Source organism: Exiguobacterium sp. SH3S3 (assembly GCF_004337115.1).
Classification (GTDB): Bacteria; Bacillota; Bacilli; order Exiguobacteriales; family Exiguobacteriaceae; genus Exiguobacterium; species Exiguobacterium aurantiacum_A.
The window spans coordinates 57,672-170,459 of the sequence record NZ_SJUU01000001.1 but is presented as its reverse complement, the minus strand read 5'-3'; the positions used below and the strand labels follow the sequence as shown (position 1 = coordinate 170,459).

The 112,788-nt window shown below is 51.9% G+C and carries 119 protein-coding genes and 1 other annotated feature (2 of these 120 running past the window's edge); of the genes, 23 read left to right on the top strand and 96 right to left on the bottom strand.

The features are described from left to right. The 3 genes in view from coaBC to gmk are tightly spaced (at most 59 nt apart) and all read right to left on the bottom strand, a layout consistent with a single transcriptional unit that may run on beyond the window. A protein-coding gene (gene coaBC / locus EVJ28_RS00845; RefSeq protein ID WP_131487818.1) for a bifunctional phosphopantothenoylcysteine decarboxylase/phosphopantothenate--cysteine ligase CoaBC crosses the window boundary here: on the bottom strand, positions 1–814 show its 5' portion. It extends 377 nt beyond the left edge of the window; only the first 814 of its 1,191 coding nucleotides appear in the window; the start codon lies at positions 812–814; the stop codon falls past the left edge of the window. A gap of 59 nt (positions 815–873) precedes the next feature. Then, positions 874–1,083 (bottom strand): DNA-directed RNA polymerase subunit omega, encoded by a 210-nt coding sequence (rpoZ, locus tag EVJ28_RS00840; RefSeq protein ID WP_070327533.1) that lies wholly within the window; start codon positions 1,081–1,083, stop codon positions 874–876. Next, the gene (gene gmk, locus EVJ28_RS00835; RefSeq protein ID WP_070327534.1) at positions 1,083–1,730 is read right to left on the bottom strand and encodes a guanylate kinase; all 648 of its coding nucleotides are present in this window, start codon (positions 1,728–1,730) and stop codon (positions 1,083–1,085) included. Before gmk ends, rpoZ begins: the two co-directional genes overlap by 1 nt. A 131-nt stretch (positions 1,731–1,861) precedes the next feature. Here gmk and EVJ28_RS00830 point away from each other — a divergent pair, with 131 nt between their 5' ends. Beyond that, positions 1,862–3,550, top strand: a complete 1,689-nt coding sequence (locus EVJ28_RS00830) for an Rqc2 family fibronectin-binding protein (RefSeq protein WP_131487816.1) — start codon at positions 1,862–1,864, stop codon at positions 3,548–3,550. A 149-nt stretch (positions 3,551–3,699) separates the two neighbouring features. On the opposite strand, the gene EVJ28_RS00825 is transcribed toward EVJ28_RS00830, so the two are convergent. The 36 genes from EVJ28_RS00825 to EVJ28_RS00650 form a co-directional block, all read right to left on the bottom strand. Further along, positions 3,700–4,632: an FUSC family protein gene (locus EVJ28_RS00825; RefSeq protein WP_131456246.1), complete on the bottom strand. Its 933-nt coding sequence runs from the start codon at positions 4,630–4,632 to the stop codon at positions 3,700–3,702. Then, a complete protein-coding gene (locus EVJ28_RS00820; RefSeq protein ID WP_131456248.1) occupies positions 4,629–5,459 on the bottom strand; it encodes a DUF4097 family beta strand repeat-containing protein in 831 nt (276 codons plus the stop codon). The genes EVJ28_RS00825 and EVJ28_RS00820 overlap by 4 nt, the downstream gene beginning before the upstream one ends. 103 nt (positions 5,460–5,562) lie before the next feature. After that, positions 5,563–6,189 carry an orotate phosphoribosyltransferase gene (gene pyrE / locus EVJ28_RS00815; protein ID WP_131456251.1) on the bottom strand — a complete coding sequence of 209 codons (627 nt, stop codon included), beginning with the start codon at positions 6,187–6,189 and terminating at the stop codon, positions 5,563–5,565. Continuing rightward, positions 6,173–6,877 carry an orotidine-5'-phosphate decarboxylase gene (gene pyrF, locus EVJ28_RS00810; protein WP_131467784.1) on the bottom strand — a complete coding sequence of 235 codons (705 nt, stop codon included), beginning with the start codon at positions 6,875–6,877 and terminating at the stop codon, positions 6,173–6,175. The genes pyrE and pyrF overlap by 17 nt, the downstream gene beginning before the upstream one ends. Further along, the gene (locus tag EVJ28_RS00805) at positions 6,852–7,778 is read right to left on the bottom strand and encodes a dihydroorotate dehydrogenase (RefSeq protein ID WP_131456256.1); all 927 of its coding nucleotides are present in this window, start codon (positions 7,776–7,778) and stop codon (positions 6,852–6,854) included. The genes pyrF and EVJ28_RS00805 overlap by 26 nt, the downstream gene beginning before the upstream one ends. Beyond that, positions 7,775–8,494 (bottom strand): dihydroorotate dehydrogenase electron transfer subunit, encoded by a 720-nt coding sequence (locus EVJ28_RS00800; protein ID WP_131456258.1) that lies wholly within the window; start codon positions 8,492–8,494, stop codon positions 7,775–7,777. The genes EVJ28_RS00805 and EVJ28_RS00800 overlap by 4 nt, the downstream gene beginning before the upstream one ends. Further along, positions 8,491–11,694, bottom strand: coding sequence for a carbamoyl-phosphate synthase large subunit (carB, locus tag EVJ28_RS00795; protein ID WP_131456260.1), 3,204 nt, complete (start codon positions 11,692–11,694; stop codon positions 8,491–8,493). The genes EVJ28_RS00800 and carB overlap by 4 nt, the downstream gene beginning before the upstream one ends. A 1-nt stretch (position 11,695) precedes the next feature. After that, positions 11,696–12,778, bottom strand: a complete 1,083-nt coding sequence (locus EVJ28_RS00790; protein ID WP_131456262.1) for a carbamoyl phosphate synthase small subunit — start codon at positions 12,776–12,778, stop codon at positions 11,696–11,698. Beyond that, positions 12,756–14,036: a dihydroorotase gene (locus EVJ28_RS00785; RefSeq protein ID WP_131456265.1), complete on the bottom strand. Its 1,281-nt coding sequence runs from the start codon at positions 14,034–14,036 to the stop codon at positions 12,756–12,758. The genes EVJ28_RS00790 and EVJ28_RS00785 overlap by 23 nt, the downstream gene beginning before the upstream one ends. Continuing rightward, on the bottom strand, positions 14,033–14,938 hold the full coding sequence (locus EVJ28_RS00780; RefSeq protein WP_131456267.1) for an aspartate carbamoyltransferase catalytic subunit: 906 nt from the start codon (positions 14,936–14,938) through the stop codon (positions 14,033–14,035). Before EVJ28_RS00780 ends, EVJ28_RS00785 begins: the two co-directional genes overlap by 4 nt. A gap of 130 nt (positions 14,939–15,068) precedes the next feature. Then, complete coding sequence (locus EVJ28_RS00775) at positions 15,069–16,370, bottom strand: uracil-xanthine permease family protein (protein WP_070327546.1); 1,302 nt, start codon at positions 16,368–16,370, stop codon at positions 15,069–15,071. Between the two features lie 49 nt (positions 16,371–16,419). After that, positions 16,420–16,953 carry a bifunctional pyr operon transcriptional regulator/uracil phosphoribosyltransferase PyrR gene (pyrR, locus tag EVJ28_RS00770; protein WP_070327547.1) on the bottom strand — a complete coding sequence of 178 codons (534 nt, stop codon included), beginning with the start codon at positions 16,951–16,953 and terminating at the stop codon, positions 16,420–16,422. Between the two features lie 192 nt (positions 16,954–17,145). Beyond that, complete coding sequence (locus EVJ28_RS00765) at positions 17,146–18,057, bottom strand: RluA family pseudouridine synthase (RefSeq protein WP_131456269.1); 912 nt, start codon at positions 18,055–18,057, stop codon at positions 17,146–17,148. Further along, positions 18,057–18,530, bottom strand: coding sequence for a signal peptidase II (gene lspA, locus EVJ28_RS00760; RefSeq protein WP_131456272.1), 474 nt, complete (start codon positions 18,528–18,530; stop codon positions 18,057–18,059). Before lspA ends, EVJ28_RS00765 begins: the two co-directional genes overlap by 1 nt. Before the next feature lie 59 nt (positions 18,531–18,589). After that, positions 18,590–21,316: an isoleucine--tRNA ligase gene (gene ileS / locus EVJ28_RS00755; protein WP_131440331.1), complete on the bottom strand. Its 2,727-nt coding sequence runs from the start codon at positions 21,314–21,316 to the stop codon at positions 18,590–18,592. 49 nt (positions 21,317–21,365) lie between these two features. Beyond that, positions 21,366–21,586, bottom strand: a binding site (T-box leader). Positions 21,587–21,588: 2 nt separating this feature from the next. Continuing rightward, entirely contained in the window at positions 21,589–22,134 is a 546-nt protein-coding gene (locus tag EVJ28_RS00750; RefSeq protein WP_016509011.1) for a DivIVA domain-containing protein, read from the bottom strand. Positions 22,135–22,152: 18 nt separating this feature from the next. After that, positions 22,153–22,923, bottom strand: a complete 771-nt coding sequence (locus EVJ28_RS00745) for a YlmH family RNA-binding protein (protein ID WP_070327551.1) — start codon at positions 22,921–22,923, stop codon at positions 22,153–22,155. Continuing rightward, a complete protein-coding gene (locus EVJ28_RS00740) occupies positions 22,924–23,196 on the bottom strand; it encodes a YggT family protein (protein ID WP_070327552.1) in 273 nt (90 codons plus the stop codon). A gap of 4 nt (positions 23,197–23,200) precedes the next feature. Next, entirely contained in the window at positions 23,201–23,668 is a 468-nt protein-coding gene (locus tag EVJ28_RS00735) for a cell division protein SepF (protein ID WP_070327553.1), read from the bottom strand. Positions 23,669–23,691: 23 nt separating this feature from the next. Next, the gene (locus EVJ28_RS00730; protein ID WP_070327554.1) at positions 23,692–24,345 is read right to left on the bottom strand and encodes a YggS family pyridoxal phosphate-dependent enzyme; all 654 of its coding nucleotides are present in this window, start codon (positions 24,343–24,345) and stop codon (positions 23,692–23,694) included. Beyond that, the gene (gene pgeF / locus EVJ28_RS00725; RefSeq protein WP_070327555.1) at positions 24,342–25,103 is read right to left on the bottom strand and encodes a peptidoglycan editing factor PgeF; all 762 of its coding nucleotides are present in this window, start codon (positions 25,101–25,103) and stop codon (positions 24,342–24,344) included. The genes EVJ28_RS00730 and pgeF overlap by 4 nt, the downstream gene beginning before the upstream one ends. Before the next feature lie 54 nt (positions 25,104–25,157). Beyond that, a complete protein-coding gene (ftsZ, locus tag EVJ28_RS00720; protein WP_070327556.1) occupies positions 25,158–26,303 on the bottom strand; it encodes a cell division protein FtsZ in 1,146 nt (381 codons plus the stop codon). 47 nt (positions 26,304–26,350) lie between these two features. After that, positions 26,351–27,640, bottom strand: a complete 1,290-nt coding sequence (gene ftsA / locus EVJ28_RS00715; RefSeq protein ID WP_070327557.1) for a cell division protein FtsA — start codon at positions 27,638–27,640, stop codon at positions 26,351–26,353. A 228-nt stretch (positions 27,641–27,868) separates the two neighbouring features. Continuing rightward, positions 27,869–28,639, bottom strand: a complete 771-nt coding sequence (locus EVJ28_RS00710) for a cell division protein FtsQ/DivIB (RefSeq protein WP_070327558.1) — start codon at positions 28,637–28,639, stop codon at positions 27,869–27,871. 13 nt (positions 28,640–28,652) lie between these two features. Further along, positions 28,653–29,729, bottom strand: a complete 1,077-nt coding sequence (gene murG / locus EVJ28_RS00705; RefSeq protein ID WP_131465328.1) for an undecaprenyldiphospho-muramoylpentapeptide beta-N-acetylglucosaminyltransferase — start codon at positions 29,727–29,729, stop codon at positions 28,653–28,655. Then, positions 29,726–31,063 carry a UDP-N-acetylmuramoyl-L-alanine--D-glutamate ligase gene (murD, locus tag EVJ28_RS00700; protein WP_236633992.1) on the bottom strand — a complete coding sequence of 446 codons (1,338 nt, stop codon included), beginning with the start codon at positions 31,061–31,063 and terminating at the stop codon, positions 29,726–29,728. Before murD ends, murG begins: the two co-directional genes overlap by 4 nt. Before the next feature lie 15 nt (positions 31,064–31,078). Further along, entirely contained in the window at positions 31,079–32,038 is a 960-nt protein-coding gene (gene mraY, locus EVJ28_RS00695) for a phospho-N-acetylmuramoyl-pentapeptide-transferase (RefSeq protein WP_070327561.1), read from the bottom strand. A 21-nt stretch (positions 32,039–32,059) separates the two neighbouring features. Continuing rightward, on the bottom strand, positions 32,060–33,364 hold the full coding sequence (locus EVJ28_RS00690; protein WP_201738390.1) for a UDP-N-acetylmuramoyl-tripeptide--D-alanyl-D-alanine ligase: 1,305 nt from the start codon (positions 33,362–33,364) through the stop codon (positions 32,060–32,062). A 58-nt stretch (positions 33,365–33,422) separates the two neighbouring features. Continuing rightward, positions 33,423–35,531 carry a penicillin-binding transpeptidase domain-containing protein gene (locus EVJ28_RS00685; RefSeq protein WP_236633991.1) on the bottom strand — a complete coding sequence of 703 codons (2,109 nt, stop codon included), beginning with the start codon at positions 35,529–35,531 and terminating at the stop codon, positions 33,423–33,425. 38 nt (positions 35,532–35,569) lie between these two features. Continuing rightward, positions 35,570–35,932 (bottom strand): cell division protein FtsL, encoded by a 363-nt coding sequence (gene ftsL, locus EVJ28_RS00680; RefSeq protein ID WP_083273972.1) that lies wholly within the window; start codon positions 35,930–35,932, stop codon positions 35,570–35,572. Between the two features lie 23 nt (positions 35,933–35,955). Next, positions 35,956–36,888: a 16S rRNA (cytosine(1402)-N(4))-methyltransferase RsmH gene (gene rsmH / locus EVJ28_RS00675; RefSeq protein ID WP_070327564.1), complete on the bottom strand. Its 933-nt coding sequence runs from the start codon at positions 36,886–36,888 to the stop codon at positions 35,956–35,958. A gap of 168 nt (positions 36,889–37,056) precedes the next feature. Beyond that, positions 37,057–38,613: a bacillithiol biosynthesis cysteine-adding enzyme BshC gene (gene bshC / locus EVJ28_RS00670; protein WP_236633990.1), complete on the bottom strand. Its 1,557-nt coding sequence runs from the start codon at positions 38,611–38,613 to the stop codon at positions 37,057–37,059. Between the two features lie 24 nt (positions 38,614–38,637). Continuing rightward, a complete protein-coding gene (locus tag EVJ28_RS00665) occupies positions 38,638–38,991 on the bottom strand; it encodes a DUF3397 domain-containing protein (protein ID WP_255417541.1) in 354 nt (117 codons plus the stop codon). Next, entirely contained in the window at positions 38,991–39,830 is an 840-nt protein-coding gene (locus EVJ28_RS00660; protein ID WP_131456293.1) for a ketopantoate reductase family protein, read from the bottom strand. The genes EVJ28_RS00665 and EVJ28_RS00660 overlap by 1 nt, the downstream gene beginning before the upstream one ends. A gap of 109 nt (positions 39,831–39,939) precedes the next feature. Beyond that, positions 39,940–40,113 carry a 50S ribosomal protein L32 gene (gene rpmF, locus EVJ28_RS00655; RefSeq protein WP_081338944.1) on the bottom strand — a complete coding sequence of 58 codons (174 nt, stop codon included), beginning with the start codon at positions 40,111–40,113 and terminating at the stop codon, positions 39,940–39,942. Between the two features lie 22 nt (positions 40,114–40,135). Next, positions 40,136–40,663 carry a YceD family protein gene (locus EVJ28_RS00650; protein WP_070327567.1) on the bottom strand — a complete coding sequence of 176 codons (528 nt, stop codon included), beginning with the start codon at positions 40,661–40,663 and terminating at the stop codon, positions 40,136–40,138. A gap of 157 nt (positions 40,664–40,820) precedes the next feature. Here EVJ28_RS00650 and EVJ28_RS00645 point away from each other — a divergent pair, with 157 nt between their 5' ends. Then, complete coding sequence (locus EVJ28_RS00645) at positions 40,821–41,951, top strand: tRNA(Met) cytidine acetate ligase (protein WP_236633988.1); 1,131 nt, start codon at positions 40,821–40,823, stop codon at positions 41,949–41,951. On the opposite strand, the gene EVJ28_RS00640 is transcribed toward EVJ28_RS00645, so the two are convergent. The 5 genes from EVJ28_RS00640 to EVJ28_RS00620 are packed head-to-tail and all read right to left on the bottom strand — an operon-like array spanning position 41,930 to position 44,737. Next, on the bottom strand, positions 41,930–42,922 hold the full coding sequence (locus tag EVJ28_RS00640) for a SepM family pheromone-processing serine protease (RefSeq protein WP_131487812.1): 993 nt from the start codon (positions 42,920–42,922) through the stop codon (positions 41,930–41,932). The two genes, EVJ28_RS00645 and EVJ28_RS00640, sit on opposite strands and share 22 nt — an antisense overlap. Then, positions 42,919–43,413 carry a pantetheine-phosphate adenylyltransferase gene (gene coaD, locus EVJ28_RS00635; RefSeq protein WP_016509015.1) on the bottom strand — a complete coding sequence of 165 codons (495 nt, stop codon included), beginning with the start codon at positions 43,411–43,413 and terminating at the stop codon, positions 42,919–42,921. Before coaD ends, EVJ28_RS00640 begins: the two co-directional genes overlap by 4 nt. Positions 43,414–43,417: 4 nt before the next feature. Beyond that, positions 43,418–43,984, bottom strand: a complete 567-nt coding sequence (gene rsmD / locus EVJ28_RS00630) for a 16S rRNA (guanine(966)-N(2))-methyltransferase RsmD (RefSeq protein ID WP_131456299.1) — start codon at positions 43,982–43,984, stop codon at positions 43,418–43,420. A gap of 53 nt (positions 43,985–44,037) precedes the next feature. Continuing rightward, positions 44,038–44,301, bottom strand: coding sequence for a YlbG family protein (locus EVJ28_RS00625; protein ID WP_016508973.1), 264 nt, complete (start codon positions 44,299–44,301; stop codon positions 44,038–44,040). After that, on the bottom strand, positions 44,285–44,737 hold the full coding sequence (locus tag EVJ28_RS00620) for a YlbF/YmcA family competence regulator (protein ID WP_070327571.1): 453 nt from the start codon (positions 44,735–44,737) through the stop codon (positions 44,285–44,287). Before EVJ28_RS00620 ends, EVJ28_RS00625 begins: the two co-directional genes overlap by 17 nt. 121 nt (positions 44,738–44,858) lie before the next feature. On the opposite strand from EVJ28_RS00620, the gene EVJ28_RS00615 reads away from it, so the two are divergent. Both EVJ28_RS00615 and EVJ28_RS00610 read left to right on the top strand, forming a co-directional pair. Then, on the top strand, positions 44,859–45,614 hold the full coding sequence (locus EVJ28_RS00615; protein ID WP_201738306.1) for an ATP-grasp domain-containing protein: 756 nt from the start codon (positions 44,859–44,861) through the stop codon (positions 45,612–45,614). A gap of 102 nt (positions 45,615–45,716) precedes the next feature. Next, a complete protein-coding gene (locus EVJ28_RS00610; protein ID WP_131456303.1) occupies positions 45,717–46,067 on the top strand; it encodes a YugN family protein in 351 nt (116 codons plus the stop codon). 84 nt (positions 46,068–46,151) lie between these two features. Here the strand turns inward: EVJ28_RS00610 and EVJ28_RS00605 are convergent, their stop codons facing one another. The 9 genes from EVJ28_RS00605 to cyoE all read right to left on the bottom strand — a co-directional run bounded on the left by EVJ28_RS00605 (position 46,152) and on the right by cyoE (position 53,478). Then, the gene (locus EVJ28_RS00605) at positions 46,152–46,427 is read right to left on the bottom strand and encodes a hypothetical protein (protein WP_131456305.1); all 276 of its coding nucleotides are present in this window, start codon (positions 46,425–46,427) and stop codon (positions 46,152–46,154) included. A 5-nt stretch (positions 46,428–46,432) separates the two neighbouring features. Next, the gene (locus tag EVJ28_RS00600) at positions 46,433–47,047 is read right to left on the bottom strand and encodes an SCO family protein (RefSeq protein WP_131456307.1); all 615 of its coding nucleotides are present in this window, start codon (positions 47,045–47,047) and stop codon (positions 46,433–46,435) included. Positions 47,048–47,067: 20 nt separating this feature from the next. Further along, entirely contained in the window at positions 47,068–47,529 is a 462-nt protein-coding gene (locus EVJ28_RS00595) for a DUF420 domain-containing protein (RefSeq protein ID WP_016509532.1), read from the bottom strand. 23 nt (positions 47,530–47,552) lie between these two features. Continuing rightward, entirely contained in the window at positions 47,553–48,476 is a 924-nt protein-coding gene (locus EVJ28_RS00590) for a cytochrome c oxidase assembly protein (protein WP_131456309.1), read from the bottom strand. Positions 48,477–48,612: 136 nt separating this feature from the next. Continuing rightward, positions 48,613–48,942: a cytochrome C oxidase subunit IV family protein gene (locus EVJ28_RS00585; protein ID WP_083273975.1), complete on the bottom strand. Its 330-nt coding sequence runs from the start codon at positions 48,940–48,942 to the stop codon at positions 48,613–48,615. Position 48,943: 1 nt separating this feature from the next. Next, positions 48,944–49,570, bottom strand: coding sequence for a cytochrome (ubi)quinol oxidase subunit III (locus EVJ28_RS00580; protein ID WP_131456311.1), 627 nt, complete (start codon positions 49,568–49,570; stop codon positions 48,944–48,946). Further along, the gene (ctaD, locus tag EVJ28_RS00575; protein WP_016509535.1) at positions 49,571–51,439 is read right to left on the bottom strand and encodes a cytochrome c oxidase subunit I; all 1,869 of its coding nucleotides are present in this window, start codon (positions 51,437–51,439) and stop codon (positions 49,571–49,573) included. Between the two features lie 38 nt (positions 51,440–51,477). Beyond that, the gene (coxB, locus tag EVJ28_RS00570) at positions 51,478–52,455 is read right to left on the bottom strand and encodes a cytochrome c oxidase subunit II (RefSeq protein ID WP_131456349.1); all 978 of its coding nucleotides are present in this window, start codon (positions 52,453–52,455) and stop codon (positions 51,478–51,480) included. A gap of 96 nt (positions 52,456–52,551) precedes the next feature. Continuing rightward, entirely contained in the window at positions 52,552–53,478 is a 927-nt protein-coding gene (gene cyoE, locus EVJ28_RS00565) for a heme o synthase (RefSeq protein WP_071399537.1), read from the bottom strand. A gap of 333 nt (positions 53,479–53,811) precedes the next feature. On the opposite strand from cyoE, the gene EVJ28_RS00560 reads away from it, so the two are divergent. Beyond that, positions 53,812–54,714, top strand: a complete 903-nt coding sequence (locus tag EVJ28_RS00560) for a COX15/CtaA family protein (protein ID WP_131456312.1) — start codon at positions 53,812–53,814, stop codon at positions 54,712–54,714. A 66-nt stretch (positions 54,715–54,780) separates the two neighbouring features. Here the strand turns inward: EVJ28_RS00560 and EVJ28_RS00555 are convergent, their stop codons facing one another. The 4 genes from EVJ28_RS00555 to EVJ28_RS00540 form a co-directional block, all read right to left on the bottom strand. Next, on the bottom strand, positions 54,781–56,136 hold the full coding sequence (locus EVJ28_RS00555) for a cryptochrome/photolyase family protein (protein ID WP_131469623.1): 1,356 nt from the start codon (positions 56,134–56,136) through the stop codon (positions 54,781–54,783). Positions 56,137–56,189: 53 nt separating this feature from the next. Next, complete coding sequence (locus EVJ28_RS00550) at positions 56,190–59,639, bottom strand: pyruvate carboxylase (protein ID WP_070327582.1); 3,450 nt, start codon at positions 59,637–59,639, stop codon at positions 56,190–56,192. A 26-nt stretch (positions 59,640–59,665) separates the two neighbouring features. Then, entirely contained in the window at positions 59,666–60,901 is a 1,236-nt protein-coding gene (locus tag EVJ28_RS00545; protein ID WP_131487810.1) for an FtsW/RodA/SpoVE family cell cycle protein, read from the bottom strand. 86 nt (positions 60,902–60,987) lie between these two features. Next, on the bottom strand, positions 60,988–61,266 hold the full coding sequence (locus EVJ28_RS00540) for an Fpa/YlaN family protein (RefSeq protein ID WP_070327584.1): 279 nt from the start codon (positions 61,264–61,266) through the stop codon (positions 60,988–60,990). 172 nt (positions 61,267–61,438) lie between these two features. Between EVJ28_RS00540 and EVJ28_RS00535 the strand changes: the two genes are divergently transcribed. Both EVJ28_RS00535 and EVJ28_RS00530 read left to right on the top strand, forming a co-directional pair. After that, positions 61,439–61,906, top strand: a complete 468-nt coding sequence (locus tag EVJ28_RS00535) for a hypothetical protein (protein ID WP_070327585.1) — start codon at positions 61,439–61,441, stop codon at positions 61,904–61,906. A gap of 147 nt (positions 61,907–62,053) precedes the next feature. Continuing rightward, on the top strand, positions 62,054–63,253 hold the full coding sequence (locus EVJ28_RS00530) for a multidrug efflux MFS transporter (RefSeq protein WP_131456351.1): 1,200 nt from the start codon (positions 62,054–62,056) through the stop codon (positions 63,251–63,253). Positions 63,254–63,281: 28 nt separating this feature from the next. On the opposite strand, the gene EVJ28_RS00525 is transcribed toward EVJ28_RS00530, so the two are convergent. Both EVJ28_RS00525 and EVJ28_RS00520 read right to left on the bottom strand, forming a co-directional pair. Next, a complete protein-coding gene (locus tag EVJ28_RS00525; protein WP_131487808.1) occupies positions 63,282–64,598 on the bottom strand; it encodes a PhoH family protein in 1,317 nt (438 codons plus the stop codon). Positions 64,599–64,630: 32 nt separating this feature from the next. Beyond that, positions 64,631–65,080 (bottom strand): PNPOx family protein, encoded by a 450-nt coding sequence (locus EVJ28_RS00520; protein WP_070327586.1) that lies wholly within the window; start codon positions 65,078–65,080, stop codon positions 64,631–64,633. A 113-nt stretch (positions 65,081–65,193) separates the two neighbouring features. Between EVJ28_RS00520 and EVJ28_RS00515 the strand changes: the two genes are divergently transcribed. Beyond that, positions 65,194–65,394: a YlaI family protein gene (locus EVJ28_RS00515; RefSeq protein WP_083273976.1), complete on the top strand. Its 201-nt coding sequence runs from the start codon at positions 65,194–65,196 to the stop codon at positions 65,392–65,394. Positions 65,395–65,430: 36 nt separating this feature from the next. Here the strand turns inward: EVJ28_RS00515 and EVJ28_RS00510 are convergent, their stop codons facing one another. Both EVJ28_RS00510 and typA read right to left on the bottom strand, forming a co-directional pair. After that, positions 65,431–65,763, bottom strand: coding sequence for a YlaH-like family protein (locus EVJ28_RS00510; RefSeq protein ID WP_070327587.1), 333 nt, complete (start codon positions 65,761–65,763; stop codon positions 65,431–65,433). A 102-nt stretch (positions 65,764–65,865) separates the two neighbouring features. Next, entirely contained in the window at positions 65,866–67,710 is a 1,845-nt protein-coding gene (gene typA, locus EVJ28_RS00505) for a translational GTPase TypA (protein ID WP_070327588.1), read from the bottom strand. A gap of 164 nt (positions 67,711–67,874) precedes the next feature. On the opposite strand from typA, the gene EVJ28_RS14190 reads away from it, so the two are divergent. Then, positions 67,875–68,051, top strand: coding sequence for a DUF5325 family protein (locus EVJ28_RS14190; RefSeq protein ID WP_167615659.1), 177 nt, complete (start codon positions 67,875–67,877; stop codon positions 68,049–68,051). 35 nt (positions 68,052–68,086) lie between these two features. Here EVJ28_RS14190 and EVJ28_RS00500 read toward each other — a convergent pair whose 3' ends face one another. The 3 genes from EVJ28_RS00500 to EVJ28_RS00490 all read right to left on the bottom strand — a co-directional run bounded on the left by EVJ28_RS00500 (position 68,087) and on the right by EVJ28_RS00490 (position 70,121). Beyond that, positions 68,087–69,340: an inositol monophosphatase family protein gene (locus EVJ28_RS00500; protein ID WP_070327589.1), complete on the bottom strand. Its 1,254-nt coding sequence runs from the start codon at positions 69,338–69,340 to the stop codon at positions 68,087–68,089. Between the two features lie 78 nt (positions 69,341–69,418). Continuing rightward, positions 69,419–69,607: a hypothetical protein gene (locus tag EVJ28_RS00495; protein ID WP_015881266.1), complete on the bottom strand. Its 189-nt coding sequence runs from the start codon at positions 69,605–69,607 to the stop codon at positions 69,419–69,421. A gap of 247 nt (positions 69,608–69,854) precedes the next feature. Beyond that, complete coding sequence (locus EVJ28_RS00490; protein ID WP_070327590.1) at positions 69,855–70,121, bottom strand: UPF0223 family protein; 267 nt, start codon at positions 70,119–70,121, stop codon at positions 69,855–69,857. Between the two features lie 184 nt (positions 70,122–70,305). On the opposite strand from EVJ28_RS00490, the gene EVJ28_RS00485 reads away from it, so the two are divergent. After that, complete coding sequence (locus EVJ28_RS00485) at positions 70,306–71,787, top strand: aminotransferase class I/II-fold pyridoxal phosphate-dependent enzyme (protein WP_131456320.1); 1,482 nt, start codon at positions 70,306–70,308, stop codon at positions 71,785–71,787. Between the two features lie 105 nt (positions 71,788–71,892). Here the strand turns inward: EVJ28_RS00485 and EVJ28_RS00480 are convergent, their stop codons facing one another. Beyond that, positions 71,893–72,213 (bottom strand): DUF3055 domain-containing protein, encoded by a 321-nt coding sequence (locus EVJ28_RS00480; RefSeq protein WP_070327592.1) that lies wholly within the window; start codon positions 72,211–72,213, stop codon positions 71,893–71,895. A 75-nt stretch (positions 72,214–72,288) separates the two neighbouring features. On the opposite strand from EVJ28_RS00480, the gene aac(6') reads away from it, so the two are divergent. Continuing rightward, positions 72,289–72,732 carry an aminoglycoside 6'-N-acetyltransferase gene (aac(6'), locus tag EVJ28_RS00475; protein WP_131487806.1) on the top strand — a complete coding sequence of 148 codons (444 nt, stop codon included), beginning with the start codon at positions 72,289–72,291 and terminating at the stop codon, positions 72,730–72,732. Between the two features lie 123 nt (positions 72,733–72,855). Here aac(6') and EVJ28_RS14310 read toward each other — a convergent pair whose 3' ends face one another. Further along, positions 72,856–72,987 carry a hypothetical protein gene (locus EVJ28_RS14310; RefSeq protein ID WP_255417538.1) on the bottom strand — a complete coding sequence of 44 codons (132 nt, stop codon included), beginning with the start codon at positions 72,985–72,987 and terminating at the stop codon, positions 72,856–72,858. A 16-nt stretch (positions 72,988–73,003) separates the two neighbouring features. Between EVJ28_RS14310 and EVJ28_RS00470 the strand changes: the two genes are divergently transcribed. Then, a complete protein-coding gene (locus EVJ28_RS00470) occupies positions 73,004–73,543 on the top strand; it encodes a transposase (RefSeq protein WP_131469625.1) in 540 nt (179 codons plus the stop codon). Positions 73,544–73,664: 121 nt separating this feature from the next. Here EVJ28_RS00470 and lpdA read toward each other — a convergent pair whose 3' ends face one another. The 4 genes from lpdA to pdhA all read right to left on the bottom strand — a co-directional run bounded on the left by lpdA (position 73,665) and on the right by pdhA (position 78,529). Then, a complete protein-coding gene (gene lpdA, locus EVJ28_RS00465) occupies positions 73,665–75,077 on the bottom strand; it encodes a dihydrolipoyl dehydrogenase (protein ID WP_131457242.1) in 1,413 nt (470 codons plus the stop codon). 4 nt (positions 75,078–75,081) lie between these two features. Further along, entirely contained in the window at positions 75,082–76,386 is a 1,305-nt protein-coding gene (locus EVJ28_RS00460; protein ID WP_131467796.1) for a dihydrolipoamide acetyltransferase family protein, read from the bottom strand. Positions 76,387–76,462: 76 nt separating this feature from the next. After that, a complete protein-coding gene (locus tag EVJ28_RS00455; RefSeq protein ID WP_070327596.1) occupies positions 76,463–77,440 on the bottom strand; it encodes an alpha-ketoacid dehydrogenase subunit beta in 978 nt (325 codons plus the stop codon). Positions 77,441–77,443: 3 nt separating this feature from the next. Beyond that, positions 77,444–78,529 carry a pyruvate dehydrogenase (acetyl-transferring) E1 component subunit alpha gene (gene pdhA, locus EVJ28_RS00450; protein WP_131457246.1) on the bottom strand — a complete coding sequence of 362 codons (1,086 nt, stop codon included), beginning with the start codon at positions 78,527–78,529 and terminating at the stop codon, positions 77,444–77,446. A gap of 332 nt (positions 78,530–78,861) precedes the next feature. Here pdhA and def point away from each other — a divergent pair, with 332 nt between their 5' ends. Further along, entirely contained in the window at positions 78,862–79,401 is a 540-nt protein-coding gene (gene def, locus EVJ28_RS00445) for a peptide deformylase (RefSeq protein WP_131457248.1), read from the top strand. 1 nt (position 79,402) lies between these two features. Then, positions 79,403–81,028, top strand: coding sequence for an alpha/beta hydrolase (locus tag EVJ28_RS00440; protein WP_131457375.1), 1,626 nt, complete (start codon positions 79,403–79,405; stop codon positions 81,026–81,028). A gap of 402 nt (positions 81,029–81,430) precedes the next feature. Here the strand turns inward: EVJ28_RS00440 and EVJ28_RS00435 are convergent, their stop codons facing one another. Both EVJ28_RS00435 and rnjA read right to left on the bottom strand, forming a co-directional pair. After that, positions 81,431–82,888: a phospholipase D family protein gene (locus EVJ28_RS00435; protein ID WP_131487804.1), complete on the bottom strand. Its 1,458-nt coding sequence runs from the start codon at positions 82,886–82,888 to the stop codon at positions 81,431–81,433. A gap of 61 nt (positions 82,889–82,949) precedes the next feature. Next, complete coding sequence (rnjA, locus tag EVJ28_RS00430; RefSeq protein ID WP_070327600.1) at positions 82,950–84,617, bottom strand: ribonuclease J1; 1,668 nt, start codon at positions 84,615–84,617, stop codon at positions 82,950–82,952. Positions 84,618–84,825: 208 nt separating this feature from the next. On the opposite strand from rnjA, the gene EVJ28_RS00425 reads away from it, so the two are divergent. Beyond that, entirely contained in the window at positions 84,826–85,614 is a 789-nt protein-coding gene (locus EVJ28_RS00425; RefSeq protein ID WP_201738307.1) for a Cof-type HAD-IIB family hydrolase, read from the top strand. Between the two features lie 29 nt (positions 85,615–85,643). Here the strand turns inward: EVJ28_RS00425 and EVJ28_RS00420 are convergent, their stop codons facing one another. The 5 genes from EVJ28_RS00420 to EVJ28_RS00400 form a co-directional block, all read right to left on the bottom strand. Beyond that, positions 85,644–86,306, bottom strand: a complete 663-nt coding sequence (locus EVJ28_RS00420) for a potassium channel family protein (protein ID WP_131457251.1) — start codon at positions 86,304–86,306, stop codon at positions 85,644–85,646. A 108-nt stretch (positions 86,307–86,414) separates the two neighbouring features. Next, positions 86,415–87,446 (bottom strand): cytochrome d ubiquinol oxidase subunit II, encoded by a 1,032-nt coding sequence (locus tag EVJ28_RS00415; protein WP_131457253.1) that lies wholly within the window; start codon positions 87,444–87,446, stop codon positions 86,415–86,417. A 14-nt stretch (positions 87,447–87,460) separates the two neighbouring features. Further along, entirely contained in the window at positions 87,461–88,849 is a 1,389-nt protein-coding gene (locus tag EVJ28_RS00410; protein ID WP_131487802.1) for a cytochrome ubiquinol oxidase subunit I, read from the bottom strand. A 267-nt stretch (positions 88,850–89,116) separates the two neighbouring features. Continuing rightward, entirely contained in the window at positions 89,117–90,238 is a 1,122-nt protein-coding gene (locus EVJ28_RS00405; protein WP_070327605.1) for an N-acetyldiaminopimelate deacetylase, read from the bottom strand. Beyond that, positions 90,235–91,113 carry a transcriptional regulator CcpC gene (locus tag EVJ28_RS00400; RefSeq protein WP_131487800.1) on the bottom strand — a complete coding sequence of 293 codons (879 nt, stop codon included), beginning with the start codon at positions 91,111–91,113 and terminating at the stop codon, positions 90,235–90,237. The genes EVJ28_RS00405 and EVJ28_RS00400 overlap by 4 nt, the downstream gene beginning before the upstream one ends. Positions 91,114–91,223: 110 nt before the next feature. Between EVJ28_RS00400 and EVJ28_RS00395 the strand changes: the two genes are divergently transcribed. Beyond that, a complete protein-coding gene (locus EVJ28_RS00395) occupies positions 91,224–91,613 on the top strand; it encodes a disulfide bond formation protein B (protein ID WP_131440401.1) in 390 nt (129 codons plus the stop codon). Between the two features lie 460 nt (positions 91,614–92,073). On the opposite strand, the gene nadE is transcribed toward EVJ28_RS00395, so the two are convergent. From nadE to EVJ28_RS00360, 7 genes are all read right to left on the bottom strand, one after another. Then, positions 92,074–92,889, bottom strand: coding sequence for an ammonia-dependent NAD(+) synthetase (nadE, locus tag EVJ28_RS00390; protein WP_131457259.1), 816 nt, complete (start codon positions 92,887–92,889; stop codon positions 92,074–92,076). Between the two features lie 116 nt (positions 92,890–93,005). Continuing rightward, positions 93,006–93,803, bottom strand: a complete 798-nt coding sequence (locus EVJ28_RS00385) for a BsuPI-related putative proteinase inhibitor (RefSeq protein ID WP_236633985.1) — start codon at positions 93,801–93,803, stop codon at positions 93,006–93,008. Positions 93,804–93,904: 101 nt separating this feature from the next. Then, positions 93,905–94,099, bottom strand: a complete 195-nt coding sequence (locus EVJ28_RS00380) for a hypothetical protein (RefSeq protein WP_131457261.1) — start codon at positions 94,097–94,099, stop codon at positions 93,905–93,907. A gap of 240 nt (positions 94,100–94,339) precedes the next feature. Continuing rightward, positions 94,340–95,431, bottom strand: coding sequence for a virulence factor (locus EVJ28_RS00375; protein ID WP_201738308.1), 1,092 nt, complete (start codon positions 95,429–95,431; stop codon positions 94,340–94,342). A gap of 70 nt (positions 95,432–95,501) precedes the next feature. Beyond that, a complete protein-coding gene (locus EVJ28_RS00370) occupies positions 95,502–95,741 on the bottom strand; it encodes a hypothetical protein (RefSeq protein ID WP_070327611.1) in 240 nt (79 codons plus the stop codon). A gap of 67 nt (positions 95,742–95,808) precedes the next feature. Then, the gene (locus EVJ28_RS00365; RefSeq protein ID WP_161566943.1) at positions 95,809–97,080 is read right to left on the bottom strand and encodes an alpha/beta fold hydrolase; all 1,272 of its coding nucleotides are present in this window, start codon (positions 97,078–97,080) and stop codon (positions 95,809–95,811) included. 2 nt (positions 97,081–97,082) lie between these two features. After that, the gene (locus tag EVJ28_RS00360; protein ID WP_131457267.1) at positions 97,083–97,649 is read right to left on the bottom strand and encodes a GNAT family N-acetyltransferase; all 567 of its coding nucleotides are present in this window, start codon (positions 97,647–97,649) and stop codon (positions 97,083–97,085) included. A 151-nt stretch (positions 97,650–97,800) separates the two neighbouring features. On the opposite strand from EVJ28_RS00360, the gene EVJ28_RS00355 reads away from it, so the two are divergent. Then, entirely contained in the window at positions 97,801–98,532 is a 732-nt protein-coding gene (locus EVJ28_RS00355) for a hypothetical protein (protein ID WP_070327614.1), read from the top strand. 332 nt (positions 98,533–98,864) lie between these two features. Beyond that, complete coding sequence (locus EVJ28_RS00350) at positions 98,865–99,092, top strand: hypothetical protein (protein WP_236633984.1); 228 nt, start codon at positions 98,865–98,867, stop codon at positions 99,090–99,092. Between the two features lie 13 nt (positions 99,093–99,105). Here the strand turns inward: EVJ28_RS00350 and EVJ28_RS00345 are convergent, their stop codons facing one another. From EVJ28_RS00345 to EVJ28_RS00330, 4 genes are read right to left on the bottom strand one after another with little or no spacing between them, the layout of a single operon-like run. Next, the gene (locus tag EVJ28_RS00345) at positions 99,106–99,300 is read right to left on the bottom strand and encodes a hypothetical protein (RefSeq protein WP_131457269.1); all 195 of its coding nucleotides are present in this window, start codon (positions 99,298–99,300) and stop codon (positions 99,106–99,108) included. Continuing rightward, positions 99,297–99,794 (bottom strand): hypothetical protein, encoded by a 498-nt coding sequence (locus EVJ28_RS00340; RefSeq protein ID WP_145963147.1) that lies wholly within the window; start codon positions 99,792–99,794, stop codon positions 99,297–99,299. The genes EVJ28_RS00345 and EVJ28_RS00340 overlap by 4 nt, the downstream gene beginning before the upstream one ends. A 32-nt stretch (positions 99,795–99,826) precedes the next feature. Further along, positions 99,827–100,411: a phosphatase PAP2 family protein gene (locus EVJ28_RS00335; RefSeq protein ID WP_131457273.1), complete on the bottom strand. Its 585-nt coding sequence runs from the start codon at positions 100,409–100,411 to the stop codon at positions 99,827–99,829. Further along, positions 100,411–100,956: a phosphatidylglycerophosphatase A family protein gene (locus tag EVJ28_RS00330; RefSeq protein ID WP_131457381.1), complete on the bottom strand. Its 546-nt coding sequence runs from the start codon at positions 100,954–100,956 to the stop codon at positions 100,411–100,413. The genes EVJ28_RS00335 and EVJ28_RS00330 overlap by 1 nt, the downstream gene beginning before the upstream one ends. Positions 100,957–101,130: 174 nt before the next feature. Here EVJ28_RS00330 and EVJ28_RS00325 point away from each other — a divergent pair, with 174 nt between their 5' ends. Further along, positions 101,131–101,640, top strand: a complete 510-nt coding sequence (locus tag EVJ28_RS00325) for a YjcG family protein (protein ID WP_071399504.1) — start codon at positions 101,131–101,133, stop codon at positions 101,638–101,640. Between the two features lie 2 nt (positions 101,641–101,642). Here the strand turns inward: EVJ28_RS00325 and EVJ28_RS00320 are convergent, their stop codons facing one another. Both EVJ28_RS00320 and fabI read right to left on the bottom strand, forming a co-directional pair. Next, complete coding sequence (locus tag EVJ28_RS00320) at positions 101,643–101,831, bottom strand: hypothetical protein (protein ID WP_016510315.1); 189 nt, start codon at positions 101,829–101,831, stop codon at positions 101,643–101,645. A gap of 83 nt (positions 101,832–101,914) precedes the next feature. Beyond that, positions 101,915–102,688, bottom strand: coding sequence for an enoyl-ACP reductase FabI (gene fabI / locus EVJ28_RS00315; RefSeq protein ID WP_071399503.1), 774 nt, complete (start codon positions 102,686–102,688; stop codon positions 101,915–101,917). Positions 102,689–102,837: 149 nt separating this feature from the next. Here fabI and EVJ28_RS00310 point away from each other — a divergent pair, with 149 nt between their 5' ends. Then, a complete protein-coding gene (locus tag EVJ28_RS00310; protein WP_070327622.1) occupies positions 102,838–104,004 on the top strand; it encodes an FtsW/RodA/SpoVE family cell cycle protein in 1,167 nt (388 codons plus the stop codon). Positions 104,005–104,045: 41 nt separating this feature from the next. On the opposite strand, the gene EVJ28_RS00305 is transcribed toward EVJ28_RS00310, so the two are convergent. From EVJ28_RS00305 to yjbM, 3 genes are read right to left on the bottom strand one after another with little or no spacing between them, the layout of a single operon-like run. Then, positions 104,046–104,915, bottom strand: a complete 870-nt coding sequence (locus EVJ28_RS00305) for an RluA family pseudouridine synthase (protein ID WP_131487798.1) — start codon at positions 104,913–104,915, stop codon at positions 104,046–104,048. Positions 104,916–104,918: 3 nt separating this feature from the next. Beyond that, positions 104,919–105,716: an NAD kinase gene (locus EVJ28_RS00300; protein WP_070327624.1), complete on the bottom strand. Its 798-nt coding sequence runs from the start codon at positions 105,714–105,716 to the stop codon at positions 104,919–104,921. A 12-nt stretch (positions 105,717–105,728) separates the two neighbouring features. Then, positions 105,729–106,373, bottom strand: coding sequence for a GTP diphosphokinase (gene yjbM, locus EVJ28_RS00295; RefSeq protein ID WP_131457277.1), 645 nt, complete (start codon positions 106,371–106,373; stop codon positions 105,729–105,731). A gap of 108 nt (positions 106,374–106,481) precedes the next feature. Here yjbM and EVJ28_RS00290 point away from each other — a divergent pair, with 108 nt between their 5' ends. Together EVJ28_RS00290 and EVJ28_RS00285 are read left to right on the top strand one after the other, a co-directional pair. Continuing rightward, positions 106,482–107,063 carry a CYTH domain-containing protein gene (locus tag EVJ28_RS00290; RefSeq protein WP_201738389.1) on the top strand — a complete coding sequence of 194 codons (582 nt, stop codon included), beginning with the start codon at positions 106,482–106,484 and terminating at the stop codon, positions 107,061–107,063. 333 nt (positions 107,064–107,396) lie between these two features. Beyond that, on the top strand, positions 107,397–107,921 hold the full coding sequence (locus EVJ28_RS00285) for a DsbA family protein (protein ID WP_236633983.1): 525 nt from the start codon (positions 107,397–107,399) through the stop codon (positions 107,919–107,921). Positions 107,922–108,147: 226 nt separating this feature from the next. Here EVJ28_RS00285 and pepF read toward each other — a convergent pair whose 3' ends face one another. The 3 genes from pepF to cls are packed head-to-tail and all read right to left on the bottom strand — an operon-like array spanning position 108,148 to position 112,553. Next, complete coding sequence (gene pepF, locus EVJ28_RS00280; RefSeq protein WP_131457279.1) at positions 108,148–109,950, bottom strand: oligoendopeptidase F; 1,803 nt, start codon at positions 109,948–109,950, stop codon at positions 108,148–108,150. A 17-nt stretch (positions 109,951–109,967) separates the two neighbouring features. After that, positions 109,968–111,029: a competence protein CoiA gene (locus tag EVJ28_RS00275; protein WP_131487796.1), complete on the bottom strand. Its 1,062-nt coding sequence runs from the start codon at positions 111,027–111,029 to the stop codon at positions 109,968–109,970. Between the two features lie 12 nt (positions 111,030–111,041). Next, the gene (gene cls, locus EVJ28_RS00270) at positions 111,042–112,553 is read right to left on the bottom strand and encodes a cardiolipin synthase (protein ID WP_131457283.1); all 1,512 of its coding nucleotides are present in this window, start codon (positions 112,551–112,553) and stop codon (positions 111,042–111,044) included. Between the two features lie 82 nt (positions 112,554–112,635). On the opposite strand from cls, the gene EVJ28_RS00265 reads away from it, so the two are divergent. Next, positions 112,636–112,788, top strand: partial view of an SDR family NAD(P)-dependent oxidoreductase gene (locus tag EVJ28_RS00265; protein ID WP_131457286.1) — the beginning only. Its footprint extends 573 nt past the window's final position; 153 of the gene's 726 nt are visible here — the first part of the coding sequence; it begins with the start codon at positions 112,636–112,638; its stop codon lies off the right edge, out of view.

Here is a 112,788-nt window from a genome sequence, read left to right as displayed (position 1 = left end):
ACTTGATGACGATGTCTTGCGTCGCAAATCGCTCGAGCACCGTCTCGAGCATCTGTTGTCCCGACTCGACCGCGATCGCGGTCACCCCGTCTGGGACCGGGACTTGGAGCGGGCCGTGGACGAGCGTCACGTTCGCGCCCATATCTCGCGCCGCCTCAGCAAGGGCGACTCCCATCTTCCCGGATGAATCGTTGGATAAAAACCGGACCGGGTCGATACGCTCGACCGTGGGCCCAGCCGTAATCAAGACGTGCTTTTCAAGCAAGTGTTTCGGGACGAACTGGCTCGCGATGATGCGGACGAGATCTTCCGGTTCAGGCAGACGTCCGCCGCCAATCCAGCCGCAGGCCAGATTGCCGACACCCGGCTCGATGATTTGATAGCCGTATGATTTGAGCGTCTCGATATTTCGGCGGGTCGCCGGATGTTCGAGCATATTGACGTTCATCGCCGGAGATACGATGACGGGACATTTCGCTGCTAAGATCGAGGTCGTGATGAAGTCGTCGGCGATTCCGTTAGCAAGTTTAGCGATGATATTCGCCGTCGCCGGGGCGACGACGATCAAATCACTCGTATCAACGACATCGATGTGGGCGATCTTCGTCGGGTCGTGCTCTTCGAACACGTCCGAATAGATCGGATTGCGACTGAGTGCTTGAAACGTCGCCTTTCCGACGAACTGCTCAGCTGATGCTGTCATCGCCACGCGGACGTTCGCGCCTGCTTGAACGAGTTTTGACGTGAGTGCGCACGCCTTATATGCAGCGATACCGCCGCTCACACAAAGCAAGATGTTCCGGTCGTTCACCATTCACATTTCTCCCCTTTATAGACAATGAGACCCAAGTCGTATCCGACTTGGGTCACACTTCATCCGTTGTTCTTTTCGTTCACGATGATTGTCGTGTCACCCGAGAATATTTCTTCTAGCGCTTGACCGACCGGTTTATACGATTTTGGCGCAGCGATTTTTGGTGCTTTTCCGTCTTGGATCTGGCGGGCACGCTTGGCGGCCACCGTCACGATTGTGTATTTCGACGGGATGATACGTTGTAAAGCATCAATCGAAGGGTATAACATTAAATGACCTCCATCATAGCTTTTTTATAGAGAGACGCGACACGTTCACGTTTACAATGCTCGGCCGTCACGATCGCTTTGATCCGGTCGATCGCTTTATCGACTTCGTCGTTTGTGACGACGTAATCGTAAGCATCCATCAACTCGATTTCTTCACGGGCGACGAGCAAGCGTTGCTTGATGACTTCTTCCGATTCAGTGCCTCGACCGACTAAACGGTTTCGAAGTTCTTGCAGGCTCGGCGGTGCGAGGAATAAAAAGACGGCTTCTGGGAAGCGTTCCTTTACTTGGAAAGCTCCTTGGACTTCAATCTCTAAAATGACGTCCTTGCCACTTTCAAGCGTCTCGCGCACCCATTCGACCGGTGTCCCATAATAGTTGCCGACGAATTCTGCATGCTCAAGCAGTTGATCGTGTTCAATCATGTCTTCAAATTGCTCTCTCGTCTTAAAGAAGTAATGCACTCCCTCAACTTCGCCTTCACGTGGTTTTCGAGTCGTTGCCGACACCGAATACTGAAGGTTGTTGTCCGCCTCTTCACGGAGCACTCGGCAAACAGTACCTTTGCCGACACCGCTTGGACCAGACAAGACGATTAATAATCCTCGTTCTTTAAAATTCAATGCAAGCCCTCCATCTTCTAACATCACATTACATTATAATAGCAGTCCTTTAATTGTTACGGCAAGAAGAAGTTCGGATTTCCTACTTCATCGTACCATATTTTCTGTGAATCTGATAACGTAGAGACAGAAAAAGGACAAAGGTGATGAGACTAATGGCATATGATGGATTAATGACATATCGTGTCGTAAAAGAACTACAACCGCTCGTTGGCGGTCGAATCAATAAAGTGCATCAACCGTATGCGCTCGACTTGATGATTCAAGTCAGATCGAACCGACAAAGCGTCTCGTTGCTCGTTTCAGCGAACGCGATGTATGCGCGACTTCAATTGACGGACACCCCGATCAAGAACCCGCAAGAGCCTCCGATGTTTTGTATGATGCTGCGGAAGCATATCGAGGGCGGCTTTATCACAGCAATCGAACAAGTCGGCCGCGACCGCGTCATCGTCTTCTCAATCAGATCGCGTAACGAGCTCGGTGATGAAGAAAACAAACGCGTCTATGTCGAACTGATGGGGCGTCACTCGAACGTCGTCTTGACGAACGAGGACGGCAAGATTTTAGACGCGATCAAACACCTTCCTCCGTCTCAAAACACGTATCGGACGATCATGCCAGGCAGCGAGTACATCTTGCCGCCGGCGCAAGAAAAGTCCGATCCGTTGACGGAACGGGAAGCCGGATTGAAACGAATCGATTGGAACGCAGGTATGCTCGATAAGCAGCTCGTCGCTCACTTTTCTGGGATGAGCCCGCAGATCGCTCAAGAGATTATGTATCGGGCCAAGACGCCGAACCGTACGAACTTAGAGGCGGCGTTTGACAGCGTGATGGCGGATCTTGACGGCGCTTATGTATTCCAACAGCTCGCCTCCGGGAAGGAACGGTTCAGTCCGATCGCGCTCACGTCAGGCGATATCGTTTCTGAAGAACGCTACGACTCGAGCCGGGAAGTGCTCGACCGCTTTTACTATGAGAAGGCGAACCGTGACCGGGTCAAGCAGCAAGCCCATGACGTCGAGCGTCTGCTCAAGTCAGAGCTCGAGCGCAACCAATTAAAACGGAAACGCCTGCTCGAGGATATGAAAGCGACGGAACGATCGGACGAGCTCCAAAAATACGGTGAGCTGTTGACGACGTATTTGTTCCAACTCGAGAAAGGGATGAAAGTCGCCCACGTCGTCGACTATTATGATGAGGACGGCGCCATGATCGATATCCCGCTCGATCCTCTTAAAACACCGAACGAGAATGCGCAACGTTACTATAAGAAATACAACAAACTAAAAGTTGCCAAAATCGAGGTTCAAAAGCAAATTGAACTGAACGAGACCGAAATCAGCTATTTAGAGACGCTCGTCGCCCAACTCGACGTCGCCGCGCCGCGCGATATCGTCGAGATTCGCGAAGAGCTGGCCGAAGGCGGATACATCCGACAAAAACGTCAGAAGAAGAAACAAACGGCCAAAGTCGCGCTCGAAGGCTACACATCTTCGACCGGTGTCGAGTTTTACGTCGGTAAAAACAATACGCAAAACGACTACTTGACGTTCAAGTTCGCGCGTCGCGACGAAGTTTGGCTTCACGTGAAAGATATCCCCGGTTCACACGTCATCATCCGGTCGACCGAACCGGACGAGACGACGCTCCTCGAAGCAGCGACCGTCGCCGCCTACTTCTCGAAGGCACGTGCCTCGAGCGGGGTGCCGGTCGACTATACGAAAGCCCGTTACGTGAAAAAACCGAGCGGCGCCAAGCCGGGATTCGTCATCTACACCGATCAGCAGACGGTATACGTGACTCCGGACGAGCAGCTCGTCAAATCATTACAACAATGAGACGTAACATGGGGTCAATAATGATGCCACTTTCTGATTTTCCCCTATGATGTAAAGGTGAGAGGTTGCTCGTCCGTGGCGCCGAAAGGACGGGCTACACCATTCCAACGAAATAAACGAAGGCCCCGTCGATCGACGGGGCCTCTTCGTTATGGATTATGTTTGAACGCCTCGAGCTGTTCATGATAGTCGAGCAGATGTCCGTGTAAAATTTCAGAAACAGATAAGTCTTCATGCGGCAATTGGAAGAGCGAGTACGGTTTGTCACACGTGTAGAGAATGTCGTGATGGTGGGCGAGCAGGAATAAAAACTCGGACTCGAACGCGTGGCGTTCGTCCTCGGTCATCATGAGTAACGCTTCCCGGTGCTCAGCGAGACTCTCGAGCAGCAAGACCAATTTATCCTCCAAATGAATCAATAACCGATATTGCTTGATCGTCAAATGCTTCAACTTAACCTTCGTCACTTGCATGTCTTCTTGCAGCATCATATGGAGCTCTTGGTGGCCGAGGATACGGGCGCGCGTCTCGAGCAATTCTGCCGGGGAGCCGATCAGCTCGCGCCAATGATGGAACATATACGCCGACGTCTTCCGAATCTCGCCGAGCAGACGCTCTTCATAACGCGGTGGCATGAACGCATAGTTGACGCCGAGCGAGACGAACACACCGACCGCCGTCAATAGCGAACGCGTCCACGCGTAGTGGAAAAAGTCGGTCGTCGGGTTTTCAAGCATGAGCACAATCGCGAACGCCGCATACGTCGACATGTGCGTCTTATCGAACGTCGTGTTGAGCGTGAGTGCGACGATGACGGCAAGACCGATCGAAATCGGGTTCACCCCGAACGCATAGACGATCAACAAGCCACACATGAGGCCGACGATCGTGCCGAATATACGGCTAAAGACGATTTTCGATGACCGTTTGACGGTCGGTTGCATCGCGACGACGGCGGCGATGGCACCCATCCCCGAATAAATGCCGAAGACATACCATGACAAGGCGATTGTGATGGCAACGGCGATCCCGGTCTTAAACGTTCGCAGTCCGACTTTAGGAATGTAGCGTTTGTTGATCATTTCAATTCGACCTTCCCTGTCTCAGAAATCAGTTCCACGTTCGGACGATTCGAGTTCGAAAGATGGTACACACCGTTGCTGATTTCTTTAAAGCGCTCAGCCGCCGCGATGTTTCCTGTTGTCGTGACGGTCACTTGTCCGGTCGCGTTTCGCGGCTCATACGTGAGCGTCCCGGCCTCTGTCTGGACGGTCAGCGCTTGGTTGACGACGACGTCACGGATTGTCGCGTCCCGATACGACCGGATGTCGCCCGTGACGACACGAACTGTCTCAAACGTGGCATCGCTTCTCGTCTCGACCCGAAGCCGGTCGCTTTCAAGTTTCTTCAGATTGACCGCGTTGGCATCGAGAACAATGGTTTTCGCGACCAACCCTTGTCCGGTCACTTGCTCAGCCGTCACTTCGATCGATGTCATCGAACTTGGCAACGCGACCCGGATTTTATAACGGGACGGCTCCGCGCTTGCCCGACTCCCGAACTGGCTCATCGGTCCATACCGTTCGACGACGGAAATCGTGTCCCCGACCGACTTCACTTTAATGCGACGTTCTTTCGAATTCGTCTGCAGTACTTCGATCTGAACTTTTTCGTTCGTGCTCCGGATAAATTCAACATTCCCATGCGCCGTCTCAAGCCGAAGCTTTTTCATCTGGTAACGGTCCTCATACTTGTCCCCTAGCGCCAACATGTGACTGAATACGAATAAATTCACGAAAAATAATAAAGGTAACACCGTGAGGACGAGACCGAATGCGATTTTGCGATGTTTAGGGATGTTTTGAAACCGTGCTTTCAATGACTGTCCTTTAATTCTAGAATACGCCATAGTTCTCTCCTTTTTCGACTGCTTTCCCTATTCTAACACGTTCAGTATCACATGTTGCCAAATGAAAAAGAATCCGCCCGGAGGTGGATTCTTCAAAAAATATTTATGAAGAAACTTGCTCACTCCAACCATGCGGATTAGTTCGCCATTCCTCCAACGAAGTAGCTTCTTGTTTAGTGATCATCCGTTTTTTGACAGCGACTTTAATCAACTCGTTGATCGTCGTCAACGCCGAATAGTGCAGCTCATATTCGAGTGAATTGATTGCCAGAACTGGGAGGTTATAAGAGAAAATTGCTTGAATCTTGACGACCTCTCCGCCCGCCGCTTGAATTGCTCGCGCCGCCTCCATGCTCGATTTCCCAGTCGAGAGCAGGTCTTCGATGACGACGACACGCGCTCCTTTGTCGAATCGACCTTCAATCTGGTTGCCTTTCCCATGTTTTTTCGCACCCGACCGGACGTAGATGAGTGGTAGACCGAGTCGGTCGGCTAAGAGCGTCGCATGGGGAATCCCGGCCGTCGCCGTTCCCGCGATGACGTCGGCGTCGAGCGGACGGACGGCGTCGACAAGTGCATCGATAATCTGTGAACGCACTTCTGGATAACTGAGCGTCAGTCGGTTATCACAATAAATCGGGCTTCTTAACCCGCTCGACCATGTGTACGGTTCATTCGGTGATAAGGTGACGGCTTCAATCGATAATAATGCCTCAGCGATTTGTCTCATACGTTTGGCTCCATTCCTTCATAAAGTATTCGTAAGCTGCGTTCGGATCGGCTGCCCGGGTGATCGGGCGCCCGACGACGATAGCTGATACACCGGCGTCAAAAGCGGCTTGCGGTGTCGCGACCCGGACTTGATCGTCTGTCGTTTCGTTGATTCGGATGCCGGGCGTCACCGTCAAAAACGGTGAACCGAGCGCTTGTCGAATCGCACGGGCTTCGTGAACGGACGCGACGACCCCATCGAGTCCTGCCCGTTTGGCAAGTCCCGCTTGTCGCAAGACGGCCTGCTCGAGACTTCCGCCAATTCCGAGTTGTTCTGACAGCATCCGCTCGTCGGTCGATGTCAGTTGGGTCACCCCGATCAATGTGGTCGTGTCGTTCACATCACGCAACCCATCCAATGCGTAGCGCATCATCGTCTCACCGCCGAGCGTATGAACGTTCGTCATTTCAACGCCGAGCCGGCCGATTTGGCGGAGCGTCCGCCTTGCCGTCTCCGGGATGTCATGAACTTTGACGTCTAGAAAGACCGGGTAACCGCTCGCGACGAGTTCTTCGACGAACCGTCCACCTTCACGGTAGAACAGTTCCATGCCGACTTTGACGGCCGGGCGTTGGTCAATTTTTTTTAAGAGTGAAAACGCTTCGTCACGTGTTTCGACATCAAGCGCGAGATACAACCTGTTCATACGCCTTCCCCCTAACGTCTAAAATATGATCGATGCCGAGTTCATCGAGCCGGCCTGGCAACGCCTCGATGATTTCCTGACATACGTATGGGTTTTCAAAATTGGCAGTCCCGACCGCGACCGCCGATGCACCCGCATAGATAAATTCGAGCACGTCGTCGACCGTCCGCACACCGCCCATGCCGATAATCGGGATATTGACCGCTTGGGCGACTTCGTACACCATCCGGATGGCGACCGGCTTGATGGCCGGACCGGATAATCCGCCAATTCGGTTCGCTAAGATCGGTTGACCGGTCGTAACGTCGATCCTCATGCCGACGAGCGTATTGATCATCGTGATGCCGTCGGCGCCGGCCGCTTCGACCGCACGTGCCATCTCCGTGATCGACGTGACGTTCGGGGATAGTTTGACGTATACCGGTTTTGTCGACGCCGCCTTGACGAGGCGCGTCAGTTCGGCCGCCATCAAAGGATCGGTCCCGAACTGCATGCCGCCACACTTCACGTTCGGGCACGAGATGTTCAGTTCGAGTGCTTTCACGCACGGGTCGGCGCTCATTTTCCGCGCGACATGGATGTATTCTTCTGGGGTCGAACCCGCCACGTTGGCAATAATTTCAGTGTCAAACTTGGCGAGGAATGCCAACTTGGCTTCAACAATCGCGTCGACACCCGGATTTTGTAATCCGATCGCATTCAACATCCCTTGCGCCGTCTCGGCGACACGCGGTGTCTCGTTCCCGAACCGCGCCTCCCCGGTCGCCGCTTTGATCATGATGCCCCCGAGGATCGACAAGTCATACAGCTTGGCGAACTCTTCGCCGAATCCAAAACAACCGGACGCCGGCATGATCGGATTTTTTAACGATAAGCCGGGTAGTTCGATGTGTAATCTCATAACGTCACCTCTTCTGCCCGAAATACCGGTCCGTCACTGCACACTTTCACGTAACCGTCCGGCGCTTTGCACACACAGGCGAAGCACGCCCCGATGCCGCAACCCATCCGGTTCTCGATCGAGATGTAGCGTTCATTAATATGCGACGCAGCGACCGCTTTTAACATCGGCTCCGGACCACAGCTGAACAAGACGTCGGCGTCGATTCTAGCGAGCGGTCCGGTCACGAACCCCGCCTCTCCATACGTTCCGTCGACCGTCGTGATGATCGTCTCGCCGAGTTCGCGGAACTCGTCTTCATAAAATACACTCGCTTCTGAATCAAACCCGAGAATCGCCACCGTTTCGATTCCGCGCGCGGCGAGCATCCGTCGCGTGTAATAGAGCGGCGGCACCCCGATCCCCCCGCCGACGAGAACGACGCGCTTGCCGTCTTTTGCGAGCGGGAACCCGTTACCGAGCGGACCGAGGACGTCAAGTTCGTCCCCGGCTCGTCTCGTCGCGAGTTCGGCCGTCCCGGTCCCGACCACTTTGTACAGAAACGTGACGACGTCTGCTTCGACGTTAGCAACCGACAGCGGCCGGCGCAACAGTTCGGACGTCTTCACATGGAAAAACGTGCCCGGTGCGATCGTTCCATCACCGATTCGCACTTTCATTTCCATCGTCGCTTTCGCGATCTCCCGGTTCGATAAGATGGTCGCCCGTTGTCTCATACAGTCACCCCGAATTCGGTGAACGCCGGCAGGCTCGTCGTCTGGAACGATAGGCTCTCGATGACTTGCAAGAGCGCCTTCACCGTGTCGAGCGACGTCAAGCAGAGCACACCTTGCTCGGCCGCGGCCCGGCGGATAATGAATCCGTCTTTTGTCGCTAAGGCGTCGCGTGTCGTCGTATTCAAAACGATGTCGACATCGCCCCGCTCGATGACGCTCAGCATCGTCTCACCCGCTTCATGGATCTTCCCGACTTGTCGGACCGGCAACTCGACTGCCGTAAGTGCCATCGCCGTGCCTGACGTCGCCATCAGGCGGAAGCCGAGGCGGTTGAAGCGACGGGCGATGTCGAGCGCTTCGTCTTTGTCTTGATCAGCGACCGTCAACAAGACGTTTCCTTTCAAGGCGATCGTCATCCCGGCAGCGACGAGTCCTTTATAGAGCGCTTTTTCAAGCGTTCGGTCCGTCGCCATGACTTCCCCCGTCGATTTCATCTCTGGCCCGAGTGACGGGTCGACTTCTTTTAATTTCGCGAAACTGAACACCGGCACTTTGACCGAGATAGCGTCAGATTCTGGGTGCAAGCCCGTTCCGAGTCCGAGCTGTTTCAACGTCGTCCCGAGAATCGTCTGCGTCGCGATGCGTGCGACCGGCAGTCCCGTCACTTTCGAGATGAACGGCACCGTCCGGCTCGCCCGTGGGTTGACTTCGATGACGTACAAGTCGTCCGCATAGACGAACTGAATGTTGAGCAACCCTTTGATGCGGAACGCTTTGGCGAGTTTGATCGTGTAATCGACGACTTTTTGTTTTAACGCCTCGCTCAGCCGTTGCGGCGGATAGACGGCGATCGAATCGCCAGAGTGGACCCCGGCCCGTTCGATATGTTCCATGATGCCCGGGATGTAGACGTCCGTCCCGTCGCAGATGGCGTCGACTTCGATCTCGATCCCTGTCAAGTAGCGGTCGATGAGGACGGGACGATCTTTCGAGGCGACGACGGCGTGGCGCATATACCGCTCGAGCTCCGAACGCTCATAGACGATCTCCATCGCCCGGCCGCCGAGGACGTACGATGGGCGGACGAGTACGGGATAGCCGAGCATGTCGGCACAAGCGACCGCTTCCTCGACCGTGACCGCGGTCTTGCCCGGTGGTTGGGCGAGCCGTTCTTTCGTGAGCGTCGCCTCGAACGCTTTCCGGTTTTCGGCCCGATCGATGTCTTCAAGTGACGTCCCGAGAATTTGGACGCCGTTCGCTTCGAGCGAGGCCGCCAAATTGATTGCCGTCTGCCCGCCGAACTGGACGATGACCCCGAGCGGTCGTTCATTGCGAACGACTTCTAATACGTCTTCTGTCGTGAGCGGTTCAAAGTAGAGACGGTCTGAGATCGAGAAGTCGGTCGATACCGTCTCCGGGTTGTTGTTGACGATGATCGCCTCATATCCGGCGTCACGGATCGTTTGGATCGAATGGACGGTCGCGTAGTCGAACTCGACGCCTTGACCGATTCGGATCGGGCCTGAACCGAGTACGAGGATGGACGGTTTATCCGTTTTCACCGCTTCGTTCTCGACTTCGTACGTCCCGTAAAAGTACGGCGTCTCCGAGGCGAATTCGGCGGCACACGTGTCGACCATCTTATACACCGGCCGAACGTTCCACTCATCGCGTAACGACGCGATCGTCTCGACGGCTTGGTCCGTGATCCGGGCGATCATGCGATCACTGAACCCACGTTGCTTCACATCGCGCAACCGTTCCTCTGTCAACGGCTCGTCGCGCAACGCTTCTTCCTCACGCCAAATCCGATCGAGTTTTGATAAGAAGAACCGGTCGATTTTCGTCAAGCCGTGAAGCTGTTCTGTCGAGTAGCCGCGGCGAAGCGCCTCGTACAGCATCCACAACCGTTCGTCGGTCGGTGTCGTCAGTTCTCGTTCCAGTTGTTCAGCCGTCAATTCGGAAAGGCGTGGTACGTACAAGTCTTCAGTACCGAGTTCGAGCGAACGGACGGCTTTCAATAGCGCTTCTTCTAAATTTCGACCGATGGCCATGACTTCGCCCGTCGCTTTCATTTGTGTGCCGAGACGACGGTCCGCGGTCTCGAACTTGTCGAACGGGAAGCGCGGGATTTTAGCGACGACGTAGTCGAGCGCCGGCTCGAACGAGGCGTAACTCGTCTCCGTCACCGGATTTTTTAGTTCCGACAACTTGTAGCCGACCGCGACTTTCGCGGCGAGCTTGGCGATCGGGTATCCCGTCGCTTTTGAGGCGAGAGCCGAACTCCGCGAGACGCGTGGGTTGACCTCGATCACGTAGTACGTGAAGCTGTCGGGGTCGAGCGCGAACTGGATGTTACATCCGCCTTCGATGCCGAGCGCCCGGATGATGTCGAGCGAGACGCTGCGGAGCATTTGGTAATCACGGTCAGACAACGTCTGGGTCGGGGCGAACACGATCGAGTCACCGGTATGGACACCGACCGGATCGAAGTTTTCCATGGCGCAGACGATGATAGCCTGGTCGCTCGAGTCGCGCATCACTTCATATTCGACTTCTTTCATGCCGGCAATCGACTCTTCAAGCAGCACTTGCGTCACCGGACTCGCCTTGAGTCCCGATTCGACGATCTGCTCGAACTGTTCCCGGTCGTGGGCGATTCCCCCACCGGTCCCGCCGAGCGTATAAGCCGGACGAATGATAATCGGATAGCCGATCCGGTCAGCGAAGCTCCAGGCGGCGTCGAGTGAATGGACGATATCGCTGTCTGGGACGCCATGACCGAGCTTGTACATGAGATCGCGGAACTGTTCCCGGTCTTCTGCCTGCTCGATCGCCGACAGTTTCGTTCCGAGCAGTTCGACGCCGCAGTCGCGGAGCACGCCGCGCTTATCGAGCTCGACCGCCAAGTTCAGTCCGGTCTGCCCCCCGAGTGTCGCGAGAAGCGCGTCCGGACGTTCTTGACGGATAATCCGCTCCACGAACTCCGGTTCGAGTGGTTCGATATAGACGCGGTCCGCCGTCGACGGGTCAGTCATAATCGTCGCCGGGTTCGAGTTGACGAGGATGACTTCGTAGCCCTCTTCTTTTAAGGCAAGACACGCCTGGGTACCAGCATAGTCAAATTCTGCCGCTTGTCCGATGACGATCGGGCCGGATCCGATCACAAGGATTTTCTGAATATCTGGTCGTTTTGGCATGTCACATTCCTACTTTCTGTCTGTTTTCGTTGACGAGTGTCATAAAGCGGTCGAATAAGTCGTTGGCGTCATATGGTCCTGGCGCCGCTTCCGGATGATATTGCACCGAGAACGTCGGATGATGTAAATGTTTGACGCCTTCGATCGTCCCGTCGTTGACGGCGCGATGCGTCACGATGAGCGGCGTCTCAAGGAGCGACGTCTCGTCGACGGCGTAGCCGTGGTTTTGTGACGTGATCGTCACAGCACCGGTCTCAAGCTCGAGGACAGGATGATTGGCACCACGATGCCCGAACGGAAGCTTGAACGTGTTGGCACCGCTCGCGAGCGCAATCAACTGATGGCCGAGACAGATCCCGAACATCGGGAGTTTTGGCATGAGTGCTTCGATCAGCGGGAGCGCCGTCGGTACGTCTTTCGGGTCGCCTGGTCCGTTCGAGAGCATGACCCCGTCCGGCTCATACCGCATCACTTCTTCAGCCGTCACGTCGTGCGGCAAGACGACGACTTCACAGTCGCGCTTCAACAATTCACGCATGATTCCGAGTTTGGCCCCGAAATCGATGAGGGCGATCCGGCGGCCGCTCCCGGTGCTGACGTAAGCCCGTTTCGTCGAGACACGTGCCACTTGATCGGTCGGGAAGCTCGCTTCAAAGCGCATCGAAACGTCTGCCCACGTCGACTCACCGTCGATCAACACGCCGCGCATGACGCCGCGTGAACGAAGGTGACGCGTCAACATGCGCGTATCGACAGCTTCTAGACCTGGTATCCCGAAGCGTTCGAGCGTCTCCGGCAACGTCGCCGTCGAGCGGAAGTTCGACGGCAAGTCACACGCCTCTTTGACGATGAGCGCTTTTGCCATCGGGACGGTCGTCTCAAAGTCTTCACGGTTGACGCCATAATTTCCGATGAGTGGATTCGTCAGCACGATGAGCTGGTCACAATAAGACGGGTCCGATAAAATCTCTTGGTAGCCGGTCATTCCCGTTTGAAAGACGACTTCCCCGATCGTCTCGGCGTTCGCACCGAACGCCTTGCCTACAAATGCTGTCCCGTCTTCAAGCCATAATGTTCGTTTCATCGAATCTCCCCTTATATACGATTTCTCCGGCCACGATCGTCACGACTGGCCAACCTGTGAGTCTTTTCCCAGCGAACGGTGTGTTCTTCCCTTTTGACGCGAACGTCGCCGGGTTGACCGGACGCAACGTCTCCGTATCGATCAGCGCCAAGTCCGCCGCCCGGCCGACCTCAATCAAGCCGTAAGGCAGACCGAACACCTCGCTCGGTCGTCTCGTCATCCAGTCGATGAGCGCCGCCTCTTCCATTTGTCCCGTTTTGACGAACGTCGTGTAAAGGAGCGGGAACGCCGTCTCGAATCCGGTGATTCCGAACGGGGCGCGCTCCATCCCTTGTGCTTTCTCTTCAGCCGTGTGCGGGGCGTGATCGGTCGCAATCAAATCGATCGTCCCGTCGAACAGCCCTTCGAGCAACGCCGCGCGGTCGTCTTGGCTCCGTAGCGGCGGATTCATCTTAAAGTTCGGATCTAACCCCGGGATGTCGTCTTCCGATAAGACGAGGTGGTGCGGTGTCACTTCCGCCGTGACGTGGATCCCGGCCCGTTTGGCGTCACGGATGACGCGGACCGATTGACGTGACGACACGTGACAGACGTGATAGTGGCAGCCTGTCTCTTCGGCGATCAACACGTCACGAGCGATATGGATGCTCTCGGCGAGACTCGGGATGCCTTGGATGCCGTGCGTCTCACTAAACTTCCCTTCATGGACCGAACCGGCCTTGAGCGTATTGTCTTCGCAATGGGCCACGACCGCTTTCCCAAGCCGTTTCGCTTCCCGCATCGCCTGACGCATCATCGCCGCCGACTGGACGCCGACCCCGTCGTCTGTGAACGCGAACGCGTCCGCAAGTGACGGCATATCGACTTGCTCGACCCCGAGCTGCCGTTTCGTGATCGCCGCGTACGGGAGCACGCGGACGCTGGCGTCACGCTCGATCCGTGCGAGCAAGTCATCGAGCGTCGCCCGGTCGTCTGGGACCGGGCGTGTGTTCGGCATCGCGCAAATCGTCGTGAACCCTCCGGCCGCAGCCGCAGCCGTCCCGGTCTTGATCGTCTCTTTCGCCTCGCCACCCGGCTCGCGCAAATGGACGTGGACGTCGACGAGACCTGGGATCAACAGCTTCCCGTTAGCGTCAATCACTTCGTGTCCTTCGGTCGTCCCGTCGTAATCGACCGAACGGATCGTACCGCCCTCGATCAACAGATTGCTCGTCCGTTTCGTCTTCCCGTCATACCACGTTGCGTGTTGAATAATCATTGTTGTCCCCCTAATGCTCGATTTAAGATGGCCATCCGTGCGTAAACACCGTTCGTCATCTGTGGAAAGATGCGCGATGACGGATGTTCGATCAAACTGCCGGCGATCTCGACGTCCCGGTTGACCGGGGCCGGATGCATGATGATGGCGCCTTGTTTCATCCGCTCGACCCGCTCGACCGTCAAGCCGTAGCGCGCATGATAGTCTTCTTTAGAAAAGATGTCGCCCATAATGTGGCGCTCGTGCTGAACGCGGAGCAACATGACGACGTCGCAGTCCGGTAAGATGTCATCAAGGTCGCGGTGCGAAAGCCCCATCGAACCATCCCACCACGATTCCGGGCTACAACCGACGACGTTCGCTCCGAGCCGTTTCAACACGCCTGCGTTCGAGCGGGCGACCCGGCTATGGACGAGATCGCCGCAGATAGCGATATTCAAGCCTTCGAACGTCTTGAACTCTTCATAAATCGTGACGAGGTCGAGCAGTGACTGTGACGGGTGTTCCCCGCTCCCGTCCCCGCCGTTTAAGACTGGGATCGTCAGCTTGCTGACGAGCTCATGGTAGTATCCCGCTTCAGGATGGCGGATGACGAGCGCGTCGACCCCGATCGCTTCAAGCGTCTTGCACGTGTCGTATAACGTCTCGCCTTTCGTCACCGACGACGTCGCCACGTCGAACGGGATCTCTTGGATGTTCAAGTGCCGCTCGGCCATTTGAAACGAGTTTTTCGTCCGCGTCGAGTTTTCGAAGAACAAGTTCGCGACCGTCTTCCCGTCAAACAGCGGTGGCATGTCCCCTTGTTTGTAGCGGAGCGACTCTTCGATCATCCCCATGATCTCTTCGAGGGTGAGCGTATCTAAGCTGACAAAATGGTTCGGTTGTTGTTTGATCAAATTCATGTTCGTCTCCTCCTTTTGTTTGAAGGCAAAGAGAAAAGGCGTCTCTTCACCTACGTGAAGGGACGCCTTCATTTGGGTAGATTGCACCCAAATAAACGAGCCTTCACTTTGCCGACCTCACGGGATCGAATTAAAAGTTACTTGCCTGTTTCGTTTCTTCAGTTGTATCGACCGAAGCCGGTTCGACTTCTTCTTTCGGCAACACCGCGTTCAAAAGAATACCGACGACCGTCGCGAGCGCCATCCCTTGGACCGGGAAGCTGCCGAGTTGGACCATCGCCCCGCCGAGGCCGACGACGAGAATGACCGAGGCGATGATGAGGTTGCGTTTCTCGGCGAGGTCGACGTTGCTGTCGACCATCGTCCGCAGTCCGTTCGAGGCGATGACACCGAACAAGAGGATCGAGATACCGCCTTTGACCGGATTCGGGATTGTCGAGATGAACGCCTCGACGTGACCGAGGAAGCCGAAGCTGATGGCCATGAGTGCTGCTCCCGCGATGACGTAGACGCTGTACACTCTCGTGATCGCCATGACCCCGTTGTTTTCACCGTACGTCGTACACGGCGGTCCACCGAGCGCTGAGGCGACGGCTTTGCCGACGCCGTCGCCGAGGAGCGTCCGGTGCAGGCCTGGATCTTTCATCGTCTCGCGTCCGATGATTTTCGACGTGACCATTTGGTCGCCGATGTGCTCCGTCATCGTGACGAGCGCGACCGGGACGATGGCAAGGAGTGCCCCGACTTGCCACATCGGCATGTAGTCGACGAACACCATCGTGAAGTCAGGCAGTTGGAACAGGCTCGCTTGACCGATGGCCGAGTAGTCGATGATGCCGAACATGGCGGCGATGGCGTATCCGCCGACGATGCCGAACAAGATCGGAACCGCGCCCCATACTCCTTTTAACTTTGTCATCGCGAGGATCGTGATGCCGAGCGTGAGCAGGGCGACCGTAATGAACGTGCCGTTATACGCTCCGTCGCGGTTCATCGACATGTCGATGGCGACCGGTGCGAGCGATAAGCCGATGACCATGATGACCGGGCCGACGACGACCGGCGGCAACAGTCGTAACAACCAACCGACGCCCGTCTTAAAGATGATGAGCGACACGACACCGTAGACCGAACCGGCGATAATACCGCCGAACAGTGCGGCTTCGACGCCCCATTGCTGGCTGACCGCGATGATCGGTGCGATGTAGGCAAAACTTGACCCGAGATACGTCGGGACTTTGAATTGGGTGATGACTAGGAATGAGAGCGTGGCCACACCGGAAGCGACGAGGGCGACGGACGTGTTCAGTCCGGTCAAAATCGGGACTAAGATCGTCGCTCCGAACATGGCGAAGACGTGTTGCAGGCTGAAGAGCAGCCATTGCGGCAAGTGAGCGGGACGCTCGTGGATGTTGAGGATGGGGTTTTTCATAAATAGTTCTCCTTCCTGGCCTCTCTGGACCACCTTAAAGGTTTTGGATTTATTGCTGTTGGATGTACACTTCGTCTGTCGTGTCGACTTCACTGAGTCGGACCACGACTTGTTCTGTTTTCGATGTCGGGACGTTTTTCCCGACAAAGTCTGGGCGAATCGGCAACTCGCGGTGTCCCCGGTCGATCAAGACGGCGAGTTGGATGTAGTCCGGCCGGCCGTGGTCGACGAGTGCGTCCATCGCGGCCCGGACCGTCCGTCCCGTGTACAGGACGTCATCGACGAGGACGACCGTCTTGCCATTGATGTCGTGCGGGAGTTCGGTCGCTTTCACTTCTGGGTCGAGCGACTTCTTCGATAGGTCGTCCCGGTAGAGCGTGATGTCTAAGTTACCGAGCGCGATCGGTTTTCCTTCGATTTCTTCGATGCGATGGGCGAGTCGGTCGCCGAGCGTCTCACCGCGCGTTTTGATCCCGACGAGGACGACGTTGTCCGTTCCTTTGTTGCGTTCAATGATTTCATGGGCGATTCGCGTCAAGGCGCGTCGGATCGCGGCTTCGTCTAGTATGGTCGAGCGTTTCATATGATTCCTCCTCTCGTAATCTATAAAAAAAGAAGACTTCCTCATCCGGCTGGAAAGGAAGTCTTCACGAAGGCAAACGAGTGCCGTATATGATAGACGGTTGTGGCCGCGGCCACGATCCTTTCACAGCCTCTCTGGACTGGGTTTAAAGGTGTTATGCTTTCTAGACTATAAATCTGAATCGGTTGAAAGTCAACGTGTTTTCTCGATTTTGTCCAATTTTGCGAGCTCTGCCTCAAAGTCGGTCGGGAGTGCCGCCTCGAACTCGAGCCATTCGTTCGTCCTCGGATGATGGAAGCCGAGCGTGGCTGCATGGAGCGCTTGCCCGTTCAAATCGATCGTCCGACGCGGTCCGTATTTCGGGTCTCCGGCAAGCGGGTGGCCGATATAGCGCATATGGACACGGATTTGATGCGTCCGTCCTGTCTCGAGCTTGCACTCGACGAGCGTGAAGTCTTTGTAGCGTTCGAGCAGACGGAAGTGTGTCACCGCTTCTTTCGCGTTCTTGTCTGTAACCGTCATGCGCTGACGATCGTTCGTGTCGCGCCCGATCGGCGCCTCGATCGATCCGAGCTCATGGACGAGCTCGCCGTGGACGAGTGCGACGTATTCACGTTTGATCGTTCTGTCTTTCAACTGTTGCGCGAGTGACTCGTGCGCCATATCGTTTTTCGCGACCATGAGCAGTCCCGTCGTATCTTTATCGATGCGATGGACGATACCCGGACGCTTCACCCCATTGATGCCTGAGAGGTCGTCACAGTGATACAACAGCGCGTTGACGAGCGTGCCAGACGTATGACCGGCCGCAGGGTGCACGACCATGCCACGTGCTTTGTTGACGACGATGACATCCTCGTCCTCGAACACGACGTCGAGCGGAATATGTTCGGCGAGGACTTGGAGTTCGACGGCTTCTGGCACCGTCACGACGACTTCGTCCCCTTCTTGCAGTTTATAGTTCGGCTTCACGACTTGACCGTTGACGAGCAGGTCCCCCGCCTTGATCCAGTCTTGGATTTGCGAACGTGACCAGTCACTTCGTTCGCTCATCCATTTATCGATCCGTGCCTTTTCTTCGGCGACAAATGTGTAAGTTTCCATTACGATTGTCCCCTTTCTTTGTTTAATTTTTCTTCGAACAAGACGCCGATGATCATAAAGATGACCCCGAACGTGAGTGCCATATCGGCGACGTTAAAGATTGGGAAGTTGTAGCCAAACGGGTACGTGTCGACGAAGTCGACGACCTCGCCCCGGAACAGACGATCGATAAAGTTGCCGATCGCTCCGGCGAGCAGTAAGCCGATACTGTAGCCGAGCAGTTTGAACCCGTTCACTTCTTTATGCAAGAAGTAGATCAGACCGACGACAACGACGGCGGTGACGACGAAGAAGAACACCATCTGTCCTTCGAGCATGCCCCAGGCCGCGCCTCTGTTGCGGTACGATGTCAAATAGAGCCATCCCGGGATCAATTCGATCGATTGACCGATCGTCATCGTCTGGACGACGATCCATTTCGTCACTTGGTCGAGCAAAATGAGAACGACTGCTAATCCGTAATAACGTTTCATCAAATTCTCCTTTCAAGTCATAAGAAACCGGAGTGGACTGTGCGCCACTCCGGTCCGGCTCATGCGATGACTTCTGTACAGCGCGGGCAAAGTTCTGGATGATCTGCGTTCTGACCAAGTTCGGTCGAGTACGTCCAGCAACGGGCACAAGCGGCACCGTCTGCTTTCGCGACGCTGATCTTCGCCGTCGCGTAGTCGACGTCGGCCGTATCGACGTAGTCGAGTTGTGACACTTGCAGGAGTTGACGAACGTTATCGATCGTGTCGAGCAGCGCTTTCGTCTCACCCTTCGGCGCGACCTGAAGTTTCGCTTCGAGCGGTTTCCCGATCAACTTCTCGCCGCGGGCGATCTCGATCGCTTTCAAGACGTCGTCGCGGAACGTGAGGAATTTCGACCATTTCGCGAGTAATTCCGTCTCTGCTTCCGTGAGCGGCGCCACTTCTTCAAGGTCCGACAAGAAGACGCTATCCGCCGTCTTGGCCGGGATTTCTTGCCAGACTTCGTCCGCCGTATGCGGGAGGACCGGGGCAAGCAGTTTCGTCAACGTGATGACTGCATCATACATGACCGTCTGAACGGCACGACGACGCGCATCGTTTTCACGTTCGATGTAGAGGATGTCTTTCGTGAAGTCGAGATAGAACGACGACAACTCGTTGACACAGAAGTTGTGGCTCATGTGGTAAACAGCCATAAAGTCGAACGTATCGTACGCTTTGACGACTTTCGTCTGAAGTTGTTTCAGCTTCGTCGCCATGAAGCGGTCGGCTTCCGGCATATCTTCGAACGCGACGCGCATCGACGGATCGAACCCGTTCAAGTTACCGAGCAAGAAGCGTAACGTGTTACGGATCTTCCGGTATACTTCTGACACTTGTTTAAAGTTGTCATGCGAGGCGCGGACGTCTGACTGATAGTCGACAGACGCGACCCAAAGACGTACGATTTCAGCGCCGTACTGTTTAACGAGGTCGTTCGGTGCAATCGTGTTGCCGAGCGATTTCGACATCTTCCGGCCGTCGCCGTCAAGGACGAAGCCGTGACTGAGGACGTTGCGATACGGTGCTTTGCCGGTCGTCGCGACTGCAGTCGACAGTGACGAGTTGAACCAACCACGGTATTGGTCCGAACCTTCTAGGTACAGGTCGGCCGGACGGCGCAAGTTGTCGCGCTGTTCGAGCACGCCTGCGTGTGACGAACCTGAATCGAACCAGACGTCCATGATGTCGACTTCTTTACGGAACTCGCCGTTTGGACTGTTCGGATGTGTGAAGCCGGATGGCAACAAGTCTTTCGCTTCGCGCTCGTACCAGACGTTTGATCCGTGCTCATGGAACAAGTTGGCGATATGGTCGATCGTTTCGTTCGTGATGATTTCCGTTCCGTCTTCTGCGTAGAAGATCGGGATCGGCACACCCCATGCCCGCTGACGGCTGATGACCCAGTCGCCACGGTCACGGACCATGTTGAACAGGCGCGTCATGCCCCATTCCGGTACCCAGTTCACTTCTTCGATCTCACGCAACATGTCGCTGCGGAAGTCTTTGATCGAAGCGAACCATTGCGGTGTCGCCCGGAAGATGACCGGCTTTTTCGTACGCCAGTCGTGCGGGTACGAGTGCTTGATGAATTTGAGCTTCAACAAGTTGCCATTTGCTTCGAGCTTCATGCCGATCTCTTTGTTCGCATCTTCATAGAACAGTCCTTCAAAGCCTGGTGCTTCGTCCGTCATATACCCACGGTCGTCGACCGGGCACAACACGTCAAGTCCGTACGCTTGGCCGACACGGTAGTCGTCTTCCCCGTGGCCAGGTGCGATATGGACGCAGCCTGTCGCTTCAGCCGTGACGTGGTCGCCAAGGATGAGGAGTGACGTCCGGTCGTAAAGCGGGTGCTGTACCGTCATGTGTTCGAACTCGCGTCCGTTCCAAGATCCGCTCACTGAGTACTCATCCCAGCCAAGTGCTGTCGTCACTTCTTCGACGAGCGTCTCGGCAACGATATACCCTTTGCCATCATGCTCGATCCGTGTGTATGTCAGCTCATCGCTGACAGCGATCCCGAGGTTGGCCGGAATCGTCCACGGTGTCGTCGTCCAGATGACGAAATGGTCGGTCGTCCCGAGGACGCCTTTGCCATCGACGACTTGGAACGCCACATAGATGGCTGGTGATTTTTTGTCATAGTACTCGATTTCCGCCTCAGCGAGTGCCGATTCAGAAGACGGTGACCAATAGACCGGTTTTTTCCCTTTATAGATGTATCCTTTTTCAGCCATCGTGCCGAACAGGCGGATTTGCGCCGCTTCATATTCAGGCTGGAGCGTGATGTATGGATTGTCAAAGTCAGCGAGCAGTCCGAGACGCTTGAACTGTTCACGTTGTGAGTTCACTTGCTCCATCGCGTAAGCGGCACATTTTTCGCGGAACTCGGCGACAGTCATCTCTTTACGGTTGACGCCTGCTTTTTGAAGCGCGTTCTCGATCGGAAGACCGTGTGTGTCCCAACCTGGGATCATCGGTGATTGATAGCCGTTCAACGACTTGAAACGGACGATGATGTCTTTTAACACTTTGTTGAGTGCATGGCCCATATGGATGTCACCGTTTGCGTACGGAGGTCCGTCATGTAGAATGTATTGCGGCTTTCCTGCATTCTTTTCTTGAACGCGGTTGTATAAGTCCATCTGCTCCCAAGCCTCGTGCATTGCTGGCTCGCGCTTCGGCAAATTTCCACGCATCGCGAATTCTGTATCAGGCATCAATAATGTGTCTTTGTAGTTCATTGAAACTCCTCCTGCATCTTTTTTGAAAAACAAAAAAAACCCGCCCCTAAATAGGGACGAGTTCATCGACTCGCGGTACCACCCTACTAATCTCAAGTAGACCTTGAGACCGCTCTCGGTAACCGATAACGAGGTCAAGCGGTCACGCTTACTCAATTCAGCATGACACTCATAGGGGATACCAAATAAAGTCTTTCTCTTAGGCTTGCACCTTCCCTAAGTCGCTTCGTAGGTGTGACTTTATTGACGTGTCCTAATCAACGTATTGTTTATTATCCGTGATGTTTGTTTGGTGTGACTTCGTCGTCATTATACGCAAGTTCACTCGTATCGTCAAGAACCGTCTGGACAGGCGGCTCTCCGACAATCGTGTCCCATTCGGTACTATTTAGAAGTTCCATCTGTGCGTCGACGAGAACACGGAACCGGGTCCGGTACAGTTCGACTTTTTTCAACATTTGAATGACTTCACGCTCTGCCATCTGCTCTTTACGCGACGCTTCCTCTTCTCGGGCGAGCGCTTCGCGTTCAGCCTGCTTCAAGATGAGGCTGGCTTCTTTGGCCGCATTGGTCTTGACTTCTTCTGCCGCCTCTTGTGCGACGATAATCGATTTATTCAATGTGTCTTCCATCGAGGAGAAGTAGTCAATACGGGCTTGCATATCGTTGACGAGTTCTTCGTACCTTCTATTTTCACGAATCAATAGCTCAAACTCTTTAATGATTTGATCTAAAAATTCATTGACCTCATCGATATCGTACCCGCGAAAACGAGTCGAGAACTCTTTGTTATGAATATCAATCGGTGTCAACGCCATTCGACTTTCCTCCTAAATTCAACGTATGATGCCATACTGGATTTTTATTTTCTCACGCTTTGTCGAGCCGAGGATTGCCGTCAATTTGACACGACCGTAACCCCGGATTGAAACCAAATCGTCTGGTTCGAGTAAAAAACTCGCGTCCGTGATCGCTTTATGATTGACTTTGCAGTCACCATGTTTGACGAGCGCCTGTGCTTTCTGGCGCGACAGACCGAGCACCTCGCTCACGACCGCATCAAAGCGGAGTGAGGAGACGATGCCAAACTCGTCGCTCCATTTGACTTCTGGGACGGTCAAAATCGATGCGGCCGGCACATCAGACAGCCGCACCCGGGCTTTACCGACGCGATCCACGTTCATTTCGATGAATCCAGCCGCATCAGCCGTCGTCGCGAACTGAGCGATCCCGTCAGCGAGGACAACGTCGCCAAACTTTTGCCGCTTCAGGCCCGCGTTAAGAAGCGTGCCTGTCACTTGGCGGTGGGTCAAGTCGACAAACTTCGTCGGATAATCGATTTGAAGAATCTTGACTTCAAAGTCGTTCACGTCGAGCTCATAGTAGTCGGGCGTCAATAAAAGCCGTTTCCGCTCAGCTCCAGGGAAACCGCCGTCCTCGTAGATGGCGAGCCGTTTGCCAACGAGTTGCCTGACGATTTGTTGCTCACGTGGGTCTAAAAAATCCGTCAATTTAAACAAGTAGTTGTCCTCGACTTGTCGCACCCAGTCGAGCACTTGCTCGACAAACGGGCGTTCATTCGGTCGATAATGATCGAAGACGCTCATTTACAGACCGAAAATCGCTCGCACTCCTGCTTGCGCCATACGAAGCACGAACAGGGCGACGATTGGAGAAATGTCGAGCATACCGCCGATTGGCGGGATGATCCGACGGAACGGGTTAAGAAACGGCTCACACAAGTATGTCAAAATTTGTCCGAATTTTGATTCTCTCGCATTCGGGAACCACGATAATAAAATATAGGCAATCAAGACCCAACTATAATATCCAAGAAGCGTAACAATCGTATTGCCTAATGCAGGGATCGCATTTTCCATTCATTTACCACCCTTTACTGTTTAGTTCGTCCTCCGAAATCAAATTCGAAATCGATCCAGTCAATTCGATATTGTTCGGAGCACATAGAATCGTGTTATGTCCAATCGACGTCATCGTTCCTTCTAGGGCGTAAACGACACCCGACAAGAAGTTTACAACTTGACGAGACTGCTCTTTCGACATGCGCTGAAGGTTGACGATGACGGCACGATTTTCTTTCAACTGGTCGCCAATATCTTGTGCCTCGGCAAAGACGCGCGGTTCAGCAAGAACGACTTTCGAACGTTCTTTCTTCTTCGTGTTTAGCGCGACGAGGTTGTTCGATGGTTTCGGACGCTCCTCGGTTTTGACGAGCGCATCAGTCGTCGGTTGAGTGTTCGTCTCTGCGACAGCATACTCTTCCCCTTCATACGCGTGATTCGGATCTTCCTCAAGTCCAAAGAAGTCTTTCATTTTGTTTTTGATTGACATAACGGATTCCTCCTTAGAATATATTATTGCACAAGTACGGTCCCAATACGAACAAACGATGCGCCTTCTTCGATTGCCAACTCGTAGTCGTTAGACATACCCATCGACAATTCGTTGCATGGTGCATGTTCGAAGCGATTTGCCGCGACGCGGTCGCGCAATTCGCGTAAAGCACGGAATGTTTCACGGATCACACCTTCATCTTCTGTGAACGGAGCCATCGTCATCAGTCCGATGACCCGAATATGGCGATACTGTCTACAGTTCTCGATGAACGGGATGACTTCCTCTTTTTCAAGCCCATGTTTTGACGTCTCGCCCGATACGTTCACTTGGACGAAACAATCGATGACACGGTCGGACCGTTTGTCAATCTCTTCGGCGAGCGATAATCGGTCGAGCGAATGGATTGCGGCAACATGATCGATGACTTGTCTCACTTTGCGCGTCTGTAGACTGCCGATAAAATGGAACTTGGCGTCCGACGGCATCGCATTGACTTTCTCGAGCAAGCCTTCCGGACGGTTCTCACCGAAATCTCGGACACCTTCTGCGTAAAGCGCGTTCGCGACGTCGACACCGACCGACTTCGTGACCGCGATGAGCGTCACCGCTGTTTCCGATTGAAGGTTCTCAATATTCTGTCTCACTTGTTTGACGTTATCAGCTATGCTCACAATTTCTTCTCCTTGACGAGGACGGCGGCAAATCGACGCTTTGCGTCTCCGTTCCGATACGAGAAAAAGTCTCGATCGGAAGCGGTCGACAAGTTCGACTGCGTGACGTCCATGTTTCTTTCGACAGCGAGTGTCTCATTGACTCGTTGCAATGACAGATTCGCATGACGTTCTGATTCGTTATACACCGAGGCCGCATATGCTTCGGGCGAGACGGCATTGACGGCATCGAGGACACGGCGGTCGACTTCATAATGCTCGGCCGTGATGGCCGGTCCGACGTACATCTCGATGTCGTGTTCCGGAACCCCGAGCCGAGCGAATGCGTCCGCCATCGAAGACACGATATTTCCGACCGTCCCTTTCCACCCGGCATGAGCCATGCCGATGATTCCGTGATCTTTCGCACAAAAGAACAACGGGACGCAATCGGCGAACACGAGAGCGAGTGGCAAATCGGTAGCGGTCGTGACGAGTCCGTCAGTCGCTTGAATCGCCTCATCGTATCGATAGGCGCCTTTGCCCTTGTCCGCTTCGTCGACGGTCGCGACACGCGTCCCGTGCACTTGATCGGCCCAAACCGAATCGATGAGCGACAAGTTTGCTTCGGTGAAGAAACGTTCCCGGTTGGCAATGACTTGTTCCGCATCATCGCCGACGTGCAAACCGACATTGCCTTCATTGTGTCCATCCGTCCGAGTCGTCACATAAGCCAGATAGCGATACGCCTCGGTTTCCCATGTATGTATGAGTTGCATACCAGTCTCCTTTTTTTAGAAAAAGGGGGTGCCGAGAACGGCACCCCCTGTTGTTTAGTTACGGCGTTGTCTTACGAACGCTGGGATGTTGATCGTCTCGTCTGGGACGTCCCCACCATAGACTGGTCTATGGAAGTTCCCTTCTTCTTGTTGAGCAGGTTCAGTCGGTTTCGGTTGAACTTCTTTGTTCGCCTCAGGCTCCGCTTGTTTCTTCGGTTGCTGAAGGAACGGGTTCGTGCCTTGTGACTCTTCCGCAAACTCAGTCGCGATGACAGTGACGATGATCTCCTCGTTCAAGTTTTCGTTGATGACCGAACCAAAGATCAAGTTCACTTCTTCATCAGCGGCACTTTGAACGATTTGAGCAGCCTCTGTTACTTCATACAAGCTGAGGCTGAGTCCACCTGTAATGTTCATCAAGACACCTTTCGCGCCTTCGATCGAAGACTCGAGCAGTGGAGATGAGATCGCCTTTTTCGCTGCTTCGATGGCACGGTTTTCACCAGTCGCCACACCGACACCCATGAGCGCCGATCCTTTTTCCGTCATGATCGTTTTCACGTCGGCGAAGTCAAGGTTGATCAAACCAGGGATGGCGATCAAGTCTGTGATCCCTTGGACACCTTGGCGAAGCACGTTATCCGCTTCGCGGAACGCTTCGATCATCGGCGTGTTCCGCTCGACGATTTCAAGCAACTTGTCGTTCGGGATGACGATGAGTGTATCGACTTTTTCTTTGAACGCTTGGATTCCGTGTTGCGCATGCTGCATCCGTTTGCGTCCTTCGAACATGAACGGTTTCGTGACGACACCGACTGTGAGCGCTCCGATTTCTTTTGAAATCTCAGCGATGACTGGTGCAGCGCCCGTACCTGTTCCCCCACCCATACCGGCAGTGACGAAGACCATATCGGCACCGTCAAGTGCTTCGATCAATTGCTCACGGCTTTCTTCAGCCGCTTTCTTACCGATGTCCGGGTTCGCACCGGCACCAAGGCCGCGTGTCAATTTAGCGCCAAGCTGAAGCTTGACGTCCGCTTTCGACATATTGAGTGCTTGTGCGTCTGTATTGACCGCGATGAACTCGACACCTTGCACTCCGTGCTCGATCATTCGGTTGACGGCGTTTGAACCACCACCACCGACTCCAATTACTTTAATTTTTGCTACGGCGTCAATCGCCTCATCAAAGTACATCATTTCAGGTATCCCCCTACGTAATTTCCAATTGTTAACACATCATCAGCTTACACGCCAAATAATTTTTCCATTAAACGCCCGAATCCATTTTTAGATTCGCGCTCTGTCGTTTCAGGCTCGTCATCACGATCGATGTCGCGTTCTGTCCCGCCAGTTGGTGTCGGAACAGTCACGCGCTCATCTGGCTTCTCAAGTTGCGACTTCGAGACATGATGGTCGCTCATGAGCACATACTTGAGAACACCGACAGCCGTCGCGTATTTCGGATGTCTGACACCAATCGACGAAGGTTGGTAGAGTCTTGTCTTTTGACCCATGACGCGCGTCGCCAATTCCTGGATGCCAGGCAAGGCAGCCGCTCCGCCACAGAGGAGATAACCTCCGCTGAGCGGTGGAACACCTACCTTTTGCACTCTATTCAACACGAGTGTGAACATTTCCTCTATTCGCGCCTCTAAAACGTAACTAATTTCTGTTTGTGGCTCGAATGCCACTTCCCCATTAATATTCGTAAATGAGAATCCTTCAGAAGCATCCGCCATTTCTTCGAGCGCGAGTCCGTATTCTTCTTTCGCCACTTTTGCGTCTTGGTACTTACAGTTGAGTTTATATACCAAGTCTCGCGTCATGTGGTCCCCGCCGACTGGGAGGATATACGAGTAGACGAGATCACCGCGATAAAATACAGAGACGGTCGTCTTTTCGTGTCCGATGTCGACGAGGCCGATCCCAAGGTCGATTTCATCGACGGAAGCAGCACTCATTCCGAGCGCCAAGTTACCGAGTACAAATCCTTCTAGCGTAAGGCCTGCCCGTTCAATCGAACGACGGATGCTATGTAGGACCGTTTTTGAACCCGTTACCATTTTTCCGTGCATCTCTAACCGGTAGCCGAGCATACCACGGGGATCGACGACCCCTGTCTGTTGGTCGACTGTGAACGACGTCGGGATGACATCGATGACGCTCATCTCATCCGGCAAACGCATCACTTGCGCCGAATTGATGACTTCGATGACGTCGACGTCCGTGATTTCTTGGTCTTCTCGTTTCACCGATGCGATCCCATGACACGGGGCAATTTGGATATGTTCCCCTTCGATGGCAACATATACCGAACGAACTTGATCACCGAGCGCCGCTTCGGCATGTTCGACGGCTTGCTTAATGGCTTGAACCGTTTTATCGATGTCGACGACGGCGCCACGTTTTACTCCTGCAGACGGGGCGCACCCCTCCGCCAAAATGTTAAGCGTTCCTCCGAGCAATTCGCCCACGACGAGCTTAATTTCTGACGTTCCTATATCCAATGCGGCAACATAACCGTTCGCTTCCAAAAGGGAAACACCTCCGCGCTTAAATTTCTGTTTCTGAATTTCCGTTACATTGTTACAGATATCCAAAAATATTGATAGGTCCGGCAAGATATCTCACGTCTAAGTTTACAACAAATAACATAGTGAGAAAAGGTAGAATCCTACAAATTAAGCGGTTTTGGGGTGTCAATTCGATTACAAACCATAAAAAAACAGTCCTTACGTGTCTAAGGACTGTAAAAAATCAGATTATTCTTTCGTTTTTTCGTAAGGGACGAAATAAAAGCCTCCGTCCATGACGACGGTTCCGCGTTGACCTTTTGGGATGTTTTCAAAGATATCCCCGTATTTTGAGACGGTTTGGCTCAGTTTGAACGTCGGTGTGAGCAACGTGTTTCCATCGTTCATATAAATCTCATACCGGACTGGTTCATCCTTTTTTTTCGAAAAGACGATTTCAGACATCCGGGCCCGCATCGCGTCATCGACTTGCTCGAGTTCACTTGCCACTTTCTCGAGCTCGGCGACGTCCGTGAACTCACGTAAGAGCGGACCATCCTGCAACTTCTCCGGATCATCGATTTGTCCGGTCGGGTGAAGTGATCCGTCCGCGAGCACGACGACTTCTTCTGAGTCGTTTCGCGAGTAGGCGATCATCTTCTCTTCCTCGACGTCCACGGTGACGATGTTATACCAAGACCGATCGACTTTGACGTCCCGCACTCCCGGGAGTGCGCGAATCGTCTGCTCGATGTCGTTCGGAGAGATGCGAACAATCTTTGAAGACGTGTCGAGATCCGTTCCCTCAAGGACGTAAGCTTCAGTCAACCAGTCGAGTCCGGACACATTCACTGCCTTCACGTCAGAAACCGACGTCTGCATATAGACGACGAGTGCGATGAGCACGGCAAACAAGAGTAGAATCGTCGCCAAGCGTCGATTCGCTTTTTTGCGCCGTTGGTCCTTCATATACGGAATGCGATCTTCCAAACTGCGAACGGTATTCTGACGCGTCTCCATTAACTTCTCTCCTTTATCGGCTTACTTCTTCAACAAGATCGGCGAGTGATTCCGCGGCGTGCGGGAATCCTAATCGTTTCGATGCTGCGGCCATCTCGTCATGGTGATTCAAGACGTGACGGATCGACGCGACGAGCGTGGCGCCTGTCAACGCTTGCTCTTTAATCAGTTCAGCGGCACCGCTCTCGACGAGCGCCGACGCATTTTTCGTCTGATGATCCGCTGTCACGTAAGGGCTCGGGATTAAAATGCTCGGCAAACCGAGCGCAGTCAATTCCGAGATTGTCGAAGCACCGGCCCGTGAGACGACGAGACTCGCACAGGCGAGGAGTTCTGGCATATCGTAGACGTAGGGCAAGATTTGGACGTTATCTGAGCTCGGCGCTTTGGCGACGACATCGTCAAAATGCACTTTTCCGGTCACATATAAGACGTTCACAGGTTCAGTCGCGAGTTCCGGGATCGCCTCGATGACCGCTCGATTGATCGCTTCCGCCCCACGGCTGCCGCCATAGATGAGAACAATCGGTCGTTCGTCAATCCCGTACTCGGTGCGCAGTTTCATCTCGTCTGCCGTTGTCTTCAAGACCTCACTACCCCGTGGATTCCCGATGACTTGCACGTTCGCCCCTGGGAAATGTTGTTCAGAACCGGCGAACGACAGCGCGACACGATCCGCTTTTTTAGACAAAAACTTATTCGTCAGTCCCGGGATGCTGTTTTGTTCATGCAAAATCGTCGGAATACCGAGCAGTTGTGCGGTGAAGACGACAGGCCCGGACACAAAACCGCCCGTTCCGATGACGACGTCAGGTCGGAACGTTTTCATGTCTTTTCGCAATGCGAGAACCGATTGGACGAACCGATAACCCGTCTTGACGTTCTCAATCGAAAGCGACCGTTTCAAGCCACTGATTCGAATCGATTTGAACGGGATACCCGCTCGCGGTACGAGATCGGCTTCAAGCCCGTTCTCGGTCCCGATATAGAGCACCTCTAAATCGGTATGCCGCTCTTTCAACGTATCGAGCAGGGCGAGCGCCGGATAGATGTGACCACCCGTCCCTCCACCAGAAATGATGACTCTCATCGGTTTGCCTCCTCATATGCGTTCACGAGCTTGACGAAATGTTCGCCTCGTTCTTCAAACGTCTTATATTGATCCCAGCTCGCACAGGCCGGCGACAGCAAGATCACGTCGCCTGCAACGGACTGTTCAAACGCGAGCGGCACCGCCTCGTCGAGCGTGGCGACGGCTTGCGCCGGAATGTTTTCTGATTCACTTAACGTTTTGAACCGTTCAGCCGTCTCGCCGTAAGCGATAACAGCTTTCACCCGTTTCATCGCCGGAACGAGTGATGTCAGGTCGGCTCCACGTTCGAGCCCGCCGCATAACCAAACGATCGGTGCTTCGAAACCAGTGAGCGCCGCCTCGGCAGCGACGTTGTTCGTCGCTTTTGAATCGTTGTAGACACTTCGGCCAAGCACACGGCCGAGGCTCTCCGTCCGATGGGCGACGCCGCCGAACGTGCGCAAGACGTGCTCGATATGATCAGTCGGGATGTCAAACGGCTCGATCAACAAGAGCGCGGCCAATACGTTCTCGACGTTATGGGCGCCTCCAAGCGCAAGTTCTGACACCGGCATGATCCGTGCGCCATGCAAAGTGATCCATCCTGAATCGACATGCGCGTCACCGGCTTCATAGCCAAACGTTTGAGCTGAAAGTCCAGTCGGCACTCGCTTCATGACTTCTCGATCCTCACCTTTGACGACGACCCGGTCTGAAGGTGTCATGTTTTGGAACAGATTCGCTTTCGCGTCAGCGTATGATTCAAAGTCCCCGTGATAGTCAAGATGGGCTTCTGACAAGTTGAGCAGTGCTGCCGAGCGGGGATGGAACGCTTCCACTCCCATCAGCTGAAAACTCGATAGTTCGATCACGATCAGGTCGCCCGGCGCGGCTTGCGTCGCGACTTCGATGGCCGGAAACCCGATGTTCCCCGCCACGTGGACGGGACGTTCGCCACCTTTTAACAGCTCATGGACGAGCGTCGTCGTCGTCGTTTTACCGTTCGACCCGGTGATGGCGACAAAATCTGCCTCTGTTGCCAAATAAGCGAGCTCGACTTCCGTATAAATCGGGATGTGACGCGCAATCGCTTCTTCTAGTAACGGGATCTGATAAGGGATACCCGGATTCTTGACGATCAGTTCAGCTTCGTCTAACAGTTCAAGCGGATGCGAGCCGAAGACAGTTTTTACGTTTAGCGCTTCAATCTTTGCCCGCTCTGCTTCTGTTGGCTCACTGCCCGTATTGATCACTACGTCTGCGCCGACCGCCTTTAAATAGGCGGCAGCTGCGATACCGCTCCGAGCCGCCCCGAGTACGAGGACTCGCTTACCATTCCACTGTTGATTCATGTCTTCCACCATCCATTACATGAGAAGTAACGACAATACTGCCGTGATCAAGCTAATTCCACTGAACGTCAATACGATGCGCCATTCTGACCAGCCGACCATCTCGAAATGGTGGTGGATCGGACTCATCTTAAAGATTCGTTTCCCCGTCGTTTTAAACGAGATGACCTGCAAAATGACACTGAGCGTCTCGATGACAAAAATAATACCGACGAAGACGAGTAATAATTCAAGTTTCAACATGAGGGCGAGACCAGCGACCGCTCCGCCTAAAGCGAGCGAACCCGTGTCACCCATGAAAATTTTCGCCGGGTATTTGTTAAAGACGAGGAACCCAAGGAGTGCTCCGACCGTACTAAACGCAAACCAAGCGATGCCGACTTCATCTTGTCCTAACGCATAAATTCCAAAGAACGCAAACGTCGGGATGGCCGAGAACGAAACGAGACCGTCCAAACCGTCCGTCAAGTTGACGGCGTTCGAGAAACCGACGAGCCAGAAGATGACGATGGCGATGTAGAACCAGCCCGTATCAAACGCGATCGATGTGAACGGAATGCTGATTGTTGTGTCGAGCCCGCCGCCAAGCGATAAGAACCAAACGAACAACACCGAGACAATGATTTGGCCAATCAACTTTTGGAGCGATGTCAATCCAAGGTTGCGTTTGTTGACGACTTTAATGTAGTCGTCAAGGAATCCAATGATCCCGAACGCGAGCGTGACGAACAAGAGCGTCCCGAATCCGGCGACCGCTTCTCCAAACACGATCGAAACGAGAAAGCCGACAAGAAGTGCGAGCAGGATGACGATCCCGCCCATCGTCGGTGTCCCTGATTTCTTTTGGTGCCAATCCGGACCCTCGTCCCGGATCTCTTGACCAAACTTTAAGTTACGAAGCGCCGGGATGGCCCGCGGCATGACGACCAATACGGTCAATAATGAGCTGATTAAGACGATTAAACTGATTAACATATTCGTACCTCACTACTCTATTTATTGGACTAAACGCTCAAGCGCAAGTCCTCGCGATGCTTTTAACAATATCACAGTCTGTGGCCGTTGATAACTGCTGAGGAGTGCTTTCGCTTCCTCTACCGTTGGGACCATCGTCACATTCACGCGCGGGTCACTGATCCCTTGTGCGATCCATTTCGCTTTGTCGCCGATCAGCACGCAATCGGTCACAGGCGCCGTGATGACGCGGCCGACACTCTCGTGCTGGGCCTGTTCATCTGTCCCGAGCTCGTACATATCCCCGAGGACGAGGACACGACGGCTAAAGCCTTCTAACGTTTTCACCGTCTCGATGGCGGCAATCATCGATGTCGGGCTCGCATTGTAGGCGTCATTGATCAAATGCGCGTCACCGAACATTTGCTTCTCCATCCGCATCGATGTCAATTGAACCCGATTCAGACCGCGTTGGATCGTCTCGTGATCAAGACCTAATTTGAGTCCGCACGCAATCGCATATGCCGCATTCCGGATTTGGTGGGCTCCGAGCACTTTTAACTCATAAAACTCGTGATTATAGCGGAAAATCGAGGCGTCAAACGTCGCTTCGACGACTTCAAGTTTCCCATCTGCCGTCGCGTCGTAACCGACTCGGTAACCTTCGTTGGCCAAAAGCGGCTCGTCGGCATCGACGATGAGCACCCCGTCCGGTTTGAGCCCGGCTTTAATCTCAAGTTTCGCTTTAGCGATCCCTGAGCGACCGCCGACTTGTTCGCCGTGCGACTCGCCGATGTTCGTCACGAACGCGACGTCAGGCTTGGCAAGCTTCGATAACAACTCGATTTGCCCGAATCCGTTCATCCCCATCTCGAGCACCGCGACTTCCGTGTCACGAGGCATTCGCAGTACGGTCAGCGGCAGACCGACGTCCGAGTTGAAGTTTCCAGCCGTCTTGTGCGTTTTGAACTTTTCCCCGAGAACGACGGCAACCATGTCTTTCGTCGACGTCTTGCCGTTTGAACCGGTGATCGCGACCACGAACGGATCGATTTCAGCCAAGTATCGTGCCGCCGCTTCTTGCAGCGCCTTTAGCGGTGACTCGACCGGAATCGCCACAACCCCTTCCGGCAGCGGACGCCCCTGCTCCCAAAACGTCACGATTGCGCCTTTTTGGACGGCCGCATCGATGAAGTCGTGGCCATCGACGCGAGCCCCGATGATCGGCACGAACAATCCGTCCTCATTACCGTCCCTCGAGTCGGTCGCGACATGACGGACCTCACGTGTGTCGTCCGTCTCCATCCCAAACCAAGAAGCAAGTGTTTGTATCGTTAACTGTTCCATCCTTATTTCCTCCTGTGACAAAGGAAAAGAGAGCCGAGGCCCTCTTCATCCCTATGCGTTAGTTCGACGGTGATTGGAGCCTCACTTTGAGTGTCGCCCCGTTCTTGACCGGCTTGCCTTTCCCGATTGACTGGGAAGTGACAAAACCCGTTCCGTCTATTTCTAAATTCAATTGATAGAGCGTCGCCAATCGTTTCGCATCACGAAGCGACCAGCCTGATAGGTTCGGCATCGTGAACGAGTCCTCCGTCTTCAACAGGAGGCGCTCCCCGACGACGTACGATTGCCCTTCGACCGGGCTTTGAGCGACGACATCGTCCCCGCTACCGAGTAAGATCGGTTCGAACGAAGCGGCTTTCGCCTGCTTGACCGCCTCATCACGACCAAGCTCGACGTATGTTTCCGTCGTCTTCGTCGACGCATCGATTGTTTTTGTTTGTTTTTCCGGTTCGACGCTTCGATAGCGCAACGCCACGTCCATGACATCCTTGAACAGCGGCGCCATGATGCGCGGACCCGTCGTCGACGAGTCGCCGTTCGGTCGGTCGACCGCAATATACATGACGAGTTCCGGATCATCTTTCGGTGCCATTCCGACGAACGAGTGGATGTACTGACCGCTCAAGTACTTCCCATTTTCGGCAATTTGAGCCGTCCCGGTTTTTCCGATGACGCGATAATTATCGAGCGCATACAGTTGACCGGTTCCGAGATCACTATTGACGACACCGTCGAGTGCTTCGCGTGTCAGCTTGGCCGTTTCTTCCGTGACCGGTTGACCGACAGTTTTCGGATTGGTCGTCCGAATCGTCTCGCCCGTTTCACGGTTGACGACTTTTTTAATCACGTACGGTTGTTTCATCGTCCCATCGGTCGCAATCGCGGAAGTCGCTTGTAGGATTTGCATCGGTGTCATCGCCGTCGATTGTCCCCATGCTGTGATCAACACGTTCATCGGGCTATCGAAGTCGTATTGACTGTTCACTTCTCCCGGCAAATCGACGCCTGTTCGTTGGTCGAACTTGAACGCCTTGAAGTAATCTTCGTATCGGCCGAGTCCGAGTCGTTCATTCGCTAAAATCGAGAAGGCGACGTTCGAAGAGTGCCAGACGCCTTCCACCATAGGAATCGTACCCCATCCAGTGACGTTATAATCATTGAACACCGTCTTGCCATACTTGTAAGACCCGGATTTATACAGCTCGTTCGGGTTGTAAACACCTTCATTGATCGCTGCGGCGAGTGTGAAGATTTTCATCGTCGAACCCGGCTCAAAGCGAGATGAGACAGAGAAGTTGCTGTAAGACGTGATCTCACGGGTATTCGGATCAAAAGACGGACGATCGGACAAGGCGATGATCTCACCAGTCTTTGGATCCATGATGATCGCCGTCGCATTTTTCGGTTTATATTCTTTATACAGTTCATCCATTTTCGTATCAAGCAGTTGTTGGATGCGATGATCGAGCGTCAACTGGACGTCCGCCCCGTCTTCCGGGTCGATTTTTAGTTGTTCATCGCTCGACACGAGCTGTCGGCCTGCTAAATCTTTCTCGAAACGATATAAACCGTACGATTCACTCAGCACGTCATTGAGCGATTTTTCGATTCCAAGTTCTCCGACGAGTTCGATGCGCCCATTTTGATCAATCTTTTGGGCGTAGCCGACGACGGATGAAGCAAAGACTTTATTCGGGTAATAGCGTTTCGGTTCTTCCACGAACGTGATGCCCGGAATCTCAAACGCATCGATCGCTTCTTTTTGTTCGACCGTCAAATCCCGGCCCGGTACCCCGAACTCAATTTGACCGCGATCGACATTTTGTTCGAGCCGTTTCAAAATATCGGCTTCGGTCATCGGGATGACCGTCGCAAGCTCTTTAGACGCGTCCTTGAACTCGTCAGGCAAGAGCGTCTTGTTTTCGACCCGCTCTCCCCCTAACTTCAAGACCGCGACAATCCGGTAGGACGGGATATTGATCGCAATCGGTTGCCCGAACCGATCAAAAATCTCTCCACGCTCCGCCTTAAGTGTACTGACAGCCTTCCAGCGCTCTTCTTCAGCGAAAGCGAGCATGTTCTCCCCTTTGTACGTCTGAAAGACGGACAAGTAGAGGAACCAGCCAACAAAAAATAAAAAGAGTGGTGTGAAGCAAACGATCGCCACCCACGCCACTCTTTTTTTACTCTGTTGTAGAGAATTCATCAGTCGATCACCAAAACATTCTTTTCATTGAACTGCATGCCGAGCTTGTCAGCAATCGCATAAATTCTCTCAGGTGAGCTTAGTTGGGCAATCTCATACTTCAGTTCTTCATTCTCTTTCGAGATCGTGTTCATCTCTTGGTTGATGACAGCCGTATCTCGCATAATATTGTACGCTTCGTTATGTTTCGACACCGTGATGCCACCGAACAAGACGACCGAGAAAATCATCGTCGGGTACAGGATGGATTCGAACAAGGTCAACGTACGTCGTTTCGGAGCTGGTATTGGTCGTTCTTGCGGAATCGGATTTCGATTCGGTGAAATTTGAGGCTGCAGAGCCTTGCGGGCAGCTTCTGGCATCAGGTATCCCTCCTACGTACAATCTATTTTTGTTTTTCAGCGATCCGAAGTTTGGCCGACCGGGCCCGGCGGTTGTCTTCAAGTTCGTTATCTCCGGCAGTGATCGGCTTGCGTGTGATCAGCTTCAATTCCGGTTCGAACTCTTCTGGGATAATCGGCAATCCTTTTGGCAACTGTGGATACTGGCTCTTCTCTTTGAAAACCTGCTTACAGATGCGGTCTTCAAGTGAATGGAACGTGATCACACAAATCCGTCCACCGATGGCGAGCATGTCAATCGCGTCTTGGACGGCACGATCGAACACGTTCAATTCGTCGTTCACAGCGATGCGGATCGCTTGGAACGTCCGTTTCGCCGGATGGCCGCCTTTGCGTCGCGCCGGCGCCGGAATTGCGTCTTTAATCAATTCGACGAGTTCGAACGTCGTCTCAATCGGCTTGACGGCACGGGCTTGTTCGATTTTACGCGCAATCTGTTTCGAGAACTTCTCTTCCCCGTATGTAAAGAAAATGCGGGCGAGGTCCCCGAACGGCCATTCGTTGACGACGTGATACGCCGAAAAATCTCGTGACCGGTCCATTCGCATATCGAGCGGAGCATCAAAATTATAGCTAAAGCCGCGTTCTGCCTCATCTAACTGTGGTGAAGAGACACCGAGGTCAAATAATACTCCATCGACTTGTGTCACACCTCGTGCCGCTAACTCATCTTTCAGATGGACGAAGTTGCTCTTTATAAACGTAACCCGGTCCTCATATGGAGCCAAACGCTCAGCGGCGTGCGTGAGTGCGACATCGTCCTGGTCGAAGGCGTAAAGATGGCCCGTCGTCAGGCGTTTCACAATCTCTTCGCTATGACCGGCTCCCCCTAACGTACAATCGACGTAAATTCCGTCCGGTTTGATGTTCAGTCCATCAACAGACTCCATTTTTAAAACCGTTTCATGCTCAAACATACAAAAACCCTCTCAACCTACATTTTTCAACTAGTTTATTACATTTACTTTATCATAAAAATGTCAAGCTACGCATTGGTTTTTAGCGAAAATAGGAAACAAAAAGGTAACAAACAAAAAATGGTTCTCCAAACAAGTGGAGAACCTCGATCATTTACGATTTCACAATCAGATTTTGACTAAACAGCGCTCCCATTCCGCCTGTTCATAGGCGGCGCGTAACCGAACGAATAAATCGTCTCCGTGACGATTCATCAGTGGGACCATCGACCAGATCCGCTCTTGCGGTGCGTCCATCGGCAGCAAGCGTGTCGACAGATGGATCCGGCGTCGATTCAAACGATACTGCTCGCGCTTCGCCTCGGCCCGCATCTCGTCAGCGAGACGGTCAAGGATATGCCGCGCGTTCGTCTCAAAGCGATGCCCGCGCTTTCCTGCCTCATGCCCGATTGCTTCAGACAGCGTGCGGTAGGCATACAGACTTTGGTCAAACGACTCGTCATCGAACGAATGGTCCGGGAGCGGATTCGTCAAGTAATCGACGAGCGTGGTCCCTTCTTGAGCGAGTTTTTTCTCGTCGTTCGTCGACATGACAACAGCGCCAAGTCTCGGGATCAACAACGGCATCTTCCAACCGAATACATGAAACAACGGACGAAGTTGGAGCCAATAGGCGATTTCACCCGGACCGGCGACGTATGCGAGCGTCGGGAACAAGTAATCTTGCATGAGCGGCCGGGAGACGACGTTATTCGAGAACCGTTCGGGATGCTCGTCAATTTCGTGTAACAGTTCCGCCTCCGTGAAGCGGTGACCGCGTTTCGTCGTGAAGACATCTCGTTCTTTCGTCAACAATTCACGCGTCCCGTCATGATAAAACACGTGGGCCGCATCGCGGTTCAGTTCTACGGACGGCATGCCGTCCTCGAATGAGTCGCGGAGCACTTCGTGCATGCGGTCGTGTTGCACGATCAACTGTTTGAACGCCTCACGTTCGAGCCGACGTACGTCAGGCTGATGCGGGTCGAACAGGAGAAAATCGTTCCCGACGAAACGTCGCATCATCTTCCCAAAAAATTGTGCGAACGAATGACTCGCTTGGAGTAAGGCGACAAGCTCACGATAAAGCGTCGCCGTATGGACAGTCTCTGTCTCCGACACGAACAGACGTTGCAACATTTGGACGAGTTCGATTTTGAGACGGTCGAATTCGAGTTCTCCGACCGATGCTTTCCCTGCGAGCGGAACGGTCGATAACGCTTCTTTCCGCAGTTGCCGTGACAACGGCTGGGGGGCGTACACATGGTTGATCTCGGCGAAGTCATGATCCTCGGTCGCCATCCAAAAAATCGGGATGACCGGCTTACCGAGCACGGCCTCCGCCTGTTTCGCTCGTTTGAGCACGGTTAACAGCTTATACACCGCAAACAACGGGCCCCCGAAGACGCCGACTTGCTGTCCGGTCACAATCGTGAACGCCTCGCCTTTCGCGAGCGCGTCGAGTTTTGAGTCAAGCACGTCCGAGAGCGGACCGTGAACCGTCTGTTGCGCCCGAAGAATCTCTGCTAACGATTCCAGATGCGGGTATGAGCGTCCTTCAAGCTCGCTCGCTCGAGCTTCGAGCTCGTCCATTCCTTTATAGTCCAGCCACTTCGTATATCCCGCTTCGATTTGGATCATCGGGGAAGATGGACTGTACATGGCGTCTAGCGACTCTATCCTCACGTATAACGACTTCCTTTCAAACGGTCAATGAATCATTTCATTTGCGACACCGAGCGTGAACAACACGGCGTGTAACGGGACGAGTAGTAAAAATAACAATCGCCAGCCGTGTACGAACATTTTTGTATATAAGACTTCTTCGTGTCGGACTCGCTGCCAAATCGCATTTGCCGGAAAAATAGCGCAGCAGACGGCTAAGAGCAACCAAAAGACGTCGTCCCCGACGAGTGTCTCTAATAGGACCGCACACGCATAAAACCAGAGGAACACTCCGGCATCGCAGACAAGTTTAAACGTATTGACCGATTTCGGCATGATTTTTCTAAGTATCATATACACCATAAACCATATGACAAGCGGAAATGAAACGATATACACTAACACGATGCGCTCGCTCCTATTATCAATTTTTGCATGAGTGGGATGACCGTCAGTTTTCGGCCTCTGTCCTCGGCCCGTTTCAAGAGCGGGGTCAAGATGGCATCGACCTCGGTCATACGTCCGGCCTCGATATCTCGAAGCATCGAAGAGCGGTTTTGAGCTGTCTTCTCGATGATCGTCTCAATATATGTATAAGGCACGAACTGATCGAACAGCGGTGTCAGCTCCTCATAGATCGCTTGCGCGACTTCGCGGCAAGGCGGCTCGGCGACGGCTCCGTTCGGGACGCGACAAAGTGCGGTGATCGGATTGATGATCGCGTTCGCAAACAACTTTTCAACGACGACTTGTTCGATATCCGCTTCCCACACGACTTGGAGCGGCGAGGCGATGAACGTGAGCGGCTGTAGAGCATGCAAGCTCCCGATCCGAACTCGGCCGAGACCGCTATGGTTAATTCGATTTTCGTCTCGCGTCACCCCGTGCTCGATGACGCCTAAGTGGAACCCTCGTTCCCGAGCGTACTCGAGATGGGCAATCCCGTTCGAGCAGATGAACACAGGGACGTCCCCGGTAAGCCGTTCTGTCGCCGCGCGCACTTGGTGCGCTTTCGTCGTCACGAAAAAAACGTCCGCTTCCGTCTCGTTGAGTGTATGTACCGGTTTGAGCGGGACAGCGACGGTCCCCTGCGTCATACCGGCTCGTTCGATTATGACGTCTCTCGTTTCTTCGCCTCGACCGTACAAGGTGACGCTATAGTCTTTCGCGAGTAACGACGCCATCAACATCCCGACAGCCCCGTTCCCGATAATCCCAATTCGTTTGATCGGCTTCATTCGCTATCCCTCCACAAACAGTGTGCACAAAGAATTTTACCACAATCTGTTTCCAGGACCACACAATTAAAAAAAGAAGCGATCTCCAAGGAGACCGCTTCTTTTCGCATTATTTGCTTGTTACTTCTTTACCGTTGTAATGTCCGCAAGATTTGCAAACACGGTGTGAAAGTTTCATGTCGCCACAGTTCGGGCACTCGTTCATACCAGGTACGTTAAGTTTGAAGTGAGTACGACGAAGACGTTTGCGAGTTTTCGACGTTCTACGGAATGGTACTGCCATCGTTGTCCACCTCCTTGAAAAGTTAGCCGTTCTCGTCCTCTTTTTTAGAGAACAAGTCAGCAAGGCCCGCGAGGCGCGGGTCAATTTTTGGTTGGTCGTCCGGCTGTTCGTCAATGAGAGACCAGCCTTCCCCTTCAACCTGAGTTTTGTCTGTTTCGTTCCCGAAAATTTGAATCGGGACTTCTAACATGATGAGCTCTTTTACGATCGGTCGCAGATCAATCGTATTTCCTTCTGGCAAATTGACATCATCGAATTGCTCCGTATAACGCCCATTCTCCAAAAAGAAAGGCTCGAGCGATTCAATATCAAATTCAAAGACGACATCCTCTAACGTACGCGCATCTGGCAACGTCAGGTCCCCTTGAACCTTCAAATTGAATGTAACTTGATTAGATGTGAACGACGCATCCCCGTGCACATGCACCGGGCGAATCGAACGGATATCCGGATGGAGCTGAGTAAGCTCTTCGAGTTCAACCATCTCATCGATGGAAAAACTGTCATCCTGGTTTCGTAGCTTAAGTAGCTGTGCAATAGACCACTTCATCCGAATCACCTCAATTGCAACAATATGAATTATAGATAGGCCAACTTGTTTTGTCAATGTTTTTTCTTTACACTAAAATCAGTTGGCGACGGCGCTTTGCCAAAGCGTACTTACCTATCTTACACCAATCCAATCGACAATGCAAAGGAGTAAATTTATGAAAAAGACGGCCATCATCGCGGAGTACAATCCGTTCCATAACGGACATCTCTATCAGGCAAAAACAGCTCGAATCGAAACGGGTGCCGACGCCATGATCGCCATCATGAGTGCCCAGTTCACACAGCGCGGTGAACCGGCTGCTTTTGACAAGTGGAGCCGGGCAGCGGCAGCAGTCAAAACAGGGGCGATCGACCTTGTGATCGAACTGCCGACTTGTTACGGCGTCCAACGCGCCGACCGGTTCGCGAGTGCGGCTGTCGCCATCGCGGAACAAATCGGATGCCAAACGCTGTCGTTCGGCAGTGAGAGCGGCGACGCCGATGCGATCCTGCGCGCGGCACACGCTGGCATCGAAGCGTCACCCGCCTATCACGACGCGCTCCAACACGCCTTAAAAGCAGGCAAGTCATCCGCCAAAGCATCGAGCGAGGCGTTTGCGGCCCTTTATCCAACTTTTGATTTGACGCTCCCAAACAACATTCTCGCCTATCATTACGCGAAAGCCGCTCGCACCATCTCACTCCATACCGTAAAGCGTCTTGGGGCCGGTTATCACGATACAGGCGTCTCGGACGTCATGTCGGCAACGGGCGTCCGGGCCCACTATCTCGAGACCGGGAGTGTCCGGGCTGTCCCAGAAGCGACACGGGCGTTATTCCAGCAGACGTCGATGGCCCACTGGTCGCTCTATTGGCCTGTCTTGCAATTCAAGTTACGGACGATCCCGAAGTCAGAGCTCGAACAACTCGTCGGCATTGACGCTTCGTTGTCCCCTCGCTTGATCGAAGCCGGTCTCGCACCGACGTTCGAACAAGCTATGGGCGGTCTGTTGACGCGACGCTATACACGTACCGCCATCCAGCGCGCTCTCGTCTCGGTCCTCATCCATTGGAAACGTGACGAACTTCCGGAACGATTTGACGAAGTCCCATACGTCCGTCCGCTCGCATTCAATGCGATTGGCCGTAGCGTCTTGAAAGACATAAAAAAAACGGTCCCGCTCGTCAGCAAGTACCAGTCTGATTTAGCGTTCGAAGCTCGTGTGACCGAGGCGTACCGGTTACCTCTCGGCAACCGGTCACTGCTCGAGCATATGCAAACCCCTCAATTCATCGACTCCAAATAATCGATGGCGTTCTCGACCGTTTCGACCGGAACGACTGCAATATCGCTCTCGATCCGGTCGAGTGATTCCAGCGCTTCATCATAATTCGAACCGGCCGGCACGAAGAACACCGAGGCACCGGCTCGGTCAGCCGCGACGATTTTTTGCCACGCCCCACCGATCGGACCGACGTTTCCTTCTTCATCGACCGTACCAGTACCGGCAATCGTCTCACCGCCCGCCAAGTCACCCGGCGTCAACTGATCATAAATCTCTAGCGTGAACATGAGCCCGGCCGAGGGCCCCCCAACGTTCGTCAGTTCAAACGTGACGTCCGGTTCTGTGCGCACATCTTGCACCGGCAGTGGCTCATAAATCCCGAGACCGACACGGCTCCCGCTCCGGTCGAGCGGTTGAACGAGTGTCTTCACGACACGTTCCCGTCCATCCCGTTCGAGCGTGATCGTCACTTCATCGCCCGTCTCGAACGCCGAGACGCGATCGATGAAATCAAGACGTGACGCGAACGATTGGCCGTCAAGCGCTGTAATGACGTCACCTGGTTTAAGGACGTTCGCCGCGAGCGACCCGGTGATTGGAGCCGAGACGTACATGCCGTCAAACGTGACGGTCACGTCCTCTTCGGCTAGACCGTACGCGTATTGGATGGCTGCTTGCTGCGACGATGACATGAGCAGCTGCTGTCTTCGCTCGTAATCGTCTTCCCCTTCGCCGTCATACAAATAGCGACTAGACGGACTCGCTTCCGTGAACGGCGTGAACCAGCTCCCGACGAGCCAAAGCGGTGTCGCCCGTCGTTGCGAGATCGTGACCATCATCAGTTCACCCGCATCTTTCGTCCCGTCTTCAACCGTCATAAAGTTTTCGATGGTCGTCGCTTCGCCCGGATACGTGATGTAATAAGGTAACGGGGCAAATAGAAAGATGAGCACGGCGACGAGGATACCGAAGCCGATCTTCAGCGGCTTCATTGCTGTTGACTCACTTCATATTTTTTCCGAAGTGCCTGTTCGACTTGTTCGGGAACGAGTTCAGCGACCGAGGCGCCGTATTTGGCGACTTCTTTCACGATCGACGAACTAAGGAACGAGTATTTGCTATTCGTCATCATAAACAGCGTCTCGACGTCCTCGTTTAACTTCTTGTTGATCGAAGCGATCTGAAGTTCGTATTCGAAGTCAGAGACGGCCCGAAGACCGCGGACGATCGTCGCTGCTTCTCGTTTAGCGGCATACTCGACGAGCAGCCCGCCAAACGCGTCCGCTGACACGTTCGGTAAATGCGATGTCACTTCCCGAATGAGCGTGAGCCGCTCTTCGACGTTGAATAACGGTGCCTTGCTCGAGTTTTCGAGCACCGCGACGATCACTTCATCAAAGATGGCTGCCGCCCGCTCAATAATATCTAAATGTCCGTTCGTAATCGGGTCAAAGCTCCCCGGGCAAATCGCGATCCGTTTCATATGTTCACTCCTCGGTCGTTGCGTACTCGTAAAGGCTGATCGTAATAACAGACGAGTAGCGTTGAACCTTAATTTTTTCGAGCAGACCGACCCGATCCGGCAACGTCGTCTCGCTGCCATGTTCGCAGACGACGACGCCGTTGTCTGTCAACAGTCGGTTCGATTCAATGAGTTGTAAAAACGATTCATGTTCTTCCTCATGGTACGGCGGGTCCATGAAGATGAGTTTAAACGACCGCCCCGCCTCGGCGAGTTGGTCGAGGACGGCCCGCGCGTCTTGCCTTTGAACCGTCGCCTGTGCCTCGTAACGCGTCGCCCGTAGATTGTCCTGTATCGTTTGAATCGCCTTCCCATGACGATCGACGAAGACGGCACGGTCGCACCCCCGTGATAACGCCTCGATCCCGAGACCGCCACTCCCCGCGTAAAGGTCGAGGGCATCCCCCCCGGCGAAGTAAGGGCCGATGATATTAAACAATGATTCTTTTACTTTATCTGCCGTCGGTCGTGTCGTCGACCCTGGGACCGCCTTTAGGCGCGTCCCTTTTCGTTCTCCTGAAATGACTCGCATCGTTGATCCTCCATTAGAAAAGATGAAGGCGTCACCACCTTCATCTCGCCCGTTTATTTCTGCTTTGGCTCGTACGTCTCGGCAATGAAAGGCCGTTCGCTCCGAACGACCGCGTCGACGAATGGCAAGGCACTGATTTTCTCGATGATCGTCTCATGGTCTTCTAAGTCCGTATATAAAAAGGCGTACTTCTCACGCTTCGAGACGTAATATAAGTTTGCGTAGCGACGCAGTGCTTTCACTTGTTTGAGCGACTGCACGTAAACGACGAGTCCGATTCGACCTTTTAACTCGAATGATTCAGCCAGCACATCCACAACTTCCGCCTCCTCCGCCACAGCTTCCGCCACCGGAACAGCCACCCTCATCGAAGAACGGGTTGCCGGTAGGGACTTTGATTTTTGGAGATACCGAGAACGCCAACAGCTCACTCACTTCTCCGAGTAACTTATCCAAGTTACGTTCCGCCTTTTTGAAGGCGGCCACTTCCGGTTGCACGTCGAGACGACGCTTCACGAGATGCATCTCTTTTTTGATACGATCGTGATCCGGGTGATGTTTCCCGAACCGTTGCACGTACTCATAATCTTCTTTCATTCGTAAAAATTCCCGTTCGACTTCCTGGGCTTCTTTCGAGCGAGCGCGAGCTTGTTTTGTCGCGATATATGTTTGGAACGATTCGCTCGTCTCGATCAAGGCAGTCAATGCTTCTGTTTGATCGAGCAAATCAATCGTCTGTTCAGTAATAATCATGGCTTTCACCCTTTCTGACATGATTTTACCACAATTGATTCCCTCTGTGAGCAATCGGACTTATAATTGAACGTGACGTAAATGCAGAAAGGAAGTGAACCACCGCTTCGTGCGGTGTACAATGAAAAAAGTCTCGTTTAACATGATTCGCTCGGCCGGTATGAAAACCGACTATGCGAAACCAGAATATTATTATGATCAGCTCGATAAAGTCCGGGCGGCCGATCTCGTCCTCTTCCCGGAGTACTGGATGGTCAACTCGATCATTTACGGGTTGAACAAACCGATCTTCCCGTCTCCGGCGACGTACCACCTCGGGCACGATAAAATCGAGATGACACGCGCTTTCACAGCGACGTTCCCGCATCGCATCCCGAAGACGTTAATTTACGGGAAGAACCCGTACACGATCGAACGCGTCATTGAAGAGTTCGAATACCCGTTCGTCGCCAAGACCGCCAAGTCCTCGATGGGTCAAGGCGTCTGGCTCATTAAAAATGAACAAGAATGGCTCGAATACGTCGACAAACACGAGACGTTTTACGTCCAACAGTTCATCCCGAACGACCGCGACCTGCGCATCATCGTCATCGGCGAAGAAGTCGTCGGTTCTTATTGGCGCGTCAGTGAGGCCTTTTTAAACAACGTCGCCCAAGGTGCCCACTTCTCGTATGACGATATCCCAGGTCACGTCGTGGAAGAAGTGCTCTCGATCGCAAAGACACTTCACATCAATCACGCCGCGTTCGACGTCATCGTCTCAGGGGATAATTTTTACATTTTGGAATTCAACGTCTTCTTCGGTTCAGAAGGATTGATGCCGCTCGGCGTGAGACTTCCCGACAAGATTGCGGCGTATCTCGAAACGATGTCTTGACCGTTCATCTTTTTTTCACAATTTGAACACACGTTATTCCAAGAACGTTTTCGAATATGATATGATGACATATGAGGTTTATTAGGGAAAAGGGGGATTATGATGAAATTTGAGCAGTTCCACATCGAGGGAAAAGAGATCCGCTTCGGTTTGCTCGAGACGATCATGGATCATCATCATTTCATCCGTGAAGGCGCTTGGGACTATGAGCGTGCGACGTATGATATGAAGTACGAGAAGCAATCGACGGGCGAGACGTTTTACCTGCGCTTGCCGGTTTATGCGATTGAAGGCCAAATCGAGGACCGTCATGCGGTCGTTAAAATGGTGACACCGATTCTCGGGAAACATTACTACCCGCACGGCGTCGAGTACGACGAAGAGTTCCCAGAAGAAATCGTTCGCGACTGTGAGCGCCGATTGGCGGCACTCGCCGAGACGTTAGAAGTCTAACCCCTTTCATAACTGAAAGGGTTTTCTTATGGCCACTCAACAAAAATGGAGAACCCGCTGTGGGTTCTCCATTTTTACATACACTTAACGACTTGCAATGACGTTTAGCGTCACGTCGACTTGTCCGAGCAATAGATCGAACTGGTCGCGGACGTAGAGGTACAATCGCTCTGCCTCGCTGAGCGAGACGGGTGCGCTCAGTAGATAATCGTACCGCTCTTTCGAGAGCGACACGATTTTCACTTCACGCAATCCGAATTCGATCGCGCTGCACGCAATCAAATCCTCGATCGCCCGCTCTGCAATCGTCACATCTCCGTATGAATAATCGTTTCCGATGACAGCCATCGTATCGTTCATCTTCTTCACTCCTTTTCTGCAACGAGCACCAACACGTCCTCCATAATGGTTTCGATGTCGACTGGTTTTTCTCCTGTCGTCGCCATTTGCGCGACTGCACGAACATCGTGGTGACGGTCGATGATATACATCGTCGTCGCGTGGGTGACAAGTCCACTATTCGCTTTCGAATAATAGAACTGAAGCTGACGAGTGATCCGGTCGATGTCGGCTTTGTCACCGGTCAACATCTTCCATCCAGTTGGCTCAGCTTGGAACGCCGCTCCGTAGTTCTCAAGTACCGGGATCGTATCGACTTCCGGGTCGACCGTGATGGCGACGAGTTCGACGTCAGTACCGTACAAGTCGTTCGCCTTCAAGTCTTGCTCGAGTTTCATGAAGTCGCGTAGCGTGAGCGGACAAATGTCGGGACAGTTCGTATAAAAGAACGTGACGATTTTGACTTTGCCGTTATCTGAGTTATACGGTTGGCCATCGAGCGCGTTCGTCAACGTGAACGGGGTCGGCTCTTGGATGACCGGCAAATCATCTTCTTTGAAGAAGAGGAAATACGAAGCCGCTCCGATAGCGATCAAAATGACGACCGTCAACCCGACCGTCAAGTAACTATTCCGTTTCATGCTCATCCCCCTCTCTTCGGTCATCCTCCGATGATGGCCCGGAAGACGTTCGTCGTCTCACCCGGTTCAAACGCCACATAGAGAAGAACATAGACCATCACACCTGTAATGGCTGTGAAAAACCAGACGACTGATGCTTTCGGTCCGATTTTACGATGTTTCTCGATCTTGTTTTTATAGCCAAGATAGAGTGTGATCAATCCGAGGATACCACCTGTCGTCGCCAGGATGATGTGGAAAATCATGAAAGCGAGATAGTACGGCTTCACTGAGTCCGGACCTCCGAATGCGGTATTCCCAACAAAGATCGTCCGCGAGACGTAAAGGATAAAGAACGTCGTCGCCGCGACGGCAGCTGCTGTCATGACTTTCTTATGCTTTTCAATATTGCGGCGGTCGCGCGCGATAATCGTCCAGCCGATCGCGACCAAAATCGCACTGATTACAATGAATGTCACACTAATTAAGGCAAGATAGTTCATCGATGTTTCCCCTTTGACTTAGTTCATTTTTTCTCTTTCGGTTCGTTCGGTGTGAATGACATGCCTTCGTCAAGCGCGAGCGATTTCGTTCGGCGTACCCAACCGAAGAACGTCCAGCCGAAGAAGAAACCGTACACGACTTCCTGCCCAAGCTTCATCAATACCCCGCCGAAGCGCTGGTCTTCGAGAGCGCTGTTCGTCGCACCCATCAAGGCGTTTAAGTCAAGACCGGACACGTCACCGTTCGGCATACAGTATCCGAGCACCGTCGCGAACGTCTCAACGTCCGTATAGGCGTCATAGAGAATTCCTTGACTGAAGATGATGAACGCACAAGCAGGCGTCAATAGCACGCCGTTTGCGATGATGTACACCATCCGTTTCAAATCGGACATCCCCTCTTCTTCATCCGAGAGGAACGGGGCGATGACCGGATACCACATCGTCAAACTGAAGACGACGAGAGCCCCGTGAAAGATGCGATGCACCCCGTAGTTCGTTAACACGTAATCAAAGATGAATGGCATGTGGTAAAACGTAAATAACGCGTTGAACAACACGAGCGCGATCAGCGGTTTTGTCATAAACTTGAGCGCCGCCCCGATCACTTTATAACTAAATAATTTTTCAAATACCCAATACGGCAATCCGTAAATGACGAGCGCCGGAGCTAACACGTAGACGAGCACCATCTGCAACATATGCACCGAGAAGATGATGTGCGCGAGCACGTCGACTGGACTACCAAATCCGATGTAATAGAGCACGATCGCAAACAACATGCTGAACTTTTGTAGCAACGTGGTCGACTCGTACCCTCGTTTCGCCATTCTCTCTGTGACGAACGCATAGAGGACGTACAACCCTACCATCAACAATCCGAACAACGGACTCCAAAGCGTTGTCCATTCGAACTGTTTGAGTAGCTCTGATGTATTCCAGAGCATCCCTTCACCCCTTTTCTTTCTCTCCCAAACCGATGAAACCGTTCACTTCAAGATTACTATTCCTTTATTTTTGAAGTAAAGCAAAAAGGACTGAATCATCTATGTTTCCACAGATGTTCAATCCTTTGTCACATTTTTACCAAATGAGCAAACGGAGTGCCGCGACAGTGATGATGGCGACGAAAATACCAAGCCACATCATTCCGACAATCCACGTGTTGCCACGGTTGTTCATATGCATGAAGATATACAGCTGCAAGAACACTTGGATGATGGCGAGGATAATCAAGAAGCCACCCGCCGCCCATACCGGCATGAGCTCCGCGTAGACCGCGCCGAACGCGACAAACGTGAGCAAAATCATCATCGCGAAACTGATCAACTGAAGTTGATACTCGCGTCTCGACTCTGCCTTCACTTCAAGCTCTAACTGTTTGTGTGTTTCGTTCATTGGATTTTTTTCCATGTCAGCTCACCATCCCTAAGAGATAGACGATCGAGAAAATGAAGACCCAAACAACGTCGATGAAGTGCCAATATAAACTCGACACGTAGAACTTCGGTGCGTTGTAGACATCGATCGGACGGTTCCAGTTGCGGATCAACAGCGTCGTGATCCAAAGGAGACCGAACGTGACGTGAGCGCCGTGGAATCCGACGAGCGTATAGAACGCAGAACCGAACGCACTCGACGTGAACGTGTGACCGATATGGTAGTAGTGGATGAACTCGTAAATCTCGGCTCCTAAGAACCCTGCTCCGAGAAGAAGCGTCACGATCAACCAAAACTTCATGCGACCTGGATTGTTCGCTTTCATGTTCATCATCGCGAGCACGCTCGTGAGCGAGCTCGTGAGGAGGAGCATCGTCATCATGAAGACGAGCCCCATCTCAAAGATGTTGTACGAGCGAAGTTCCTCTGGCGCACCAGAATTTAGAAGCCCGACGTACGTTCCAAACAACGAGGCGAAGAGAACCGTCTCTCCTCCAAGGAAGAACCAGAAGGCCACATATTTATTTTTCCCTTCCAGCGTGGCTTTCTCTGGATTGGCCGGAATACCGGTCACTGGGTGTTTTTCGACTGCATGTGCCATTTATTGTTCTCCTTTCTCACGAATCGCTTTCAAATCCGCTTCGATTTGTGATTTTGGAATGTAGAATCCGTGGTCGTCGATCCATGAACGGAGGAACATCGACACGAACGTGATGAGTAAACCGATGACGATAAGTGACCAACCGACAACCGGGTTGTCCATTTGGAAAATCGCGCCAAGTCCAGCGATGAATAACCCGAGTGACATGAAGAACGGGATCAATGAGTTATTCGGCATGTGGATGTCTGACACTGGTTCAGCGACAGAAACCCGTTTGTTACCCGCCATCTTCTCGAGCCAGAACGTGTCCAACCCTTTGACGAGCGGTGTTTGTGCGAAGTTGTACTCTGGAGTCGGCACAGGAAGTGTCCACTCGAGCGTACGTCCGTCTTCCCAATGGTCCGGTTTGACGACGTCTTTCGACAAGAACGCCTTGACGACGGCGATGAGCAAGATGATCGTCGACACACCCATGAAGAAGGCACCGATCGTCGACAGCAAGTTCATCGTCTCAAACCCTTGATTCGGCAAGTATGTGAAGACGCGGCGTGGCATCCCGAACAATCCGAGGAAATGTTGCGGGAAGAACGTCAAGTGGAACCCGATGAAGAACAACCAGAACTGCCAGTAGCCAAGCTTCTCAGAGAGCGCTTTGCCGAACATGAGCGGGAACCAGTAGAACAGTCCTGCGAAAAGACCGAAGACGACCCCACCGACGATAACGTAGTGGAAGTGGGCGACAACGAAGTAACTATCGTGGTACTGATAGTCAGCCGGTGCGACCGAGAGCATAACCCCTGTCATCCCTCCGACGAGGAACGATGGGATGAACGCCACCGAGTAAAGCATCGCAACGTTGAACTTGATCTGCCCACCCCAAAGTGTGAACAGCCAGTTGAAGATTTTGACCCCTGTCGGAACGGCGATGGCCATCGTCGCGACGGCGAAGATCGAGTTCGCGACCGGTCCGAGACCGACGGTGAACATGTGGTGAACCCAAACCATGAAGCCAAGGAACCCGATGAGCATCGTAGCGAATACCATCGTCGTGTAACCGAACAAGCGTTTACGGGCAAACGTCGGAATGATTTCCGAGAAAATACCGAACGCCGGTAAGATCAAGATGTAAACTTCCGGGTGACCGAAGATCCAGAAGAGGTGTTCCCAAATGACGACGTTACCGCCCATTGCCGGATTGAAGTAAACGGCACCGAACAGACGCTCGAACATCAACATGAACAAGCCGACTGTAAGCGGTGGGAATGCGAAGACGATCAACGCCGAAGCGACGAACGTCGTCCACGTGAAGAGCGGCATCCGCATGAGTTTCATGCCTGGTGCCCGCATGTTCAAAATCGTGACGAGGAAGTTAATCCCGGCCATGAGTGAACCGAACCCTGAGATTTGAAGACCGAGGGCGTAGAAGTCGACCCCTGTCGCTTCCGGTTGCGTCGAGAGCGGCGCGTAAGCCGTCCAACCCGCGTTCGGTGCAGCGCCGAAGAACCAGCTAAGGTTCAACATGAGGCCACCGAAGAAGAACAACCAAAAACCGAGCGAGTTAATGAACGGGAACGCGACGTCGCGCGCCCCGATTTGAAGCGGCACGACGGCGTTCATAAAACCGAATAGCATCGGCATCGCCGCAAGGAAGATCATCGTCGTCCCGTGCATCGTGATCAACTGGTTGAACACTTCGCCACTGACGAAATCGTTCATCGGACGGACGAGTTGCCAACGAATAAGTAACGCTTCAATTCCACCGAGAAGGAGGAAGAAGATTCCTGAGAACAAATACAAAATACCGATTTTTTTGTGGTCAACCGTCGTAACCCAATCCATGATGCCATTGTATTTACGCGGTTGCTGCATAGCAGTGGTCTGTGCCACGTGAAATCCCCCTTTTCCCGTTAGTCAATCTTCTGATCGTACAAGAAGTCAACGAGTGCATCTAACTCTTCATCACTGATTTGGCCTTCGCTGAAGCCAGGCATGAGCGCGCCTTGTTTTAATTCTTGTGGATCACGAATCCATTCTTTCAACTTTTCTTCGTTGTTTTCGAGGTAACCCGCCAACCACTCGCGGTCACCGAAGTTCGTCAAGCTCGGCGCGACTTTACCGCCACCGTGGCAGCTCAAGCAACTTTCGACGTACACTTGCTCACCTGTCGTCAAGTTTTGATTGTCGGCGACAAGTTTTTCTGTGTTTTCGTCTTGCTTCGCTTTCATGTCTTCGAGCCACTGATCGTAATCAGCTTGCTCGAGGGCGATGACTTTGAAGTCCATGAGCGCGTGCGATGGTCCACAAAGCTCGGCACACTTACCGTAGAACGTACCAGCTTCGTTTGCATGCAACCACATCTCGTTATCTAACCCTGGGTTCGTATCCGTCTTACCAGACAAAGCCGGTACCCAGAACGAGTGAATGACGTCTTTTGATGTCAAGTTGATACCGACCCGTTTACCGACCGGGATGACAAGTTCTTGTCCTGTGACAACACCAGCGTTCGGATATTCGAACTCCCACCAGTACAGGTTGGCTGTAACGTTAATTTCTTCTTCTTTTTTCGCTTCTTTCGCTTTCGCGAGTTCGACAGTCGTTGTGATTGTCGGAACAGCGAGAATGATGAGCAAGATGATTGGAACGACTGTCCAAATCATTTCGAGCGTGCTGCTACCTTCCACTTGCTTCGGAATCGATTCATCTTTCCGACGGAATTTCATGAGCACGTACACGTAAATGACCGTTACGATGACAAGTACAAAGAGCATGATTGCCAAACTGATGAGAATGATCCGGAGCTGAATTTCAGCGCCTTCTCCCATCGGCTTCAATGCAGACAATCCCTCTACGCCGCACCCTGACAACAGTAGCGCGAACATCATCATCGGGACGATGCCAAACAGAAGCTTCTTAAATGATTTCACAACAATCCCCACTTTCTCCCAAAATGATGTGCAATGGTTTCTATATAGTGAGTGCGATTACCAAAGTGCCGTCAATACCAGCGCGACAATCCACACGACTAAATAAATTAATGAATAAAAGAACATTTTGTTAGCCCACTTGATCTCATCTTCGGCTTTAAACCCTTTCAAACCGAGATATAACCAGTAGCCCCCAAGACCGGCCGCAATGATCACGTAGACCGTACCGTAATGCATAAACAAGAGCGATGCTGGAATGAGCGTCGCAATCCACCAAATGATTTGCCGCTTGGTGATCGCGAAGCCGTTTACAACGGGCAGCATCGGAATGCCTGCCGCCCGGTATTCCTCGACGCGTCGCATCGCGAGCGCGAGGAAGTGTGGCGGTTGCCACAAGAACATGACGAGGAACATGAGCCAGGCGTCGATATGAAGCGCCGGGTCAATCGCGGCCCATCCGATCAGCGGTGGAACCGCTCCGGAGATACTGCCGACGACCGTGTTCAACGTATGTGTCCGTTTTAGCCACATCGTATAAATAACGACATAAAAAAATGCCCCGATTAAACCGAAGACTGCTGCTACGTACGACACGATCAATAAAAGTAATGTCCCGACCGCAAGTTGCGTAAGTCCGAGAAGTAAAATGCGCTCCCCTGAAATTTTACCGGTGACACTCGGTCGATTGTCTGTACGTCCCATCAAGTAGTCGATATCACGGTCCACGAAGTTGTTTAGGTAACAACTCCCGGAAATGACGAGTGCGCTTCCTAACATCGTTAATAAGAGCTGTGGCCAAACTTCAAACAAATAAAGCACTGGCGTGTCACTCTGGTATGTTGTTGCCACAAAGAAACCGGCGAACACTAACAAAAGGTTAGCGCGTACGATTCCCATTTTTGCCAAAGCAACATAGTCACGGAACGAGGCGGCGGATTCTGTATAGTCTACTTCTGCCACTGTTCCCGGGTTGACTTTTGTCATGCTGACCCCCCCACATAATCACGAAATACTCGTATTCTTTTCACAGAAAAAACACAATATGAACAAAGTACACCTAACTCATTACAAAGATACCATATTTCCAAAAAGAATACGTCGTTTATGCTTGTAAAATAGCGAGTTTTTTATGGCGGACGTGTGATAATTGTCACAGTAAAATTCCTGTACCAATACTAGGATAACGATTTTGATAGCGATTGCAAGCTTTTCCATTTCGTTTTTCCGGACTAAAGCCGTATAATAAGTATGGCGAAAAAAATAAAAACATACAAGGCACAATTCTAGTGATTTTTCTCAAAAAGCAGGTGGAAACGAATGCATAAAAAACTCGCACTATTCTCAAGCCTTGTCACCCTCGGTATGATGCTCGTCTTGATCATGGGCGGTACTGTTACGAAAACCGACTCAGGTGACGGCTGCGGGGCAGACTGGCCGCTCTGTCACGGGAAACTGATCCCGACGAACCCGAGCGTCGAGACGATGATCGAATACAGTCACCGTGTCGTTTCAGGGATTGAGGGACTCCTCATCATCGCCTTGACGATTTGGACGTTCACGGTCGTCAAAAATCGATTCGATGTCAAAGTGTTCGCGTTCCTCGCGTTTATTTTCATGTTGATCCAATCGATCATCGGCGCCGGAGCCGTCATCTGGCAACAGTCGGACGCGATTCTTGCGCTCCATTTCGGGATCTCGCTCGTCTCGTTCGCCTCGCTGCTCATCTTGACGATTCTTTTATTCGAAGGTGAACGGGTACACAAAGCCGTGTCCGAAAAATTAAAGATTCACTTGTACGGGTTGACGATTTACACGATGGTCGTCGTCTACACAGGAGCTTACGTCAGACACCTCGGTGCGACATACGCTTGTGTCGGTTGGCCGATCTGTGAGCAAAACGTGTGGACGTTCGAATCATACGTTCAAATGGGCCATCGCATCATGGCGGCACTTCTCGTCTTCTACACGCTCTACGTCCTCTATTTGGCCCGACGCGAAACGAACCGTCTCGTCGAACGGGGCATGTGGGCCTCACTATTCTTCATCATGCTTCAAGTCGGCACGGGTGCATGGATCGTCCTTGGCGGCCACGCCACATACGTACCGCTCTTGCACGCTTTCTTGATCACGTGCTACTTCGGAATCATCTCGTACTTGGCGTACCATGCGTATCGAAGCACCAATCGAGCGGTAGACGCAGCTCGAAAAGAAACGGTCTGACGAATCAAACCAAATCACGAATCACAAAAAGGAGCGGGCGACCGCTCCTTTTTGTATGCCTATCTGTCACTGCGCGTCCTTGAACCGCTCGAGCGCCCTTGCACGCGCCGCCTTATGATCGACGATCGGTTCGATATAACCGTCCCGATCTGACGGGTCAGGAAAGTGGATCGCTTTCCTGTCAACGTCAGCCAACTCGGTTACATATTTGCGGATAAACGTCCCGTCCGCGTCGAACTTCTCCGACTGGATCGTCGGATTAAAGATCCGGAAATACGGCACGGCGTCCGTTCCGACCGAAGCTGCCCATTGCCATCCGCCGATGTTCGAGGCCGCCTCGTAGTCGATCAACTTCCGTTCGAAGTAGCGCTCGCCTTTGCGCCAGTCGATCAACAGATGTTTCGTCAAAAACGAAGCGACGATCATCCGGAGCCGGTTGTGCATCCAGCCGGTCTCGTTCAATTGACGCATCGCCGCGTCGACGATCGGATACCCGGTCTCGCCACGGCACCATTTCTCAAACTGGTCGTCATTGTCTTCCCAGTCAAGGTGTTTATATTTGTCGTTGAACGGCCGGTCTTTCAGTCCCGGGAACTGGACCATGATCATATAGTAGAACTCGCGCCACAATAGCTCATCGTAATACGTGTCACGTCCTGTTGACTGCCGCGCCTCGAGGACGGCTGCTGCGACCGTACGAATCGACAACACACCGGTCCGTAAATACGGTGACAGCCGGCTCGTCCCGGCGATCGCCGGGATGTCACGGTCTTCGGCGTAACTCGTCACCCGGTGTTCCACAAAATCGCGTAACCGTTTCATGGCCGCTTCCTCTCCGAGCGCTTTCCACGAACGTTCACACCGGTCAAACTGCTGTTTCAATTCATCAGGTAGTTCATGTTTCTTCGTCGCGAGTTGTTTCAATCGAGCGACGTCGACGTCGTACGGTTGCGGCGGCGTCTCGGCGTACACCGCTTTTTTGAATGGCGTGTACACTTTATACGGAGTACCGTCTTTTTTCGTGAACGCGTTCGGGGCGAATAAATGACGGTCGAGCAAACGGATGACTAACACGTCTCCCCCCAGCGCTTCGATGACCGCATCGTCACGTTGTTTGAACGGCTCGACATACTCAGCGTTAAAATAAAGCGCGTCGAGTCGTCCGAGCTGCTCGACAAACGCTTCCGTTGAGTCGGCAACAATGGTGCGCAGCCCTATCTCTTGATCGGTGAGCTCCTGCATGAACTGCTTCATCGTCGCGAAAAAATAATCGTGTCTCGTCTCGAACGGCTCGCAGTATTTCGGATTGAGCCAAAAGACGAACTCGATGTCATCGTCATCGGCGGCGTCTTTCAAGACCCGGTGTAACATATGGTTGTCACTTAATCGAAAATCTGACCGGAACCAACATACTCGTCTCATCTTCCCCACTCCCTATCTAAAAAAGAAGCATAGCGTGGCTATGCTTCTTTTGATTATACAAATTCAATCAGTAAGTCGTCACTTTGGATTGTGTCGCCTTCTTTAATATGGATCGCTTTAATCTCACCGTCTTGCGCGGCTTGGATCGTCGTCTCCATCTTCATCGCCTCAGTGACGAGAAGTTGTTCCCCACGATGGACCCGGCTTCCTGGTTCGACGAGTACTTTCAAGACCGAACCTGGCATCGAGGCACCGACTTGTTTCGAATTCGAGCGTTCCACTTTCGGTCGGCTCGTCGTCGCCGACTTCACGTTGACGTCTTTAATCTCGATTTCACGCGGTACGCCGTTCATCTCATACGAGACGAGGCGGATCCCGTCTTCGTTCGCAGCGCTCACTTGAACGAGCTTGATGATGAGCGTCTTCCCTGTCTCGATTTCGACTTGGATCGTCTCGCCGACGTTCAATCCATAGAAGAACGTCAACGTGTCAAGCACCGAGACGTCACCGTACGTGTTCGTATGGGTCACGTAGTCCTCGAACACTTTCGGATAAAGCGCGTTCGCGAGCAGTTCAAAGTCCGTCACCGGACGTTCGAGCTTCTCAAACAACTTCGTTTGAGCCGCTTCAAAGTCGTACGGCTTGATCAGTTTACCTGGACGGACCTCGAGCGGCGTCTCACCTTTGAGAATCGCTTGTTGGACGTCTTTCGGGAACCCTCCTGGAGGTGACCCGAGCTCACCGCGCATCATCTCGACGACCGAGTCTGGGAAATCAAGTTGATTTCCTCGTTCGATAACGTCCTGTTCGCTCAAGTTATGTTGAACCATGAAGAGTGCCATGTCCCCTACGACTTTAGACGACGGGGTCACTTTGACGATATCGCCGAACAACATGTTGACGCGGGCGTACATCGACTTCACTTCACTCCAGCGGTCACCAAGACCGACCGCTTTCGCTTGTTGCTGCAAGTTCGAATACTGTCCGCCCGGCATCTCATGCTCATACACCGATGGATTCGATGCACGCATGTCACTTTCGAACGGTTCATAGTTATGACGCACGTCTTGCCAGTAGTCACTGATGACTTCGTAGTGCTTCGCATCGATCTTCGGCTGGCGTTCGTGATGGTCGAGTGCGTAAATCAAACTTCCACCTGAAGGCTGCGACGTCATACCCGACATCGAGCTCGCTGCGACGTCGACGATATCGACGCCCGCATCAGTCGCCCGTGCGTAAGTGAAGATCCCATTCCCCGAAGCGTCGTGCGTGTGCAAATGAATCGGCAAGTCGACGGCGTCTTTCAGTGCCGACACGAGCGCATACGCCGATTCAGGTTTTAAGAGGCCAGCCATATCTTTGATTGCAAGAATATGAGCTCCGCTCGCTTCGAGCTGCTTGGCGAGATCGACGTAGTACGGCAAGTGATACTTCGGACGGTTTCCGTCATACAAGTCACCGGTGTAACAGATTGCCGCTTCTGCGACTTTCCCTGTCGGCAGCGTCGCGTCGATCGCGAGTTTAATCGATTCGATGTTGTTCAAGCTGTCGAAGATACGGAAGATGTCGACACCGGCATAAGCCGCCTCGTGGACGAACTTCTCGATGACGTTGTCGGCATAGTTTTTATACCCGACGGCGTTGGCACCGCGAAGGAGCATTTGAATCAAGACGTTCGGCATTTTCTCACGAAGGCGCATGAGACGTACCCACGGGTCTTCCGAGAGGAAACGGTAGGCGACGTCAAACGTTGCCCCGCCCCACGCCTCGACCGAGAACAGTTCTGGCATGAGTTTACTCGTCGGCTCGGCGATATTCAAGATGTCTTGCGTCCGCATCCGTGTCGCGAGGAGCGACTGGTGGGCGTCTCGCATCGTCGTATCCGTCAAGAGTAGCTCTGGTTGACGTTTGATCCAGTCAGCCAAACCGTCTGGACCGAGTTCTGTCAGGATTTGTTTCGTCCCCGGCTTCGCTTCGGCCGGAAGGTTTTGCGGAATCCGGACCGAGCGGCTGATCGGCTTATCTTTCAAGCCGACACCCGGGAATCCGTTGACGGTGACGTCCCCGATATAGTTGAGGAGTTTCGTCCCCCGGTCTTTCCGTTTCGGGAAGACGAACAGTTCGGGTGTATCATCGATGAACGACGTACTATAGTCCCCGCTAATAAAGTTTTGGTGCTTCATGACGTTGATCAAAAACGGAATGTTCGTCTTGATGCCGCGAATCCGGAACTCGTTCAAGTTACGGACCATCTTCGCTGCCGCTTGTTCGAACGTCATCCCATGCGTCGACAGCTTGACGAGGAGCGAGTCGTAGTACGGCGAGATTTCAGACCCGACATAGGCGTTCCCGCCGTCGAGACGAACCCCAAAACCGCCTGGCGAACGATACGCCATGATTTTCCCTGTGTCCGGCATGAAGTTGTTAGCCGGGTCTTCCGACGTGACACGGGATTGGATCGCATAGCCGAGCAGTTTGATATCTTCTTGCTTCGGCATGTGAATCACGTCACCGTGAAGCGACTCGCCTTGGGCGATCATGAGCTGTGTTTGGACGATATCGAACCCAGTAACCATCTCAGTGATCGTATGTTCGACTTGGATCCGTGGGTTGACCTCGATGAAGTAGAACGACTCATCCTCAGTGACGAGGAACTCGACCGTCCCTGCGTTCACATAGCCGACGTGACGCATCACTTGAACCGCCGCGTCACAGATTGCTTGACGAGACGCCTCCGACAACGTCACACACGGTGCGACTTCGACGACTTTCTGGTGACGACGTTGAACCGAGCAGTCACGCTCAAACAAATGGATGATGTTCCCGTGATCATCCCCGAGAATTTGCACCTCGATATGCTTCGGACGTTCAACTAATTTTTCTATGTACACTTCGTCTGAGCCGAACGCTTGCTTCGCCTCTGACTTGGCACGTTCAATCAAATCTTTCATCTCAGCCTCGGTCCGGATGACGCGCATACCTCGTCCGCCGCCGCCCATTGAGGCTTTGACCATGAGCGGGAAACCATGCACGTTCGCAAAGTCGAGCGCGTCTTCGTACGAAGTCAATGGACCGTTCGAGCCTGGAATGACCGGTAGCCCGGCTGCGATCGCGTTTTGACGAGCCCGAACTTTATCTCCGAACGCGTGCAGGTGCGATTCGTCCGGTCCGACGAAGATGATGCCTTCTTCGCGGCAACGACGAGCTAGTTCAATGTTTTCCGATAAGAAACCGTAACCCGGGTGAATCGCGTCACTCCCCGATTGCTTCGCGATTCGAATGACGTCTTCGATGTCGAGATAGGCGTCGATCGGTTTCTTGTTGAGACCGATCAAATACGCTTCATCGGCTTTAAAACGATGTAACGATCCACTATCCTCTTGCGAATAGATGGCGACAGTACGCATTCCTAATTCTGAGGCTGCCCTAAATACACGAATGGCAATCTCTCCACGGTTGGCTACAAGCAATTTGCTAATTGATTTCAACCTAAATCCCCCCATTTTGGAAATCGTTTACATATACATCTTTACCTTACTACATGTAGTGATGCATTTTGAACGTTTTCTTCTGATTTTTCGCGAATTTCCGCGCGGCGTGTCGCCTCTCGGTGACGGTTACGCATCGAGATACTGCTGAGCACACCGAGAATTCCCATCGTCATGATCAGCGACGTGCCGCCGTAACTGACGAGTGGAAGCGTCACACCCGTACCCGGGAACCAGCCCGACATCGCCCCGATATTGATTCCGGTTTGGACCATGATTTGCGCGGCAATCCCGAACGAGACGAACATCGCAAAATGGCTGTCGGTATGGTTGGCGATATTTACTGCCCGGAACGCGATGAAAAAGAGCAACACCAAGACGACGAGGACGCCGATAAAGCCAAGTTCTTCGGCGATGATCGACATGATATAGTCCGTCTCCGGCTCCGGCAAATAGCCATACTTTTGATAACTATTCCCAAGTCCGACGCCGGTCAATCCCCCATGCACGATCGAGATGATCGACATGAGAAGTTGGTGCCCGTAGCCTTCTGAGTCCATGAATGGATTGAAGACGACGTTAATCCGACTAACTTGGTTATCTGTGAAAACAAACGTATACATAGCATAAACAAAACCAATTCCAGCAATAATCACCGGGATGATGATGCGAAGCGGGGCCCCGGCAGCTAACCACATCATGAACATAATTACCCCTAAGACGAACAATCCGCCATGGTCAGGCTGTCCATTTATGACGAAGGCATACGGGAAAAAGTAGAACAAACCCGGGATGATGAAGAAAGCCCCGATTTGGGCGCGTAGCTTTTTCCGTTCGATCGCCGCACGGCCGATTCGGCCCGGCCATCCTGTCAGTTCACGATTCCATAATTGATGGTAGTAGTTAGCGAGCAATAAAATTAACACAAACTTGGCGATTTCGATTGGCTGGATCGTAAGACCGCCGATGATGAGCCAAGCCCGGGCACCGTTCAGCGGTGTCATCGCCCAAGTGACAAACAGTAGAATGACCGAGAGCGCATAGAGGCTTCGCAACACGTTCTTTTTGCGGAAGTTTTCATACCGGAACATCGTCGCGATCAAATAGACGACAATCCCAAACCCTGCATAGAACAGTTGCCGATAAAACAAGCTACTGTTCGCGTAATCCCCACGATTCCAAACACTGGCGCTGTAAATCATGATTGAGCTGATCCCAACGAGCAAAAGCACCGCAATGAACAGTGAGAAATCAAAGTACCGAAACCGAGTTTTCATGTTTTCACTTCCTTATGTACAGCAATCCGCAACCCGTTATAAAAAAATACTCAAACAGCGCCGCCTGCACAGTTTGAGTATAAGGTTCATAATTCTGAAGCTTCCGCGAGCGCGGATAACTTTTGTTCCAATGAATCGATCAGTTGCTTGCCTTCGACATCTGAAATAAGTCCAAGCCGGACCGCAAAATCGATTTGGCGCGACAGACCGAACATATGTGTATCAAGTACCTCTTCATAAAGCGGGCACTTCGGCATTTTCAAGTTTTCTAATTGTACCTCAATCAAGCAACGGATTTTTTCAGCATCTGCTTCAAGCAAGTGAAGCGCCTGTTCCCGTTGGACTGCAGCCAAATTTGTCGCCACTACGACCCCTCCTCCGTACAATGACAGACTGTTTGTCATAACTCAACTGTACATTATATTTCATCATAATTCAATGAACAGTCTAGATTCAAAGCGTGTTTCTCGCAGTTTTCCTTTTTGCACGGAAGAGCTGTATAATATACATTGTATCGCTAGTTAAGGGGGAGTATCAATGATTTTTCCGTTAGATGGAGCGGTCCGTCACGCGCTGACGATTGACCCGACTGTATGGATTTTTGACGAACGTAAACGCAAAGTCGACGAACTCGACCAAGCCGTCGAGAATGATTCAGACGCCTACTATGCCAAAATGGGGAAGGCATGGGACGACGGATTGACACTAGGGACGCGCGTCGACCACAATAAGCCGATGTCGCGGGCCGATAAAGACGCTGCGCTTCGTGACTCGTTCGCGATGCCGTTCGCACCATTTCTCCAAAACGCCGAGCCGCTCAATACGGCGACGCACGTCAGCTTTTATGGGGAGACGGTATTGACGATCCCGCTCGCCGAAGTCGGTTCGATTTATCTTCAGTTTTCACAAGATGGAAAAGTGTTGGCTGACGGACCAGTCTATGCACTCTACAACAACCAAATCATCCGTCAGGTCGACCATATCGTCGTCCGAACGGATGGCTGATGGGAAGGCGCTCGCCGTCTCAGGCTGTTGACGAACGAGATCGCTTATAGCGACCGCGTTCGTCTTTTTTTTGGACTTTTTACTTCACAAAGTGTAACATGTGTGATATCGAAATATACTCTATGCAGAAAGGTCGTGACGCTTACGATACCTTTATGGAAAAAGAACTTGATCATCGTTTGGATCGGCAGCTTCTTGACGGCCGCCTCGATGAGCCTCGTCTTGCCGTTCCTGCCCTTATTTATCGAAGAGCTCGGCGTGACCAACCCTGACCACGTCGTCACCTGGTCCGCCGTCGCTTTCGGCGCCACTTTCCTCGTGGCCGCCATTGTCTCCCCGCTTTGGGGCCGACTCGCTGACCAGAAAGGGCGCAAGCTCATGTTGATTCGGGCGAGCCTCGGAATGGCCGTCGTCATGTTCTTGATCGGCTTCGTGCAAGACGTTTATCAACTCGTCGGTTTACGACTCATCATGGGTGCCGTCTCCGGATTCATCTCGGCCGGCATCACTCTCGTCATCTCACAGACACCAAAAGAGAAAAGCGGCTGGGCGCTCGGCACGTTGTCGACCGGTGGTATCACCGGCGGACTCCTCGGTCCATTGATCGGCGGACTGCTCGCAGACTGGATTGGGCTTCGACCCGTTTTTCTCTTTACCGGTAGCGCACTCTTCGTCACGTTTTTAATCACACTCCTGTTCGTGAAAGAAGATTTCGTCCCGGTGGCGCGCGAGCGACTTGATTCGACAAAGTCGATCATCGCCTCGCTCCGTCATCCCCAACTCATCTTCAGCTTGTTTTTGACGACGTTTTTAATTCAGTTTTCAACGCAGTCAATCGGGCCACTGTTGACACTGTACGTCCGTGAACTGAATCCGTACACGACTTCCCTCGCGTTCATCGCGGGAATCGTCGCTTCAGCGCCGGGGGTGGCCGCCCTCCTGTCCGCACAACATCTCGGACGGCTGTCAGACCGCCACGGGCCGGAACGGATTTTGTTTTGGGCGCTCATCATTTATACCGCGTTCTTGATTCCTCAGGCGTTCGTGACGTCGACGACACAGCTCGTCATGTTGCGCTTCGGCCTTGGTTTCGCGACCGCGGCACTCATGCCGTCTGTGCAGTCACTGCTAAGGAAACATACACCGAGTCACGCGACCGGACGCATTTTTTCTTACAACCAGTCGGCCCAGTTCATGGGCAACCTGCTCGGACCGTTGTTCGGATCCCAAATCGTCGCCCACTTCGGATTCTCCGCTCTCTTCATCATAACCGGTTTGATCATGTTGACGAATGCGTTGCTTGAGAAGGCGAACGTCCAAGTTTTGCTCCACCCAAACACAAAATAGACGTCGAGCTCACGCTCGGCGTCTATTTCTATAGCAAATCGGCCGCCAACCGGGCGAGCGACGAGCGTTCGCCTTTGATGAGTTGGACGTGACCGAATACGTTTTGCCCTTTGAACCGCTCGACGGCGTACGAGAGCCCGTTCGAATATTCATCTAAATACGGATGATCGATCTGATACGGATCGCCGACGAGAACAATCTTCGAATTCTCCCCGACCCGGGTCAAAATCGTCTTGATCTCGTGCTTCGTCAAGTTCTGCGCTTCATCGATGATGATGAACTGATCCGGCATACTTCGCCCCCGAATATATGTGAGCGCCTCGAGCTGAATCGATTTGATGCCGGCGAGGATATTTCCGAGCTCGTCTTTCGAGTTGGCATTAAACAAGAATTCAAGATTGTCATAGATCGGCTGCATCCACGGACGAAGCTTATCTTCCATCTCACCCGGCAAGTATCCGATGTCGTTGCCCATCGGCACGACCGGACGCGCCACGACGAGCTTGTTGAAGCGACGTTCGTCCTCGACGAGGGCAAGTCCCGCCGCGAGAGCGAGGAGCGTCTTCCCGGTCCCGGCCTTCCCGAGGAGCGTCACGAACGGAATATCGTCGCGAAGCAGTAAATCGAGCGCCATTCGTTGTTGGACGTTCCGCGGATGAATGCCCCAGACGTGCTCGGCGTCGAGCGATAACGGTCGAACGATCGGTTGTAACGGATCGACGACCGCGAGTGCGCTCGCTTTCGAAACGTTACTCTTTAAGATGACAAATGAGTTCGGATACAGTTGGTTTTTCGAAAAAGCCGACGTCGGTAGCTTGCGTACTTGATAGAATTCATCAATTATTGCCTGATCGACCTCAATCTCGCGATAGCCGGCGTACAGATTCGTCGTGTCGACAATATGGTCTGTCAAATAATCTTCGGCTTCGATGCCGATCGCATCCGCTTTGACACGGACCAGTATATCTTTTGAGACGACCACGACTTTCCGGTTATGATCATGCTCATACTGTTTCATCAAACCGAGTGCGACCGTCAAAATCCGGTTGTCATTCGTCATGACGTCGAACGGGAAGTCGACTGTATGTTCATGACCGATCTCAACGAAGAGATGGCCGCCATTCTCGAGCGGCACCCCGTCATGAAGTTTGCCGGTCGATCGGAGCTGGTCAAGCACACGCGCCGTTTCTCGGGCGTTACGGCCAAGCTCGTCCATGTTTCGTTTTTTTCCATCGAGTTCTTCTAGGACGATGGCCGGGATGACGACGTCATGCTCATCGAATTGAAAGAGTGAGAGTGGGTCGTGTAGAAGTACGTTCGTATCGAGCACATACGTTTTTTTCATAAGCTTTGCCGCCCCTCGAAAATTGTTGGTGATCAAGAGTTCAAGCTTTCCTTCACTTCTCGGTCCAATTTTTCCGCTGCTTCGATATCGTACGTCTTGACGATGTCCGGTTGCCCGAACGTCGCCCCGTAAAAGGAGATGTTGCGGACTTCTTCGACCGAACCTTTAAAAAAACGCAGGTGCAGTCCCGGTTTTACAGCCGGTTCAAATTCATGGACGTGCGAGAGCGTCACACTGTAAGCGAGACCGTCCTCTAAAAAGATGAGCCCCGCCGTCTTTTCGCTTGTCAACAGCGTGATGAGATGCGAGTTTTTTGTCAGGGCAAATCGGACTGTCTGTTGATCGGTCGCCTGCACCCAACTGATGGCGTGGGTGATCGGCCACCGCTTCGCTTCATCAAACGCGACGAGAAACGTCAACGGCATCTCGTTTAACGTTTCTTGTTGCGCCCGGGAAAGTTCGAACGTTGCTTTACTCGCCATGCACTCCCCTCCTTCTTAAACGGGTATATGAAATGGATTCGCCCTTAATGACTTCTTTCCCTGCTTTTCTATCTGGAAATCATGCTATAATCAACGAAGAGGAAGGTGAGACCATGCGCGTAAAGTGCTCTCTTTGTGATAAAGTCGATACGATTGATTCGTGGTCGTTCGAAGCGAAACGACTTCGCAATAAACCTGCTAAAACGTACATGTGCCAAGAATGTCATGCACGCATTACGGAACGAACGGCTGAGCGTGCGGCAACAGGCCAATTCCACCTATATCCATCGTTTCGCCAAAAGCGAAGATGGTAACAAAAATGGACGCCCCTTTAACGGGACGTCCATTTTTTAGGTTGGTTCATTGACTTGGTCTTGACGGCGGTTCCACCAGAGCCGGCCCCGATAAATGGCTAGGACGACCGCCATGACGAGCAATACTTCCGGGATTGGCCACGTGAAGAAGACGAGCGCCATCGTCCCCGCTCCGAGCGCGAGAATGATGTAGACGATGAGCGCCTTCCACCACGCGAGTTGTTTGGCAAAACCTAATTTAAAGACGAGCAACGTCAATAAGATGACCGTGATGATCAAGGCGTTAAAGCCGACCGAAAAGTCGTTCGCGTCACTGCCGACACCTAATAGCGAGGCGATCCACGGAACGTCGATTTGGGTAATGTCCATCGTTTGAGAAGCTTTCAAGGCAAATAATCCCCCTTTGTTTCCTACACGTCTATTCTACACGAATCAAAAGAAAAGGGAACGCCTCGGCGCTCCCTTTTCTACTTATTCTTTACCAAGTTTACGACGCTTGTCAGCTTTTTCACGTTCGTTCTTGTTCAAGACCTTTTTACGGAGTCGAATCGAGAGCGGTGTGATTTCGCAGTACTCGTCATCGTTCAAGAACGTAAGCGACTCTTCAAGCGAGAAGACGCGCGGACGTTTCAAGACTTGTGTCGAGTCTTTCGATGATGCACGCATGTTCGTCAACTGTTTCCCTTTGACGGCGTTGATCGCGAGATCGACGTCACGGTTACATTCACCGATGATCATGCCTTCGTATACATCTGTACCTGGTTCGATGAAGATCGTCCCACGGTCTTCGAGTGCACCGATTGAGTAAGCCGTTGACTTACCAGCTTCGATACAAACCATGACACCGCTACGGCGACCGCCGATATCAGCAGGAATGAACGGACGATACTCTTCGAACGTATGGTTCAAGATTCCGTATCCGCGTGTCGCCGACAAGAACTCGTTACGATATCCGATGAGACCACGTGAAGGAACGATAAATTCCATACGAGTTTGACCGTTATCGTTCGTGTTCATGTTTGCGAGTTCACCTTTACGGAGACCGATCGATTCCATGACTGAACCTGTGTACTCTTCCGGTACGTCGATGATGACGCGCTCGAAAGGCTCAATTTTCGTACCGTCTTCAGCTGTACGGATGATAACTTGTGGTTTCGAAACTTGGATCTCGTACCCTTCGCGACGCATGTTCTCGATCAAGATACCGAGGTGAAGTTCACCGCGTCCTGATACGACCCATTGGTCAGGCGAGTCTGTGTTTTCGACACGGAGCGAAACGTCCGTCTCAAGTTGTTTCATCAAACGCTCTTCGATTTTACGTGCTGTCACGAAATCGCCTTCGCGTCCTGCAAATGGAGAGTTGTTCGTCATGAAACGCATTTGAAGCGTTGGCTCATCGATGCGAAGAAGCGTAAGCGGCTCTTCTTTACCGACCGGTGTGACCGTTTCACCGACGTTGATGTCTTCCATCCCGGCGATGGCGATCAAGTCACCAGCTTTAGCTTCTTCGATTTCAACACGTTTGAGTCCGAAGTAACCGAATAGCTTCGTGACGCGAAGTTGTTTGATCGATCCGTCCGTTTTGCAAAGTGAGACTTGGTCTCCGACTTTGATTTTCCCACGGAAGACACGACCGACGCCGATACGACCGAGGTAGTTATCATAGTCGAGCATCGTGACTTGGAACTGAAGCGGCTCATCCGAGTTGTCGATTGGTGCCGGTGTGTTCTCAAGAATCGTATCGAGTACGTGCGTGATTGTATCTTCTTGCTTCTCAGGATCAGGATCGAACGAACTTGAACCGCTGACTGCAGACGTATAGACGACAGGGAATTCAAGTTGATCTTCATCTGCTCCGAGATCGATCAATAAGTCTACGACTTCATCGACGACGTCGAGCGGACGGACCATCGCTTTGTCGATTTTGTTGACGACAACGATTGGGCGAAGTCCTTGGTCAAGTGCTTTCTTCAATACGAAGCGTGTTTGTGGCATACAGCCTTCACGTGCATCGACAACAAGAATAACGCCGTCAACCATACGCATGATCCGCTCAACTTCACCACCGAAGTCGGCGTGTCCTGGCGTATCTACGATGTTGATGCGAGTATCTTTATAATCGATTGCCGTGTTTTTAGCGAGGATTGTGATCCCGCGCTCACGTTCGATGTCGTTCGAGTCCATGGCGCGCTCTGCTACCATTTCGTTTGTCCGGAAAGTACCAGACTGTTTCAATAGTTCATCGACTAACGTTGTTTTACCATGGTCAACGTGGGCGATGATGGCTACGTTACGGAGGTTAGTTCTTAAATTCATGTAGTTATTCCTCTCTTATTTGAAAAGTTTCAACTTTGTATTCAACTTAAAGAGTATAGCACAGGTGCTACCACCTTTGTCACGTTATATAGTCTGTTACCGTTTCCAATTGCGCTGATTTTGCTTACAATGAGATAGAGCCAAGAAAAAAAGGGGGAATTTCGATGCAACTCATGTTCGTCTTGATCGCAATCGCCGTCGTCGCCGGTTTTGTCGGTATCGGCATCGGTGTCGCCGAAGCGAGTACCGCTATCATCGTTGGCAGTCTCGCGTTGAGCGCGGTCGCTACATTCTTCGGCATCAACTTGCGCCGCCGTGTCCTAGCAGACCGACGTCCATAATGAACAGGCCCAAGGCGAGAGCCTTGGGCCTTGTTTTATAATTCTCGCGTCAAGCAGATGCGGTCTCGCAACACGAGTCCGTCTTCTTCGATCGCCTCGTAGCCATGGTTCGGAAAATAATCGCGTTCGACCGAAGCAAAACGGAATCCGGCTTGTTGATAGAAGCGCAACTGGACGATGCTTGAGTTGCCCGTGCAGACGAGCAGTTCGCTCGCACTTCCGCTAGCCGCCCGACGGATGGCGTCTTGGAGCATCCGTTGCCCGATCGTCTGGTTTTGACGGTCCGGTTTGACAGCGATGTTGACGAGTTCGACCGATTCCGCACTGCGACGGACAAGCATATACGCCCCGACGAGTTCACCGCCGAGTAAAGCCTCAAACGTCGATCCCGTCTCATATTGCGCTTGCACCATCGCCTCGTTCGGATTCGCCAAGACGAGCAAATCGCGCACGCGATCGTACGTTTTGTTCGGTTCGATCACAAGGTCTGGCCTCACTTCAGGCGCCACGTTTTTGGCGATGACGTAATGCTTGATGACGTCCTTGACGAACGTCTCGCTCCCGCCGAGGACCGATGTCTTCCCTTTATAGCTGACGGGTTCACCGTATAAGGAGACGACGCGTCCCCCGACTTCTTCGACGAGAAGTTTTCCGGCCGCGTAATCCCACGGCATATTGCGCATCGTGATATAGCCGTCGACCCGTCCGGCCGCAACCCAAGCCAGTTCGAGTGAGGCGGCCCCGTGCGCTCGTGTCCCGACAGAGTCGCGGACGATCGGTGCCAACACTTCCGGCGCAATCTGTTGGTTCGGGGTCACCCACGTCGCATTCATACTCAAAAATGCGTCACGGACGTGATGTTCATGAAGCTGCGGCAACTTCCGTCCGTTGAGCGTCGCCCCATAACCACGTCGTGCCACGAACAGCTCGTCAGCCATCACATCATAGACAAATCCATACTCGACGACCTCATCGACCATAATCGCGATCGAGATGGCGAACATCCGCTTTTGATGAATAAAATTGAGCGTCCCGTCGATCGGATCGACAAACCAAACCGTCCCTGTCAACTTGTCAGGCTGTGTCGAGATGCCTTCTTCTCCGACGATCTGATGCTCCGGATACGCCGCTCGGATGCGGTCGACGATCAGTTGTTCGACCGCTCGATCGATTTCAGTGACCAAGTCCCCTTTGCCCGTCTTCCGCTCGATCCGATAACTTTCATCAATTTGAAGGCGGATATATTCCCCTGCTTGTTTGATTAGATCAATCGCAAACCATTCCAACATATTTATCACCTCTCTATGTATTATAGCAAACAAAAACCAGTATTCGCGTGGAATACTGGTTGAATGAGCGGTTGTGGGTCAGGCTTCGAGACGCAAAAGTTCTTGGCGGTATTTCTCTAACCGATGCTTGCTAGCCTGGACAGTGGCATCGTCTTGTGACGCCATTGCATCGAAGAGTGTTGCCAATTCATAATCAATCTCTAGGCGCAGCACCGGAATCCGTTTTTCTGCGTCTTTTCTTTTGAATGCCTCAATCACTTGTTTCATGAGATGCCACACTCCTTTTGTTGGGCTACAAGTTACGGTTTAGTAAGTTGAATTGAGTATATCAGATGAGATTCAAAAAAGAAAGAGAATTGTCTGACTATTTTGAATTTTTTATCTTAGTGGATATATTCCCACTTCAACCGGTCCTAAACCTTAAATAACCGTTAGTGATATGTACCCTATTTCTTAAGGTATTAACTAAAAAAAGCAGGAACCGACAGATTCGTCGGTTCCTGCAATTCATTTGTTACAACCTGATAATCTTAGTATTTGATTTCAAGGCCGCTTGGACCGTACGATAGGTAGAGTATCCGGTCTGCTCATCGTGGACAGCGCTCAGTTGCTTCTCTTCTGATTTTGATGTCACGATTTGTTTGAACGACCGATACGTTGCTAAAAATTCTTCCCGATCGACGCCGCCTTCGTTGGCGAGTGCGACTTGATTATAGAACTCGACGACTTCGATCAGTTCTTCCGTCGTCCAGTCCGGATTGATTGGATAGTTGATTTGCATATTCTTCACCTCGACAACCATTGTATCAACAAAAAAAACTATTGCAAGTTGACTTGGAAATCTCTATAGTTTTTTTGTTGCATCGTTTTTCTGCATAGCAGACCAATCATTCACCGGGTAAAGAAACTTAGTATACGTAAACGACCGATCCCATACAAACGCTGATTTCAAGGAGGGCTTACTATTGAAAATTAAAGGGTCTACACAGCTCGACACGCCGCTATTTGAGACGTTGCTCAAACACGTCAATACAAATCCGATTGCGTTCCATATTCCCGGTCATAAAGGCGGAAAAGGAATGGATCCCGAATTTCGTGACTTCATCGGCGAAAATGCTTTAAAAATCGATTTGATCAACATCGCTCCACTTGATGACTTGCATCATCCGAAAGCGTCGATTGCTGAAGCCGAACGTCTCGCTGCTGAAGCGTTCCGTGCTGATGAGACATTTTTCTCGGTCCAAGGTACATCGAGCGCCATCATGGCAATGATCATGGGCGTCGTCGGGCCGAACGAAAAAATTATCGTCCCGCGTAACGTGCATAAATCCGTCATGTCAGCGCTCGTCTTGACCGGAGCCCATCCTGTATTCATTCATCCTGAATATGATGAGACGTACGGGATCGCCCACGGCATCACGGCAAGCGCTGTCGAGCGCGCGCTCGAGCTGCATCCTGACACGAAAGCCGTCCTCGTCATCAACCCGACGTACTTCGGTGTCGCTGGTGACCTCGAACGCATCGTCGCCGTTGCTCACGCTCAGGACGTCCCTGTACTCGTTGACGAAGCGCACGGTGTCCACTTGCCATTCCACGACGAGCTCCCTCTGTCGGCGATGCAAGCGGGCGCAGACGTCGCTGCGACGAGCGTGCATAAGCTCGGTGGCTCGATGACAGGTAGCTCGATTTTGAACGTACGCCGCGGTCTTGTCTCTCCAGAGCGGATCCACGCGATGCTCTCGATGATTACGACGACGTCGACGTCCTACCTACTTCTCGCCTCGCTCGACGCAGCCCGGCGCCAATTGGCGACAAAAGGTGAGGCCATGAACGAACGCGCCCTCACGCTTGCCCGGTCGGCACGCGTCGCCATCAACAACATGCCGCATTTATCGGTCTACGGCCACTCTGAGCTCCATTCTGAGTCGACGTACGCCTTAGATGAGACGAAAGTACTCGTATCGGTTCGTGAGCTTGGAATTACCGGATTTGAAATCGAGAAATATTTGCGCGAACATCACCGCATCGAAGTCGAGATGTCCGATTTGTTGAACGTCCTCTTCATCGTGACGAGTGCCGACGATGAGTCGACGATTCAAGCACTTATCGATGCGATGCACGATGTCGTATCGGTGTATAAGCAGTCTGGGAACGATTCTTTATCGATCATGCTCCCGGAGATCCCACCACTCGCGCTCAGCCCACGAGACGCGTTCTACGAAGAGACGGAAACGATTCCGCTCGAGAACGCTGTCGGACGAATTTCGGCTGAGTTCATCATGGTGTATCCACCAGGGATTCCTATCATCATTCCTGGAGAATTGATCACGGCATCGACACTCGAATACATCACGGCCAATATCGAAGCTGGTTTACCGGTTCAAGGTCTTGAAGACGAGTCGCTTCAAATGATTAAAGTCATCCAACAAACGAAAGCAATCCGCTAAACGAAAGCGAGCCGGTCAAATTGACCGGCTCGCTTTGTGTCATCAGAAGAAAAGATGCTTATGATGATCGAATTGCTTCCCCTACTACCCATTATAAGAAAACGCTTACATTTTTTCAAGAGGTGATTCTGAAGTTTTTTCATCTTTCGTCCCTTCCTCGAGACAAAGACGCAAAAATTCAGCAACATGATCGGTGTCATACAGATTGATTCCGAGCATCGGATAAAGCTGTCTCGGTTCTTCGAGCGCATGCATATCGAGAAGGGCTGACTGTCCGGTCTGCATGCAGACGACGAGTACTTTCCCCATGAACTGGTGCGTATAGACAAATCCGAAATCATAACGAGACGTCTCGGTTTCGATGCCGGTAAACCGAACGCGGCTCGTCTCGGAAACGGTATATAATAGCTCCTCATCAAACGCCATGATCATTCCCTCCTTTCTGACTTCATATGTTATTTTCCTTTATACTGAACTTGTGAAACCTAGGGAGGATGACTCATGAACATTCGAAAAGCAAGCGCGCGCGACGAAGCCGCACTATTGACGCTCATGCGAGCGCTCTGGCCCGACGCCCCGTTGATCGAGTTGACGGCCGAGCTTCGTCTCGGATTGCGTTCCGGCAAGATGCATTATTTTTTGGCGACCGACAACACGGCAGTCGGGTTTTGCCAGCTCAGTTTCAGACATGACTATGTTCCCGGCGCCGTCTCTTCTCCGACTGCGTTCTTAGAAGGGATATACGTCGACGAATCCGTACGCGGGCAGGATGTGGCGACCCGGCTCGTCGAAGCTGCCGCATCATACGCTCGGTCGAAAGGCTGTGACGAACTCGCTTCAGATACGGAGCTTGACAATGAGGGGAGCCAACGTTTTCATGCTCGAATCGGTTTCGATGAAGTCGAACGGACCGTCCACTACATCAAAAAACTCTCCCGCGAGTAGGAGGGCACTGAAAAACTTCAAATAATTTTGAGCAGAGGAGCGTCATCCCGGATGGGATGACGCTCCTCTGCTCTCATTGCCCTTCAAGCCGCCCTGTCCGGCACGCCGCTTTCCTGGGGGCGGTCAGCGAGCCGCATCGCGACGATGTCGCTGCTGGGTCTCACCTTGCCCGCTGTTCCCCCGGGAGTCGGCGTGCCCTCGGGGCGACGCTGTACGTCCTTGCCGTTTCGGACTAAACTGGCTATAACTACACATCCTGGAGGCGATCCCGATGATGCCAGACCTGCCGAACATGCCGCCGAGCCCGTATGCGGCGCTTTACGATCTGTTGATCCCTGCCGATGACGAGCTACGGCTCATCCACGATCTCGTATCGTTCGATTTCGTCACCGACCTGCTCGCGGACACGTATTGTCACGACAACGGGCGGATGGCCGTCCATCCTGTCCGGATGTTCAAATATCTGTTCCTCAAGGCGCACTCGAACCTATCGGATGTCGATCTCGTCAGACGGGCGAGGACCGACCTCACCTATAAGTATTTCCTAGATCTCGCGCCGGAGGACGGCGTCATCAACCCGTCCTCGCTCACGAAATTCCGCCGCCAACGCATGGACGACGACAAACTGCTCGACAAACTGCTCGCACACACGGTCGAGGTCGCGAAAGAAATGGGGCTGCTGAAGGGACGGACGCTGATCGTCGATTCGACCCATTCCCGGGCCCGGTACGGGCAGAAGCCGATTGGGCAGGCGATCATCGCGGTAAACCTGAAGCGGATCATCACCCTCTCAAAAGAAAAAACAGGATAAGAGCAAGGAAAAAGAGCGATTGTCCCGACTTGAGTCGGTCCAATCGCCCTTTTTTCTGTTCACGCTCGGATAGAGCGGAGGTTTTTCAGTGCCCTCCGCGAGTAGCGAGAGAGTTTTTGTATTACTTAACGACGTGGATTGGCATACCCATTGCGATTTCTGCCGCTTCCATTGCCATCTCACCGAGTGATGGGTGAGCGTGGATTGTGAGCGCGATATCTTCAGCTGTCATGCCTGCTTCGATGGCGAGACCAAGCTCGGCAATCATATCAGAAGCGCCTGTACCCGCGATTTGAGCACCGATCAAAAGACCGTCCTCTTTACGCGTGATGAGCTTCATGAAGCCGTCTGGCTCGTCGAGGGCGAGGGCACGACCGTTCGCTGCGAATGGGAATTTCGATACTGTGAAATCGAGTCCTTCTTCTTTAGCGAGCGGTTCTGTGTAACCGACTGTCGCAAGTTCAGGGTCAGTGAAGACGACCGCTGGGATTGCTGAGTAGTCGAGGTAAGCCGGCTTACCTGCAGCTGCCTCCGCTGCAACTTTTGCTTCGTAAGAAGCTTTGTGTGCGAGCGGTGGTCCTGGTACGATGTCGCCGATTGCATAAATGTTTTCGTTCGACGTCTTGCACTGGTCGTCGATCTCGATGATGCCGCGGTCGCTGATTTTAACTTCAGCATTCTCGAGGCCGATGTCGCCAGTGTTCGGACGGCGTCCGACTGTGACGAGGACGTAGTCCGCTTCAACAGTCTGTTCTTCGCCGTTCACTTCAAACTTCACGATAACGCCGTCTTCCGTTTCCTCGACGCCTTTTGCAAGAGCGTTCGTGTGGATCGTGACGTTGCCTTTTTGTTTGAGTTTCTTTTTGACGATTTGCGTCATTTGTGGCTCGAAGCCAGACAAGATGTCGCTTGCGCCTTCAACGACTACGACTTCAGTATCGAAGTTCGCATACGCTGTTCCAAGTTCCATTCCGATGTAGCCGCCACCGATGACGACGAGCTTTTTCGGAACTTCTGTAAGAGCCAATGCGCCAGTTGAAGAAAGAACGCGTTTTGACCATTTGAACGATGGGATCTCGATTGGTGTCGAACCAGTCGCGATGATCGCTTTCTTGAACTTGTAAGGAGTTGAGCTATCTTCTGTGATGACACGAACTGTGTCTTCAGCTGCGAAGAACGCTTCACCTTGAACGATTTCGATCTTGTTGCCTTTCAAAAGACCTTTGACGCCGCCAGTCAATTTGTTGACAACCGACTGTTTCCAGTCTTGGACTTTCGTGAAGTCAACTGACACGTTGTCAGATGTGATTCCCATTGTCGAGTGACCTTTAGCGTGCTGGAAGTTATGTCCAGCCGTAATCAACGCTTTAGATGGGATACAACCGACGTTCAAGCAGACACCGCCAAAGTTGCCTCTTTCAACGATTGTAACTTTGAGTCCGAGTTGTGCGCCGCGGATTGCTGCGACGTATCCACCAGGACCGGCGCCGATGACAAGTAAATCAGTTTCTTGTGCGAATTCTCCTACTACCATGTTCTTATCCCTCCATCATTAGAAGTGCTGGATCTTGAAGCAAGCGTTTGACCATGTTGAGCGCGTTTTGAGCAGTCGCACCGTCGATGAGACGGTGGTCAAAGCTGAACGAAAGTGCGAGCACTGGTGCTGCTACGATCTCGCCGTCTTTGACGACAGCTTTTTCAGCAATGCGGCCAATACCGAGAATTGCAACTTCCGGGTGGTTGATGACAGGTGTGAACCATTGTCCACCAGCTGAACCGATGTTCGTGATTGTGATCGATCCGCCTTTCATGTCGTCCCCAGCAAGTTTGCCTTCACGGGCTTTGCCGGCAAGCTCATTGATGTTGTTTGCAAGTGCGTAGACTGATTTACGGTCCGCATCTTTGACGACAGGAACGACGAGGCCGTTATCCGTGTCAGCTGCGATACCGATGTTGTAGTAGTTTTTGTAGACGATTTCTTCGTTTACATCGTCGATTGACGCGTTGATCGTTGGGTAAGCTTTCGCTGCCGCTGTCAATGCTTTGACGACGAATGGCAAGTACGTGAGTTTCACGCCTTGGTCAGCCGCGACTTGTTTGAACTCTTTACGGAGTGCGACAAGTTTCGTGACATCGACTTCGTCCATGAGTGTTACGTGCGGAGCCGTATGTTTCGAGTTGACCATCGCTTTCGAGATCGCTTTACGGATACCACGGATTTTCTCGCGCGTTTCGAGTTCAGGTGTAGCTGACTCGTAAGGCTTGATTTCCGTCTTCGCTGCCGCTGCCGGAGCTACAGATTCTGTTTTCTCTGTTGTAGCTTCCGCTGTCGGTGCTTCACCGTTTGCGAACGCGTCGATGTCTTCTTTAAGAATACGCCCGTTGTCGCCCGTTCCTTTGACTTCACGGATGTCGACGCCTTTTTCGCGAGCGTACTTGCGAATCGAAGGCATAGCGATGACACGCTCAGACTTGTGAAGTTGAACTTCACGTGGACCGTCTTCTTTCACGTCTTCTTTTACGTCTTCTTGAATCTCTTCTGTCTTCTCTTCAGCTTTTGGCTGTTCAGGAGCTGCTGCTTCTTCACCGGCTGGTGCGTCACCTTCAATATCGAACGTGATGAGCACGTCGCCGACGATGGCAACTGTTCCTTCAGAGACTTTAACTTCCTTGACTGTTCCGTCAACCGGAGCAGGAATCTCAACGACGGCTTTGTCGTTTTGAACTTCGAGGAGGATGTCATCCTCTTTCACTGTATCCCCTGCTTTGACGAACCACTTGACGATCTCACCTTCGTGAATTCCTTCACCGATGTCTGGTAATTTAAATTCAAATACTGCCACTGGTTTTTCCTCCCATCAAATAATCATGTAAATACGACAAGGGAGACAATTCTCCCTCATCGTTAAATGAACACGATCAGAAGTTGATAACTTCTTTAACTTTTGCAACGACATCTTTATGGTCAGGTAACCATGCATCTTCACCTTGTGCGAAAGCGAAGACCGTGTCTGGTGCAGTTACACGAAGCACTGGTGCTTCGAGGTGAAGAATCGCGCGTTCTTGAATTTCAGTTACGACGTTCGCCGCAATCCCTGCTTGACGCTGTGCCTCTTGAACGACGATCGCGCGGCCAGTCTTTTTAACTGACTCGACGATTGTGTCGATATCAAGCGGGCTGATTGTCATGAGGTCGATTACTTCGACGTTGATGTTTTCTTTTTCAAGCTCTTCAGCTGCTTTGAGTGAAGTATGAACCATCGCACCGTATGTGATGATCGAAACGTCAGTACCTTCGCGTTTCACGTCTGCTTTTCCAAGCTCGATCGTGTAGTCGCCTTCTGGTACTTCGCCACGGAACGAACGGTAAAGTTTCATGTGCTCGAGGAATACGACTGGGTCGTTGTCACGGATTGACGCGATCAAAAGACCTTTTGCATCGTATGGTGTTGACGGGATGACGACTTTAAGACCAGGTGTCTGAGCCATCAATCCTTCAAGGCTGTCCGCATGCAGTTCTGGTGTTTTAACGCCGCCACCGAACGGTGAACGGATTGTAACCGGCTGGCTGTAAGCGCCGCCTGAACGGTAACGCATACGTGCCATTTGGGCAGCAACTGAGTCAAACACTTCGAATACGAATCCGAAGAATTGAACTTCCATGATTGGACGGAAGCCTGTGAGTGCAAGACCGATCGCGAGACCGCCGATACCAGACTCAGCGAGCGGTGTATCGAAGACGCGGTCTTCGCCTAACTCGTCTTGGAGACCTTCCGTTGCACGGAAGACCCCACCGTTTTTACCAACGTCTTCTCCGAAAAGAAGTACTTTCTCGTCGCGCTTCATTTCAACGCGCATCGCATCAGTAATCGCTTGGATCATTGTCATTTGAGCCATAACTTACTTCGACTCCTTTGCTGTATATTCTTCAAGCTGCTCTTTCAAGTTTGAAGGGAGTGTTTCGAACATGTTGTTGATGAAGTCCGAAACTTTTTGTTTTGGTTCTTTGTCCGCGAGGCTGATCGCTTCTTTCACGTCTGCTTTCGCTTGTTCGATCACTTCGTTCTCCATGTCTTCGCTCCAAAGCTTTTTGCCTTCGAGGAAAAGACGGAAACGTACGAGTGGATCTTTTTCTTGGTACTCTGAATCGAGTTCTTTCGTACGGTAACGTGTTGGGTCATCCCCAGCGAGCGTATGTGGTCCGTAACGGTATGTGAGTGCTTCGATGAGCGTCGGTGTCCCATCAAGTGCGTCTTTACGCGCTTGTTGTGTTGCGGCGAAGACAGCAAGTACGTCCATACCGTCAACTTGGATTCCGTTGATGCCCGCTGCTACAGCTTTTTGCGCGATCGTTTTAGCTGCCGTCTGCTTCTCAACAGGTGTCGAGATTGCGAAGCGGTTGTTTTGAACGACGAAGATAGCTGGTGATTTGAATGCACCTGCGAAGTTCATGCCTTCGTAGAAGTCACCTTGTGACGATCCACCGTCACCCGTGTAAGTAATGGCGACGTTCGTGTTGCCGTTGCGTTTGAGGCCCATAGCCACACCCGCTGCTTGAATGATTTGTGCGCCGATGATGATTTGCGGCATTAAGACGTTAACGTCTTCTGGGATGCGGTTTCCTGCCACGTGACCACGTGAGAACAAGAACGCTTGATAAAGCGGAAGTCCGTGGAATACGAGTTGTGGGATATCGCGGTAACCCGGAAGAATCCAGTCTTGCTTGTCGAGCGCGTATTGCGTCCCGATCATCGTTGCTTCTTGACCTGCCACTGGCGCATAGAAACCTAGGCGTCCTTGACGGTTAAGCGAGATGGCACGCTGATCCCAAATTCGAGTATAGACCATGCGGCGCATAAGCTCCTGAAGTTGCTCGTCCGTTACATCTGGCATTGCGTCTTGGTTGACGACCTCGCCCTTCTCGTCGAGAATACGGAACGTTTGGAAGTTTTCTTCCACGTTTTGAAGTACCTGAACGTTGTTCATTCGTTTCACCTCATCCTTTCAACTATGAGACAATTGTCTTTTTTTGTGATCAAACACTACCTCAAATCTTAAGTGTATCTGTCCAAAAAAGCAATCTGTATTAACGTGATTCAGGAAAGTATGACTTCTCCTGCCGTTTCCTAGTCAGTATAAAACGGGTTGTTACAATAACGCAAAAAATATGCTCACTCCATAAAAACGCTTACATGAACACATTTTTCGAATGTTTTACGCTCTGTATCATTTTCATTTCACCTTCTGTACCATCTGAGCGATTCGCTCATTAAATATGATATAATTGGACATATCGCAATTGGAAAGGAAGTTTACCCATGTTAACAATGAAAGACGTGATTCGTGAAGGAGATGAGCGGCTCCGTAACCGTTCAAGTGAAGTCTCGATTCCACCTACGGCAGAAGACCTCGCCCTGCTCGACGAGATGGAAACGTTCCTCGTCAACAGCCAAGACCCTGAGATCAGTGAAAAATATGAGCTTCGCGGCGGTGTCGGGATTGCCGCACCACAACTCGGTGTCAATCGCCGGTTCTTCACAGTCCTGCTAAAAGAGGAAGAAGAGACGTTCAAGCTGTCGATCTTCAATCCGAAAATCACGAGTCATTCGCTCGAACAGACGTATTTGAACGGCGGTGAAGGCTGCTTATCTGTCGACCGCATCGTCAAAGGCAACGTACCGCGTCACCGTCGCATCACCCTCGAAGGATTTGACCGTGACGGCAATCCGATCAAGTTACGTCTTCGCGGGATGCGAGCCATCGTCTGCCAACACGAACTCGACCACTTGGACGGCGTCCTGTTTTATGACCGCATTAATACGACCAATCCGCTAGAAACATACGGTGAACCGATCTGAGGTGACGAGCGTGAAAAAAAAGACACTGTTGTTCCTATTCCCATTCTTGTTTCTTTTAATCGGTGGATGCGTCCGGATCGAATATGACGCCACCGTCCACTATGATCAGTCTGTCACGCTCGAGACGACGTATGCATTCCGCGATCACCCGGTCATGAAGCTATTAAACTTACGGCTCGACTGGGAAACGTGGAAACAACAAGCGAACGATAACGGCTATGCGACTCGAGACTATTCGAGCGAAGACGATTACGAAGGTATGGTGTTAAAGAAGACGTTCAAAAACGCCGATGAACTGCGAAACATTAAACAGGAATGGAAGACCGGACCGGCCGGTGTCCTCGTTCCCCCCGACGTGAAATTTGACGTTCAAAAGGAAGACGGCATTTGGTTCGATTCATACGTATTGAAGACGAACTTGGATTTACGTCTCGATCGCGTTGACTTGCCTGGTGTCAACTTGAGCGGTTCCCCGAAAGAACTCGCCGAGCGTTACATCCGCCAAGCCGACATCCGTTTCAATTTGACGGTACCGACCGGTGTGTTCGTCGAGGACGGGACCGGTCTTGACCCTCGTTCAATGAAACAAGTCGAGTGGCAAGTGTACGGCGGACGCCAAAACAATATGATGCTTGTTGCGCACGTACCGAACGTCAAAGCGTGGACCATCACGATCGTCGTTGCCATCATTGCTAGTGTGACTGCTTTCTTCTTTTGGCGGAGATCTCGGAAAAATGTCGGAAACCCCGACCGGACATCGATTCGTTCGCGCGTGCTCGGTATGTTGATCATCCTGTTAGCGTTAGCCATCATTATCGTGACCGTACGTGAAGAGCTGACGAACGATCGAAAAGTCGAAGCCATCCGTCAAGCCGCCCAAACCGATGAATTCATCCCGACGTTCGCCGTCCACGGCCTGCTTGGGACCGACCGGACGTTCCTCCGCTTCTCCCAATACATGGAGCAGCGCGGACTCGCCAAAGACGGTGCGCTTTGTACGGTGACAGCGAAAGGAGCGGTCGACTGCGTCATCAATGATTACAGTTCGAACCGCCCGATCGTCCGGATTGAATATGAGGATGCTGAAGCGTCCTTGAACAACCAGACGAAGTGGTTGAACCTCGCCATCGAAGAGTACAAATCGGAACGAAACCGTTCGTTCGACCGCATGTATGTGATCGGGCACAGTATGGGCGGTGTCGCCGCAGCCAACTATATTTTGAACCAAGACGAGTATATCGTCGATAAGCTCGTTACGTTCGATAGCCCGTTCGCCGGGACGCGCCTCGCCAACTTCGGTTTATCCGCCAGCAACTTCGGTGTGAACACGGGCAGTCCAGCCATCCGCGACTTGTCGCCGAGTTCTGATGGGCTCAAGTCGTTCCAGGCGAAGCTTGAGACGTGGCCCCGTTCCGTCCAAGTGTATTCGTTCTCAGGACGAGGCGGCGAGTTCAACTTGATCGAACCGTCGAGCTCGCTCTTGCTTGAGGAATACACGAACAATATCGGTACCGAGACCGTCCCATACGATCACTTCTCACTTCATCGGAAGACGGACGTGCTCCGTGAGACGGGCGAGTTCTTATACGAGTATTCAAATGAGTTCAATCCAGTCGAAACGCAATAAAACAAGCCCGTCCTCTGATGAGGACGGGCTTGGGCTGTTGACGAACCAATTCGCTTTTCGCGAATTGGTTCGTCTTTTTTATGTTCGATGACCTCGAGTCACTCTGCTCGGCACAAGATTGAAAAAATGATATGTATACGGTCTCTCCAGGCCAATAAACTAGTCAGCTTCTTCATGTTTTGTGCGGTGACCGCCGCCAGATGGGACCGTGTGCGTTGCTCGTCCGATGGCGCCCCGTCCCCTGCAGGATAGCAATCCAACGGAGACCCAGCAGCGACGCGAGTCGCGATGCGGCTCCGGGATTGCCTGCGGAAAGCGTGGGCGCCGAAAGGACGAGCGATAGCAATCATGTTAGTCAACAAGTTGAAGCCCGCCCTCTGATGAGGACGGGCTTGTTTTAGGTCAGTAGGTCATCGTCCACGTCAACTTCTGTAACCAGTAGAGCAAGTACTTGCCGATCGGCAAGTCGGTCTGAATCTCATCATAAGCGACGGTGTACGTCCCGTCCTCGTTGTTCCAAAGCCGTTTGAAATAGCTATCGACTTCGCGCATGAACTCGGTCTCGGTCGCAGTCGTCACTTCGACGTCCGCCTCGAGGTTATAGTCGTTCATATTCCGGGTCGTATAGTTGCCAGACCCCATCACGACAACACGCTGCTCGCCTTCGACGTAGAGCATCTTCGGATGATATTGTTCTTTCCCGACTTCGTACCAGCGGACCTCGATCTGTTCCGGATTGACTTCGACGAGCTCAGCCGTGACCGGCAAGTTCGGGAGACCCGACTTATTACGCCCGAACGCGTTCGTGTTCGGGTCAAGGATGAGCTTGACGAACGCGCCGCGCTCGGCGGCGTCGTGGATCGACTGGATGATGTTCCGGTCGGCCAAATAGAACATGCCGATCCAAATCGTCTCGCCCGCTTTCGCCTCTTCCATCGCTTTCAGGACGGCTTCTTGAATTTTCGACTCGGTGACGTAACGAACCTGCATCGGTCCGTCCGAGTCCTCGTCACGTAAGGCGGCAAGTTTTTCTTCACTCGGGAAACGACTCGCATCCCCTTTCGAGAACCGGGCGATCGCCTCTTCCCCTTCAAGAATGTCAGCTAGGATCGGACCGTCGAGTCGGACACCGACATTTGAATGGTAACCGGACGCGTCATGCGGATTCGCCGAGAGGACGAACCCGTCGTTCTCCGTCACCATGACTTTGCGATGGTTCGCTTTCACGTTCAGTAACCGTAAATAAGAACGAATCGTGATGTCCGGTGCCGATTTCGCCATCGGGTTCGAAAGCCAACCGTTCTGGCTGTCCCCGAACCATTGGAAGCCGATGCGATACAACGTCGAGTACAAGATATTCGGGTCACGTAACGCGTCGAGGTTCGTGTAGACGACTTCAGCGCCCGCTTCCTTGAGCACGTCTAAATGGTCAGACGCGTGGCCGTTATACGTCGTGTTGATCTCGTCTGTGATCAACACGACGTTCAAGTCCGGATACAGCTCCATCTGTTCTAAGAGTGCTGACGACAGGCGGGCCGTGATGTCCGGGTACTGTCGATCTTCATTTGAATATGGATTGAATAAGAAAAAGTCCATGACGATATATTCGCTTGCTTCCCGAATCGATCGCTCGACATCTTGGAAGATTTCTTGCTCGGTCACTTCCGTATCTTCCCCTTGGTATGTCAAATCAGACAAAAAATCGATTTGGTCATCCGAGATGTTTACCGATTCGGATGCTCGAGACACCCCTTCTGGTAGCGGTTTTACTTGATGATAAATCATCGTGACTAAAAATAAGAGCGCAAATGCGGCAAGTCCCCATTTGAGCCATCCTGTCTTACGCTTCTGCCGTTCCATACGCACCGTCCCCTTTTTTATGCCCTAAAAAACGGGCTGTAGTCACCTACAGCCCGTTCGTTCATACTTCCATAATGATCGGAAGAACCATTGGGTGTCTTCGTGTTTTTTGAGCCAAGTATGGTGTGAGTGTATCCGAGACGAGTTGTTTCATCTCTGACCACTTCATCTGCTTATTCGACAATCCTTGTTCGACCGTCTTCTTGAGCAAGCGCTCACCGTCACGAATCAAGCTACCCGATTCGCGCATGTACACGAATCCGCGCGAGATGATGTCGGGTCCGGAGACGAGTTTTCGCGTCTTGCCGTCGATGCTGATGACGACGACGACAAGTCCATCTTCTGACAAGATGCGGCGGTCACGTAAGACGATATTGCCGATGTCACCGATGCCGTTTCCGTCAACATAGACGGCGTTCGCCGAAATTTTGCCTGTGATGGCAGCCGAATCGGCGTCGACGGCGAGCACTTCGCCGTTGTCCATTACGAACGTGTTCTCTTTCGGGATCCCGACCGACTGCGCGAGCTCGGCATGTTTCACTAACATGCGGTACTCTCCGTGAATCGGCATGAAGAATTTCGGGTTGAGCAACCGGATCATGAGCAGTTGCTCTTGTTGCGATCCGTGACCTGACGTATGGATGTTCGTGAGTTTACCGTAGACAACGTCAGCGCCCGCTTTGTATAGTTGGTTGATCGTTTTACCGACCGACACGGCGTTACCTGGAATCGGTGACGATGAGAAGATGACCGTGTCGCCAGGGATGATCGAAACTTGACGGTGTGTCCCGTTCGCAATCCGGCTGAGCGCAGCCATCGGTTCACCTTGTGATCCGGTACAGAGAATCGCCACTTCATGTGGTTGGAAGTTGCGCATCTGGTTCGTCTCGATAATCATTCCTTTTGGTACGTTGATGAAGCCGAGATCTTGTCCGATCGTCATGACTTTTTCCATCGAGCGACCGAAGATGAGCAAGTGGCGGCCCGTCTCAGCACAAGAGTCGATGACTTGTTGCAGACGATAGATGTTCGAGGCGAACGTCGCGAAGATGATGCGCCCTTCCGCTTTACGGAACGTCTCACTGATCGTCCCGCCGACGACTTTTTCACTCATCGTGAACCCTTCGATTTCTGCGTTCGTCGAGTCTGACAAGAGACAAAGGACGCCTTCTTTCCCGATCTCAGCCATTTTGGCGATATCAGCCGGCTCGCCGACCGGTGTGAAGTCGAACTTGAAGTCGCCGGTATGGACGATGTTGCCTTGTGGCGTCTTGACGACGACACCGAGCGAGTTCGGAATCGAGTGAGTCGTCCGGAAGAACGAGATACTCGTCTTTCTGAACTTAACGATCGTATCCTCATCGATTTCATGCAATTCGGCCTCGCGAAGCAAGCCATGCTCCTCAAGTTTCACTTTGATCAACCCAAGGGCGAGCTTTGTCGCATAGATCGGCAGTTTGACTTGTTTCAACAAGAACGGGATTCCACCGATATGGTCTTCGTGACCGTGGGTGATGAACACCCCTTTTACTTTTTCTTTGTTTTTGATCAAGTATGAGTAATCTGGAATGACGTAGTCGATCCCAAGCAAGTCATCCTCTGGGAACATAATCCCGGCGTCGATGACAATGATCTCATCTTGAAATTGAGCGACGTACGTATTCTTCCCGATTTCTCCGAGTCCGCCTAATGCGAACACAGCGGTTTGATGGTTCTTTACAAACTTCATTTAATCTCTCCTTACTTCTAGTTAGTTGATTTTCATCTATGTGATACATAAGTGATTCTCGTGATAAAGTTATGTCTCCGTAAGATTCTTTCTTCATTATAGCTCATATTGTGACAAAATTTCACTAATGACGTCAGATTGAGGGCTGTTTCTTGATTTCGTGGTATGCTTTTTTGTATAGACATACCCTAAACAAGACAGAGAAAGCATGGTGATTCGAATGGAAGATAAAAAAGTAGTCTTTTTTGACATTGACGGCACACTTCTCCACGAAGGGACGTATATTCCGCCTTCGACGATTGCGGCGATCGAACAACTTCGTGCGAACGGAGTCGAGACGTTCATCGCGACGGGACGAGGCCCGGCGATGCTCTCAGACATCCCGCAGCAACTTGGAATCGAGAGCATGGTGTGCTACAACGGCCAAATCGTCGTCCACCGTGGGGAAATCGTCTATCGGAACACGCTACCGACTCATGCGCTCAGCCGTTTGACGGACCATGCGGGTACGAACGACCACACACTCGTCTATCTCGGACAAGACCGTGGCGGCGCGACGAAACCGAACGACCACGTCGTCGAACAGTCGCTCGGTGAACTCGATATACCGATCCCGACGTACGCGCCAAACTTCCACATTGAACAGGACGTCTATCAGACGTTGCTCTACTGCACGCCTGAAGAAGAGCATCGTTATCTCGACGCTTACAGCGAATTCGATTTTATCCGCTGGCACCCGCATGCGATGGACGTCATCAATCGCGGGGCGAGCAAGGCGGACGGCATTCGCCACTTCATCGAGACGAACGGCTATCGCCTCGAGAACACATACGCCTTCGGTGACGCGTTGAACGACTTGGCGATGCTCCGATACGTCGGTACAGGCATCGCGATGGGCAACGGACGAGCCGAGGCAAAAGAAGCGGCCGACTTTGTGACGAAATCGATTCTTGAAGACGGTATCGAGTATGGACTAAGAAAAATGAAATTAATCTAAAAACAACGAGAGGCGCGCGCCTCTCGTTTTTATCTTGACCGAAGCGAGCGTTCGAGCCGGTCGAGGTCGGTATCTTTTCCGATGATGATCAAAATATCTTCCGGCAGGATCATCTCGTCGGCTTGAGGGGAAATCAAGACGTCGTCACCACGACGGATGGCGACGATGTTGACTCCGTATTTGGCACGAAGGTCCAAATCAATCAGTGATTTATTCGATAGTTTTTCAGAAGCCTTGATCTCGACAATCGAATGTTCATTTGAAAGTTCAAGGTAATCCAAAATACTTTGGCTCATCAATCCGTTGGCGATCCGGACGCCCATATCGCGTTCCGGGTGGACGATGTTATCCGCACCGATTCGACGTAGGACTTTTTCGTGGTAGTCGTTCGTCGCTTTCACCGTGATGATTTGGACACCGAGCTCTTTCAAAATCAACGTCGTCAAAATCGAGGCTTGAATGTTTTCTCCGATTGCCACGATCACATGTTCGAAGTTACGAATCCCAAGACTCTTTAAGACGTTCTCATCGGTCGTGTCGGCGATGACCGCGTGCGTGGCTAGACCCATGAACTCATTGACGCGTTCTTCATCCACGTCGATGGCGAGCACGTCATATCCGTTCGACGACAGCTCCCGCACGATCGACCCACCAAACCGACCTAAGCCGATGACTGCAAATTCACCTGTCATATTCAAAACATCCCTTTCCCTACAGCTGGTTCTGTTCCCGATTCTTCGTACAGTGTAACCGATTCGCCCTAAAAAAACTATACAAAAAAAGACCGGGAAATCCCGGTCTTATGCTTTACCGCTTGAACGTTTTCCACGCACATAGTCATTGTCGAACAAGAACAGACGAAGCAATAAATACAACGCCGGTACGAGTAAGAGCAATCCTAGAATGAACACGATGACGAGCGCGATCGCCATCGACTCGTTGACGACGCTTCCGTTAATGTCGATATACGGATAGAGGATATACGGCAAATGCGTATAGCCATATCCGAACCACGCCATGAAGAACTGACCCATGACCATTAAGAAAGCGAGTCCGTAGTTGCGTTTCAAGTAGACGAACGATACGGCAATGATGAAGAAGACGAAACTCGCGGCGAACCACCACCAGTTACCCGCCAAAATGTTTTCATAATGCCATGCCGCCTGCGACTTTAAGCCGAAGAAGACGAGTCCCGAAGCGAGGATCGTCGGAACACTCCAGAAGAGCGCCCACTTACGCACGAGGCCGACTGCTTCGACATCACGTGCCTTGTCCGCATAGAACAAGAGGAACATCGCACTAATATAGAGCACCGACACGATCGCGAGGATCACGACTGTCCACGAGTAAAAGTTTGTGAACAACTTCAATCCGTTAAAGAACACACCCGACTCTGTCTCGTTAATGAATCCGCCTTGACTGACCGTGAGCACGGTCGACATCGCTGCCGGAATCAATAGACCTGTCGCACCATACAAGAACACGTAAAACGTACTCTCTTTCGAACCGTAGTTCGCGAACGCATAAAAACTTCCGCGAATCGCGAGCAAAATCAACACGACAGAGGCCGGTACTAACAAGGCCGTTCCATAATAGTAAGCCGTATCCGGGAAGAACCCGACGATTCCGACGAAGAAGAAGACGAAGAAGACGTTCGTCACTTCCCATGTCGGCGACAAATACCGTTGAATCAGGCGATTGATTTTTTGGTCTCGCTTCGTGTACTTACTATAGAAAGCGAAGAAGCCGGCACCGAAATCAATCGATGCAACGATGAGATAGCCGTATAAAAACGTCCATAATACGGCAATCCCTAATTCTTGAATTTGCATGTCATATCCTCCGATCACACTTCATCCGCAAACATCGCTTCGCCGCGATGTTCCGATTGTTTTAGTTCTTTCCCGACTGGGTTGTCCTTGAACAGACGTGTCAAGACGAGCACTGTGACCACGCCAAGAACCGCATATAGGATCGTGAAGGCGATGAGCATCCAACCTACGTTAGCCGACGTTGTCGCTGCCTCACTCGTGCGCATCAAATCATAGAGCGCCCATGGCTGACGGCCAAACTCGGCGAAGAACCACCCGAACTCGATTGCCATCATGGCGAGAGGGCCTCCCGCCGCAATCGCGATCAGCATCGGTTTGCTGAATTGAGGCAATCGCTTAATATAGCGTCCGAGGACGAACAGGAATGAGATAAGCGCAAGAAGCATCCCGATTCCGACCATTGCATCAAACAGATAGTGGATGAACAGTGGCGGTTGGTCCTCTTTCGCAAATTCATTAAGACCCGTCACTTCATAGTTTGGGACACCGCCCGCTAAGATTGACAACGCATAAGGGATTTTAATGGCCCCGCGTACTTCGTAACCACCTTCACCATCGTCTTCGAGCCATCCGCCCAAGATGAGTTCGGCTTCGGAGGAGGTGTCAAAGTGCCACTCTGCCGCTGCCAACTTATCCGGCTGATACTTCGCCAAGTATTTACCTGAGAAGTCTCCGACGAGCGCAGTCGCAATCGCAAAGATGAGCGCGACGGTCATCGTTAGACGAAGACCTTTTTTGTGATACTCGACTGACAATTTGTCGAGTTGGTTACGACGTTGGCGCAATAACTGCACGGCCGCAATCGCCGCTAAGATGAACGCCGATGTCAAAATGGCCGACGTTAATACGTGCGCCATCTTCGTCGGCATCGCCGGGCTGAACATCGCCTCGAGCGGACTCACGTTCGCAAGTTTCCCATCGACGATGTCAAATCCGACAGGTTGGTTCATAAAGCTGTTGACTGTCGTAATGAAGAAGCCTGAGAACAGTGCACCAACGGCGACTGGAATCCCGATCAGCATATGGTGCCACGGGTTTTTAAACCGATCCCATGTATACAAATAAATGCCGAGGAAGATCGCTTCAAAGAAGAACGCGAACGTTTCCATGAACAGCGGCAGCGCGATCGTCTGACCGGCGACGCGCATCAAGTTTGGCCAAAGCAGTGATAACTGCAGCCCGATGGCTGTACCGGTGACGACACCGACCGCGACGGTCACGACATAGCCTCGCGACCACCGACGAGCCATCAAGATGTATTTCGGATCTTTCTTTTTAATACCTAAAAACTCTGCCAATAAAATTAAAAGTGGAACCCCGACGCCGATTGTGGCAAAAATCACATGAAAGCCTAACGTGAGTGCCGTTAACGCCCGACTCATCAGGACCGGATCTTGAAACATCTATTGATTACCTCCTATCTCTCTCTAGCGCTTCACACCGATGCGTGAAACGAAACATCACAGATGATTTCCTTTGGATAACCCTATCATAATGATTTTATATAGCGCTGTAATGTCTCAATGCTTGAGTTCGCAAAATGTTCACATTTGAACAAGCTTAACAATATCGACGCTTTACAATCATAATAATTTCCCTTTTTCCTCACATCGGAAGCACAATTCAACACATTCCAATAAAAAAAGCGAACCGCAACGCGTCCGCTTCGTTCACTTCACAATGACCGTTCTAAAGAAATGGTCGAACAGTTCGACCGCGACATCGATCGCCCGCTCATCCGGATTGAGCGTCGCTTGATGAAGACCTGAACCCATGTCGTTCACCCCAAGCCACACCATGAACCCCGGCACTTGTTTCAACATATAGCCGAAATCCTCACCGGTCATGGCCGGGACGCACGTCTTATACGAATAGCCGACGTCTTCGACCGCTTCCTCGAACTGGAACAAATACCGTTCGTCGTTCACTACTTCATGGTACCGGTTGCCGAACTCGAGGTCGATATGGACGTTATACGTCATCTCGACACCGGCGATGACTTGACGGATCCGGCGCTCAAGGACGACCATTTCTTTATCCGACAGGGCCCGGATCGTCCCATCGAGCTTGGCCGTCTCGGCGATGATGTTCTCTTTCGTGCCGGCAGCGACTTTACCGATACTGATCACGGCGCTCCCCATCGGGTCGATGTTGCGAGAGATGATCGTCTGCAGCTGCATGATCAGTGCCGCCTGAACGATGACAGCGTCAATCCCGGCATGCGGGAAAGCGCCGTGCCCACCCTTGCCGTGAATCGTGAGGTGGAGCTCACGTGCACTCGCGAACAAGACGCCCGGCCGTGAGGCAATCGTGCCGACCGGGTATTCCGGCGCCACGTGGAGACCGAACATCGCGTCAGGACGGAAATGATAGAACAACTCCGACATCGCCATCGGTTCCGCACCGCCCGGCCCTTCTTCGGCCGGTTGGAAAAAGACGACGAGATGATGATCGAGCGGCTCTTCGATCGCGCGTTTGATCAAGCCGAGCGCGATCGCCATATGGACGTCATGGCCACAGGCATGCATCATGCCTTCATGGACCGATGCGAACTCAAGTCCTGTCTCTTCCGTGATCGGCAATCCGTCCATATCGGCCCGATACCCGATCGTCTTGTCGCCGACAAGACCGTCGACACGCACGAACAGTCCGGTGCGCCAATGCGAGATATGGACCCGTGACGAGTTAAACGAACGAATCAACTCCTCAAGCGTCGCTTGTGTTTTAAACTCTTTGTACCCCGGTTCTGGAATCAAATGTAACTGTCTTCTAGCTTCTATGGCCCAACTCATTCCACACTCTCCTTTGTGACTTCTTCAACGATTTCCCAAAACGCTTTCACTTGCGCGAGCTCGCGCATCGAGTCGGTCGACAACATCCACGTGTCACGCACGAGCGGTGTCCCGTTCGACGACGTGAGCGGGATCTTATTGATCGCCTCGACATCGCGAATCGTCGACTCCGGCAAGATGGCAAAACCAATCCCATGCAGCGCCATCTGTTTACACGTCTCGATTTGATCGACGACGAGCGTTGTGAGCGGAGGACTCGAGAACCGCTCTTGCCACCATTCAAGGATTTCTTGATAATAGGTCGAGTCACTCTTAAACTGAATGAACGAGCGCTCGTTATTTTTCAACTGCTTTAAATCGGTCATCCGCATATCAACGAGGTGAAGTGAATCTGAGAACAGTTTCATCTTTTCTCCGCGCCAGTCCGGATTACCGCGAATGATTCCGATATGGAAACTCTCTTCGAGCATATAGCGCATCATCTCGCTCGACCATCCTGTCACGAGCTTGACCCGGACGGACGGATACCGTTCCATGAATCGTTTCAAGACGCGGGGCAACCAATACTGTCCCATGATCGAGGCGACCGCGATTTTGAGCGTCCCATACACTTCGCCTTGCTTGGCCGTCAACTCTCCCCGAAGTTCTTGCTCTTCGCTATACATCTTTTTCGCGAAGTCGATGATTTTCTCACCGTCCGGGGTGAGGGCGAGGCCTCGCGTCGAGCGGACGAAAATCTTCTTGCCCCACTGATGCTCGATCGTGACGAGGCGTTGGCTTAAAGCCGGTTGGGAGACGAACAACCGCTCGGCGGCTTTTCTCATATTCAACTCTTCGGCGAGGACGATCAACACTTCCACTTCTGATACTTGCATGACGTCACCTGTTTCTATATCGTTTCTAAGACTGTATACTAAATTCATTGTTGCTAACCTGTATCATATCATGTTCATTCGCAATTTTTGAGTCGTCAGGAGGAAATCGTATGCAACGTCATCATTTTGCCTTTATTGTCGCGACCGTCGCGACGCTCGGAAGTTTGTACTTCTCCGAAGTCATGCTTTATCTGCCCTGCAAGCTGTGCTGGTTTCAGCGCATATTCATGTACCCGCTCGCGATTTATTACTTGACCATCATGTTGACGAACCGTGAGGTCAACCGTCTCTTCATCGGACTGATGGCCGGTTCCGGCTGGCTGATCAGCCTATACCACGTCGTGCTCGAACGGATTCCGAACGGGGACGCGTTTTGCAGCAACGACTGTCTCATCCGTTGGGTGAACTACTTCGGGTTCGTCACGATCCCGCTCTTGAGCTTCATCGCGTTCACGCTGATTTTAGTCATTCAATTCGTTCCAAAACGTACTGCTCGTTGAATGGAAAGAGGAGACATGGTCGAAATACGACCGCGTCTCCTCTTTATCAAAATTAGGCGAGAATACTCCCACTTCTAAACGACGCGGGCGAAGCCCTAGTGAAAGTGGGAGATGAATCGCCTTCGAACCAGGCGTGTCTTTCGATACATCAATGGTTCGACATCGTGTTTGAACTTCCTGAAATCAGGTAAAAAAATAAGTGTCACGTTCCTTGAAAACTGAAGATATAGGGTTGTGGCAGGAAGTTCGTCTGTCACGTAAAATCTTCAACGTTCACCTAGCGGATGACCGAATTAGCGAAAACCAAGCAAAGTAGGCATCCGCACTAAAGAAACGGACAAGATCAACTTTCAACCGTCGGGACGACGGGGTTAGCCTGATTAGGTTCCGGCTGATAGGTCGGATAACTCAGGAATCCTTCACCTCTAAGCAAAGCGTAGGTGGGGGTAGTTCAATTAGCTCATTGCCACCACTCGTCATAGAGCGACGCCGGCATATGGTGCTTATGGCGCGACCGCTTAAAGATCGTCTCGATCCGCTCGGCGATAGCCGGGTCGACGGCTTTCCCTTCTAAATAATCGTCGAGTTGGTCATACGTCATCCCCAGTGCGACTTCATCGGGAAGACCCGGTTTGTCGTCCTCGAGGTCAGCCGTCGGCACTTTATAAATCAGACTCTCGTGCGCTTCGAGCTCATGGAGCAACGCTTTCCCTTGTCGCTTGCTCAGTCCCGTAAGCGGCGTCAAATCGGCTGCCCCGTCCCCGTGCTTCGTATAAAATCCAGTTACATACTCTGCCGCATGATCAGTCCCGACGACAAGCGCCCCGAACGTCGCTGCGATGTCATATTGGACTTTCATCCGTTCACGCGCTTTCGTGTTTCCTTTATGGAAATCGCCGAGTTCGAGCGTCGTCGCTTGTTTGAACGCCTCGACCGAAGCATCGACGGCCGGCTTGATGTTGACGGTGAACGTCTTGTCAGGCCGGATGAAATCGAGTGACCGCTTGGCGTCGTCTTCATCATGTTGTTCGCCGTATGGGAGGCGGACCGCATAAAACGTATAGTCGCCGCCGGTCTCAGCCCGCAACTCTTCCATCGCATGTTGGCATAACTTGCCCGCGAGTGTCGAGTCTTGTCCACCTGAAATGCCGAGGACGAGTCCTTTCGCCCCCACACGTTTGACGTACGTTTTTAAAAAGTCGATTCGTCGGCGGACTTCTTGAACTGGATCGATGTGCGATTTCACATGAGTCGATTCGATGATGTGTTGTTGCATCTTTCGTTTCCTCCTTGTTTGTAAGTCGGTTTGCCTTATTGTCTGACAATCTGGTTTTGTCGTCAATACGTTTGATTACCAAAAAAAAGACGGAAACGTGAGTTTCCGTCTAACGCTTATTGAATGCGGAACGATGCGACGTCTCCGCCGATCGGTGTCATCTCTAGGAAGAGCGACTGCCCTGATGTCGGTTCCTCGTCTAATAACACGCCGAACGTGAAGCCGCCGGCCGTCGGTTGCGACGCCCCTTGCGCAAACACGTTGTGCCCGTCCGAGACACTCCATTCGAACTCCTCGACGTTCGTGTACCCAGCCACTTCAATCAAATTCCCGTTTCTCTTAATCGAGACATCGCTGAACGCACCGTCCGTCTGGGCCGGTTGCTCGCTCGACTCATCCGTTGGTTCTTCAGAAGACTCTTCCGCAGGCGGCGCCTCTACCGCTTCAACTGATAACGTCTTTTGATCGGTGGCCGCCATCTCTGGTGCACCTTCGACTTGAGCGAGGCTGACGAAATCAACCGTATACTCTCCGCTCTCGAGTGTGAGCGGGAACACTTCGTCAAACACTTTCGTCTCACCCGGTTCCCACGTCTCTTCGATAATTGATTCAGTGAACATATATTCGCTGCCATAATCAAAAACGGTCGTTTCTCCGTTCATGACCGTCAACTGAAAACGTTGCGATGAATTGAAGGTCACCTTGACCGGTCCTTCATTCGGGTTCGTCATCGAAACCGTCGCCGATAATTGTTTTAAATCGGCATTGTAGCTCGCGTCCGTCTCAAGCGTCAATAAAGCTGGAGCTGCCGACGAGTTCCCGTCCACATCGCTCGGAGTTGCTTCTTCTTTACCACACGCCGCCACCACGAGCATCATCGCAGCGACCACGACTAGCAACCAAGTTTTTTTCACGTATTCCACTCTCCTCAACAAAATAAAAAAAACGTCTATAGCACTAGTGTATACGTTCGTGCAGACGTTTGTAATGGATTTCCCTATATTATTTACCTTTTTTAAGAAACTTGTAGGTTTTCCACGTATTGCTGCCAACCGGTCACGAACAACGAGTCAGCGACGTCGATGTCAGAACGAACTTGTGCAGAGATTGAGAACGTCTCACTATGAATCGTCTCAAAAGTGACGGTGATCGTGCCATCGACCACTTCTTTGTAAGCTACGAGTTCAGTTGTTTCTGCAAAAAGAATCATGAGTGTGGCTCCTTTGTCCATATAAGATACATTCAGTGTACCAACGTTATTCAAATAAAAACGTCTTTTCGTTCGACAGTCCCGCCCCGAGCTCGACATGTCTGTCGAATAACTGGCACCGATTGTTAACCGATTGGTTGAATTATGTAAGGACAAACGAAAAAGAGAGGCAATTCGCCAAGCGAACTCCTCTCACTTCCTATAACTGTAAATTTGAACAAACTTGGCTTGTCGAATGGTTTATTTCGAACGGTTCGAGATTTGTTGCCATACCGTTCCGAGTGCCGTTTCTCCGCTCGTAATTCGCTCTTTGGCGAGCCTTGCCTGAAGGGCGACTTCGAATTCACGGTCTTGTTCGGCGATTGTAAGTGCCGGCACCGATTGCTCGTCCCCACAGTCAAATAGGAAACGGGCGGCCCGCCAGCGGACAAGCTTACTTTTATCTTTGAGCGCCTCGATCATCGATGGCTGAGATTTTGACAACGCCCAATCAGAGACGGTGTCCCCCGCGGTCCGTCTCACAATCGGTGACGGATCGACGAGTGCCTGCTCGATATAGGTGACGTAATCCTCCCGATTTTCTTCAAACATACCAATCATGACGACTGCTTGACGACGGATCGCCATCACCTTGTCCTCGAGTGCCCGGCGGAAGTAATTCATGTTCTCCGGTTCGATTTGCAGTTCATCCAAGAATGCCATCCGCGCTTTCCAGTCTTCCGACTGGAGTTGCGACACGTTGGCCTCGTAATCCGCTTCGCGCCCGAAAGCACGGGCGACAATCCGAGCAACGCGATCTTCTGGATAGGCCGCTTCAAGTTCTTCTTGGGCGACGCCGCTCACGTCTTCAAGCTCTCCGTAGCGAGGCGCTTGTTCGACCCAGCGGCGATCTTGAATGACATTTTTCACTTGCTGCTGCACTTGCATCGCTGCGTCGACAAAACGTTTAGACAAACCGACCCGTTTCTCCTCGTCACCTTTGACGAGTTTCAACTGCATCGGGACGTCTAATACGAACTGGACTGATACGTGGACCGGCTCATAGTCTGCCGTCAACTGGCTCGCTTCTCCTTCAGCGACGTCTTCGCCGAACGCACGACGGATGTCGTTCATGACGTCGTGCCAATCGTGTTTCGGATGCCGTTCGACCGCTAAAAAATCAGAGACGGCGTATACCGATTTGACGCCTCGTAGTGCGATGATGTCTCGGATCGTCTCCGGGACGTCTTGACTCGCCTTGTCATATGTGATCCCGCGGCCAGAAAAAGCCGGTTCGACAATGATCTTTAAATTGTTCGGACTTGGCGTTGGTTCAATTGCCACAAGTTTCATCTTCATCACCTCACACCAATCGTGACGAAAACAACAAAAAAACGCAAGCGAGTCGCTTGCGTCGTGAACATCAAAATAGGGCGATGAACTGTTGGAGGGAATAGCGCTCTCCTTCGACGTCGAACGTGTCATCTCCAGCAATCGGTTCTAGGAAGAAGCGTTTCTCCCCGTCAGCTTTCACGTAACCGAAGATGTGGTTCGTCTGATAAAATAATTCCACAATCGTGACCCGGCCGAACGTCATCCCGTCATTGATGACTGCCTGGTCCCCTAACTCGCCGCCGTTGTACAGTTCGATATACGTTTCCATGTGTTGTCGCTCCCTTTGTGTTTGTTTTCACAATTCATTTCTATCAGACAAAGGTCGTGACTTCAAGTTATTTTTTTGCGTTACGCTTCCAAAAATCAATCCAATTATAATACTCGGATAACACTCTATCAATTTGTTGGATTGACGGTTCATGTTCAAGTCCTTTAGCACCAATCTTCTCTTTGCAATGCGTGATAAAGATTTCGTTTCCTGGTAAAACGTTTGCCCGATTTGTGGCAAATACTTGTCGGAGGTGGACTTGGCATCTTACCGTCCCGAGCATGCCTGGCGAGGCACCGGCAATCAAGACCGGTTTATCACGAAGCGGCGTTCCCGGTTCGAGTGATAGCCAGTCGATCGCATTCTTTAAGACGCCGGGTATGCTGTGATTGTATTCGGGGGTAACAACGAGCAGACCGTCCGCTTCTCTAACCACTTGCTTGAACGCGACAACGACGTCCGGTTCATCCGGGTCGATCAAGTCGTCATTATAGAGCGGCAATTCGATGGATGCGACCTCCACGTCAAACCGATCACGACCGAGTTCGATGATCGAATGAAGTAGCGCCGTATTGAACGATGCTTTACGCAAACTTCCTGATACGGCGATCAGCTTGAACTTATGCACCGAGCGCACTTCCGCGTCGAGCCAAGCGTTAATGAGTTGCGCTTCGGTTTCAGGCGCCTCCATCATCCCCATATGACTGGCTTGCACCGTCTGTTTTGTATGACGCTCCGCCCCTATGAAAGCTCGTTCCGCGTCCATGTTCGGGTCTTTCGAGCCGTAAATAAACAATCCGGGCAGGTTCGTCTCGCGCACCGTTCCTGTCTCGTCATTCCGGTCCCGAATCGCTTCTTGAGCTGAAATGATTCCTTCTTTCGACATCTTGAAGCCGATTCGTTTCGCACGTTCGATGAGTGTCTGATCAGAATCCGGGGCGAACACGCCTGGGATCATCTCGTCGATGAACGGATGGACACCTTCTTCGATCACTTTCTCAATCGCGGCGTTTCGTTTCGCCTTCGCTTGATCCGAATCCGCGCCGGCCGTCGAATGAATCAACCCGAAGCCCGATAATTCATCCGGATAGCGTCGAACAAGGTTCGTCGTGATGTATCCGCCGAACGAATGTCCCAGTACGACCGGACGATCGAGCTCGCGCAAACGAATCTCTTTGATCACCCAATCCGCGAATTGATCGATCGTCTCGGGACCCGATTCGGTGTCATCATGTCCCGGAAGCGTCAACGCGTACACATCCGCTTCAAGCATCGGGACGAGCTCGTCAAAATAATCCGGTGACCCACATAGGCCGTGAAGCAATACAACTTGTCTCATCGTCATCTCCCTCTCTGTGACCATTCGTCTTTTAGTAGACGGTACATCGTCAAGTCCATAAAACGGCCGTGACTGTAAGCGTAGTCGTGTAGCAAGCCTTCCTCGGTGAAGCCGAGCTTTCGCACCAACCGATTTGACCCATCGTTCTCTGGCGCGACGAGCGCCGAGATCCGGTGAAACTTGAACTCGTCGAACCCATACCCGATGACGGCTGTCGCCGCTTCAAAGGCGACACCTCTGCGCCAATAACTAGGCGCGACTTCAAATCCGATTTCAGCCCTGAAGTATTGAGGCGTCCAGTTATGAAAGCCGATCGTCCCGACGAGTTCATCGGTCACACGGTCACAAATCGCCCATCGAATCGCTTTCCCTTGTTGGAATTGATCTTTAAAATAGGCGATGACGTTCTTCGCCTCATATACGGCAAGCAACGGATCCGATCCGTAATAGCGCATGACTTCCTCGGTCGAGAGAATCACGTAGAGTGCCCGTGCGTCCCTAGGCTCGAGTTCTCTCAGGATAAAGCGATCTGTAGCGAGCTCTGGAAAACTCTTCTTCAACCCCCACATGCTGAACCCGCCTTTCTTCTACCTTTTCTCTAATTATACCTAGTTTTCCTCAAAAACCATCATCTCAATCATCTCGACCGCTCCAACATGGCACACTCGGGACGGATTTGCTAAAATCAAATTGTAGTGACTTCGAACTGAGGGGATTAATATGTCAAAACAGTTGTTCTACATTAAACAAGACCGGGAACTACAACGTTTTACCCTTCATGGGGTGACACTGACGGATGTCGTCGAAGCGTTATCACTCGCCCGACCGATGATCATCTGTCGAACAGACATTAAAGGGATGAGACAATCATCCCGGACGAGGTTTCGCTATATCGAGGCACACGAACTCTCAACGTTCTCGACGAAATATTTGAATAACCAGACGAGTTTCACCGCCATCGATTTTCCCGACTATAATTTACTCGAGTCATTATCAGACCATGAGATTGCGGAAATATTGTTTTTGAGCCACATGGAACGAGGGCTGAAAGCGCCGTTCCTCAACTCGATTCAAAATGAGATCGCTTATTTCAACGAGTCGAACGATCGTCACAGTAGCCTCTACATAAAAGACTGGTCGACGATCAATCAGTTCCTGCAAAGCGTGCTTCAAAGTAAACTCGATCGTGACATCCGTAATATCAGCTTCGTCCCGATCCCGCTGCCTGTCATCGATGAAATCGTGGCTTTATCCCCACAAGGGCTGATTATCGATTTCGACCACACGAAACGCAGTCTGTTCAATCGACAAGTCGCCATCTCGTTTTACGTCGCCGGACGATACGAGGACATGTCTGTGCTTGAAGAAGACTTTGACGCCAAGAAGGAATCGATCGCCTTAAAAGGGCAATTGACCTATCGCCGCCGAACATGGGAAATCGAACGATTTTAAGTTCATACGTGTATGAAAGTCAAAAGAGCCTGTACAATTCAGGCTCTTTTTTGCTATTGCGCTCGTCTTTATTTCGTTCCAAATCGCTTTGTCTAACGACTTTATCGTTATTTTTAAAAATTGATAACAAATTGTCTTAATTTTTCGTTAAATTAAGTCTTTTCTTTTAACGACAGGACGGTATACTAGGAATAACCTTCTGGAGGGACGGAAGGCAATATAGAGAAAGCGAGGTGAAAATCTATTCATCTGTCGATGGATAGATCTACGAAATGGAACAACTGAAAGTACAGGGAATCTCTTCGTTCACCAAGTTTGCGACGAATGGAAACATGCTGAAATTAAAAGACGCAATTGCCGGCGAGCAGCGGATTTCGCTTCAAGAAGCGACCGATATTCAAGTCTCGATGCTCGACGAGGACCATTCGCGCTTCACTATATTCGGTCAGTCGCGCCCACTCGTGGAACTGACCCTTCCTCACCATTCTTGTGAAGTGCTATATGCATGGCTACTCCACAAATTAAAACGACAAAAAATCAAATTGGCTTCAAACGCTTAATAAAAGCGCGTCCTCATGAGGAGGGCGCGCTTTGTTCATTTCTCCGATAGATGGTGACGCCCCCATGTTTGGCGGCGCCCACGACTTGGAACAACCACTCTTTCTCGATCAACAGTGACCGTACTGTCAAAAAGTCGTCTTTCGGTACGAGCAACTCATCGATTGAGCCGTCGAGTAACGCTTTGACCTTTTGTTCCCACTCGTTCATTTTGCTTCATTCCTTTCCTTCTGTGCTTCGTTCGCCCAGGCAAATAAGTACTCACCCGTTTGAATCGCGTCGCCCGGTACGAACAGTTCCATCGGCACGTGTGCATGCGACGGAATCTCTCGATTGATTGCGAGCACGACCGGTTCACCGAGTGCTGCTTCGATGTAGTCGGAAGCAAACGTGATCACTTCATCCGCAGACATTGTTCCCTCGTTCGCAAGAGCTGCTGCATAGGCCGCGTCCATCTCATTATCTTTCAACAGAACACGTCCGTGCTCGAGCAGCGCGAACGGTGGCTTCGCGTCGACATGAAACACCTCATAGGCGCGATAGCCCGTTTCATCACATGATAGGAGCGGAACGAAACGGCGTTGTCCCGTCCATTTCTTCAATTGAAACAACGTCCGCATCGACGCAAATGACTTCGCGCCAGTCGCATCTTTTTCGACCAATATCGTCGGCGAACTCGCCGCGTCCGCTTGATCCCTTCCCATAAACAACCAACTTTCAACTTCAGACACGAGTATCAACGATTCTTCCTCCCTATAATCCATTCTGATCCGGCAATCACCGTGAACGCGACGAGCCATCCGCCCATGACGTCACTGAAATAGTGAACGTTTAAAATGACCCGACTGAACGAGACGGCTACGAGTAGCACGACGAGCACCGCGACCCAAACGGGCGAGTACTTTCGCCGGTATAAACTAAAAGCGAGCAAACCGTACAAGGCGAGCGAACCCGAGGCGTGCCCGCTCGGAAAACTATACGTCGTCGCATCGAGAGCGGCATCGATGAGCGGCCGGTCGATCCCGTACACTCGCTTCAATAGTTGAGTCACAACTAACGTCCCGATGACGACGAGCGGTAACCGGAACGCTTCAAGTTTGTCCCCGCGCCATAACCAATAAAGCATGCCGACAAAGGCAAGGGCGATCAACACCTTCACGCTGCCGAGTTCCGTCACATAGACAAACAGCGGGCCAGACAACGGCGCGACAGTCCGATAGACGAACCCGTCGAGCGAAACCGCCCCACCTAAAATGACAATCACCGAGACGATGGCGAAGCCAAGCGTCCCGGCGATTGTCATTGCTTTTGCGCGATGCATCAATATAATCCTTTGCGTCCACGCATCTCGTCTTCACCGAAATCGTTCATGTCGCGCAACCGGTGCGCGAGACGGCCCGATGCGTTAGCCGCGATCGCACCGACAAGGTCGTCCATGAACGTATGAACTTGACCGTCGTCCATCTTCGTATCGAGCTGCTTGATGATCCCGATCTTCGCTTTATCTAAGTAACCGAACGTCGTGACGGCAATCGATCCGTACGTGTTGACGGCCCCGATCGCGATCGTCTCATCGACGCCGAATAAACCTTCATCTGAAGCGACGATTGAAAGGAGCGGTTCTGACAACTGCCCTTTTTCGGCTAACATATCGAGCTCTGAACCGACGAGAATCGCGTGTTGGAGTTCGCGTTTCTCAAGGACGGCCTCAACCGACTCGATGCAGTCTTTTAATGATAAGTGTGGTGAATAGGGCGCCTGCATTTGGTAAACGATCTCTGCGATCGATTCGATCGATACGCCCCGTTCAATCAAACGGGCCCGTGCAGCCTCTGTTACGTCTCGTGAGTGTGGTACTTGTTTCATAATTGTTGCGGGCAATTACCCGCGTCACATCCCTTCATCTCGAGAAAAGCATGTCTCGAAGTACTCATTCTCTATTATACTGAAAACTTGAAAAAAAACACTAAGCCCACTTTGACTTCATTCGATAAATCGGTCATCATAAACTAGTAGACCATTCATAAAGGGGGAACTGGAATGAAGATTGGGGTAGTCTTATTTCCATCAAAACAAGTTCAAGACTTCGCCAACTCGTATCGAAAACGTTACGATACGAAGTACGCTTTGATTTCGCCACACGTGACGATCAAAGAACGTACCGAAGTCGACGAAGCCGAGTTACCAAAAGTGCTCGAGTATTTACAACAAATCGCTGAAACGACGAAGCCGATTCAGTTGAAGATCGACGGTGCCCGCTCGTTCGCGCCGACGAACAACGTCCTTTACTTAAAAGTGTTACCGACGCGCGAACTCGAAGCGCTACAAACTCGCTTACACGAAGGTGCACTCGATCAGCCTCCGAAGTACGAGTTCCTCCCGCATATCACGATCGGACAAGATCTGACCGACGCCGAGCTGTTCGATGTGCTCGAACGGATGCGGATGGAACAAGTCCATTTTGAAGAGACAATCAACCGTATGGCCGTCATGTATGAGCTCGAAAACGAAACATGGAACGTCTATGAGACGTTCCGGTTCCGAGGTTAATATTATACGCTCCGGTCGACGAAACGACCGGGGCTTTTTTCTTGTTCAGCTTCTAACCATTCTTCTTGACGCGGAATAATCCGTTGGACCCGCTGGATGCGAGTGACCGGTTCGATGTTCGCCCGTTCTGTCGGTTGGACCTGGCGATTCCCATATTGGACGACCGTAAAATCAATCTGATAAGGACCCATGATCTTCCCTCCCTCACAAGTCCTTACCCCAAACGGTTACGCTATAATACAAAAAGAGCGCATTTACGCGCCCTTTCCCAAACTTATAAAATATGGTAGCCGCTGTCGACGTGGATGACTTCTCCCGTGATGCCACTCCCCATACCCGATAACAAGAACAGACCGGTCGAGGCCACTTCTTCGGCCGAGACGTTCCGGCGCAGTGGTGCCTTTTGCTCGAGTTCAGACAAGATGCTGTTAAAGTCGCCGACACCTTTCGCCGACAACGTCCGAATCGGTCCAGCCGAAATCGCGTTGACTTGCACGCCTTGCGGGCCGTATTCGTTCGCCAAATATTTGACGCTCGAATCGAGCGCGGCCTTAGCGACACCCATCAAGTTATAGTTCGGTACGACCCGTTCCCCTCCGAGATACGTGAGCGTGATGACCGAAGCGTTCTCTGCGAAGTAAGGTTTTGCCGCCTTGACGACCGCCGTCAAACTGTACGCCGAAATATCGAGCGCTTGTGCGAACTGACCGCGCGTCATCTCCGAGAATTCACCGCGCAACGCTTCTTTATCCGCGAAAGCGATTGAATGCGCAATCCCCTGAATCAGACCGACTTGCTCATGGATCGAACGGAACGTCGTGTCGATCGCTTCATCGTTCGTGACATCACACTCAAGCAACAGTGCTTCTTGGCTCAATTCAGCAGCGAGTGATTCGAGACCTGACTTGAAACGTTCAGACGCATAAGTGAGCACGAGCTTCGCTCCTGCCGCGTCGAGCGTTTTCGCGATCGCCCAAGCGATCGAGCGTTTATTGGCAATCCCCATGACGACGTACGTCTTGTTCGTTAACGTTGGATAAATTGACATTGTGAACTCCCCTTTTTAGTACCTGGTTATAACATCTGTTATCAGATTACAGAATGGTGTCTGTTTTGTCAACCGCCTCGTAACGTATTGCGATTTTTTATAGTTACGGTAAGATAAACTACGTATAGAAAGGGTGAGACGACTTCATCATGAACCACATTCAATCTTATTTAAAAAGTTTAGACACGACACTTCTGACAATCGTCTTTTTCTTGATGGTCATCAGCCTTGGTGCCATCTACACGGCACAACCGATGTTGCCAACTCGTTTACAACATATTAACTTCGCCTTCGATCAAGGAATCCGTTACATCATCGGATTCGTTGCCATGTTTGCCATCATGACAATCGAATACGAGCAGTTGCGAAAAATTCATTGGTATCTCTATTCCTTTGGTTTATTGCTTTTAGTTGGCTTAATTCCGCTCCGGGATACCACACTCGTTCCAAATATTAATGGGGCGTATGGATGGTACAATGTGCCTGGTTTTAGTTTTCAACCAGCTGAATTCATGAAGTTGTTTTTACTTATTTCCATGGCCACAATCGTCTACGACCACAATAAACGTTACGGTTCGTCTCAACAGGATGCGTGGCTGTTAATGAAACTAGTATTACTCGCCATCCCACCTCTTGGGCTGATTGTCACGCAACCAGACTTAGGGACCGGGCTTGTTTTAATCACGATGCTCGGTGCCATCATCATCGTGTCAGGGATCGGTTGGAAGTGGTTGCTCGGCCTATTTAGCGCTGCCGCCGTGACGATCGGTGGGTTCATGTACTTGTTTTTCTCGCATTTCGAGGTGCTTCAAAGCTTCGTTCCGGGCCACGCCTTGAATCGTTTCCAAGCATGGATTTACCCATATGAGTACTCTGACGATTTAGCGTTCCAGTTGATCAAATCGCTTCAAGCCATCGGTTCTGGTCAAATGTTCGGAACTGGCTATGGTCAAGGTTTAGTCTATCTACCAGAGTCGCAGACCGATTTTATTTTCGCCGTCATCGCTGAGCATTATGGTTTTATCGGTGCAGCAATCGTGATTATCGTCTTCTTCTTGTTCTTGTACCGGATGATTCATATCGCGCTCGAAGCGAGCAGTCCGTTCGGAAGTTACATCGTGACCGCCGTCATCGCCATGTTCACGTTCCAGATCTTCCAAAATATCGGAATGACAATCGGTGTCCTCCCGATCACCGGCCTAACCTTGCCGTTCATCAGTTACGGGGGTACCGGGATCATCATGAACATGATTGCCATCGGGCTCGTCATGAACGTCGCCTCAAAATCAAAAACGTATATGTTTGACGACGATTGAAAACAGCCCCGCGCTCATTTGAGCGCGGGGCTATGTTTTGTTCACTCGTGTTCGAGTTGAAAGTCGACGGGATAAGCCGCTTCGATTACGATACTCTCCCCTGTCAACGGATGATCGAACGCGGCAGACGAGCTGTGAAGTGCGTGACGGGCGAGCACGGGACGTCCGCCATACATCGTATCCCCGAGTAACGGATGACCAATGTGGCGCATGTGGACGCGTATCTGATGGGTCCGTCCGGTCTCGAGTTGGATCGTCAACGCCGCATAGTCACCGTGCGACTCGACGTGACGGACGTGTGTGACGGCTCGTTGCCCGTCGTCTGTGACGACGCGTTCCATGATCGAGTGTTCGGCCCGACCGATCGGCGCATCAATCGTCTGTCGTTCGACCATTCCTACGACGAGGGCGATATACGTCCGGGACAAACCACCTCGCTTTTGAAGTTCGCTGAAGCGATGGTGCACGTACGCATATTTAGCGAACAAGACGACACCAGACGTATCCCGGTCGAGCCGATTGATCACATGAATCGCCGAGTGCAATCCAATTCGTTCATAGTAACCGAGCACAGCGTTCGCAAGCGTGTCGTCAGGATGAAGCCGAGACGGGATCGTCGCGATGCCTGCCGGCTTATCGACGGCGAGCAAATAGTCGTCCTCGTAGATGACCGTGAGCGGACGCCGCGAACGGACCATCGTTTCCGCTGGCTGCTCAAGCGGAAAATGAACCGTCACTTCATCGCCGCTCGACACATCAAAGCGAACAGTCCGCGGCTCCCCGTTCACTAAGATGAGGCCACCGTGTTTGACTTGCGTCAACATCTTGCGTGAGATGCCACAATCCCCCATCAAAAAATCGCGCAGCGGGACGTTCGTCTCCGCGACACGACGTAATGTAAAACCGTACATATGTTACTTCCCTTCCTCGATGAACGATTCGCGCACCCGACGCCAAAATGGGAACGGGCGGAACCGGGCGAACGTCACTTTTTCTCTCGCGACCGCGCAACGGATCGACTGGACGTTCGACCACGACAGTGCTTCCTGATGGTCGAACGCGAGCTCAAACTCCGTTTTCGTGTGCGGTTTGATTTTGACTTGGTGGTGCTTCGGCAACAACAGTGGTGAGCCGATCGTCCGGTAGACGAGATTATTGATCGACGCCATCTCGGTCACTTGGATCGCCTCGATCGATGGATGGACGATCGCACCGCCGAGCGCTTTATTATAGGCGGTCGAGCCGGACGGTGTCGAGATGCAAAGCCCGTCTCCGCGGAACGTTTCAAAGTAATCGTCACGGATCGACAAGTCACACACGAGCGTGCGCTTGTAATTTTTAATCGTACACTCGTTCATCGCCAACTGCCGCTCCGTCGTCCCGTCCTCATAGTCGATCAACACTTCGACGAGCGGATAAGATACCGGTTCAAACGACTCGCTCGTGATCATCTCTGTCAATTCATCGAGCTCGTCCGGTTGCCAGTCCGCGTAAAAACCGAGATGGCCCGTATGGATGCCGACGAGAAGCGTGTCGTCTAGCCGGTCGACATATTCATGGAACGCCTGTAGCATCGTCCCGTCCCCACCGACCGAAACGACGATCCGAGGTTGTTCCGAGACGGAATGTCCCGCCTCGGTCAACTTGTCTGTCAACTCACGCGCGATTTCCGCGGAACGCGCATCTCCCCTTGACACAATCGCAAACTGCATACACTCACCCCCCTAGTCTTGGTCCGTTTGGACGTTCATTTCTTTATCACGAAACACTTGCTGCGCATCTTGAATCTCGACGCGGAGCTGACTCATCTCAGCATCGAGCAAAAACGCCGCCTCCGCGGCCCGGCGCAGCCGTTCTTGGACTTCTTGCGGCATGTCGCCATCGTATTTATAGTTCAACGAGTGCTCGATTGTCGCCCAAAAGTTCATCGCGAGCGTCCGGACTTGGACTTCGACGAGCGTCGGGAATTCCCCGTGGATCGTCTGGACCGGGTATTCGATGATGATGTGATACGATCGATAACCCGATTTTTTTTGATTCGTGATGTAGTTCCGTTCCTCTACGATTTTAAAGTCGGTCCGGTGGTGCAACAGCTCGAGGACCTGCACGATATCATCCACAAATTGACACATGATTCGAAGCCCGGCGATGTCTTGCATCTCGGTCGACAAGTGATCATAGGCGATCTGTTTTCGTTTCGCTTTCTCGAGGATGCTTCCGACCGGCTTGACCCTGCCGGTAACAAACTCGATTGGAGAATGGTCATTTTGCGAGTTGTATTGCTTACGGATCGCTTTAAACTTCACTTTCAGTTCATCGACCGCAATTTGATACGGCACTAAAAATTGATCCCAGTCCACTGATTGCATATGCTGTCACCACTTTCGTTCGTTTCGGAAAACCTTGCATTTTTCCGTATGTATCCGATTGTATGGTATCATAAACGAACAATTGTTCATAGAATGGAGCGATGACGAATGACCCAAGAAGTGGAAATTGAGTTTAAATCGATGCTGACGAAAGATGAGTATGAGACGTTGCTCGAATCGTATCAGTTATCCGACCAAGTCAAATGGCAAGCCAACGATTATTTCGATACACCCACGTTTGAACTGCGCAACCAAGGCGCGGCCTTGCGCATCCGTGAGAAGAAGACCGGTCAAGTTTTGACGCTCAAACAACCGCACGATGTCGGACTGCTCGAGACGCATGCACCGATCAATGAAGAAGCGGCGGAAAATTTGTTCAAGTACGGCATCGTCCACGACGAACAGATGAAACAAGCCCTCGCCACGTTCAATTTGACCGGACCGCTCGAGCATTTGGGCCGGCTCGAGACGAAGCGTGCTGAAATCGAGACGGCAGACGGTCTGCTCGTGCTCGATGAAAGTCATTATTTGGAGATTTGTGATTACGAAATAGAATTCGAAGTGACGGACGAAACGGCAGGCCGAATCGCGTTTGAACAGCTGCTCTCGAGCCACAGTATCCCGTTACGTCCGGCCAAAAATAAAATCGTCCGATTCATGGAAGAAAAGATGAGACGGAGTGAAGGTTGAGCAGATACGTTGCCAACCTTTTTTTTTCGTTGCTACAATGAGCATACGATATAGTTGATTTTGTTTACGAGAGGAGGCGACACAATGGAACTTGAACAATGTAATGAGTCATCCTGTTCACTGGAAGAATCTTCTATCCAAGTAACATATAAGCCATTAGAGTTATTCTATTTCATGGACATCTCTGATCCCGACGGTTTCCACGTGATGACACTCATTAAAAAACTCGAGCTCGAATACGGACACTTGATTCGTTTTCGGATGGTCTCGACAGTTCCTAGTTGTGTTGGCGGATGTCAGGAAGAGGTTCGCCTTCTCACGATGATCAAGGCTATGGAATTACAAGGAAAACGCCATGCGATGCGTTTTTTGCGTCACCTTCATATTAACGACGCCTTTACGAAGGACGCTTCTAACGATGCCGACCTGTGGGAGATTGCGCGCTCTTACGCCGGATACGGGCTCGATATCGATGAGTTGGCGGCAGATATGCAGTCGGATCAACTCTTGAGCGCCCTCGCTGTCGACCATCAAATATTAAAAGACTGGGAAATCGAATCACTTCCTGCCATGACGTTCGTCACCCGTGACGAGGCGCTCAAAATCGAAGGCGTCTATCCTTACGACGTGTACCAAGCCGTTATGAGTGAACTGCTCGGATACGTACCGAATCGGCAAACCGGTTGGAACGTTGAAAAAGTGTTACGTCACTACGACGCCTCGACAATCACTGAGCTCGCGTTCATCTTAGAGCTCGACAAGCCGATCATCGAACGGGAACTGAAAAAACTGTCGCTCCAGCAACGTTGCCGCCCTGTCCCCGGCTGCAGCGGTCAAGCATGGGCCACACAAAAATAAACGGATACAAAAAGAAACCCACGGCCGGGGAGCCGTGGGTTTTTGACGTCTCAAGCGGGGACAAGAGACGCCGATCTTAACACCCGGGGAAGGTGTCAAGACGGGAGAAAGTTTACGGTCAATAAAGGGGTTTGTGATTGATTTCACACTTATAATATAACCATAGGCTCGCCTGTTGACAAGCACTTTGTTCATATTGTCACATAATGTTCACGCACGTGCACGCTTACGAAAACAGGAGTGATTCCATTTCATCGAGGACGGATTCAAACTGATCGAGCGCTGCTAACACAGGTGCTTTCGTCGTCATGTCGACACCGGCTGCCTTCAACACCTCGATCGGGTAATCACTCGATCCGGCTTTTAAGAACTTATCGATATAACGTTTAACGGCAGGCTCGCCTTCGTCCATGATTTGTTGCGACAACGCCGCTGACGCCGAAATTCCTGTCGCATACTGATATACATAGTAGTTGTAGTAGAAGTGCGGGATACGGGCCCACTCGAACGCGATCTCTTCGTCGATGACGATGTCGTCGCCGAAGTAACGCTTGTTCAACTCAAGATACGTCTCGTTCAAGTATTCTGGTGTGAGCGAGATGCCATCTTGGGCCGCTTGATGGATCTTATGTTCGAACTCAGCGAACATCGTCTGACGGAACAGCGTCCCCCGGAACGTCTCGAGTTGATTGTTGAGCAAGTAAAGGCGCTCGGCTTTGTCCGTCCGTGTCTTCAACAAATAGTCGTTCAAGAGCGCCTCATTCGTCGTCGAGGCGACTTCTGCCACAAAAATCGAATAGTCCCCATACGGGTACGGTTGCGTGGCACGCGTGTAGTGACTGTGTACCGAATGACCGAACTCGTGGGCAAGCGTGAACAAGTTGTTCACGTTGTCTTGCCAGTTCATCAAGATGAACGGTTGCGTGTCGTACGCGCCAGACGAATAGGCACCGCTACGTTTGCCGCGTGTCTCTCGGACGTCGACCCAACGTGAATCGAGACCGTCTTTGACGATTTGGACGTACTCGTCCCCGAGTGGAGCCAGACCTTGGACCATGAGCTCTTTCGCTTCTTCATAAGGCACTTTCATCTCGACGTCTTTGACGAGTGGCGTGTATAGGTCATACATATGCACTTCGTCTACACCGAGCGCTCGTTTACGAAGCGCGACATAACGGTGCAACAGATCGAGCCGTTCATTCACCGCTTCAACGAGTCCATCGTATACCGATTCAGGAATCGAGTTGTTGTGGAGTGCCGATTGACGCGCGCTCTCAAACTTGCGAACCGTCGCATAAAAGTTGTCCTTCTTCACGCTTCCAGACAGAGTTGACGCGAACGTGTTCAAGTATTGTTTGTACGTCCCATACATCGCTTTGAAAGCCGTCTCACGCACGCTGCGGTCTGCCGACTCTAAAAACGTAATGTAACGTCCGTGTGTCAGTTCGACTTCTTCTCCTTGCTCATTCTTCACTTTAGGAAATTTCAAATCGGCGTTGTTGAGCATGCCGAACGTCGAGCTCGATTGTCCGAGCACGTCGCCGGCTTGGGCGAGGATCGCTTCTTCCGCTTCCGTCAAGACGTGGGGCCGCTCTTGCGCCAACTCATCGAACGCATGACGGTAGACGGTCAACCCTTCGTGGCCGTCCATGAACGCCGTGATCTCACTTTCATCGATGGCGAGCAGTTCTGGTGTCATGAAGGCGAGTTGAGCCGAAATTTGAGCGGCGAGTGACCCGGCACGGTCGTTCAGCGCCTGATAATGGCTGTTGGCCGTATCTTCGTCATAGCGCATATGGGCGTATGTATACAGCTTATGCAGTTGACGCGAGATCTCGTCACGGAGCTGCAGCGCCGCGTAAAGTGTCTCGGCCGATTCCCCGAGTTTCCCTTTGAATTCAACGAGTTCAGGGATTCGGGCTTTGAGTGTCTCAAAGTCTTGCTCCCACGCTTTGTCGTCTGCATAGATGGTTTCTAAGTTCCACGTCTCCTCGACGGGTACTTGTTGTCGTGTTAGTACTTCTGACATATGTCCACTTCCTTTTCTCAGTTTATATACGATTTCGCCATGAATCGCTGAAACCCTTGAAACAAACGAATATCGTCACGAAGTGCTGCTTCGAGCGTGACCGGGACTTGCCAGTCGATGACATAGTCTGACAAGCCGAATACGTTCAAGAGTTGTCTCCATTGTAACTGAAACGAAGAAACAAAGTCGCTTGTCGGGGTCGCGTTGAACTGGCGGCATGTCTTCTCGATGCTCCAAGCGAGCGAATCCTCAGGAGCTTCCCGTCGATTTAAATACAAGACCGTTTGAAATTCGAACGGATGAACATGAACACCCCACAGCGCCGGGAGCGGCAAATAACAGACCGTCGGCAATAGCGACGGTAACACGCCGAGCGGATAGAGACGATTCAAGATCAGCCGTCTGAAGAGCGGCGTCGGATAAGGCGGCGTCATACGCTTACGCCGTACGAGTTGAATCCATCGGTGCGCATCAAATCGATAAAACGGTTCAAACGGCGAGACGTCAAAAGATGTCGCCGGCACCCACGCGCCTTGTGCCCGTCTGAGCGAGATCGGACACCCGACGAACCGGTACAACGCGTTCTTGACCGGAACGATCAGCGTACACCGCCGCGCGATCTCACACCTCATCCACGGTGAGAAGGACGGCACCGGTTCAAGACGTAATCCGCTCGCGATCCAGATGACGGCAAGACCGTTTCGCTCATAGTGTCTCGTCCGTTCTACGTAAGAATCGACTGCTAGCGGTGAGGACTGTATTTCGACGACGAACGACGCCCCGGCTTTTGTCGCGACCAAGTCAGCCCGTCTCCCGTTAAGATCCACTTCTTGCTCGACATCATATCCGCCCGCCTGCAGCCATTGTCTGACGCCCCATTTATCGGTTCGGTGACCAGCCGACTCTCCGCTCCCACACGTTTGAACGTGAGAAAAATGGAGCCGCCGTTTCGCTCCTCGTTTTACAATGACCCGTTCTCCGCACTGCGGACATGAAAAAGGGGCAGCCGGTTCGATTTGCCTCCGACTCAACGTATGGGCATCCACGTACTCCCCTGTCTGATCGATTGCGAACCGCATCCCGCTTCCCCCTCATAATAATGGTGAAAACATTCGTGCCAAAGATTCAACGAGTTTGATGAAATAAGATCGTTCTGCGAACGCGCCCAACTCCAACTCGTGAGACCCTTCAAAATCTTTGTAGATGTCTTGCTTGAGCTGATGAACCGAGTTCGTGTTGTACAGCAGTGCGTTCACTTCAAAATTGAGATGAAAACTACGGAAGTCCATGTTCGCCGTCCCGATCGTCGCCAGACCGTCATCGATGACGATGACTTTCGAGTGCATGAATCCTTCCTCGTACAAATAAATCTTTACGCCAGCGCTGAGCAAATCCTCATAATAAGATCGGCTCGCATAGAAGACGATTTTATGGTCCGGGAAGCTCGGTAAGACGATGCGGACATCGATCCCCGACAAAGAAGCCGTCTTCAACGCACTCATAATATCCTCGTCAGGAATTAAGTACGGTGACGAGATGTATACCGATTTTTTTGCGGCGTTGATGAGCGCGAAATAAATCGACTTCATCGTCTCATACGGCTCGTCCGGTCCGCTGGCGACGATTTGAACACCGCCGCTCGCGCTCCGCACCGTCTCGAGCGGCTCTAGGTAGAACGGTGTGAACAAGCGCTCACCCGTCATATAGTACCAGTCTTGCAGGAAAATCAGCTGCAGTTCCGATACCCCTTCCCCTCTGACGTATAGATGCGTGTCACGCCAAAATCCGAACTTCGTATGCTCTCCTAAATACTCGTCCCCGACGTTCAAACCGCCCGTGAACGCTTCTGTCCCGTCGATGACGACAATCTTCCGGTGGTTCCGATAATTCGTTTTACTCGAGACGAGCGGTAAGACGACGGGAAAGAACGCCTGCACGTGGACACCAGCTTGTCGCATCTCTTCGAAAAAAGAACTGCTCGTATGAATCGACCCGACCGCATCATACAAAAACCGGACCTCGACCCCAGACCGCGCTTTTTCGATCAAAATCCGTTGAATTTCCCGAGAAATACGATCTTCCCGGAAAATGTAGTACTCGAGGTGAATGTGACGCGTCGCCCCGTTCAAGGCTGGCAATAGTTTCGAAAACTTTTCTTTTCCGTTTGTGAGGATTTGTGTATACGTATTCGACGAGACGGGTAATTGATTCAATGAAGACGTTAAGTGGAGCAACTTCTCGTAATCATCGTGCGGAAACACGAGCGATGGCGAGAGTGTCATCGCTTTTTGCCGATAAGCGAGATACGTTTCTTCATCCAACATCGCCTTCTCATTGAACATGCGTCTCCGCCGATAGTTTTGACCGAAGACGAAGTATGCGAATAAACCGACGACCGGAAATCCGAGCATGACGATTGCCCAGATGAGCGTTCGTTGCGGATTACGGTTCTCGAGCAAGATGACGAGCAGGATGCTAAACGTCGTCAGAAAGACGAGGATCGAGAACAGCCCAATCACTTGCGAGCTCCAGTAATAAGATAATACGGCAATGAGCCCTGCGAGCAAAAGAAGGGATAATAGTACTTGTATGCGTCGCAACATATTATAAACTGACCCCGTTTCTGTCATGTATTATTATTAATTATACATCGGAACGATATCTTTTTGAGGGAGTGGAGAAAATATGGGAACTTTTCTAGTAACGGGGGCGACGAGCGGCATCGGTCGTGCGGTCTCCTTACGGTTGGCAGAAGAAGGACACGACGTCTTAGGCGTCGGACGTGATGAGACGAGAGGTGCGGCACTAGAACTCGAATCGGATAACACCATCACGTTC

What these genes read in the sequence shown, in the direction of transcription:
- EVJ28_RS00410 (WP_131487802.1), bottom strand. Translation starts at nt 88,849, where the DNA reads ATGTTTCAAGATCCGGTCCTGATGAGTCGGGCGTTAACGGCACTCACG.
- EVJ28_RS00425 (WP_201738307.1), top strand. Translation starts at nt 84,826, where the DNA reads ATGGTGATTCGAATGGAAGATAAAAAAGTAGTCTTTTTTGACATTGAC.
- EVJ28_RS00800 (WP_131456258.1), bottom strand. Translation starts at nt 8,494, where the DNA reads ATGAGACAACGGGCGACCATCTTATCGAACCGGGAGATCGCGAAAGCG.
- ftsL (WP_083273972.1), bottom strand. Translation starts at nt 35,932, where the DNA reads ATGCCAGAAGCTGCCCGCAAGGCTCTGCAGCCTCAAATTTCACCGAAT.
- EVJ28_RS00305 (WP_131487798.1), bottom strand. Translation starts at nt 104,915, where the DNA reads ATGTACGGTTTTACATTACGTCGTGTCGCGGAGACGAACGTCCCGCTG.
- pgeF (WP_070327555.1), bottom strand. Translation starts at nt 25,103, where the DNA reads ATGCAACTCATACATACATGGGAAACCGAGGCGTATCGCTATCTGGCT.
- EVJ28_RS00275 (WP_131487796.1), bottom strand. Translation starts at nt 111,029, where the DNA reads ATGCGGTTCGCAATCGATCAGACAGGGGAGTACGTGGATGCCCATACG.
- EVJ28_RS00640 (WP_131487812.1), bottom strand. Translation starts at nt 42,922, where the DNA reads ATGAAGCCGCTGAAGATCGGCTTCGGTATCCTCGTCGCCGTGCTCATC.
- EVJ28_RS00290 (WP_201738389.1), top strand. Translation starts at nt 106,482, where the DNA reads ATGACCCAAGAAGTGGAAATTGAGTTTAAATCGATGCTGACGAAAGAT.
- EVJ28_RS00405 (WP_070327605.1), bottom strand. Translation starts at nt 90,238, where the DNA reads ATGAGTTGGGCCATAGAAGCTAGAAGACAGTTACATTTGATTCCAGAA.
- EVJ28_RS00620 (WP_070327571.1), bottom strand. Translation starts at nt 44,737, where the DNA reads ATGATTATTACTGAACAGACGATTGATTTGCTCGATCAAACAGAAGCA.
- gmk (WP_070327534.1), bottom strand. Translation starts at nt 1,730, where the DNA reads ATGTTAGAAGATGGAGGGCTTGCATTGAATTTTAAAGAACGAGGATTA.
- ctaD (WP_016509535.1), bottom strand. Translation starts at nt 51,439, where the DNA reads ATGCAGCAACCGCGTAAATACAATGGCATCATGGATTGGGTTACGACG.
- def (WP_131457248.1), top strand. Translation starts at nt 78,862, where the DNA reads ATGTTAACAATGAAAGACGTGATTCGTGAAGGAGATGAGCGGCTCCGT.
- EVJ28_RS00515 (WP_083273976.1), top strand. Translation starts at nt 65,194, where the DNA reads ATGCGCGTAAAGTGCTCTCTTTGTGATAAAGTCGATACGATTGATTCG.
- EVJ28_RS00585 (WP_083273975.1), bottom strand. Translation starts at nt 48,942, where the DNA reads ATGGAAAAAAATCCAATGAACGAAACACACAAACAGTTAGAGCTTGAA.
- EVJ28_RS00560 (WP_131456312.1), top strand. Translation starts at nt 53,812, where the DNA reads ATGCATAAAAAACTCGCACTATTCTCAAGCCTTGTCACCCTCGGTATG.
- EVJ28_RS00740 (WP_070327552.1), bottom strand. Translation starts at nt 23,196, where the DNA reads ATGGAAAATGCGATCCCTGCATTAGGCAATACGATTGTTACGCTTCTT.
- murG (WP_131465328.1), bottom strand. Translation starts at nt 29,729, where the DNA reads ATGAGAGTCATCATTTCTGGTGGAGGGACGGGTGGTCACATCTATCCG.
- EVJ28_RS00545 (WP_131487810.1), bottom strand. Translation starts at nt 60,901, where the DNA reads ATGAAAACTCGGTTTCGGTACTTTGATTTCTCACTGTTCATTGCGGTG.
- EVJ28_RS00510 (WP_070327587.1), bottom strand. Translation starts at nt 65,763, where the DNA reads ATGGACATTACCCAAATCGACGTTCCGTGGATCGCCTCGCTATTAGGT.
- typA (WP_070327588.1), bottom strand. Translation starts at nt 67,710, where the DNA reads ATGAATTTAAGAACTAACCTCCGTAACGTAGCCATCATCGCCCACGTT.
- lpdA (WP_131457242.1), bottom strand. Translation starts at nt 75,077, where the DNA reads ATGGTAGTAGGAGAATTCGCACAAGAAACTGATTTACTTGTCATCGGC.
- rpoZ (WP_070327533.1), bottom strand. Translation starts at nt 1,083, where the DNA reads ATGTTATACCCTTCGATTGATGCTTTACAACGTATCATCCCGTCGAAA.
- EVJ28_RS00590 (WP_131456309.1), bottom strand. Translation starts at nt 48,476, where the DNA reads ATGCTCTGGAATACATCAGAGCTACTCAAACAGTTCGAATGGACAACG.
- ftsZ (WP_070327556.1), bottom strand. Translation starts at nt 26,303, where the DNA reads ATGATGTACTTTGATGAGGCGATTGACGCCGTAGCAAAAATTAAAGTA.
- murD (WP_236633992.1), bottom strand. Translation starts at nt 31,063, where the DNA reads ATGAATCAACAGTGGAATGGTAAGCGAGTCCTCGTACTCGGGGCGGCT.
- EVJ28_RS00350 (WP_236633984.1), top strand. Translation starts at nt 98,865, where the DNA reads ATGCTGAAATTAAAAGACGCAATTGCCGGCGAGCAGCGGATTTCGCTT.
- rnjA (WP_070327600.1), bottom strand. Translation starts at nt 84,617, where the DNA reads ATGAAGTTTGTAAAGAACCATCAAACCGCTGTGTTCGCATTAGGCGGA.
- EVJ28_RS00735 (WP_070327553.1), bottom strand. Translation starts at nt 23,668, where the DNA reads ATGTCAATCAAAAACAAAATGAAAGACTTCTTTGGACTTGAGGAAGAT.
- EVJ28_RS00415 (WP_131457253.1), bottom strand. Translation starts at nt 87,446, where the DNA reads ATGCAAATTCAAGAATTAGGGATTGCCGTATTATGGACGTTTTTATAC.
- EVJ28_RS00345 (WP_131457269.1), bottom strand. Translation starts at nt 99,300, where the DNA reads ATGAACGAGTGGGAACAAAAGGTCAAAGCGTTACTCGACGGCTCAATC.
- coaD (WP_016509015.1), bottom strand. Translation starts at nt 43,413, where the DNA reads ATGAAACGGATCGCGATTTGCCCGGGGAGCTTTGACCCGATTACGAAC.
- EVJ28_RS00790 (WP_131456262.1), bottom strand. Translation starts at nt 12,778, where the DNA reads ATGAAACGAACATTATGGCTTGAAGACGGGACAGCATTTGTAGGCAAG.
- EVJ28_RS00395 (WP_131440401.1), top strand. Translation starts at nt 91,224, where the DNA reads ATGCAACGTCATCATTTTGCCTTTATTGTCGCGACCGTCGCGACGCTC.
- fabI (WP_071399503.1), bottom strand. Translation starts at nt 102,688, where the DNA reads ATGTCAATTTATCCAACGTTAACGAACAAGACGTACGTCGTCATGGGG.
- EVJ28_RS00520 (WP_070327586.1), bottom strand. Translation starts at nt 65,080, where the DNA reads ATGGCGAGTAAAGCAACGTTCGAACTTTCCCGGGCGCAACAAGAAACG.
- EVJ28_RS00400 (WP_131487800.1), bottom strand. Translation starts at nt 91,113, where the DNA reads ATGCAAGTATCAGAAGTGGAAGTGTTGATCGTCCTCGCCGAAGAGTTG.
- EVJ28_RS00300 (WP_070327624.1), bottom strand. Translation starts at nt 105,716, where the DNA reads ATGCAGTTTGCGATTGTGTCAAGGGGAGATGCGCGTTCCGCGGAAATC.
- EVJ28_RS00525 (WP_131487808.1), bottom strand. Translation starts at nt 64,598, where the DNA reads ATGAAAAAAACGTATGTGCTCGATACGAACGTACTTCTACACGACCCA.
- EVJ28_RS00615 (WP_201738306.1), top strand. Translation starts at nt 44,859, where the DNA reads ATGAAAAAAGTCTCGTTTAACATGATTCGCTCGGCCGGTATGAAAACC.
- EVJ28_RS00420 (WP_131457251.1), bottom strand. Translation starts at nt 86,306, where the DNA reads ATGACAGGTGAATTTGCAGTCATCGGCTTAGGTCGGTTTGGTGGGTCG.
- EVJ28_RS00355 (WP_070327614.1), top strand. Translation starts at nt 97,801, where the DNA reads ATGTCAAAACAGTTGTTCTACATTAAACAAGACCGGGAACTACAACGT.
- EVJ28_RS00490 (WP_070327590.1), bottom strand. Translation starts at nt 70,121, where the DNA reads ATGCAAATCAACTATCCAATCAATCCGGACTGGACGACGGAAGAACTG.
- EVJ28_RS00360 (WP_131457267.1), bottom strand. Translation starts at nt 97,649, where the DNA reads ATGTGGGGGTTGAAGAAGAGTTTTCCAGAGCTCGCTACAGATCGCTTT.
- EVJ28_RS00370 (WP_070327611.1), bottom strand. Translation starts at nt 95,741, where the DNA reads ATGGAAACGTATATCGAACTGTACAACGGCGGCGAGTTAGGGGACCAG.
- EVJ28_RS00820 (WP_131456248.1), bottom strand. Translation starts at nt 5,459, where the DNA reads ATGGCGTATTCTAGAATTAAAGGACAGTCATTGAAAGCACGGTTTCAA.
- EVJ28_RS00650 (WP_070327567.1), bottom strand. Translation starts at nt 40,663, where the DNA reads ATGAAGTGGTCTATTGCACAGCTACTTAAGCTACGAAACCAGGATGAC.
- EVJ28_RS00750 (WP_016509011.1), bottom strand. Translation starts at nt 22,134, where the DNA reads ATGGCGTTGACACCGATTGATATTCATAACAAAGAGTTCTCGACTCGT.
- EVJ28_RS00335 (WP_131457273.1), bottom strand. Translation starts at nt 100,411, where the DNA reads ATGCATCGCGCAAAAGCAATGACAATCGCCGGGACGCTTGGCTTCGCC.
- mraY (WP_070327561.1), bottom strand. Translation starts at nt 32,038, where the DNA reads ATGTTAATCAGTTTAATCGTCTTAATCAGCTCATTATTGACCGTATTG.
- pyrF (WP_131467784.1), bottom strand. Translation starts at nt 6,877, where the DNA reads ATGAACAGGTTGTATCTCGCGCTTGATGTCGAAACACGTGACGAAGCG.
- yjbM (WP_131457277.1), bottom strand. Translation starts at nt 106,373, where the DNA reads ATGCAATCAGTGGACTGGGATCAATTTTTAGTGCCGTATCAAATTGCG.
- EVJ28_RS00785 (WP_131456265.1), bottom strand. Translation starts at nt 14,036, where the DNA reads ATGATTATTCAACACGCAACGTGGTATGACGGGAAGACGAAACGGACG.
- EVJ28_RS00805 (WP_131456256.1), bottom strand. Translation starts at nt 7,778, where the DNA reads ATGAGATTACACATCGAACTACCCGGCTTATCGTTAAAAAATCCGATC.
- pdhA (WP_131457246.1), bottom strand. Translation starts at nt 78,529, where the DNA reads ATGAACAACGTTCAGGTACTTCAAAACGTGGAAGAAAACTTCCAAACG.
- EVJ28_RS00325 (WP_071399504.1), top strand. Translation starts at nt 101,131, where the DNA reads ATGAAGATTGGGGTAGTCTTATTTCCATCAAAACAAGTTCAAGACTTC.
- EVJ28_RS00660 (WP_131456293.1), bottom strand. Translation starts at nt 39,830, where the DNA reads ATGAAGCCGATCAAACGAATTGGGATTATCGGGAACGGGGCTGTCGGG.
- cyoE (WP_071399537.1), bottom strand. Translation starts at nt 53,478, where the DNA reads ATGACAAAAGTCAACCCGGGAACAGTGGCAGAAGTAGACTATACAGAA.
- EVJ28_RS00455 (WP_070327596.1), bottom strand. Translation starts at nt 77,440, where the DNA reads ATGGCTCAAATGACAATGATCCAAGCGATTACTGATGCGATGCGCGTT.
- EVJ28_RS00745 (WP_070327551.1), bottom strand. Translation starts at nt 22,923, where the DNA reads ATGAGCGTCTTCGATCATTATCGACCGAATGAACGCCCGTTTGTCGAG.
- EVJ28_RS00495 (WP_015881266.1), bottom strand. Translation starts at nt 69,607, where the DNA reads ATGAAACAAGTGATTGAGGCATTCAAAAGAAAAGACGCAGAAAAACGG.
- EVJ28_RS00470 (WP_131469625.1), top strand. Translation starts at nt 73,004, where the DNA reads ATGATGCCAGACCTGCCGAACATGCCGCCGAGCCCGTATGCGGCGCTT.
- EVJ28_RS00825 (WP_131456246.1), bottom strand. Translation starts at nt 4,632, where the DNA reads ATGATCAACAAACGCTACATTCCTAAAGTCGGACTGCGAACGTTTAAG.
- EVJ28_RS00610 (WP_131456303.1), top strand. Translation starts at nt 45,717, where the DNA reads ATGAAATTTGAGCAGTTCCACATCGAGGGAAAAGAGATCCGCTTCGGT.
- EVJ28_RS00595 (WP_016509532.1), bottom strand. Translation starts at nt 47,529, where the DNA reads ATGAACTATCTTGCCTTAATTAGTGTGACATTCATTGTAATCAGTGCG.
- EVJ28_RS00555 (WP_131469623.1), bottom strand. Translation starts at nt 56,136, where the DNA reads ATGAGACGAGTATGTTGGTTCCGGTCAGATTTTCGATTAAGTGACAAC.
- rsmD (WP_131456299.1), bottom strand. Translation starts at nt 43,984, where the DNA reads ATGCGAGTCATTTCAGGAGAACGAAAAGGGACGCGCCTAAAGGCGGTC.
- EVJ28_RS00435 (WP_131487804.1), bottom strand. Translation starts at nt 82,888, where the DNA reads ATGGAACGGCAGAAGCGTAAGACAGGATGGCTCAAATGGGGACTTGCC.
- EVJ28_RS00380 (WP_131457261.1), bottom strand. Translation starts at nt 94,099, where the DNA reads ATGATTCTTTTTGCAGAAACAACTGAACTCGTAGCTTACAAAGAAGTG.
- EVJ28_RS00830 (WP_131487816.1), top strand. Translation starts at nt 1,862, where the DNA reads ATGGCATATGATGGATTAATGACATATCGTGTCGTAAAAGAACTACAA.
- rpmF (WP_081338944.1), bottom strand. Translation starts at nt 40,113, where the DNA reads ATGGCAGTACCATTCCGTAGAACGTCGAAAACTCGCAAACGTCTTCGT.
- ileS (WP_131440331.1), bottom strand. Translation starts at nt 21,316, where the DNA reads ATGAACTACAAAGACACATTATTGATGCCTGATACAGAATTCGCGATG.
- lspA (WP_131456272.1), bottom strand. Translation starts at nt 18,530, where the DNA reads ATGAAACGTTATTACGGATTAGCAGTCGTTCTCATTTTGCTCGACCAA.
- EVJ28_RS00765 (WP_131456269.1), bottom strand. Translation starts at nt 18,057, where the DNA reads ATGGAAACTTACACATTTGTCGCCGAAGAAAAGGCACGGATCGATAAA.
- EVJ28_RS00535 (WP_070327585.1), top strand. Translation starts at nt 61,439, where the DNA reads ATGATTTTTCCGTTAGATGGAGCGGTCCGTCACGCGCTGACGATTGAC.
- EVJ28_RS00500 (WP_070327589.1), bottom strand. Translation starts at nt 69,340, where the DNA reads ATGTTGGAATGGTTTGCGATTGATCTAATCAAACAAGCAGGGGAATAT.
- pepF (WP_131457279.1), bottom strand. Translation starts at nt 109,950, where the DNA reads ATGTCAGAAGTACTAACACGACAACAAGTACCCGTCGAGGAGACGTGG.
- EVJ28_RS00605 (WP_131456305.1), bottom strand. Translation starts at nt 46,427, where the DNA reads ATGAACGATACGATGGCTGTCATCGGAAACGATTATTCATACGGAGAT.
- EVJ28_RS00600 (WP_131456307.1), bottom strand. Translation starts at nt 47,047, where the DNA reads ATGAAACGGAATAGTTACTTGACGGTCGGGTTGACGGTCGTCATTTTG.
- EVJ28_RS00690 (WP_201738390.1), bottom strand. Translation starts at nt 33,364, where the DNA reads ATGGAACAGTTAACGATACAAACACTTGCTTCTTGGTTTGGGATGGAG.
- EVJ28_RS00340 (WP_145963147.1), bottom strand. Translation starts at nt 99,794, where the DNA reads ATGGGAAGGGATCAAGCGGACGCGGCGAGTTCGCCGACGATATTGGTC.
- EVJ28_RS00550 (WP_070327582.1), bottom strand. Translation starts at nt 59,639, where the DNA reads ATGGGGGGATTTAGGTTGAAATCAATTAGCAAATTGCTTGTAGCCAAC.
- EVJ28_RS14190 (WP_167615659.1), top strand. Translation starts at nt 67,875, where the DNA reads ATGCAACTCATGTTCGTCTTGATCGCAATCGCCGTCGTCGCCGGTTTT.
- EVJ28_RS00310 (WP_070327622.1), top strand. Translation starts at nt 102,838, where the DNA reads ATGAACCACATTCAATCTTATTTAAAAAGTTTAGACACGACACTTCTG.
- EVJ28_RS00320 (WP_016510315.1), bottom strand. Translation starts at nt 101,831, where the DNA reads ATGGGTCCTTATCAGATTGATTTTACGGTCGTCCAATATGGGAATCGC.
- nadE (WP_131457259.1), bottom strand. Translation starts at nt 92,889, where the DNA reads ATGCAACAACACATCATCGAATCGACTCATGTGAAATCGCACATCGAT.
- EVJ28_RS00645 (WP_236633988.1), top strand. Translation starts at nt 40,821, where the DNA reads ATGAAAAAGACGGCCATCATCGCGGAGTACAATCCGTTCCATAACGGA.
- pyrR (WP_070327547.1), bottom strand. Translation starts at nt 16,953, where the DNA reads ATGAAACGCTCGACCATACTAGACGAAGCCGCGATCCGACGCGCCTTG.
- EVJ28_RS00330 (WP_131457381.1), bottom strand. Translation starts at nt 100,956, where the DNA reads ATGAAACAAGTACCACACTCACGAGACGTAACAGAGGCTGCACGGGCC.
- coxB (WP_131456349.1), bottom strand. Translation starts at nt 52,455, where the DNA reads ATGATGATGTTCGCGCTACTGTTGTCAGGGTGCGGCGTAGAGGGATTG.
- EVJ28_RS00710 (WP_070327558.1), bottom strand. Translation starts at nt 28,639, where the DNA reads ATGGAGACGCGTCAGAATACCGTTCGCAGTTTGGAAGATCGCATTCCG.
- EVJ28_RS00365 (WP_161566943.1), bottom strand. Translation starts at nt 97,080, where the DNA reads ATGAGACAAGTTGTATTGCTTCACGGCCTATGTGGGTCACCGGATTAT.
- pyrE (WP_131456251.1), bottom strand. Translation starts at nt 6,189, where the DNA reads ATGAGACAAATCGCTGAGGCATTATTATCGATTGAAGCCGTCACCTTA.
- cls (WP_131457283.1), bottom strand. Translation starts at nt 112,553, where the DNA reads ATGTTGCGACGCATACAAGTACTATTATCCCTTCTTTTGCTCGCAGGG.
- EVJ28_RS00285 (WP_236633983.1), top strand. Translation starts at nt 107,397, where the DNA reads ATGGAATTACAAGGAAAACGCCATGCGATGCGTTTTTTGCGTCACCTT.
- EVJ28_RS14310 (WP_255417538.1), bottom strand. Translation starts at nt 72,987, where the DNA reads ATGTGTAGTTATAGCCAGTTTAGTCCGAAACGGCAAGGACGTACAGCG.
- EVJ28_RS00775 (WP_070327546.1), bottom strand. Translation starts at nt 16,370, where the DNA reads ATGAAAAACCCCATCCTCAACATCCACGAGCGTCCCGCTCACTTGCCG.
- EVJ28_RS00580 (WP_131456311.1), bottom strand. Translation starts at nt 49,570, where the DNA reads ATGGCACATGCAGTCGAAAAACACCCAGTGACCGGTATTCCGGCCAAT.
- carB (WP_131456260.1), bottom strand. Translation starts at nt 11,694, where the DNA reads ATGCCAAAACGACCAGATATTCAGAAAATCCTTGTGATCGGATCCGGC.
- rsmH (WP_070327564.1), bottom strand. Translation starts at nt 36,888, where the DNA reads ATGTTTGAGCATGAAACGGTTTTAAAAATGGAGTCTGTTGATGGACTG.
- EVJ28_RS00480 (WP_070327592.1), bottom strand. Translation starts at nt 72,213, where the DNA reads ATGGCGTTTGATGAGGAGCTATTATATACCGTTTCCGAGACGAGCCGC.
- EVJ28_RS00780 (WP_131456267.1), bottom strand. Translation starts at nt 14,938, where the DNA reads ATGAATTTGATCAAACAACAACCGAACCATTTTGTCAGCTTAGATACG.
- EVJ28_RS00375 (WP_201738308.1), bottom strand. Translation starts at nt 95,431, where the DNA reads ATGAAACTTGTGGCAATTGAACCAACGCCAAGTCCGAACAATTTAAAG.